Below are 115,343 nucleotides of genomic sequence, written 5' to 3'. Positions count from 1 at the left end.
ATATGTTATCAAAGAATTTAACGGTATCCCTGTTGCATTTATCGGTGTCACACTGGAAGGTACTGCGGCAATCGTAACACCTAAAGGTACTGAAGGTTTAAGCTTCCATAACGAAGCGAAAACAATCAACGCATTAGTGCCTCAGTTAAAAGCACAAGGTGTTCAAGCGATTGGTGTGTTAATTCACGAAGGTGCTGCACAACGTCGTGACGGTGGTCCTGTGAATATCAACGCATGTAATGGTATTACGGGTAAAGTATTAGGTGTTGTTGATCAATTAGATCCTGCGATTGACTTTGTTGTGACTGGTCATACTCACCAAGCTTATAACTGTACTATCAACGGTAAATCAGTGACATCTGCGCAATCAAATGGTGCAATGTTAACGCGTATCGATCTGAAACTAGACAAAACAACAAAAGACGTTGTTGACGTTGAAGCACGTAATATTTGGGTTGATAACCGCAAATATGAAAAAGATCCAGCCGTTACCAAACTGTTAGAAGCTTACGAAAAAATCGCAACCCCATTAGCTAACCGTATCATTGGTAAGTTAGAAGGTAATTTAACGAAGCAAACTAACGACGCGGGTGAATCTGCACTGGGTCAAGTGATCGCTGATGCGCATTTATACACTGCAAAACCAAAAGATGCGGGTGGCGCACAAATCGCATTTATGAACAGCGGTGGTATTCGTGCTGATATGACTGGTGGTGACGTTTCTTATAACGCAATCTACACAGTACAGCCATTCTCTAACGTACTGTTAACTCAAACATTAACAGGTGAGCAAATCAAACGCCTGTTAGAACAACAATGGGATCGTTCACGTCCACAAGTGTTAGCAATTTCAGGTAACTTCCAGTACACATGGGATAGCAAAGCACCTAATGGCAACCGTGTTATCGTTGAATCAATGAAAATTGACGGTAAACCAGTAGATATGAAAGCGAACTACCGTGTTGTGGCTAACGAATACTTAGCAACAGGTGGTAGTAACTTCTCTGTACTGAAAGAAGGTAAAGATCCAGTTTACAGCGTGCCAGATGTTGATGCAGTCGTGAAATACTTTGCTGAGCAGTCTCCAATTGCTCAACCAAAAGCGAATAACATCACACGTAAATAACGTATTTTCATACGCCTTGTGAAAATCGCACCTCTTACGGGAGGTGCGTAAATAAATAAAGAGAGCAAAGTGTTGAACACAAAGGGTCCATCCCTACCTTTGTATTCATTACGCACTTTGCTCTTTTTTATGCTTTTTATTGGAGAATAAGTATTTTTTTAGTGAGCATGAAGGCATAAGCAACAAAGTTGGAATCTTTACAACATATCATCTGTGGTGTATTGTTGCATTTAGCGACAAAAGATTTCATTTTTTGTCGTGAGTTATTAACATAAAAATTTATAGCGTTTTAATTCTATAAAGTTGTAACACCCGATAGGTATTAGGAGTGTAAATCATGGCTATTTCCGTAAGATTAGATGAAGACTTTGTCTCTGATGCTAAAATTCATGCGGAAGCGAAAAGCAGAAGTGTTCCTAAACAAATTGAACACTGGGCTAAAATAGGGCGTATAGCTGAAGATAACCCTGATCTGCCATATAGCTTTATCGAAGAATTGTTACTGGCACAGGCGGAAGTCGAAAACAAAAAGGTTTCTCGATATGTCCGAACTACAAAAAGAGATTGATGTCTATCAGTCTGTACGATTTGAAAAGGCAATGAAAAAGTTGCCTGAATCAGATGTGAAAATTATTGAAGATGAAATTGATCAAATAATTGATAATCCATTGATTGGTGAACAGAAAAAAGGCGATCTTACTCATCTTAGAGTACATAAATTTAGGCTTAATGATTTAACGGTATTGTTAGGTTACTCATGGGTTGCAAACAAGCTTGAACTGTATTTATTGCATATAGGTTCTCATGAGAATTTCTATGATGCTCAGAAGAAACAGCGAAAGACTGATCTAAAACTGATTAAAACATAAAAGAAAGGTGGCCTAATGCCACCTTTCTTTTATGTTGTATATGGGCAAAAAAAAGCCCACAGTGGCTGTGGGCAAGGAATGAAAGTAAAAAAAAGAGGGTATTACTTATTGCTAGGGTCTTTTGTCAGATGTCTGTTCTAACACTTATTTGAAGATTTTAAAGCGTGCATCATCTTCCATATAATTCTTTTCACCAGCCTCTTGTTCAATTGAACCAAAGACCATTTGAGCTCTTAGTTTCCATGTTTTTGGCAGATCCCAAGTTGCATGAACTTCGTCATCAATAATTGGGTTGTAGTGTTGTAATGAAGCACCTACATTCTCTGCTGCTAATGCAGTCCAAACAGAGAGTTGCGCCATACCACTTGCTTGTTCTGACCATACAGGGAAGTTATCCGCATACAGTGGGAATTGTTCTTGAAGACCTTTTACGATATCAGTGTCTTCAAAATAAAGAATTGAACCTGCGCCTGCTGCAAAGCTATTAATTTTCGCTTCAGTTGCACTAAATGCTTCTGCGGGTACTAATTTTTTCAGGGTATTTTTAACGATATCCCACAGTTTTTGATGTTGTTCACCAAACAGAACAACAACACGAGATGTTTGTGAGTTAAATGCAGTTGGGCTCTCTTTAACCGCTTCTTTGATAACTTCAGTGACTCTGTCTTCGCTAATTGGAAGTTGATTACCTAAATGATAAATTGTTCTACGTTTTTTCATTAAATCAGTAAATGCGTTAGACATGATTGTCTCCTTGATAAATTTAAGCGCTTAAAGCGTGTCTTAGCTTGAGCTAATCTATGGACATACTATAGGGCTTAGTAGTGATTTATTGATATATAAAAAATTTAATCAGTTACGTCAAAATATTCGACCTAGTTTTTAACGACTTGATTTAGATTCTATTTATCTACATATCTAAACTCAGGAGCAAGCTGGCTAATACCTAATCCTCCCGCTTTCTTCACTTTAATTTGCACTGGAATGCGCTCTTTCATGGCTTCTACGTGACTAATTACGCCAATAATTTTTCCAGATGCGTTAAGGCTATCAAGAGCGTCTAATGCAATATCTAAGGTATCAGGATCTAATGTGCCAAAGCCTTCATCTAGAAATAGTGATTCGATTTGAGTTTTGTTACTGACCAAATCTGAAAGCGCTAAGGCGAGCGATAAGCTGACTAAAAAACTTTCGCCACCAGAGAGCGTGCGAGTATCCCGTAGCGCATCAGCTTGCCATGTATCGGCAATTTGTAATTCAAGGCTTGCCGGTGTTTTACGTTGCAAGAAATAACGACCATGAAGCTTTTCTAAACGACGATTAGCCAAATAAATTAGATGATCAAGCGTTAAGCCTTGAGCAAAACGGCTGAACTTATCTCCTGATGCAGATCCCACCAATTCGTTTAAGTAACTCCAATCATCAAAGTGAGATTGCTGTTTCGTTATTTTGTCGAGTAAGGCTTGTTGTTCTTTGCGTTTTTCTTCATCAGTACGCAGCTGCTCTTGAATGCGGAATTTGGTTTCTTGTATATGAGCCAGCTGTGTTTCTAGTGCTAATAAATGTGTAGTGATTTGTTCAATATTTTGCTCAGTCGATAACAACGGTTGTTGTAACAAGTGCTGCTGATATGCCTTTTCTTGAGTGTCTAAGCGAGTTTTTTCTTGCAATAATCTATCAAGTCGTTGTTTTTGCTGTTCTTGTAAACAGTTTCTTTCTTCGACTGATAACAGAGAGGCTAAAAATGCATTTTCATCAGCAAACGGACTGTTTTTTAACGCATGTTGATATTGTTCAATAATGTTTTGTGAACGCGTTTGTAACCGTTGTAGTGATTTTTCATTTTCCTGATATTGACCAATAAGCTGATTTAAACGGATTTCTAGTCGGTTTTTTTCTTCGCTATATTGCTCAATTTGTTTTTGTAACAATTGACTCTGTTTATCTAATTCATTACGCGCATCTTCGGTGGTTTGTGTCCCGAATAACGCTTGGCGTTGTGCTTTGAGCTGTTCTTGTTGCTGATGTAGTTGTTGTAAATGGATTAAAACAGCATCAAGTTCTTTTTGAATTTCAGATAAATAGCGTTTTCTTTCTTGCAGTGTTGATAACAATTCGCGGATTGTTTGTTGTAATTCGTGATGTGTTTTTAAGGTTGATTGATATTGTTGGCTCTCTTTTTTACGCGCAATAAGCCATTGAATTTTATCTTCACATTCCTGTAATTCATAACCTTGTTGTTTGACAAGAGATTGAAGTTCCTGAGTTAACTGGGTTTGTTGTTGAAGATATTGCGTTGTTTGTTGTTGTTTATTGATGACTTCTTTTTGTTGTTGCGCAAATTCATTTTGCTGATGAAGGATCGCTTGCTGTTGTTGATTAAATTGCTCTTTGGTATCAGATAGCAGTTTGTATTCTTGCTGAATTTTGGTTTCTAACGCTTTATAGCTGGATTGTTTTTGTGTGAGTAAATTATCTTTTTTCTCAAGCTCTGCATCCAATTTAGCCAAAGCATCTTCTTCGCAATCAACATCAGGTAATGTGTGCGTTTGTGCTAAAGTTCGCCATTGTTGTTTTAATGTCGCTATATCTTGGGTGAGTTGCTCAAGATCTTCATTAAGCTTTTCGTTTTGAGCTTGATAGCCAGCACACTGTGTTTTTTGTTCCACTAACTCTATAGTTAATGCATGTACTTGCTGTGTTAAGGTATCTAACCGTAATTTTGTTTCATCAGTTTGAATTTCTTTATATTTTTCAACATAAGGATGCTCGGTCGAACCACAAACAGGACATGGGGTATCTTTAACTAAACGTTGTCTCTCTTCTTCATATTCTGCTAACTTTCGTATTAGCAGATAATTATCGTTTAAGTCTTTAAGATGTTGTTCTTTCTCTTTTAAAGCAATGTCATTTTTATGGATGCTTTCAGTCAGCATTGCTATTTTTTGCTGATTTTCTGAATAGCTTTTTTGGTATTGATATTCAGTTTTGATATTGCGTTGTAATTGGGTTTGTAATCCCATTAGTTTAGCAAGTGCATTTCGTTGTTGTGAAATTTGTTGCAAACGATAAGGGATATCCGCAATAGCATCAGCTTTATTTTGTTGCTCAAGTTGTGTTTGTAATTCGCTTAATTGTTGTTGCTGTAAGTTAAGATTGTACTGTTGCACTTCTAGCGCTTTGGTCGTTTTTTCTAATTCGAGTTTAAGTAAGCATTCTTTTTCTTGTTCAGCTTTTTCACTTTTCTGGCTAATTAGATATTTCTCTGTAATTTCATCATATTGCTCAAAATAACGTTGCCATAACGGTAAATTTTCAGCCAGTTGAGCATGAGCTATATGCTGATTTAAATATTCGTCTAATTCATTAAATTGTTTTTGTGAGCCAGCTAATTTGGCTTCTGTTAACTGTATTTTTTCCAGATATTCTGATTGCGTTTTTTCTAGCGTATTTTTTTGCTGTGTTTTTACTGAAATATCTTGTTGTAGCAAGATTAACTGATTATCTAATGGTGCTACTTTTTCACGTATAAGCTGCAATATTTGCTGTTTTTTTTCATCGTGCTGTTTAAATGTGTTACGAGCCTCGATTAAATGCTGATTAATAGGTTGGCTCTGTTGTTCAATAAGCTGTTTTTCTGCTGTTAGTGTTGAGAGTTGTGACTCAATATAGGTTTGTTCTTTTAATAGACGATCCTTTTCATCATAAATTGGGCGGATTTTTTCTGCTGGTTCGCTATTTTCAAGACGTTGAATATCGGGTTTGGCAGCAATTAACGCTTCTTGTGCTAAGTTAACTTCGGTTTGTGCTAATACTTTGTTTTTATTAAGTTCAGTTTCTTTTTCTTGCCACTGTTTTGCTGCTTGATATTCCTGCTGTTCTTTTTGTAATCGGCTCTCTTTGGCAAAAAGATCGGTTTGTTCAGTTAATAATGCTTGGCGAGCATTTTCATCTAATAACGCCATCATTTCGGCTTGCTGTTTTAGTGTTTTTAATGCTTGTTCTTCTTCACGCCAATGTTTAAAGATAGATTGGGAGATATGGCGATAAATATCTGTGCCAGTGAGTTCTTCGAGTAATTCAGCACGAGATTTATCATCTGCATTTAAAAAAGCCGCGAATTGTCCTTGAGAAAGCAACATAGATTTAGTGAAACGATCAAAATCAAGGCCTGTAATATTAATGATCATCTCTTTCACTTGGCTTATTTTGCTTGCTAATATTTTGTCTTCGCCTCCTGTTGTATTTATTTTAACAAGTTCAGCCTGTGGCGCTTGAAGATTGCCATCTTCTTTATAATTAGCTCGGCGTTGTTCCCAAAATGCTCGATAAGCCACACCTTTGACTTCAAATTCGACTTCGGTCAAACACTCTGCGGTATGACGTGTCATTAATTCATTTTGTGATTGCGTGACTTTATCTAATCGTGGAGTTCTATGATAAAGCGCCAAACTAATCGCATCTAACAGCGTGGTTTTTCCTGCACCCGTGGGGCCTGTAATGGCAAATAATCCATTGCTGATAAAAGGCTCTTGGTTAAAGTTAATCTTCCACTCGCCTTTTAAGGAGTTAATATTTTTAAATCGCAGACTTAAGATTTTCATTATGCTTCGTTATCCTCTTTCTCTGCCATTTCAACTGCTTGTTTAAATAATGTTGTTAAACGAGTTTTAGTTTCTTCTGAATCAAACTCATGCTGTTCTAAACGTCTTTCAAAAACATCATAAACGGTTAATTCGGTCAGTGTTTCGTTCTCATTTTGAGTGAACGCTTGGCGTTGTTTTCTCGCTCTTCTTAATAAGATCACATCAAAAAGCGGATCGTTAGTTAGCTCTTGAATACGGGTTTGTATATCACTGAGATAATCTTGTGTTGAAACTTCGATATCCAACCAAATAGTGGTATCTATTTCACCGTATTGTTTTTTTAAATCCTCAAGTTGTATCGCTATCTCTTTTAATGAACCACTGATAGTGCGTAGTAACTGAAATTCAGGAATAGGTAATAGTGTGAGGTTAGTTAATTTTTCTTGCTCAAAGTCGATAAGACAGACACTTTTCTGTTGTCCGCATTCATCAAAACTTAACGGAATAGGGGAGCCACTATAACGAATATGACCTGATTTATTCACCACTTGAGGGCGATGAATATGACCAAGAGCAATATAGTCAAATTCAGGAAATAGGGTTGCTGAAAAGGCTTCTAAGGTGCCGATATGAATTTCACGGACGGAATCGGTCACACTCGCTCCAATTGTGGTGAGATGACCCGTTGCAATAATGGGAATATCGACATTTAATTGCTGACGTAATTCGAGAGCTGCTTGATATTGAGCTTGATAATATTCAGCAATCGCTTCTTTTAAGGCTGTTTGTTTTTCAGCACCTGATTGCCCACTTTTACTGCTGATCATGTCTCTAGGACGTAGATAAGGGATTGCACAAAGTAATGCTCCTGGAGTGTTATCTTTTTGAGGAAGAATTAACGGAGCTTGTGGTGTTTCAGCATGAACATTGGCAATAACGGTCGTATTTAAACACGCCAACAGTGATTTTGATTCATTTAGTGTTGCCACCGAATCGTGATTACCACCTAGAATAACGAGCTGACATTGTGTATCTCTAATAGCAACAACAAAACGGTTATAAAGCTCTCGGGCATAGCTTGGAGGGGAGCCAGTATCAAAAATATCACCCGCAACAATCAGAGCATCGACTTGGTAATGTTTAATTTGTGCTAATAACCAATCAAGAAACTGTTGGTGTTCTTTAGCTCGAGTCTTAGTAAAAAAATATTGCCCTAAATGCCAGTCTGATGTGTGAATAATCCGCATTGCTATCCCTCTTTTTTATCTGGTGAAGAGTATAGCGCACCTTGCTTTTTTAGTGAAAACTCAACAATAACTCCCTTTTTTGAGTGATATTTCACCAAAAAATGATTTATTTACCTTAACAACGGGGATCTATTTCAGTAATGTTAAGGCTAGTCATAAATCTGTCATAAAAGTGCATCATAATCATTTTGACCCTCTATATACATTACACAGGATAGAGTATGGCAAGGCGTATTCTTGTTGTTGAAGATGAGACCGCAATTCGAGAGATGATCTGTTTTGTTTTGGAACAAAATGGTTTTCAACCTATTGAAGCAGAAGACTATGATTCTGCATTGAGTTTTCTTATCGACCCTTACCCTGATCTGGTTTTATTAGATTGGATGATCCCTGGTGGATCAGGCTTGCAGGTAATAAAACAGATGAAGCGGGAAAGTAATACCCGTGATATTCCCATTATTATGCTAACGGCAAAAGGGGAAGAAGAAGATAAAGTCCAAGGCCTAGAGACGGGTGCTGATGATTATGTTATCAAACCGTTTTCACCTAAAGAGCTTGTTGCCCGAGTGAAGGCGATTTTACGGCGTTTATCACCGATGTCAGCGGAAGATGTTATTGAATTCAATGGACTCGGTCTTGATCCTGTTTCTCATCGAGTGACAAGTCAAGATAAGCCGATTGATATGGGCCCCACCGAATTTAAACTCCTACACTTTTTTATGACACATCCTGAACGCGTATATAGCAGAGAACAGCTGCTAAACTACGTTTGGGGAACCAATGTTTATGTCGAAGACCGTACTGTTGATGTGCATATTCGTCGTTTACGTAAGGCTATTGAAGAAGATGGCCATGACAGAATGATACAGACAGTACGTGGAACGGGATATCGTTTTTCTGCCCGTTTCTAAGTCAATATGGGAGTAATCGTCAGGTGTTAGAACGACTATCGTGGAAAGCCCTCGTTTGGGGGCTATGTCTATTTTGCTTGCCTGCCTTTATATTATCGCTTTTTATTGGGCATCTTCCTTGGTTGCTGGTGGCATCGCTTCTCAGCGCCCTTGTGTGGCATGCCTATAATTTGCTGAAATTATCTAAATGGTTATGGTTAGATCGCTCTGTATTGCCTCCGGAAGGGAGAGGGGGATGGGAGCCTATTTTTTATGGTATTCGACAGACCCAACAACGTAATCGTAAACGACGCAGAGAATTAGGCGACTTAATTAAACGTTTTAGAAGTGGGGCTGAAAGTTTACCCGATGCTGTTGTGATGATGACAAATGAAGGGAATATTTTTTGGTGTAATAGTCTAGCTCAACATCTATTAGGCTTTCGTTGGCCTGATGATAATGGGCAAAATATTTTTAACTTATTACGTTATCCTGATTTTTTGCACTATTTTACCGCAGGTGATTTTAGTCGCCCCTTAACTATTTCACTAAATAATGGCTCTATTGTTGAGTTTCGTGTGATGCCATATAGCGAAGATCAACGCTTGATGGTGGCGCGCGATGTAACAGAAAAAAATAAACTAGAAAACTCACGACGTGATTTTTTTGCTAATGTCAGTCATGAGCTAAGAACACCACTAACCGTTATTCAAGGTTATCTTGAGATGATGGAAGAAAATAGTGTAGCAAAACCCGCAGAGCATAAGGCTATCGTTACGATGCAAGAGCAGGCTAAACGTATGGATACGCTTGTTCAGCAACTCTTACAGCTTTCTCGTATCGAATCCGCTCCTCATATTGATTTAAACAAAATTGTTGATATTCCTGCCATTTTGGCTTTATTACAACAAGAAGCGAACTCACTAAGCCAAGGTCAACATCAGATTGTTTTTGATGTTGATGAAGAGTGGGCTGTTCGTGGTAATGAAGAGCAATTGCGTAGTGCTGTTTCTAATTTAGTGTATAACGCCATTAATCACACTGAAGAGGGCACAACAATCAAAGTGAGTTGGAAGAAAATACCCCAAGGTATGTTATTTAGTGTTTCAGATAATGGGGCGGGGATCAGCGCTGAACACTTAACACGTTTAACAGAGCGTTTTTATCGCGTAGATAAAGCTCGCTCTCGTCATTCTGGCGGTACTGGTTTAGGTTTGGCGATTGTGAAAAAATCGTTGCTTCATCATCACTCTCAATTGAATATTGAAAGTAAAGTAGGTGTTGGGAGTACGTTCTCTTTTATCCTTCCTCAAACATTGCTTACTGCTAAAAAAACACACTAGCAGAATGTCTTTTTTAAAGCCTTTATCACTTCTATTCAATCAGTGATAAAGGTTTTTTTGTCCTTTTTTAATCTTTTTAATATCAATAAAAACTAATATCGTAGCGTTAAATTTTAATATTATTAATTAATGGTAACTTTAAATGACGCTAATATTCAACATTATTGGTGATAAAATGCACAAATCATATCATGCATATTTGATGATATATGACAGTTATAACTAGCTCTGAAAAATAGTTTAGATGATTCTTCTGGTTTTTAGATTGGCTATTGCCTTTTTTCATTATAAAAGTTTTACTTGTGACCAGTTATCGGCAATTTTTTCTATTTAGCACCTAATTGCTCTACATGAAATGATTATATATGGATATTATCCTGAATAATGATGGTATGAGCCTAAATAGACATTGTTGATTTTATGTTGCGCTATATTGGCGTAATTTAACCATTATTGTAACTATATATTAACAAAACTTATGGCACATAGATTAACTTCCAGAGATATTCTGGCATTAGGGTTTATGACATTCGCCCTCTTTGTTGGCGCTGGCAACATTATTTTTCCTCCAATGGTGGGGTTACAATCAGGCGAATTTGTTTGGACAGCAGCAATTGGCTTTTTGATCACAGGGGTAGGTTTACCTGTTTTAACGGTTGTCGCATTAGCAAAAGTCGGTGGTGGTATCGAGGCATTAAGCACACCTATTGGTAAATCAATGGGATTATTATTAGCTATTGTTGCCTATCTTGCTGTTGGACCTCTTTTCGCAACTCCTCGTACTGCAACGGTTTCTTTTAAAGTGGGTATTGCCCCTTTAGTGGGTGATACAGAAATGTCATTGCTGATTTATAGCATTGCCTATTTCTTAATTGTGATTGGTATTTCACTTTATCCCGGTAAGTTATTAGATAGTGTTGGTCATATTCTTGCGCCTATTAAAATTCTGGCATTAGCAGTATTAGGTGTGGCTGCGGTGTTTTGGCCTGCTGGTGGCGTGATCCCTGCCACAGATGCTTATCGTGAAATGGCTTTCACTCAAGGGTTTATCAATGGTTATCTCACCATGGATACCTTGGGGGCGATGGTTTTTGGTATCGTGATTGTTAATGCTGCCCGCTCTCGTGGAATAGATAACTCTTCATTATTAACACGTTACACTATGTGGGCGGGTATTATTGCGGGCGTATTATTAACAGCTATTTACTTAAGCTTGTTTAAATTAGGCTCTAGCAGTGGGAGCATTATTCCAGGGGCGCAAGATGGTGCTGATATTTTACACGCCTATGTTCAGTACACTTTTGGTGACTTCGGTAGCTTCTTCCTTGCTCTACTGATTTTCTTAGCCTGTATGGTGACGGCAGTTGGTTTAACTTGTGCATGTGCTGAATTTTTTAGCCGTTATTTGCCCATCTCTTACCGTACATTAGTGTTGATTTTAGCGATATTCTCAGCGGTTGTTTCAAACTTAGGATTAAGTAAACTGATTGCGTTTTCGATTCCTGTGCTGATTATGATTTATCCACCTTGTATTGTGATTATTTTGATGAGTTTCACTTTACGTCTGTGGAATAATCCAAGCCGTATTATCGCGCCAGCGATGGCTGTTAGCTTATTTTTCGGTATTTTTGATGCAATAAAAGCCTCTGATTATCTGAAACATTTATTACCAGAGTGGGCAACTAAATTGCCATTAAGTGAGCAGGGATTAGCATGGCTCATTCCTGTATTGGTGACAATTGTTGTGTGTGGTATTTACGATAAGGTTGCAGGCTCACCGAGTAAAAAAGTGATCCAGACTGAAGTGACTAAATAAGCGATAAAGCACATTGATTTAAACATAAAAAGGGAAACGAAAGTTTCCCTTTTTGTTGGAATTAAAGTAAGTGCTGGTTCTCTTTTAAACGGTCAGCCAGTGTTTTTTCTATATCTGTTTGTACTAATTTTGATACATCATATTCTTTGGCAAGTGATGAGAATCGAGCAATAACATCAACGGTATGATGAATATACGCTTGTGCTTGTTGCCAACTTTCAAAACCAGCTATTTCAGCAAGCTGCTTTATTGTATTTAATGGTGGCTTTTTACCATACCCGCCAAATGAAGTGATATGCTCATTTCTTGGATTGGGGTTATAGGTCACATCATAAAAAGGTGCCGACTCCCAGTGCCCATCATCATATTGTAGAAATGACCAGTTTTTACTGTGATCATCTTGATTAGAAGCGAATAGATTAAAAATAGCTCGTCTAAACTGGAGTTGTCCGGCTGAAACTGATTTGCATAGTACGCGGTTTACTTTGATTAAATCTTCGTAATCCAAAGAAGGTAGCCTAAAATCAGCATCTAATAATCCGCATGCACTGTGCATGATTAAACGCCCTGATTTACCTGAGCTATTTGTGACACGATCAAAGCGTTTTAGCGCTAACCAAGATTTTCCATCACTGTTTTTAGGAACATCAATAAGTTGCCATTGTGGGGGATTGAGCTCTAGCTCTTTTGCTAGGATGAGATAGATCGCTTCACATAGCCCTTCATCGTGGCCAAGAGGTAAGTTCTTAGACGTAAATTTGATCAGCCATGATTCATCACCTTCTTCTTCATACGTTTTACATTGATTAAAATCCCCTTGCTTAAAATAAAGCAACGCTTTAGGTCTAGCTCCGCCGGAGCTACCAACAATAGCAAGTTCAGATAAAACAATTTCCGTTTGACCATCAAATACAGCTTGTGCTTCTAAACCTAAATTAATTAAATCAACTTCAAACTGTTCATCTATTTGATAGTCAGAGACTGGTAAATAAGATAATCCTCCCATACCTTTATTACCAACAAAGGCTAACCTATCCATCGTTGTAATTTCATGCGGTTGTATACCATGTTGGCGGAATATTCTATCTTGCAATAAGCGTCCCCATCCATCAGGTAAACTATCTGAGAAAAGCCCTTGCAAATTGCCATGAGGTTTTTTAGGTGCTATTTGTAAATCCGTATTATTCTGTAGATTAAAAGGTGAACTATTACCAAATTGTGTTAGGTAATGCGCATCATATTGAAAAAATACACCACTATGGTTTTGTACCAATGTTCCCATTAAAACAGAGTCACCTGTAGATAACGTCCGTGTCACATTTAGCTTTTGGATTGGCTTAAAACTCATCTTGTAATACCTCTTCAATAGTCCTTGGCATACGTGGTTTATTCACTTTCTTAGGATCAACAACCGCATAAAGATTATTTAAATCATCAAGGCATTGCCAAAGTAACAGTAACTGGCGTAGTGAAATTTTACCTTGTAATTCAAACTTTTTGATAGTTGAAGCAGGAACTGTACTACGCTCGGCAAGTTGTTCGCGTGACCATTTTTCTTTTTCACGCAACTTTCGTAAATGAGAGGCAAAGGCTCGACTAACATCGAGATCAGTAAGTAATGTGAGTTTCATTTGTTAGCCTCAAATAGATACTATAATGTCTAATTATAGCAAAAAATAGCTATTTTGGACATTATAGTATCTATTTGATTTAAGAGTAGAGCAAACAGTTTAGCTTAGATTGCTCATTAATTTTTATCTGTAGAATACTGTTTTTCTGCCACAGGCTGTTGGTTTTCATCTAAATAATAATGAACTCCAGCAACAATATCATCTTCACCTTCATAGAAAATTTTAAAACGAGTACGATTGCCATCATGATAAGCAATAACTGCACTACCGCCTTTTCCTAAGCAGAATTGATGTAGATTACCTGTTGAGATACAAATACTGTCGTCGCCAGATACCGTGACTTTACAATTATCACCAGTATTAATCGCGACAGAGTTTTGTCCGGTTACGTTGATTTGTGCTAAATCACCTGTGTTAGTGACTTTTGCTCGATCTTGCGAGGCAGTAATAAAATTACGCATGCCACTGTTTGCGATATGAACACCATTACCAGAGGCATAAATTTTGACATCATTGCCGCTATTACAAATGCGAGAGCGTCCACCTAAGCTGCCAATACGACATTGATTACCCGTATTACATACTTTTCCTGCAAAACCCGTATTCATCAATTGATTACTATAACCTGTGTTGGCAATGCTGTTTTCATCGCCAGAAAAAGCCACAATATTATTACTCCCACACAAAGCAAGATCGGTACTTAATTGCTGACTTTTTAAGATCAATTGATGCCATTCGGTAGAAAATTGAATATTTTCAGATGTTGGCAAAGTATTGTGATATGGCAGGCGTTGTAATGACACGCCTTGTTGTTCATTGCCGAGCAGGAACAAGATGTTTTCCATGACTTCTTGTTCCTGTTTGGCAAAGGATGCTTCACTAAAATGACGTAAATAAATATATTGAATAAAACTCTCTATCCACTGTGTACGGCGCTGTTTTATTAACTCACTATGGATAGCACTGTAAGTGCCTCCATCAGGAAAATAACGTAAAAACCAACGATAAAGTGAAGTTGAAACATGCAGTTGTCGTAAGTCTTCTTTTGTTAATGTGATATTTTCCTTTGAAGGGACTGACATATAAGCTCCTTAATCCATGTATCAATTAGTGTCTGTGGTAACCGTCAACCATACTGCGAAATGTTTGGAACGGGGTTCTGCCTGTCGTACACAGATACAGGTGACCAAGAATAAAAAAGACACTACATACGGCTAATACTTGGTGTGCGATCAATAGCCATGCTTTAAACATCACTGCATCAGCAGGAATAAATGCTGGATTTTGCAGTAAAACGCCCGTTATCAAAAGGAGTGGGACTAATGCGTACATCACACCTAAATAAGCCATTTGTTGCAGTGGATTAAATTTAACATTCGGTGTTGCTGGGAAGGGGTGATCTTCGCCTTTGATAATGCCGTAGAGGTAAAAACGAACTTGCATTAAGGTGCGTTGTAACCAATTTTTGCCATCAATGCGGTAAAACTTGCCATTACCACCAACAAGGTTAATCAGTACGAAGGATAACCAGCAAACTAATAGTAGATAACCACAGATTTCATGCACGCTAACTAATAATGCCGTATCGTGTGCAGAAAGTAGGGCGAAATGGTTAATGCCACCACTGAGAAGCAACAGAATAAATAAAGAGGCATTACTCCAGTGCCACAAACGCACTGCTTTAGAGTAAAGATAGAGCTTCTCTTCTTTATGAGACTCACCGTGTGGTGTGGCAAAGCGATAACGCAAGAAGCTATGCAGTGCGAGAACAAGCAACATCCCCACTAAGAGCACCCCTGCAACAATTAACCAAAGTGGTAAATAGTCAGGCGTATAGATTAAGACATACTCTTTTAGTGAGGCTTGAAATTGCTCGGCATTTGGCATGATATTAACTGCACTCATACTTTACCCTCCTCTTGAGAATGAGGCCCTACACGACGATAGAGATGTGGTTTTCCTACGCCATCGAGTTGATAGATATAGTAATCATGTGTTTTGAGCCATTCTTGAATTTGAGGGCTGTCTTCTCTACCAAATAACAAGGCATTTTGTGGACAAGCGCTCACACAAATCGGTGGGAAACCTTTTTGTAATCGAGACTCAAGACAAAAATCACATTTATCAGCAACATGTGTCACAGGGTTAAGATAACGGACTTGGTATGGGCATGCTGATATACAATAGCTACAACCAATACATTTCTCTTTATTAACACGAACAATGCCATTGGTTTCATCACGCCAAGAAGCACCCGTAGGACAAACTGGGATACAAGGGGCGTCTTCACATTGCTGGCAAGAGTGTCTAAAGAAATGGTATTTATCGTTATCTTCTTTGAGGCTTAATGGAATATGAGCAATATCCATTCGAGCCATTCCATTGGGTACTTTATTTAATCGACGACATGCAGTGGCACAGATATTACAGCCATTACAGAGCGTCTCATCGTGGATCATGGCATAGCGGATAGGTTTTTTTTCTGCAGTTGCTGCAAGCGCACTTCCTAGTGGCGCACTGAAAAAAATGACCGATCCCATACCTGCTACAAATTTACGGCGAGAAACACGCATTATTTTTGCTCCTCAGTCTGATGATGTTGTAATACCCACATCGAATTTCGTTGATAAGGCAGAACGTTAAGGATTTTCATGTTGTTCTACCTCAATCCATTCAGTTAAGCCTCGTGCTTTGCCGTAACTCATTAACGTATTGCTAAAGAGATAAGGGGCATCGTTGGACGCTAAAACTTGCTGAATATCCTGAAAATCAGGGTGAGTTTTCATCAGTGTCAGTGCATCTTCAATCTCTGAAGCCGTGTACTGAAAAGGTTCAGACATCAACATGCTTTGTTTCAATGGTCGAGGATAGGTTTCACATTCAAAACGAACCACACCTGCAATTGCTGTACAAATATCCGCATAGCGGTTTAGTAATTGCAGTTGTGCGAAGTTATCTGACATAAATTCATCTGAGTAGAAATAATCCTCGCCATTGAGACTTAAATGGGCGATATCAATAAACTCGTCGCTCTTTAACGCGGTTTCTAACTGCGCAATATCTTCTTCTGTTAGAGAATAGGGCGCATCATACAGCGTTGAAATTGCTAATAGTTCACCTTCTTTTGAACATTGACGTATCGCATTCGCTAGATGTTGTTCGGCAGATAATTCTGCTATCTCTGCAACGGGTTCTTCTACGATATCCGTTGAGGTGTTAGCACTACGTCCAACACCAGTTTCTGATAGTGGCAGTAACCAACGGCGACGAGAAATATCAGGTTGCTCTAAAGCAATATCTGCATCATCAGCGATATCTTGTGGTATAGAAGCCGATGCACTTTGTTCTATCATCATGATCTCCTTCTTTTACCTATTAACTTGGTAATAAACCACGAGACGCTAAATCATCTGCAACATCTTGTAATCCAAGGCGAACTAAAGTTTCTTTTGTTGGGCAACCTAATTTAGGGTCCCAGCCCATTTCTTCATAGAACATGGTGAGAGAAAGCTGCATATCTTCTCTGTCCATTTTGTCTGTACCTTCAGTAAAGACAGGAATATCAGGATCTTTATCAAATACCCATGAACAGATTTGGTCATGCTCATTGCGCATATCCATAGTGTTCATTAATTTAACGGTATAAGCACGGTGTAAGGTGAAGATACGCTCTGAGGCTAAATCCAAATCTTTAGATGTGGTTGGTTCACCTGTGATCGCCGTGAAGAATTTGGCTTCCATTTCAAGATCACCACGATAGTTACGGCTCTTATGAGGGGAAACCGTCATCGGCCATACCCAGTTACATAAAGTGACGGCATCGTGTAAGCAACTACGTAAGAGAGTCCATTTGGTATAAGCAATTTTTGCTTTATTAATTGGTGTGTAGTTTTTGGTTTCATCAAAAGCATCACCAGAGCCAAATAGCTCACCTGCAATCTCTTTTTGCAATTTCAGCGGTAAACCACTACCGATATAGTTGATATGGGTATGTGTCATCGCGTCGCGGTTAAACATACAGTTAACGATAGAACCAACTTGTGCAGAGGCTTCATTGGCGTGGTGAATTGGGAAGCCCATTGGTGACCAAAGTTTATTTTTCTTGTTACCCCAATACTCTTCACCTAAATTCCAACGCTGAGCCATCAGGTAAGATCCATCGGCAAGGTGGCTAAATTCACCTTTACGATGCGCTAAACGGTAATAGAAATCTTTGATAAATTCTGGGTTACCTTCTTCCAGTTTATCCCAAGGAATATCGTTATATTCTTCTTCAGAAAGCACACGTTTAAAGACGCCGTGGGTATAACAATAAGTGAAGTCACGATGGAGTTGACCGTAGTTACACCATAATCCCATATCATCAAAAATATTCAGACCAACAAGATTACCAACAACGTTGCCATCCCCTTTTTTCTCAACATCTTTAGGGCCATTAGGGAAAATGGTGGTGTGAACAAAGTTTGCAACGCAGGTATTACCCCCAGTTTGCGGTACACCAAATTTTTTCGCTTGTGGAACATTAAGCTGCGCCATACAACGAATAGGACAAGAGTGGCAACCTCCCATTTTGACCGTGTATTCTTCAGCTTCAGGACCAAGGTCAAAGGTGGATTTCATGGTTCTAAAACCAACGGTATTGATATCACCAGGAGGAATTTCACCCGTTTCGATAGGTCCGCCTTCAGCCGCACCCCAGAAAAGTCCTTTGCGTGCAGTCCAGCGAGAACCTGGATGAGAATATTCAGCCCATGATTGTGGTGTGCTTGGTACAACGTGGTTATTATTAGAACCAATTAATTGCGTCATCATGTAGTCGTTAAGTTCTTTTAACGCTTTACGATCTGCAACGTTAACGCCTCGGCTACCTTCGACAACAATCGCTTTTAATTTTTTTGCGCCTAACACTGCACCAACACCCGCACCACCACTGTGATTACGGCTATTAATAATGCCAGATAACGGGACTAAGTTTTCACCCGCAGGACCAATTGCGGCAACACAGGCTTCAGGGCTAGTTTGCGCGCACAGCTCTTCTGTGGTTTGACGAACGCCTTTACCCCATAAGAAAGAGGCATCTTCAATAGAAACTTGGTCATCATCAATATGGATCCAAACAGGTTTATCTGATTTACCTTCAATAATCAGAGAGTCATAGCCTGCAAACTTCATCCATGCTGCGAAAAACCCACCCATATGAGCGTCAACAACGAGGTTGCCACGAGTAAAGGTGGAAAGAGAGGTGATATTGACGCGAGAGCTACAAGGTGCGCCAGATCCAGTTAAAGGACCTACTGCAAAAACAACTTTGTTTTCTTCATCAAAAGGTTTAACGCCGGGAGCAACCTCTTCGTACATGATTTTGTAGCCAAAGCCCATACCACCAATCAAGAATTTATACTTGCTTGAGCTTTCACGAGTGATGGCACCGGTAGTTAAATTGATTCTTAGAATATTTCCAGTCCAGCCGTTAGTCATAATATTGCTTCCTAATCTAAATGTGGTTCAGTGATGTGATTGTCTGGATTTATTAAACAGTAATTTCTTTCCATTCAATGATTTGCAGAGCACCTGTTGGGCACGCTGATGCACACTCACCACATAAATTGCATTTGCCGGATTTTTTAGTTTGTGGGTTGACGGTTGCCATCATCCACGGACAAGCTGTTGTACAGGCGGCACAACCAATACAACGACGTGTATCAACGACAATACAGCCGAACTCTTCTTGATAACGGATAGCTTTGACTGGGCAGACCTTCATACATTCAGGATCTTTACATTGGCGGCATGTATCCGTTGTAAAGTTTAAATCGCCATAAAGTCCACCACCGGAGCCAATACCTTTATCACCAAAATAAAAGTGACGATGGATTTTGGTACGTGAGAAGAATGATCCAACGCTTCCATCATTCCATGTTGTACATGCTGTTTCGCAGCGGTGGCATCCTGTGCAACGCGCTCTATTTGTGACTAAAACGCCTTTAGGTGTTGTGGTTAATTGAATTATTCCGCTGTCTATTTCTTCTTGCTTACAACCTAAAAGAGAAAGCAATGCGGGTGCTATCGTGATCCCTGCAAGCCCTTTACCGGATATTCGCAGAAACTCTAGTCTTGATAGCCCAATATCTAATATTGGACGATGATGTGTATCAGACATTAATATTTATCTCCGCTTAACTAATTTTATTAAGAAATAAGTTGTGATGATAAATTCTTTATTTACCCGCTTGCCTTATCGTTATATAAAAAATATAATAACGGTATCGTTAGCAGATAGATTATAGATTTCAACTCTTTTTATGATTAAAAAACACGTTGTAAGAAAATGTTAAATATTTGTATTTACAATGTGTTATATCATTTTTTTTACGTATTTTTATTATCCTTTCTGATAGTGTGGTTATTAAAAAATTTATTCTGTGATTACTATCATAGAAATAAAAACAATTCGTGTTATTTAATTTATTTAATTAAATGATTATTATTTTTATCTGTAATTACGAAAGAGAATAACTACTATTTATATATATTCTATTATTGAAACTAAATTAAAGGTGATTTGTTCTTGTATTTTATTTGATGTTATTATTTTAATAACAAATTGATATTCGATATTAATTATCGATTAAATTAAATATGAGTTTTGATTATTATTAATAGCTGTAAATATGAATAAATTGTAAAACCATGACTAGATCATTTTTATAATAGAAAAACCTTATCTAATTAAGAGAAGGTTTCTTTTGTGGTAACAACACAACAAAGAGATATTGATAAAGCTAAAAATCACTAAAGCGTTTGGTTTAAAGCCCCACATTCACGACGAATGTCTAATTGTTTGTACTAGGATTTGTAATAAAAACCCCCAGTAATTGGTTGTCCAACTACTGGGGAGACTTCATTTTTATTTTTTTGAAATTAGTGAATTTAGATATTAGTGAATTTAGATATTAGTAACCCACAGCTTTACCAGCAGGGCGGCGCACATCATTTGATCCATAAATATAACCTTCACGCACTGCTCCAGAAACAGCAGAATCATTGCCTGATGAAGTTGGGATCACGCCTTCTTCTCCGGGGAGTCCAACCATAATCAATTCAGCAGCTCCCCATGGGGTTTGTTCTACCATTTTATATCCCATGGTAGAAAGTTTTTCTAACGTGTCTTTTGATAACCCTCGTTGTTCATAATAAACCTCATCAGGTAGCCATTGATGATGAATGCGAGGGCTATTAACGGCTTCTTGCGGTGGCATACCAAACTCAATGATATTAAGTGCTGTTTGTAAGGTGATTGAGATAATTCGTGAGCCTCCCGGTGATCCTAATATTAAGAAGGGTTTGCCTTCTTTCGTTACAATGGTTGGGCTCATTGATGATAATGGGCGTTTTAATGGGGCAATGCTATTACGTTCACCTTGTACTAAGCCATAGAGATTTTTCTCGCCAACTTTGGTTGTAAAATCATCCATTTCATTATTGAGGAAAAAACCTGTTCCAGGCGCAATAACAACGGCACCGAAACGACCATTTATAGTATAAGTGGTTGAAACTGCGTTACCATTTTTATCTATAACTGAGTAGTGTGTTGTTTCAGGGCTTTCATGAGGTGCAATACCAGGTTGTACATTTACTGATGGAGTAGCTTTATTGGGTTTTATTTGTTGGCGAATTTCAGTGGCATAAGTTTTACTGAGTAACTTTTCTGTTGGATTATTAATAAATTGAGGATCGCCAAGAAAAGTGTTTCTGTCCATATAAGCATGACGCATTGCTTCCGTTAGTGTATGAACATATTCAGCTGAATTAAAGCCCATCGATTTAAGATCATAGCCTTCCAAAATATTCAATGTTTGGCAGATAGTGACTCCGCCTGAGCTGGGTGGTGGTGCAGAAATAAATTCATAACCCCGATAAGTACAGGTGATAGGTTTGGTCTCGGTGATAGTGAAGTTTGCGAAATCATCTTTAGTTAGCATTCCCTTATGCTGTTTTGAGGCTTCTTCTACTTTTTTAGGAATTTCACCTTGATAAAAAGCCTCTGCACCTTGCTCTGCAATAAGCTCAAGCGTATTGGCTAAGTCAGTCTGAATTAAGCGATCACCAGGTTGCCATGGTGTTCTATCTGGTTTTAAGAAAATTTTTGCCGATTCAGGATCTTGTTTAAAGCGCTCTGTTGTTGTTTCTAATACATCGGTATCAGCACGCGTTAAAATATAGCCTTCTCTTGCAAGTTTAATCGCAGGTGCCATCACTTCTTGGCGTGAAAGGGTGCCGTATTTTTCTAATGCAGCATCAAGCCCTTTTACCGTACCAGGTACACCTGAAGCGAGATAGCCATATAAACTGGCACCTTTAATTAAGTTACCCTCTTTATCTAAATACATATTTTTAGATGCTGCGGCAGGCGCGGTTTCCCTGAAATTAATAAAGGTATTTGTGCCATCAGCAAGGTGTATTGTCATAAAACCACCGCCACCAATATTACCGCAGCAGGCATTTACGACAGCTTGTGCATAACCAACTGCAACGGCGGCATCAATCGCATTCCCCCCTTTTTGTAAAATATCATTCCCGACTTGTGATGCTAAATGTTGAGAAGAGACAACCATACCATGTTGTGCTTCAACCGCGGGTTCATAGGCAGCATAAAGTGAATGTGAAAAAAGGGCGGTGAGTAACAGCAGGTGAGTCTTTTTTATAGTAATCATTATTATCTCCATTTATAACAGGGAGTTATATTTAATAAATACAAATATAGAGTTTTACGCTGTTATTAATACGAATTAACAATTGCGTAACAATAAGTATAGAGAGAGGTTATTGGTGATGAGAATTTTTTTTGATGTGATGATCACAAAACTATCTTTAAGCAGGTAAACAATAAGCTTGAGTATAACTAATTGCAGTAATAAATAGAGTTGATAAGAAATAAATAGATAAGTGCTGAATAAATAAAAAAAGCCTGTTTTCACAGGCTTTTAGAAAAATAGTAGCTTACTGGAATATTACAGTTTGCCAGAGTTTGCTTTCAGATATTTAGCAACGCCGTCTGGAGATGCGCCCATACCTTCTTGACCTTTTTCCCACTGTGCAGGGCAAACTTCGCCGTGTTCTTCGTGGAATTGCAGTGCGTCAACCATACGGATCATTTCATCGATATTACGACCAAGTGGTAGATCGTTAACGACTTGGTGACGAACAACACCTTCTTTGTCAATCAGGAATGAACCGCGCAGAGCAACGCCTGCTTCTGGGTGTTCGATGCCGTAAGCTTTGATGATGTCATGTTTGATATCAGCAACCATTGGGTATTTAACTTCACCAATACCGCCATCATCAATTGGGGTTTTACGCCATGCGTTATGAACGAATTCAGAGTCCATAGAAACACCGATGATTTCAACGCCACGTTTTTTGAATTCTTCAAAACGGTGATCAAATGCAATCAGCTCTGAAGGGCAAACAAAAGTGAAATCCATTGGCCAGAAGAAAATAACGGCAGGTTTGCCTTTGATAAATGAATGCAGGTTGAAATCATTAACGATTTCGCCATTACCTAAAACGGCAGCAGCTGTGAAATCAGGGGCTTTGCGAGTAACCAGAACCATAATGTACTCCTGTAGATTGAAAGAGTTTGTACTCGTCATATTTCAAGTTGTAGCGTTGTTGACTGCGTTCATTCGCACTAGTCACATACTATTGTATGCTCCTAGAGACTCATTCACTTGTCGCCTAGCTACACCTCGAACTATTTAGAGTAAATTCAGGATGTGTACCCTGTTTTTATTCGTCATATTTCAAGTTGTAGCGTTGTTGACTGCGTTCATTCGCACTAGTCACATACTATTGTATGCTCTTAGCGGCTCATTCACTTGTCGCCTAGCTACACCTCGAACTATTTAGAGTAAATTCAAGGGGTATACCCTGTTTTTAAATGATGCATACAGCATAAATAATCAATCGCTATTGATAAAGTTAAACAGAACAATCTATTTGATAGATTATAACTATCAACTTAATACAATAAAGTAGGATTATTTATGACTCCTTGTATAACGATTCATTCTAATCAACTTTGGAAATGAATACTATGCTTGTTAACAAATCGTTACGAATAACATGATAAATTGACTTAGCATCTCTTTGATATATCAAATGTAATTCTACAATATGACAAAAAGATGAAACTCAATATGGTAGTTAAATGTATCAGTCATCAAGTTGGTGATGTTGTGCTCTTTCTAGCAATTGTGGATAAAACTGCCAAAAAATTTCACTTAGTTCGTCATAGTGGGTTTCAAGAACAATATAAGAGCCAGCTAGTGCACTTAATCGTGGTCTTCTTCTTGCCATTCCTTTCAATGTTTGAGCAATATATGCCTTGTCAGCATAACGAATTAACCAAGATTGTGACCATAGATACTCATTAAGCTCTTGGAATTTTTCTGGTGTTTGCCATAAATCAGGTTCAATAATATTTCGGGTCTTGGTAACAAATTCAATCAACGGTAAATCTGGTTCAAATTTCAACCAATTTAAAGAAAGAAAATGATCCCAAAAAACATCTAAGGTAATTGGTGAAACTCGGCGATATTCATCAGGAAATAAAAGGCGAGCTTGCTTGACTAATGGGTGAGTGTCTGTAAGCACATCAATGCGTCTATGCATGCGAATGCCCTCAATAACAGCTTGGCTGTAATCAGAGCTAGGTGCGCCTTTAACGTAATCTGCCATCATATTGCCTAATAGAGAGCTTTTTGCCCTAAAGGCCAGATGTAAGTGAGCAAGATAATTCATCACATCATCATAGCGCTTTTTGAATAAAAAAGGGCTTCTTTCTTGCACTGATAAGCTGGCAGCACTAGACTAGTCCGCCTGTTTTTTATGAAAGTAGTCGTTTAATTATGCGTGTATCAGACTTTACATTTGAATTGCCAGAAGCCTTGATTGCTCACTATCCACAACCTCAACGCAGTGGTTGTCGTTTGCTCTCTTTAGAAGGTGAGACTGGTGCTTTATCACACGGTATTTTTACCGATGTGTTAGATAAAATAAATGCCGGTGATCTACTGGTTTTTAATAATACGCGGGTGATCCCTGCGCGTATTTATGGGCGTAAAGCGTCAGGTGGTAAAATCGAAGTACTAGTTGAGCGTATGCTTGATGAACATCGCGTCCTTGCTCATGTTAGAGCCTCCAAATCACCGAAAGAAGGTGCTGCGCTTGTGCTAGGTGAAGATGAAAGTGTACAAGCAACTATGGTTGCGCGTCATGATACACTTTTTGAAATTCGCTTCGATGATGAAAGAGATGTTCTAACTATTCTTAATAGCATTGGGCATATGCCTTTACCTCCTTATATTGATCGTCCTGATGAAGAGTCTGATAAAGAGCTTTATCAAACGGTTTATAATGAGCGTCCAGGCGCTGTTGCAGCACCTACTGCGGGATTACACTTTGATGAACCATTACTTCAAGCCTTAAAAGAAAAAGGTGTTGAGATGGCGTTTGTCACACTGCATGTAGGGGCGGGAACTTTCCAACCAGTGCGTGTTGATAATATCGAAGAACACACAATGCATTCTGAATACGCAGAAGTACCACAAGAAGTGGTTGATGCTGTATTAGCGTGTAAAGCGCGTGGTAATCGAGTGATCGCTGTGGGGACAACCTCTGTTCGTTCGTTAGAAAGTGCGGCTAAGGCAACAAAAGATGCGTTAATAGCACCTTTCTTCGATGATACCCAAATCTTTATTTATCCGGGTTATCAATATCAAATTATTGATGCATTGATTACGAATTTCCATTTGCCTGAATCGACTTTAATCATGCTGGTTTCTGCTTTTGCTGGGTATAAAAATACCATGAATGCCTATAAAGAAGCGGTTGAGCAAGAGTATCGTTTTTTCAGTTATGGTGATGCGATGTTTATTACGGGTAATCCTTTAGCTATCAATGAAAAAGTAGGACAAGAATAAAGATTTATTATTCTTTTTAACGTTTTTCTTCATTTTATGAATTGTTATTTCAATTTTATTGCTTAATCCTTTTGACTAAGCACGGGTTTTTGTTGAAGTAACATATACAGCCGTCTAACAAATGATTAGAATGTGCTGTTTTTTATTGCGCATTGGACTGTTTTTCTGATGCTTGGAGGATTAGTGAAATACGAATTAGACAAAACCGACGGTAATGCTCGCCGCGGTCGCCTTATTTTTGAACGAGGTGTTGTTGAAACACCTGCATTTATGCCAGTGGGTACTTACGGCACAGTAAAAGGAATGACTCCTGAAGAAGTAAAAGCAACAGGTGCACAAATTCTTTTAGGCAACACTTTCCACCTATGGTTACGCCCGGGTCAAGAAATCATGAAGTTACATGGTGATTTACATGATTTTATGCAATGGCAAGGCCCTATTTTAACGGACTCAGGCGGCTTCCAAGTCTTTAGTTTAGGCGCAATGCGTAAAATTAAAGAAGAGGGTGTGCATTTCCGTAACCCTATTAATGGTGAAAAGATTTTCTTAAGCCCAGAAAAATCAATGGAAATCCAATACGATTTGGGTTCTGACATTGTGATGATTTTTGATGAGTGTACGCCATATCCTTCCGATTGGGATTATGCGAAAAACTCAATGGAGATGTCATTACGTTGGGCTAAACGTAGTCGTGCGCGCTTTGATGAACTTAATAACAAAAATTCATTATTCGGTATTATTCAAGGCGGTGTTTACGAAGATTTACGCGATATCTCCGTAAAAGGACTAGTTGAAATTGGTTTTGACGGTTACGCTGTCGGCGGCCTTGCGGTCGGTGAACCTAAAGAAGATATGCATCGTATTTTAGAGCATGTCTGCCCTCAAATTCCTGCGAATAAACCGCGTTATTTAATGGGTGTCGGTAAACCAGAAGATTTAGTTGAAGGTGTTCGTCGTGGTATTGATATGTTTGACTGTGTTATGCCAACACGAAATGCACGAAATGGTCATCTGTTTGTAACTGATGGTGTGATTAAAATTCGTAATGCGAAACATCGCTCTGACACATCAACGCTTGATGAACATTGTGACTGCTATACCTGTAAAAATTATAGCCGTGCTTATTTACATCATCTTGATCGTTGTAACGAAATTTTAGGTGCAAGGCTGAACACTATCCACAACTTGCGTTATTATCAGCGTTTGATGGCTGAAATTCGTCAGTCTATTGAAGACTCGCGTTTTGAAGAGTTTGTACACGAATTCTACGAACGTATTGGAAAACCCGTCCCACCGCTAAATGGCAGTGCGACTAAGTGTGAATAATGTATACGAGAAAGCCCAATTCTGTGTATGATATTGGGCTTATAACTTGAATATCGTCGATATCGACAACAATGAGGAAAAGTGAATGAGTTTTTTCATTTCTGATGCTGTTGCTTCTGCTGGACAAGCAGCACCTGAAGCTAGCTTTATGTCTATTTTACCGATGTTAGTGATCTTTATTCTGATTTTCTATTTTATGATCCTACGTCCACAGCAAAAACGTACTAAAGAACATCGTAAACTGATGGATTCTATTGGTAAAGGTGATGAAGTTTTAACGACTGGTGGTTTAATTGGTCGTGTTGTTAAGGTTTCAGATAACGGCTATATCGTTGTTGCTCTGAATGAAACAACTGAAGTAACTATCAAACGTGACTTTGTTGCCGCTGTATTACCTAAAGGCACAATGAAAGCTATTTAATAACATTTCCCCAAAGGGAAAAGGGAACTGCCGTGCTAAACCGTTATCCTTTGTGGAAGTACCTGATGTTGATAGCCGCTATCCTCATCGGTCTGCTTTACGCACTTCCTAACCTATATGGTGAGGATCCGGCTGTTCAAATCACTGGCGCGCGGGGAACCGCCGCCAATGAGCAAACACTGGATCAAGTTCGATCTTTATTAGATAAAGAAAAAATTGAAGCGAAATCTATTGCACTTGAAAATGGTGCGATTTTGGCTCGTTTCGGTAACCCTGATATTCAGTTACGTGCCCGCGAAGTGTTGTTGCCTGCATTAGGTGACCAGTTCATTGTTGCACTTAACCTTGCACCGGCAACACCAAAATGGTTAGAAGCCATTGGCGGTGAGCCGATGAAACTGGGGTTAGACTTACGTGGTGGTGTTCACTTCTTGATGGAAGTCGATATGGAAACCGCGTTAGGTAAACTTCAGGAACAAAATGTTGAAAGTCTACGTACATTATTACGTGATGAAGGCATTCCGTATTCATCTATCCGTAAAACGGATAACTATGGCGTTGAAATCCGTTTCCGTAATTCGGATGATCGCGCTAAAGCTTCAGATTACTTAACTCGTCGTAATCAAGATCTCATTTTTAGAGATGGCGCAAATAACTCGTTAAGAGCTATTTTTACTGACGAACGTTTACGTGATGCGCGTACTTATGCAGTACAGCAAAACATCACTATCTTACGTAATCGTGTTAACCAGTTAGGTGTTGCAGAGCCATTAGTTCAACGTCAAGGCGCTGACCGAATTGTTGTTGAATTACCAGGTATCCAAGATACCGCTCGCGCTAAAGAAATCTTAGGTGCGACAGCAACATTAGAATTCCGCTTAGTCAATACCACTGTTGATCCTTCTGCTTTAGAAACGGGTCGTATTCCGGGTGACTCAGAAGTGAAATATACCCGTGAAGGTATGCCAACCATTCTCTATAAACGCGTTATTTTAACGGGTGACCACATTACTGACTCAACTTCTCAAGCTGATGAATATGGTCAACCTCAAGTGAATATTTCACTTGATAGCGCGGGTGGTTCTATCATGTCTAACTTTACGAAAGACAACGTCGGTAAACCGATGGCAACATTGTTCGTAGAGTATAAAGACAGCGGTAAACGTGATGAGAATGACCGAGCTGTATTAGTTAAAAGTGAAGAAGTGATCAACGTTGCGAATATTCAAAGTCGTTTAGGAAATAGCTTCCGTATTACGGGTATTTCAAATGCGAATGAAGCACGTCAATTGTCTCTATTATTACGTGCTGGTGCGTTGATTGCACCTATTCAAATCGTTGAAGAAAGAACGATTGGTCCAACTTTGGGGCTACAAAATATTACCCAAGGTTTAGAAGCGTGTTTATGGGGTCTGATTGCGTCTGTTGCCTTTATGATAATTTATTATCGTAAATTTGGTGTGATTGCGAGTACTGCATTAATGGCAAACTTAGTGTTAATCGTTGGGGTAATGTCACTATTACCAGGCGCAACACTGACCATGCCGGGTATTGCAGGTATCGTATTAACACTTGCCGTCGCCGTCGATGCCAACGTACTGATAAACGAACGTATCAAAGAAGAGTTACGTAATGGTCGATCAGTACAACAAGCAATCCATGAAGGTTATAAAGGTGCCTTCTCCAGTATTATTGATGCGAACTTAACCACATTAATTACAGCTGTGATCCTTTATGCAGTCGGCACCGGCTCAATTAAAGGCTTTGCTATCACAACTGCAATCGGGGTTGCAACATCCATGTTTACCGCTATCGTCGGTACTCGTGCGATTGTAAACCTGTTGTATGGTGGTAAACGCGTTAAGAAACTGTCTATTTAAGGAGCACGTTGTGGCACAGGATTATACTGTTGAACAATTAAACCATGGTCGTAGAGTCATTGACTTTATGCGTTGGGACAACGTCGCCTTTAGTATTTCGTTTCTGCTTTTGATAGCGTCAATTGCTATCATTTCCGTGAAAGGATTTAACTGGGGACTGGATTTTACAGGTGGTACAGTAATTGAGATCAATCTCAGTCAACCAGCCGACCTTGATAAAATGCGTGATAGCCTAGATGCAGCAGGCTTTAAAGATCCTCTATTACAAAACTTTGGTAGCAGCCGAGATATTATGGTGCGTATGCCTCCTGTTGAAGGACAGGCTGGTCAAGAATTAGGTAAGCAAGTCATCGATGTCATCAATGCTAAAGTTGATAACGATGCTGTGGTAAAACGTATTGAATTTGTGGGGCCAAGTGTGGGTAGTGAATTGGCTCAAACCGGTGCAATGGCGTTGTTATCTGCACTTATCTGTATTCTTATCTATGTTGGATTCCGTTTTGAGTGGCGTTTGGCGTTAGGTGCAGTTATTGCACTTGCGCATGACGTAGTGATAACACTGGGTGTTCTTTCACTGTTCCACATAGAAGTTGACTTAACCATTGTAGCGTCATTGATGTCTGTTATCGGTTACTCACTAAACGATAGTATCGTTGTATCAGACCGTATTCGTGAGAACTTCCGTAAAATTCGTCGAGGAACATCATATGAAATTATGAACGTTTCTCTTACACAGACATTAAGCCGTACCATCATGACATCAGCAACAACATTATTAGTTGTATTAATGCTGTACATCTTTGGTGGTTCAATGCTTCAAGGCTTCTCTTTAGTTATGTTAATCGGTGTTTCAATCGGTACTATTTCTTCTATTTATGTGGCTTCTGCATTAGCACTGAAAATGGGAATGAAACGTGAACACTTGATTGTACAAAAAGTGGAAAAAGAGGGTGCAGATCAGACAACACTCTTACCATAATAGAGCGTTTTTCTGATAAAACATCGCAAACACCCTGCCAGTGTATACTGACAGGGTGTTTTTTGTTCACTGAACAGGTACACTGTTTATGAGTATTGTCAAAAGTAGGAATAACTATGCATTGCCCATTTTGTGGAGCCGTAGATACCAAGGTAATTGATTCCAGACTTGTTGGTGATGGTTCACAAGTGCGCCGTCGTCGCCAATGTCTTGTTTGTCATGAACGTTTTACTACCTTTGAAGTAGCAGAGTTAGTGATGCCTCGTGTTGTGAAAAGTGATGAAATACGTGAGCCTTTTGATGAAGAGAAACTTCGTCGAGGTATGCTTAAAGCGCTAGAAAAGCGTCCAGTGAGTTCAGACGATGTTGAAGCTGCGATAAGTCATATCAAATCACAATTAAGAGCGACGGGTGAAAGAGAAATCCCTTCAAAAGAAATTGGCAATTTTGTTATGGAACAACTAAAGAAACTCGATAAAGTGGCTTATATTCGCTTTGCTTCTGTTTATCGTAGTTTTGAAGATATCCGTGATTTTGGTGAAGAAATTGCAAAATTACAGGATTAATATATTAATACTGTGCTTTATTTAATGATTTGAAAAATAACGATAAATAATAAAATTACATGTAATTATTATGATAAATAACAACAGCAACAATCCAAGTGAAAATGAAAGCCTGCAGGATGAACACTACATGCGTCGAGCTATTGAGCTTGCAGCATTAGGTCGTTTTACAACATCGCCTAATCCTAATGTGGGGTGTGTGATTGTAAAAGAGGGTGAGATTATTGGTGAAGGTTATCACCATCACGCAGGTGGCCCTCATGCTGAAGTCAATGCATTAAAAATGGCAGGAGATAAAGCAAAAGGGGCAACAGCTTATGTCACTCTTGAGCCTTGTAGCCATTTTGGTAAAACACCGCCTTGTGCTGATGCTTTGATTAATGCAGGTATAAAACGCGTTGTTGCTGCGATGCAAGATCCGAATCCTCAAGTTGCTGGACGAGGCTTACATAAGTTATTAACAGCAGGAGTCGATGTTTCTCATGGTGTTTTAATGCAAGAAGCTGAAAAACTTAACGTTGGCTTTTTTAAACGCATGAGAACGGGTTTTCCTTATATTCAGCTCAAAATGGGCGCATCTTTAGATGGTAAAACGGCATTAGCATCAGGTGAAAGCCAATGGATAACCTCTAAAGCATCTCGTCGGGATGTACAAAATTTCCGAGCTCAAGCTAGCGCTATTTTAACGACAAGTGCAACCGTGCTTGCCGACAACCCTTCTATGAATGTACGTTGGGATGAGCTTTCAGATGAGATAAAAGCCATTTATCCGGAAGAAACATTACGCCAACCTATTCGTATTGTGGCTGATAGCCAAAATAGAGTGACTGAAGATCATAAAATCACTCAAATTGAAGGCGAATGCTGGTTGGCGCGTACAAAATCACACCCAAGTGACTGGCAGGGGAATGTATCAGAAATCCTATTACCAACGAATGGCAAAAACAGCGGTGTGGATTTAGTTTTATTAATGATGCAATTGGGTAAACGCAATATCAATACTGTATGGGTTGAAAGTGGGGCTCACTTTGCTGGCGCATTATTAGAGGCTGGGCTTGTTGATGAGCTTATTATTTATATTGCACCTAAAATTTTAGGCAATGATGCGCGTGGATTATTTACACTTTCTCCACTATCGTCATTATCAGAAGCACCTGAATTTACAGTAGATTCTCTTCAACAAATTGGCTCTGATATCAGAGTTTGTTTAAAACCTCGTTATTAATAGACGCAAATAAGTGTGTCTACGGCGCTATTTGTAGTAAAATGGCGCCGTGTGTGTTATTTCCTGTCGTTACGACATCGTTATCAGCCAACTAAATACCTTGATTTATCAAGGGTTTTTGGCTCCTTTACTGTGTAATAATAAAACAGAGCGCAGTAAGGGAAAGAATATGATAAAATCCGCGCCCCCGCGGATAGGAGAAAAAAGTAACCTATGAACGTAATCAAAGGTGTTGTCGCGGCGCCAAACGCACGCGTAGCAATTGCAATTGCCCGTTTTAATAACTTCATCAATGACAGCCTATTAGAAGGTGCGGTTGATGCATTAGAACGCATTGGACAAGTTTCCTCTGAAAATATTACCGTCGTTTGGGTTCCAGGCGCTTATGAGTTGCCATTAACGGTTAAAGCATTAGCCGAAAGCGACAAATACGATGCAGTTATCGCATTAGGTACTGTTATCCGTGGTGGAACCGCACATTTTGAATACGTTGCTGGCGAATGTAGTTCTGGTTTATCTCAAGTTGCGATGCAAAGTGAGATCCCTGTGACTTTTGGTGTTTTAACCACTGAAAATATTGAACAGGCTATTGAACGCGCTGGAACTAAAGCGGGCAACAAAGGTGCTGAAGCGGCAATGACAGCACTTGAAATGATCAATGTACTTAAAGCCATAAAAGGCTAATCATCTGTTTTAACTTAAGGGGAATTTTGTGAAACCTGCTGCTCGTCGTCGTGCTCGTGAGTGTGCTGTTCAAGCTATCTACTCATGGCAATTATCCGGAAATGACATCGCGGATGTGGAATTGGAGTTTTTATCCGAGCAGGATACCCAAGGTGTAGATATTGCTTATTTTCGTGAGCTTTTAGTGGGTGTTGCCATTAATGCAACACGTTTAGATAAGGCGATGGAACCTTATTTATCCCGTCAACTTGAAGAATTAGGTCAAGTTGAAAAAGCAATTTTACGTTTAGCAATGTTTGAACTTAGCTTCCGTGAAGATGTTCCTTACAAAGTTGCGATTAACGAAGCGATTGAACTGGCTAAGGTATTTGGTGCTGACGATAGCCATAAATTTGTTAATGGCGTGCTTGATAAAGCTGCACCAACTGTACGTAAAAAATAACGTTTTTCACGTTTCCTCTATGGTAAATAATTCAAGGCCGGTATTTCCGGCCTTTTGTTTAATAAAACTCATTTAGTATGCACAGCTAAATAGGAAATAGATAATGCCTTGTGGTGAATTCTCCCTTATTAAGCAATATTTCACTTCACAGCCTGTAAAACGAAAAGATGTGAGTACAGGAATTGGAGATGACTGCGCAATATTAACGGTACCTGAAAAGCAACAAGTTGCTATTAGCACCGATACTTTAGTGAGTGGTATTCACTTCCTTCCTTCTATCTCACCTGAAGATTTAGCGTATAAAGCACTGGCTGTAAATATTAGTGACTTAGCTGCCGTTGGTGCAGATCCTTCTTGGGCTTCATTAGCTTTGACACTTCCTGATACAAATAGTGAATGGCTCGAGGCATTCAGCCGCTCCTTCTTTGCATTAGCTGATTATTATGCAATCCAGCTAATCGGAGGTGATACTACTCGTGGTCCTTTGAGCTTAACAATCACAATACAAGGGCTTGTTCCACAAGGAACCGCATTACTTCGTTCTGGCGCTAAAATTGGCGATTGGATCTATGTTACGGGTTTTTTAGGTGATAGCGCGGCAGGGCTTGCTGTATTACAAAATAGATTACAGCCGACAGAAAAAGAGCATAGTGACTATTTTGTTGCAAGGCATTTGCGTCCTCAACCTCGTTTACTGCAAGGTCAAGCATTGCGCCATTTAGCGACATCTGCGATTGATATTTCTGATGGGCTGATTTCAGACTTGGATCATATTCTTACTGCAAGTGGTTGTGGTGCGCGCTTAAATTTAGATGCATTACCTTATTCGCCTGCAATGAAAGCGGAAGTGAGCGAAGAACAAGCAGAGGTTTGGGCATTAAGTGGCGGTGAAGATTACGAGCTTTGCTTTACAGTACCAGAAATCAACCGTGGCGCTTTAGAGATAGCATTAGCGCATACAGGTGCAGATTTTCATTGTATTGGTCAAATTATGCCGATTAGCGAAGGCATTCGTTATTTACGAAATGGTGAAGATGTTTACCCTAATCTTAAAGGCTTTGATCACTTTAGTGAGAGTAACGAGTAAGGTTTACTTAAACAAAAAGGCGCTTAATAAGCGCCTTTGAGAATGCTGATAATATCTGAATGAATTAATAAAGGTATTATTAATTTATCTTAGTTTTTCTTCACAAATTCAGATTTTAACTTCATTGGTCCAAAGCCATCAATTTTACAATCAATATTATGGTCGCCTTCCACTAAACGAATACCTTTTACTTTAGTACCAATTTTTAGCATGGTTGAGCTACCTTTGACTTTGAGATCTTTAATCACAGTCACTGAATCGCCATCAGCTAATAAGTTACCGTTAGCGTCTTTAACAATCAATTCATCACTTTCAGCAACAGGCTCAGCATCGTTCCACTCATGAGCACATTCAGGGCACACATACATTGCACCATCTTCATAGGTGTATTCTGAATTGCACTTAGGACAAGAAGGTAATGACATAATAATACTCTCAAATTTTATCAAAATGGGAAGTGATTAATCGTCAAAATGAGGATAACACTTGCCCCATAAATTAAAGGACACATTATCATTGAAGCATGAAAATTCTAAAGCAATACCCTAAATGGCGCTGCATCAGATAATGCGAAAGGGCAATAGTATAATAGATTTGATGGAAATTTGCATCCTTCATGGTCTATGGCGTAAATAACGAGGGAAAGTAGCTAAAATATAGAGGGTTCAATAGGAAATAAAGATAAATAGACATATTTTTAAAAATTATTTAACTGGTTGATTTTAAATCTTTAATTTTATAAATATAACTAGAAATAAATGCCCTCATCTTAAAAGAGAGCATCAGTAATAATAGTGCTAACTTTCTTGTTGTTATTTTATGAAATCTATCACCGAGCCACGCTCTATAAGTTTGGGTGTAAGCACCAGAACATTATCATCGGCATCAATGTTTTCCATACGATGCAATAATTGGCTGACAGCGAGTTTTCCCAATTCATCTTTAGGTTGGTGAATAGTCGAAAGCGGTGGGATCATATAAGAGGCTAGGTCGATATCGTCATAACCCATGACGGAAATATCATCAGGTACACGCAAACCTTTTTGGTAAATGGCTTGATAAGCGCCAACAGCCATCGCGTCATTACAGGTAAAAACAGCTTGTGGTAAGACAGAAAGTGAGAGTAATTTTTGCATTGCGCTAAATCCACCTGCAAATTCAAAATCACTGGTTAACACAAACTCGTTTCGAATAGCTAATCCTGCTTTTTGCATCGCATTATAATAACCTTGCAAACGATGTTTTGCTGGAAGCTTATCTTGTGGGCCTGCGATACATGCAATTTCAGTAAAGCCTTTTTCAATCAGATAATTGGTTGCGATTTCTCCCCCGAGCAGAGAGTTATCTTGAATAATATCTCCCCCATATTCAAACGGGGACCAATCCATCATCACCATCGGTAAACGAGGATAACGGTTTAGCACTTCATGAGAGGGCGCTCTGGCTTCCGTTGACATCAATAATAAGCCATCAACACGTTTTTGCAGCAAGGTTTCAAGGCTGCTATCCATGCGCTCGTAATCCCCTTCGGTGTTACACAAAATAAGGCTATAGCCTTTTTCATAACAACTGCGTTCAACACCGCGCACAACTTCTGCATAGAACGGGTTACTACTGGCTGTGACTAACATACCGATAGTGTGAGTACGGTTCATTTTTAAACTACGCGCTAAAGCAGAAGGCGCGTAATTTAAGGTTTCGATAGCGTCGTTAACCTTTTTACGAATACCTTCGCTAACATAACGGTTGTTATTGATAACGTGAGAAACAGTTGATGTCGAAACGCCCGCCAAACGGGCGACATCTTTCATTGTTGCCAAAGTACTATGCTCGCTCTGCTAAAAATGATTCGATTTCATGACGCCAAGGAACTGAAGATTGCGCACCATGACGTGTAACTGCAATTGCAGCTGCTGCGTGAGCAAAACGGATAGCCTCAACGGAAGGTTTCCCTTCTAATATTGCAGTGACAAATGCACCGTTAAATGTATCACCTGCGGCAATGGTATCAACTGCTTCGACACGAAAACCGGGAATTATCATGCCTTTTCCTTGTTCACTAAACCATACGCCACGGCTACCCAAAGTGATAAGCACTTGTTTGATACCTTTACGATGTAAGATTTCAGCAGCTTTTGCTGCACCCGCTTCATCATGCACAGAAACGCCTGTTAATATTTCGGCTTCCGTCTCATTTGGAGTGATAACATCAATAAAACTCAGAAATTCATCAGATAAAGGCACTGCTGGAGCAGGATTTAAAATAACTTTCGTGTGATGTGACTTTGCCAGTTTTGCTGCTTCAAAGACTGTCTCTAATGGTGATTCTAATTGCATCAGTAAGGCATCAGCATGCTCAACAACATGATGATATTGCTGAAAATGTGTTGGCGTTAGTGCGCCATTCGCACCTGCAACGATGCTAATTACGTTTTCACCTTGTTCATTAACAAGGATCATCGCGACACCTGTTGGTATCTGCGGAATAATACTAATTGCATCAATATGAATATTATCTGTTTTCAGTTGAGCTATGATTTCACTACCAATTGCATCATCACCGACACAAGCAATAAAGGTAATATCGGCGCCACTACGACCGCAAGCGACAGCTTGATTTGCACCTTTACCACCAAAGGCTACTTTGTATTGATGACCAATAATGGTTTCACCAGGTTTTGGAAATTGTGAAATATTCATAATGTGGTCAACATTGATGCTACCTAGAACAGCAAGGCGAGGTGTCGTCATAGCCTTTATCCTTGTGAAAACGTGTTTTAATGATTAAAGCCACCACGGAGCAATATCACTCCGTGGTATTTGTTGTTGTTATTTTTTTATAACTAACTCAAGCTCGACAGGGATTGTTGCATCCACTTTCTCGCCTTTGAGAATTTTATCTGCAGTTTGAATGCCGATAATACCAATTTGATCTGGGCGTTGAGCAATGGTTGCACCTAACATGCCACGGTTTACCGCTTTGATCCCATCATCTGTACCATCGAAACCAATCACTAATACATCGGTACGACCAGCAGTTTGTAATGCACGTAATGCACCTAATGCCATTTCATCATTTTGTGCAAAAACAGCTTGAACAGCAGGATACGCAGTTAACAGATTTTGCATCACGTTGAGACCTTTGGTGCGGTCAAAATCAGCGGGTTGGCTTGCAAGTACATTCAGTTTATGGGCATCAACAGCTTGTTTAAAACCTTCACCACGTTCACGAGATGCAGATGTTCCTGTGATCCCTTCTAGTTGAATGACTTTGGCGTCATTAGCGACTTTTTCAGCAATATAATCACCTGCCATTTTACCGCCAAGGCGATTATCTGAAGCAACGTGGCTGACGACTTCACCTTTGTTTGCAACACGATCTAAGGTGATAACTGGGATTTTAGCTTTATTGGCTAAAATAACTGCATTCCCCACAGCATCTGAATCTGTCGGATTAATAAGCATTAAACGTGTGCCTTTTACGGTGAGATCTTGCACGTTAGCAAGCTCTTTCGCTGGGTTGTCCATAGAATCTAGAACAACAAGGTCGTAACCTAATCTATTTGCCTCTTTCTGTGCACTGTCTTTCATTGTGACAAAGAAAGGGTTGTTTAGTGTTGAGATAACAAGCGCGATTGATTCTTTTGCCAATGCGTTAGCGCTGATTGTGGCGCTTAATGCAACAACAGAAAGAAGAGTTGCCATTTTTTTGAGTTTCATAATATAAGTTCCTGTCGGGGTTCGGATTAAGAGAATAGAGAGTTATTTTTTGTTATCTACCAAAACAGCAAGTAAGATGACCACCGCTTTTACTATCATTTGATAGTTTGATGATATTCCTAATAAATTCAGTGCATTATTTAAGAATCCTAGAATAAGTGCACCAATTAATGTACCGATAATACGACCTTTACCGCCTGCAAGACTGGTACCACCGAGAACAACGGCAGCAATCGCATCTAGCTCATAACCATTACCTGCCATTGGTTGTGCTGATGAAAGTCGAGCAACTTCAATGACACTCGCAAGGGCGGCTAATAAACCACATAATGAATAAACGATGATTTTGATTTTATCGACGCTAATACCCGATAAGCGAGTGGCAGATTCATTACCCCCTAGTGCATAGATATAGCGACCTAAACGGGTGTGATGTAATAAATACCATGCACTTAAGAAGACAATCATCATGAGCCAAATTGGCGTTGGAATGCCAAATGGGCGACCAATACCAAACCAACTAAACAGATCGGCATTATCACTAAATCCGGTATTAATAGGGCTACCGTCGGTATAGACGCGAGTAACACCGCGCAGTAATAACATCATGACTAACGTAGCAATAAAGGCTTGAACTTTACCTTTAGCAACAATAATTCCTGTTACACCACCAATAGCGGCACCTAATGCCAATGCGCCAACAACAGCAACAAGCGCATTAACATCCGCACCCACCATAGAAGCGGCAACGGCACCTGTTAATGCAAGCAATGAACCAACAGATAAATCGATACCAGATGTTAAAATAACTAGCGTCATTCCAACCGCCATAATGGCGTTAACCGATGTTTGTTGGAGAATGTTGAAAATATTGTTTAAGGTAAAAAAATTAGGGCTGAGTGTGGAAACCACAACAATCAGAAGTAGCAATGCAATCAGCGATTTTTGCTCTAATAGCCAAGCTTTTGAGAACCAACGTTTTGACGCTGGAATTGAATTCGTGCTCATATCAAACTCCTACTTTAGCGTCATATTGTTTACCAACAGCCGCTGCCATTAGCATTTCTTGTGTGACATTGTGAGCGGAAAACTCACCACTAATACGACCTTCATGCATAACCAGAATACGGTCACTCATTCCCATTACCTCAGGCATTTCAGAAGAAATTAAAATGATGCTTAATCCTTCTTGTTTAAATTTATTAATTAACTGATAAATTTCTTTTTTAGCGCCCACATCAACGCCACGAGTGGGTTCATCAAGAATAAGCACTTTAGGGCGAGTCATTAGGCCTCTTGCGATAGCCACTTTTTGTTGATTTCCCCCAGATAAAAAGCCAATCGTTTGATCCATTGAAGGGGTTTTTATATTGAATAATTTAATAAAATCACCGACAGTGAGTTGCTCTTCTTTATGATTAAGCACACCCATACCGCGGCTAAAATAGCGAAGGGCTGTCAGAGACATATTTTCTTTTACCGACATGCCAAGGACTAAACCATCACGCTTTCTATCTTCAGAAATGTAAACAATGCCTTGTTCCAATCCTTCAACCGGCTTTTTGATTTGGCAGGGTTTACCATCTAATTCAACAGTGCCATTGGTTTTAGGTAATGCGCCGTAGATAATTTTCATTAACTCAGTACGACCCGCGCCCATTAATCCAGAAATGCCCAGAATTTCGCTTTCATGTAATGAGAAACTGACATCATGAACATCTTCGCCACTGAGGTTAATGACGTTAAGTTTGGTTTTTCCTTGAGGGATATTAATACGAGGGTATTGGTCTTCTAACTTACGACCCACCATCATTTCAATCAGAGTGTCTTCTTTTAATGAGGCGACAGGTTTTTCACCAATAAACTGGCCGTCTCGCAGTACAGTCACGTCATCACAAATCTCAAAGATCTCTTTTAGACGATGTGAGATATAAACAATGCCACAACCTTGATCTCTTAGTTCACGAATAACGCTAAATAGAGATTCGGTTTCAGTATCGGTTAACGCATCTGTTGGCTCATCCATGATGATGACTTTTGAGCCAAAGCTAAGAACCTTGGCGATTTCTACCATTTGCTGATCACCAATCGATAATTCAGACACTAAACGATGACTACTGTAAGCAAGGTTTAATCGGGCTAATAACTTATCAGCCTCTGCATACATTTTCTTCCAATCGATAGCGCCAAAAGCACGAGTAAACTCACGACCTAAGAAGATATTTTCTGCGATGGTTAATTCTGGAATAAGGTTAAGCTCTTGGTGAATAATGCCTATTCCTGCTTCTTGGGAAGATTTGGGACCATTGAAAGCACAGCTTTCGCCTTGATAAATGACTTCACCTGCATCTTTTTTATAGATCCCAGTCAGCACTTTCATTAGTGTTGATTTGCCTGCCCCGTTTTCACCTACGAGTGCCATTACTCTACCGGGATAAATTCGAAGTGTGGCACCTGATAGTGCTTTTACACCAGGGAATGACTTATCAATATCTTTAAGTTCAAGTAAAGGTTCCATATTGCCCTCAAAAAGTCACACCAGAAAACAACACAATATTGGCATAAGGCGTACATTCACCGGTTCTAATAACAGCTTTATTTTCAGTAAGTTGCTTTTTGAATGCTTCATGTGAAACATACATTATTTGAATAGGTTTCTTCTGCTCTTGTTCTAATAAATTGAGATAAGAGAGGATTTCATTAAACAGAGAGGGATTGATGGTTTTAATTTCTTCCGCCAGCATCACCGCTTCGATTTGCATTTCATGGGTAACGGTTTGTAAGACTGACATAAAGTCAGGAATATCTTGAGTGAGAGCAAGATCAATTCGTTCAACAGAGGAGGGAATTGGTAATCCAGCATCTGCAATAGTGATTTTGTCAGTGTGTCCTAAACGTGAAATTACACTCGAAATAGGACTATTAAGTAATACACCTTTTTTCATGTTTCCTCCTCAGCGAAACGTTTCGCTGTCTACATAGTAGAAAAGAAAGGTGGGAAAACAAGTTTGATTTATTCATATTGTGAGCGTGATCGAAACGTTTCGTTGGCAAACAAAAAGAAAGAAAAATCTAACTGATTGAATAAATTAACGCTGAATGGATTCAAGAAGGAAAGAGGTTATTTTCAGTGAATTTCATAAAAATGTGATGATGGACAAGGTTGTAATAAGGGCGACAATATGGAGTGTGGAAATGTAAACCAGTATGATAAAAGTAGATAAATCACAGCCTAGAAATACATTAACCTCTCCTGTGGTTAATTAGGAGAGGTTTTTTAATCATTTTAATTCAATTAGTTAGCTTGATAAGCCTTAATTGATTTCTCAATACCTTCTGCATCTAATCCTAAGTCAGATCTGATCTCTTCTTGTCCACCTTGTGGTACAAACAGATCAGGTATACCTAAGTTTAGGACAGGTATTAAGCAACGTTCTTGCATGAGTAACTCGTTTACGCCACTGCCAGCACCACCCATAATGGCATTTTCTTCTAGCGTTACCAACATATCATGCTGTTCAGCCAGAGAAAGGATAAGTGATTTATCAAGAGGCTTGATAAAACGCATATCAGCCACAGTTGCATCAAGTTTTTCAGCAACTTCTAACGCTTCTGGTAGTAATGTACCAAAGTTTAAAATCGCAATACCTTTGCCTTGGCGACGAATAATACCTTTACCCATAGGTAGTGGACTAAGTGGTTGCAATTGTGCACCAACACTAGAGCCTCTTGGATAGCGTACGGCAACAGGACCATCTTGATAGTGATAACCTGTGTGAAGCATTTGGCGACACTCATTTTCATCACTTGGCGCCATAATGACCATATTAGGAATGCAGCGTAAGAATGAGAGGTCAAAAGCACCTTGGTGAGTTTGACCATCTGCTCCCACGATACCACCACGATCAATAGCAAATAAAACAGGCAGTTTTTGAATGGCAATGTCGTGGATCACTTGGTCGTAAGCGCGTTGTAAGAATGTTGAGTAGATAGCAACAATCGGCTTATAACCCCCAATTGCTAAACCTGCTGCAAAGGTAACGGCATGTTGTTCTGCGATCGCAACATCAAAGTATTGTGAAGGGTATTCCTTTGAGAAACGCACCATACCAGAGCCTTCACGCATAGCTGGGGTAATTGCCATGAGTTTTGGATCGGTTGAGGCTTCTTCACATAACCAGTCACCAAAAATTTTGGAAAATGTAGGTCGTGCATTAGGGCTTTTAGGTAATGTCCCAGTTTGAGGATCAAATTTAGGGACTGCGTGCCAGCTAATTGGATCACGCTCAGCAGGCGCATATCCACGACCTTTTTTAGTCATAATATGCAGAAGCTGAGGGCCTTTTAGATCACGCATGTTAGTTAATGTCTGTACTAATGCAATAACATCGTGGCCATCAACAGGACCGATATAGTTGAAGCCCAACTCTTCAAACATGGTGCCTGGGACAACCATGCCTTTGATATGTTCCTCTGTCTTTTTAAGTAATTCTTTAATGGGTGGAATACCTGAAAAGACTTTTTTTCCACCTTCACGCAAGGTGGTATACAGTTTGCCAGATAACAATTGCGCAAGGTGATTATTCAATGCACCAACGTTTTCTGAAATCGACATCTCATTGTCATTAAGTACAACGAGCATATCTGGTTCAATATCTCCTGCGTGATTCATTGCTTCAAAAGCCATACCCGCAGTAATTGCCCCATCACCGATCACACAAACTGTTTTTCTGTTCAGCTTTTCTTGTTCAGCGGCGACAGCCATACCTAAACCTGCACTGATAGAGGTTGAAGAGTGACCGACACAAAGTTTGTCGTATTCACTCTCTTCTCGCCAAGGGAAGGGGTGTAACCCATTCTTTTGACGGATAGTATCAATGCGGTCACGGCGACCCGTTAAGATCTTATGAGGATAGGCCTGATGACCAACATCCCAAATCAGGTTATCAAAAGGGGTTTTATAGACGTAATGAAGAGCAACCGTTAACTCAATAGCACCTAAACCTGAGGCGAAGTGACCACTTGAGCGGCTGACACTGTTAAGAAGAAATAGCCTTAGCTCATCACAGAGTTTAGGTAAACTCTCTTTTGGTAATAGGCGCAAATCTTCTGGTGTTTCAACCAACGCCAATGTGGGATATTTTTCGATATCAATGCTCATGTGATGCCTATTAATTAATCACTTGTAATAGGGAAAGAACAGGTAAGCTGCTCTCTTTATTTTTTATTAGTTTTTCCGTTCGACGATAAAACTCGCTAATTGTTTAAGCGTGGTTGTATCGTACTCGTATTGCTCAAGAAACGCTAAGGCATCCAGTGCTTCGTTATACAATTCCTGTGCTTTCTTTTGAGCTTGCTCTAATCCAAGGAGGGCTGGATACGTGCTTTTTCCTGACTCTTGGTCGCTACCTTGACGTTTCCCAGTTTCTTCCGTACTGCCAATGACATCTAAAATGTCATCTTGTACTTGAAATGCAAGGCCAATAGAGTGGGCATATTTATCTAGTGCGGGTAATACATCATGGCCTTTTGAGCCAGCACTAAATGCGCCTAAGCGAACAGCTGCACGAATTAATGCACCTGTTTTGTGTAAATGGATTTTTTCAAGAGATGCGAGGTCAATCGATTTATCTTCGGCTTCAAGATCAAGTGCCTGACCGCCACACATACCTGCAAGCCCGCTGGCTGTTGCTAATTCAGAAATCATTGCAACACGATCAGCCATTGCAACATCAGGCATTGGATTTTTTGCTAAGATCTCAAAGGCGAGTGTTTGTAATGCATCACCCGCTAAAATTGCGTTGGCTTCGCCAAATTCAATATGACATGTAGGCTTACCACGACGTAAATCATCATCATCCATCGCAGGCAAATCATCATGAATGAGAGAATAAGCGTGAATACATTCCACTGCGGCGGCTGGTGCATCAAGGTTAAGTGCGGGGACTTTAAACATTTCACCCACTGCATAAACAAGGAAAGGACGTAAGCGCTTTCCACCTAAAAGAGCACCATAATGCATGGCTTTACCTAGAGGCATGTCAGTGAATGGTAAAGCGGATAGCGCTTGGTTTAATGCATGATCAACACGCTGGTGGGCGGAATCTAATTTCTGACGGAACGCATCCGTACTTGAAGTTGCGTTACTCAATTATTCTGCCTCTTGGATAAAATCATCAGGAGTTGCATTATCGTCTTCTTTTAGAAGAATACGAACACGCTGTTCAGCGTCTTGTAATGTTTTTTGTCCAACACGGGCTAGACGAACGCCATGTTCAAACTCATTAAGCGCTTCTTCTAAAGGGAGTTCACCGGATTCTAAACGGTTTACGATTTGCTCAAGTTCTTGCATAGATGCTTCGAAACTTGGTGCTTGTGCGATGTCTTCGTTAATTGGTGTCGTTTTCTTAGCCATAATATTTTTGATAATAAAGCATGTTAGCGCTGAATAATAGCGATCATCTTACTACAAGTGAGAAGAAAATTTCTTATTCAGTCGATGATTTTTGCGGGTGAGCCCTAAATATTGGTGATATACTTTGTGACTTTTATAAACTCCAGTCAATTAACATCACTGTAGTTTATGTTTCTACTTAATAACCTATGACCATTGACTATGAAGTTTATTATTAAATTATTCCCCGAAATTACGATCAAAAGCCAATCTGTTCGTATACGTTTTATCAAAATTCTCACTAGCAATATTCGTAATGTACTTAATACATTAGGTGATGAAATCACAGTTGTCCGCAATTGGGATAACATTGTTGTTGTGAGTAAAGATGAAAGCAAAAGTGAAGCGGTATGTGATGCATTAACACGTATTCCTGGTATTCATCACTTTTTACAAGTAGAAGAGCATCCGTATACTGATTTACACAATATTTTTGAGCAAACTTTTGCGGCATTTAAGCATTTAGTTGAAAACAAAACATTTTGTGTTCGTGCCAAACGTCGTGGTAAGCACAGTTTTACTTCAAATGAAGTTGAGCGTTATGTTGGTGGTGGTTTTAACCAACACGTTGAAAGCGCAAAAGTGAAATTAACGCGTCCAGATGTCACCATCAATTTAGAAATTGAAGATGACAAACTTATTTTAGTGAATGCGCGCTATGAAGGTATTGGAGGTTTTCCAATTGGTACACAGGAAGATGTTTTATCACTGATCTCTGGTGGTTATGATTCAGGTGTATCAAGCTATATGTTAATGCGTCGTGGTAGCCGAGTTCACTATTGTTTCTTTAACTTAGGTGGTTCTGCCCACGAAATTGGCGTTAAACAAGTTGCTCATTATTTATGGAACCGTTTTGGCCGTTCACATAAAGTGCATTTCGTTGCTGTTGATTTTGAACCTGTTGTCGCAGAAATCTTAGAAAAAGTCGATGATGGTCAAATGGGTGTTGTATTAAAACGTATGATGGTACGTGCCGCATCCCGTGTTGCAGAACGCTATGGTGTCCAAGCGATTGTAACGGGTGAAGCATTAGGCCAAGTTTCTAGCCAAACTTTAACTAACTTACGTTTAATTGATAATGCGACTGATACGTTAATTTTACGCCCTCTTATCACGCATGATAAAGAGAACATTATCAATATCGCCCGCCAAATTGGTACAGAAGATTTTGCTCGTACAATGCCAGAATTTTGTGGTGTTATTTCAAAAAGCCCAACAGTGAAAGCAGTAAAAGCGAAGATCGAAGCGGAAGAAGAGAAGTTTGATTTTTCTATTCTTGATAACGTTGTTGAAAACGCCAAGAATATGGATATTCGTCGTATTGCAGAAGAAACCGTACAGCAAGTTACTGAAGTTGAAATGGTATCTGAATTTGGTGCTAACGATGTTATTTTGGATATCCGCTCACCTGAAGAGCAAGAAACTTCGCCATTAAAGATAGACGGTGTTGATGTTAAAGAGTTACCTTTCTATAAATTAAGCACCCAGTTTGGTGATTTAGATAAAGCCAAAACTTATTTGCTTTATTGTGATCGCGGAATGATGAGCCGCTTACAAGCGCTGTATTTGCGTGAGCAAGGTTTTGAAAACGTTAAAGTATATCGTAAAAAATAATACGCTAACGATTTGATCTTACGAATAAAAAAGCCACTGAAAAGTGGCTTTTGGGGTTACTGATAATAGCTTATTAGAAATTATTTTGAAATTCTTCTGCTCTTTTCTCTAATACAGCCAGAAATGATGTTTTTGCTATCTCATGAGCATTGGGCGACATAATAGCAATAATTTGATATCTGTTTGGGTAAAGCCAATGTTGACAGTAAACTAAGTAATGATTTGATTTTCTTTGTATTTGAGGTATCTTTTTATTCCATCCTGGTTCAAGTGGCATTCTAATATGTATTTTAGAAATAAGAGATTGACATAACTTGGCATTATTTTCCCAGCGACCATTGGCACCTAAATAATTAGATAATATATTGTCTTCTTTCCAAAGTTTTAATAAGTGAGCATATTCATTGGCGATAGTTTTATATTCAATATCAGGATGTATTGATATTTGAGTCATAAAATATCAATTACTATGAAATTTAGGTATATCAAGCCCTAATTTTATATGCTCAGATTGTATTAATCTCTGCATCTCAGCATTAGTTACATTGGGTTTTTTATTTGTTGTTTTTAATGGCTGATGAGTTTGTTCTATAAATAAAACAATCTCAGTTAATACACTTCTATACATTGCTAAAGAGCGACCAAATAAAAGAATACTTTCTTTTTTTAAGATATCGTTATTTAAACACGATGCAAGGAGATTTTTTATATCAACTAAAGAGGTATCTATATCTTTTATATTTTTATTTATTTGTTCATAAATGTGTTGGCTAATAAATAAATTTTCATGGTTTTCCCATTCTTTTTTTAATCTAGTTAAGTCACTATTGAGTAACTCAGCTAAAGTGCTCATTTTTTCAGTAGCATCATCAATCGGAATAGCAACAAGTTGATTAGATACAGGAGATGCAAAAGAGTATTGAATATTGGGGATCAACGATGATTGTTTATGTCTAAAACTTTCAGCAGGAACAGTGGCTAATCCCATAGAAATTAAAGTAACAAGTTTAGGTAAGTTCTTGCGGTATTGAAGAGTTTTCATTTTGCCACATCCTTTAGAAGTTGGTTCTATTTTAACCTCTCAACACTTATTTTAAAATCTGATACGAAGAAATAACGACTGAAATAGGTCTTAAAAATTAATCCCCAACTAATAAATAATATACCTATTAATAAGATAAATGAATTAGGTGGGGATATTTTGTTATGAGTGTACAGTTTATCTATTTATCCCCAAACCCTGTAAATTCATCTTGATAATTATAAATACCGGGTGGTAATACAAGCTGTTTGGCAACATCTGCTGCAGCTTCTTTGCCTTTTAAGCGTTCGATAATTTTTAGTGCAAAATCGATAGATGTTGCTGGAGCTTGGCTGGTAATTAAGTTAACTCTTTCATCATAATAGACGCGATAATCAACCCATTTTTTCGATGAGATTTTATCTTTTAATGCAGGAAAACCCGTCATATTGCCGATGGGAAAAATATTATGAGATTCAAGGATCATTGCGGGTGCTGCACAAATCGCAGCAACAAGCTTATTCTCACTGTGCATGCGGCGTACTTTCTCAACGACTAAAGGGCTGTCTCTTAATGTTTCAGTACCTTGTAATCCACCGGGTAGAATAATAACGTCATAGTGGTGATCGACAACACGAACTAAGGGGGCATCTGCGACAAGTTTTATGCCTCGTGAACATGTAATTATAAGTTCATCAACATCATCTTCTGCACTTGCAAGCACGACATTAATACCTGCCCTTACCAGCAAATCTGCGGTAGTCACGACTTCAGTTTCTTCACTTCCATTAGCTAGGCAGATGAGCGCTGATATGGTCATAATTGCCTTCCTGTTGTTTAATAAATTGAAAAAGGTGGTTATTTTCTGGCAATACAAGCCCTTGTTCTGAAGCTCGGCGTAATAAATAACCCGTAATATAGTCAATTTCTGTATGGCGTTGATATTTCACATCTTGATACATAGAGGAATAGTTATTTGCCGTTTGTTCTATCGTATCAATAATATAGCCATGAAGATGGGCTTGAGATGTTGGTATAACGCCTTCACGTTCCATAACTTGATAAACTTCGTCACATACTTTTTGAATATGTTCAGGATAACGCAATAAATCCCCATTACGGCATTGATAATAAACAGTAAGAGGGTTGATAACACAATTAACAGCAAGTTTTAGCCAACTAATTGTATGAATATCATTGTGCCAAGCGACATCGGGTAAAGCATGATGCAAGGTTTCTGCTAAATAGCTATATTGTTGAGCTACATGGTTTAATGGACCTATATGTGTTATTCCTGTTGCGGTATGAATAACATCTTGTCCTTGTTGATAAGCACCATGAGTAATAATACCTTGTAAAATAGGTCTGATGACTGAGTGTTGTGTTGCTGTTAATTCATCGGCAGTACCCATACCATTATGAATTAATAAAATAGGACATTGTGCAGAAAGATAAGGCAATAGCGCATTAACCGCATCTGAAACTTGCCAAGATTTTAAGCAAACAATTAATAATTCACTCTGTTTTAACCATTCCAGTTGATTAGCGATAATGCGCTGATAAAAAGGCTCGCCATTAATATTATCAACACTCACGTCTAAAAAAGGCTGAGGTATTCTTAGCCAACCTTGTACTTCATGAGATTGACGTGTTAAAGCTGCAACCCAAAGTTTACCAATCGAACCACACCCTAAAACGGTAATTTTCATTGTGCCTCTTTTTGTAAATCGTAATAGCGTAAGGTGGCTACTGACGGTCATTAGACTATTTAGCTAAAATTATAACATTGATTATACTTCTCTGTTTAAAGTATGTTTGCGCTTTACTGTAAGAGGAAATTAAAGGGATAAATTTGTTATTGAATGTGCAATGCTTTTTTGCAACCCTAAAAGAAGCTATTATTCGGGTTGTATTTATTTATTGAGGAAGAAAGAATGCCATCTTTTGATATCGTATCTGAAGTTGACTTACATGAAGTGCGTAATGCGGTGGAAAACGCACAACGTGAACTGACTACTCGTTGGGATTTTCGTAACGTTGAAGCAAGCTTTGAATTAAACGAAAAATCAGAGTCAGTGAAAACGACCAGTGTATCTGAATTTCAGGTTCAACAATTATTAGATATTCTGCGTGAGAAAATGGCAAAAAGAGGGATTGATGGTGCGGTATTAAATATCCCTGAAGAGATGACTCACAGCGGAAAAATGTACAGCGTAGAAGCCACCTTAAAACAAGGTATTGATTCAGCATTAGCGAAGAAAATTGTTAAGCTGATTAAAGATAGTAAATTGAAAGTACAAGCCCAGATCCAAGGCGAGCAAGTGCGTGTTACAGGTAAATCCCGTGATGACTTACAAGCTGTGATGAAATTAGTAAGAGAAGGTGAATTAGGGCAACCTTTCCAATTTAACAACTTCCGTGACTAATTGTTTATCCATTGAGTCATAAAAAAATGCGCTGAAATAAACAGCGCATTTTTATTTGGATTTATTGATATTTAAACAGAAGACACTAAAGATTCTAATGTTGTTCTTGGTGTTTGTTTAGTATCAACCTTGATATAAGCACTCTGTTCATCCGCCATAATCATAACTTCATTAACACCTGGTTGTTGCTTAAATAATTGTTGTAGTTGCTGTTGTTGGCTTGAAGATAGATTTTCAGGTAATTCAACGCGTAAGCTACTGACATAAGAGGGTTGGCGTAATGTTAGGCTCATGAAAAACCAAATAATGCCAATCATTAAACAGCCTAAAAATACAATTTGTGCACTATAATGCTGGTAAAGCCATCCGCCTAAAATTCCGCCCAATGCCACACCTAAAAATTGGCTGGTGGAATAAATTCCCATAGCTGTACCTTTATAACCTGCTGGCGCTTCTTTACTGATTAATGAAGGAAGGAGGGCTTCCATAATATTAAAGCCAATAAAGAAGACCTGAATACCCGCAATAATTAACCACAAGCTAGAGCCTGAAATAATAAGAATTGCCTGAGCCACAATCAGTAAGAAAATACAGAATAAGAACACTTGTTTCATTTTTCGTTTCTTTTCTGCATAGATAATAAAAGGCAATACTGTAATAAAGGCGATAAGCATAGTGACAAGATAAACAATCCAATGTTTCTCTTTTGCTAAGCCAGCTTCACTCATGACAAGAGGAAGCGCAACAAAGGCTGCCATTAATAAAGTATGTAGAGAAAAAATACCGGTATTAAGCTTAAGAAGTTGTGCATCAAATAAGACTTTTTTGACACTGCCACGGACAAAACCAGATTCTCGATTAAGAATATGATGTTCACTGTTCGGTACAGTAAAAAGCGTAATAATAATGCCACCAAAGGCGAGTAGGGCAATGCCCCAAAAAAGACCTTGTAAGCCGAAAATATGCGTTAAAATAGGTCCTAAAACTAAGGCTAAAGCGAACGTTATCCCAAAGCTAATACCAATAAAGGCCATTGCTTTTGTTCTATTTTGTTCCCGCGTTAAATCAGACAATAAAGCCATTACTGCTGCTGAGATAGCTCCCGCTCCTTGTAATGCCCTACCAATAATAATGCCGTAGATATTGTCACTGAGAGCTGCAATCAAACTACCAATAATAAAAATAATTAAGCCGAAAACAATTATCGGTTTTCGGCCGAATTTATCAGAGAAAATACCAAAAGGAATTTGGAATACCGCTTGTGTTAATCCATAAATACCGATGGCTAATCCGATGAGTGATTCTGTTGCGTGTTGTAGTTGAAGCCCATAGGTGGTTAAAACTGGGAGTACCATAAACATGCCAAGCATGCGAAGAGAAAAAACAGTGCCTAGTCCCCATGTTGCTTTGCGCTCTAATGGGGTCATTTTATTATCATTCATGGATTACCTCGTATTACTGATATCCCCATTGTAATGGCATTTCTTAGTGAGGTTAATCAATAAATGGGATACAAAAAAGACAAAACTGTACTGATATTATGTGAAGTCATAAAAGAGATAAAAAAAATACCAGTCAGAAGGCTGACTGGTATTTGGGTTACTTTAGTAAATACATTATCTTAGATACGCAAGAACCGCTTCTGTTGAGCTTGTTGGATCAACAGACATCATTACGCTTAATGAAGTGATTGCGACAATAGAGAAAATAAATAATTTTCGTGCCCACACAATATCATTGGTTGCTTTGTAACCAGATAAAGCCATGCCTAACCACCAAATACTAACGGCTGAAGCTACAATCAGGTATTTATAACCCGCGTAACCGACTAATGTCAGCATTAAGGTTGCAATCATAAACGCCAGAATATAGAGAATGATATGACGTTTAGCTACTGAGATCCCTTTAATCACAGGTAATACAGGGATATTTGCAGCTTGGTAGTCTTTAAAACGGAAAATAGCAATGGCATAAGAGTGAGGCATTTGCCACAAACTAAAGATAAGTAATAGGATTGCCGCGCCTGCATCAAATTCACCGCTAACGGCACAATAACCGATAACAGGCGGTGCAGAGCCAGATAAGCTTCCAATCAGTGTGCCATAAACAGATTTACGCTTCATATAGAGGCTATAAACCCCAACATAAATAATAAAACCGAATACAGCGATAAACATTGCAAGTGGGTTGGCTGCTACATAGAGCAGCACAACACCTGCAATACCTAAAACTGAGGCATAAATCAGGCTAATTTGAGGGTCAATTAATCCTTTAACTAATGGACGATTCTTCGTTCTTTCCATGATACGGTCAATATCACGGTCAATGTAGTTGTTAAAAACACAACCAGAAGCAACGACCAGAGACACCCCAAGTAGAGTCGCGAAAAATAGGGAGTAATCAATCTCACCCTTAGAAGCGAGAAGAAAACCACCTATTACAGAAATTAAATTTCCGAAAATAATTCCTGGTTTGGTGACTTGTAGGTATTGCTTAATCATAGCGACAACTCTTAATCCATCATCATATTGATGTTCAGGTTGTACATAATCCACAACGAGCCTACGACAACAATGCCGATAATAAGCAGTGTGAACAGGAATGCGACGACGTTCCAGCGCTCTTCTGATGACGTATTCATATGCAAGAAGCAGACTAAGTGAACCACAATTTGCACAACTGCCATACCGACAACAGTCCATAGAATTGTTGCTGGTGTCGCTGTTCTTTCCATCACCATCCAAAATGGAATAATGGTGAGGATAACAGACAGAATAAAGCCGATCAGATAAGACTTCATGCTGCCGTGGCTTGCGCCTGAAGGAGAAGTATTTGGATGACTCATTACATCGCTCCCATCAGATAAACTACGGTGAACACACAGATCCAGACAACGTCAAGGAAGTGCCAGAACAGACTTAAACAGCTTAAACGAGTGCGGTTAACTTCAGTTAAACCACGGCGTGATACTTGGATCATCATAATAACAATCCAAATTAAACCCGCAGTTACGTGAAGACCGTGCGTTGAAACTAATGCAAAGAATGCAGATAAGAATGCACTGCGATCTGGGCCATAACCTTCTGCTATTAGCTCATGGAATTCGTAAACTTCCATGATGACGAAACCTAAGCCGAATAAGAAAGTCACAAATAACCATAGATTAACTTGGCTAACGCTACCTTTATTCATGCTCAGCATAGCGAAACCAAAAGTGATACTACTAAATAGCAGTAAGAAGGTTTCAACTAAAACAAACGGTAAGCTAAAAATCTCTTTACCTGAAGGACCATCCGCAATCCCGTTAACAAGCACCGCATAAGTGGCGAATAAGCTGGCAAACAGGATAAGGTCGCTCATTAGGTAGATCCAGAAGCCGAAAACTTTCGTCGCTCCTGCATCGTGGTGCCCATGATGCTCATGGGCGTTTGTGTTATTTACAGTTTGAGTAGACATTATTTCACACCTGCTTTTTTCAGTTCTTCATAATGCTTATTCTCGATAGCTTCAATTTCAGGTACTTGGACATAGTAATCCACATCTGTATCAAAGCTTTTCACGATCCAAGTGACAATCATGCCAGCGAAACCAACGATAGCTAACCACCAGATATGCCAGATCATGGCAAAACCAAGGACTAAGCTAAATGCTGAAATAATCACACCCGCGCCTGTATTTTTAGGCATATGGATAGGTTCGTATTTAGCAGGGCGCTGATAAGCTGTGCCTTTTTCTTTCTGATCCCACCACTCATCACGAGTTTGAACATTAGGTTCAACGGCAAAGTTATAGAACGGAGCAGGTGAAGAAATTGACCATTCCAGAGTACGTCCACCCCATGGATCACCCGTTAAATCACGGTTTTGATCACGGTCACGGATACTCACGTAGATTTGAACAACTTGGCAAGCGATACCGATAGCAATCAGTGCAGCACCACCAGCAGCAACAAGCAGCATTGGGTTAAATTCTGGATTGATATTTTGGCTTAAACGACGAGTCATACCCATAAAGCCAAGAATGTACAGTGGCATAAAGGCCATAAAGAAGCCGATAAACCAGAACCAGAATGCACGGATACCCCATTTTTCATTCAGAGTGAAACCAAATGCTTTAGGGAACCAGTAAGTCATACCAGCGAAACAACCAAATACTACACCACCAATAATGACGTTATGGAAGTGAGCGATTAAGAATAAGCTGTTATGTAAAACGAAGTTTGCACCCGGAACGGCTAACAGAACCCCAGTCATTCCTCCAACAGAGAAGGTGATAAGGAAACCGATAGTCCACAGCATTGGGCTTTTATATTCGATACGACCTTGATACATCGTAAACAGCCAGTTAAAGATTTTAACCCCTGTTGGTATAGCGATGATCATCGTGGCGATACCGAAGAAGGCATTGACGTTGGCGCCAGAGCCCATGGTAAAGAAGTGGTGTAACCAAACGATAAATGACAACACGGTAATAACGACAGTTGCACCAACTAAAGAGGTATAACCGAATAACCGTTTTTTAGAGAATGTTGCTGTAACTTCAGAGAACACACCAAATACTGGCAGAACGAGGATATAAACTTCTGGATGACCCCAAGCCCATACAAGGTTGATGTACATCATCATGTTACCGCCCATATCATTGGTAAAGAAGTGCGTACCAAGATAGCGGTCTAAAGTTAACAGCGTAATAGTGACTGTTAAAATTGGGAATGCAGCAATAATTAGGACGTTAGTACATAAAGCCGCCCAAGAGAATACGGGCATTTTCATCATGCTCATACCCGGTGCACGCATACGCAGGATAGTCGCGAAGAAGTTAACCCCCGTTAGAAGCGTACCAATACCGGATATCTGTAAACTCCATATCCAATAATCGACCCCGACTCCTGGGTTATACTCCAAGCCAGAAAGTGGTGGATAAGCTAACCAACCTGTTTGTGCGAATTCACCAATACCTAAAGAAAGGTTGATTAGTACCACACCAACTACAAAGAACCAGAAGCTCAGTGAGTTAAGGAAAGGGAAGGCCACATCACGAGCACCAATTTGCAAAGGTACAACAAGGTTCATCAGACCCACAACGAAAGGTGTTGCCATGAAGAAAATCATGATAACGCCGTGTGCGGTAAAAATCTGATCATAGTGATGAGGTGGTAAGAAACCCGCTTCACCTGCGGAGGCAAGCGCTTGTTGGCTTCTCATCATAATCGCATCGGCAAAGCCACGGAACATCATGACCATTGCAACAATGATATACATAATACCAATTTTTTTATGGTCAACGCTGGTTAACCATTCGCTCCATAACCATTTCCATTTGCGGAAATAAGTTAAAGCGCCAACAACAGCAAGTCCACCAAGAACAATACCGAGTAAAGTGACTACGATAATGGGTTCATGTAGCGGGACTGCATCGAGAGTTAATTTTCCGAACATGCCTTTATTCCTCTGCTCCTGCATGCGCCGCATGGCTCATGTTCATATTCATTGTTGCATCAGCATGTGCTGTCTGATTGCCACTGGTGTGAGCGCCATGACCTGTGTGACCAAATTTAGAAATGGTCTCTTGGAATAACATTGGCTTCACGCTTGAATAGTAGGTCACTGGATTTTTCTGGCTTGGTTTAGCAAGTTCATTAAATGCAGCGGTCGTATTTAACGTATCTGACGATTGTTTGACTTTTTCAACCCACGCATCGAAACCGGCACGATCAGGTGTCGCAATCGCTGTAAATTTCATATCAGAGAAACCGTGTCCACTATAACTAGCTGACATACCTTGATATTCACCAGGTTCATTAGCAATTAAGTGTAATTTAGTCTGCATTCCTGCCATCGCATAGATTTGTCCACCTAAGCGAGGGATAAAGAATGAGTTCATGACAGAGTCAGAAGTGATTTTGAAATTAACAGGAACATTAGTAGGGAAAGCCAGTTCATTAACTGTTGCAATACCTTGTTCTGGATAGATAAATAACCATTTCCAATCCATTGAAACAACTTCAATGGTGACAGGTTTTTCTGTGGACTCTAATGGTTTGTAAGGATCAAGCTCATGGGTTGTTTTCCATGTAATCGTTGCCAAAATCACAATAATGATAATTGGCACAGTCCAAACGACAAGTTCAATTTTATTTGAGTGAGCCCAGTTTGGGCGATAGGTGGCTTTAGTATTAGATTCACGGTAGCGAAAAGCGAAAACAATCACCATCAGTATTACCGGTATCACAACAATTAACATTAAACCAAGCGCAATGAGGATTAATGTTTTTTGCTCAGCGCCGATAGCGCCTTTGGGATTCATTAACGCCATATCACAGCCACTTAATAGAAGAGCTGCAACTAATAGCGAAAGTGTCCCAATACTTTTTATGTATTTCATAAGTCTCATCCAACGACCCAAATGACAAAGGTTCTATTGTTGTTTCATCAGTATCAGTAAGGACATTTTACGGTAAGGTTGCGACAGTGTAAACAATTGTAATGGTAAGTAAGTGATTGGTTAGTCTTTTGTGTTAATGTGATCACAAGTAATCAGACTATTAAATAAATGTTAATTTAATTATTGCGTATTAACTATAATTTCATAAAGTACCATATTTTTAAAATAAATACATATTTTTACAAATAAAAATGCAGTAAAAAGTGTAAGAAAACGTATTCTGATTAAAAAATAACAAATTAGAGGTCGGAGGAGAGTTGATAGGTAAAATCCTTTTTATATTGATGTTTAATATCTATATTTGATGCTTGTTTGATTTTTTATATTGATAATTAGTGATTTGATGAATATTTATATCCAATGAGAAAGTTTTTCATTAAGTGATAAAAAAAGGTTACAGCGAATAAAAATGCTTTCGCTGTAATAAAAATTAACAATTAACGATCAAAAATTATATTTCAAGCTATATATAATGCCGTCTTGCAGAAAATCTTCGCCTAGCTTTTTATAAGCATAACGATATTGAATACCCGTAGTAATAGAGGTCGTTGGATGCCACCAAAAAGCTAAAGCGCCATTGAACCCATTTTGCCCACCATTGCCGTAACGCTTATGACGGCTAAATTCCATTTCATGCCAATTGCTAACGCTAAACTTCTGATCTCTAATGGAAAAATCATATCCAGAAACCCAACCAACGACGTAGCCATTATTTCCTGAATAATAAGTTTGATCGACATAATGAAGCGCAACGAATGGTTTAAACCATAAATTATCAATTTGTGTGTTATAGCCTAGACCGTAAAGCGTATTAACTTCATGGAAGTTGCCACCGTTCTCTTTTCCTGGAAGTGACCATGTGCCGTAAACATGCCCGTATAAATTAAAAGGACTTTCACCTAAATAAATACGGCTTGTTGCTTTAACGGTATAACGTTGATTATCACCCGGTTGTGTTTTCCGAGGATTAAATGGGTTTTCTAGATCAAAGAAGCCATAAAATTCGCCCCATGAAAAATTGGCACCACCTTCAAGCTCTAAATAGGCAAAATCATCTTTATGAGAAGATTTCCCTGTTTTGTGTGTTGTATGAGAAGTCCAATCAAGATAATTGATACTGGTATTAGCGAAGCCACCTAAATAGCTAGCTTGAGCTGATAAAGAAAGTGTACTTGCGATGGTTAATAAAAATGTTTTTTTTATCATTATTAATCTCAATTAAATTTAATGAAATAATTTCGCGATGAATTTGTTTTTAATATATTTTGAAACTATAAACTACTAAATTTAAATTTGTAGATCATAATTTTGAAATTAAGATCTATTTCTAGAATATTAAATTGATAATTAAAAGTAGGAATTTTAGTATTGTTTAGTTTATTTTTATTATTTTATCTGTTTTGAATGGATTGAGCGCTTAATAACTGGTTTTTTTGGCAAGGAAAAAAGAAATTAAAAGAAGAAAGAAAAATATGTAGTAAAAGTCGCGTAAAAATACCTCACGACACAGGAATAAAGGGATAGTATCATTAACCAATATTCGTTTTTATCTTACTTGGAATTTTCATTGTGACCTCATTTGCTGAACTTAACGCACTTCCTACTGAACAACTCGCTAACCTTAATGAATTGGGTTATCTCACTATGACTCCAGTTCAAGAAGCCGCTTTGCCCGCTATTCTTGAAGGAAAAGACGTTCGCGCTCAAGCAAAAACAGGCAGCGGTAAAACAGCTGCTTTTGGTTTGGGGCTTTTGCAACACATTGATGCAAAACAGTTTAATACTCAATCACTTATTTTATGTCCAACGCGAGAACTTGCTGATCAAGTTGCAAATGAGTTACGTCGCCTTGCTCGTTACCTTCCAAATATCAAAGTATTAACGCTGTGTGGTGGCGTTCCATTTAGTATCCAACGTGATTCATTAATACATGCTGCACATATTATTGTTGCAACACCAGGTAGATTGCTTGATCACCTAAAAAAAGAGACTGTCACTTTAGATGATGTGAAAACATTGGTATTAGATGAAGCAGACAGAATGTTGGATATGGGATTTTTTGATGATATCAACGATATTATTTCTCGTATGCCAACGGAACGTCAAACGTTACTCTTTTCTGCAACTTGGCCAAATGAGATCGCAGCAATTAGCCGTAAAATTCAGCAAAATCCAGTAACTATTGAAATAAACTCTGTTGATGAACTTCCTGCTGTTGAGCAGCAGTTTTATGAAATATCTCGTCATGGAAAAATAGGATTGCTGCAAAAGCTGTTAAGTCGTGAGCAGCCTGCCTCTTGCGTTGTATTTTGTAACACAAAGCGAGATTGCCAAGATGTGTATGAAACACTGACAGAAAGCAACCAAAGTGTGCTTGCTTTACATGGCGATATGGAACAAAGAGAGCGTGACCAAACGCTGATTCGCTTTGCTAATGGGAGTTGTCGTGTATTAGTAGCAACAGATGTTGCAGCTCGTGGACTTGATATTAAAGCGTTAGAAATGGTGATTAACTACGAATTGTCGTGGGATCCTGAAGTGCATGTTCACCGAATTGGCCGTACAGCCAGAGCGGGTGAAAGTGGATTGGCGATTAGCTTTTGTGCACCAGAAGAAATTCAGCGTGCTAACGCTTTAGAAGAGATGCTTCATATGAAGATAAATTGGTTACCAGTACCTACTGGGCTACAAATTACGCCTCTTGAAGCAACAATGGCAACATTATGTATTGATGGTGGTAAAAAAGCCAAAATGCGCCCAGGTGATATTTTAGGCGCATTAACGGGTGATATGGGTTTCAATGGTGCCGATATTGGTAAAATTATGATCAACCCAACACATGCTTATGTTGCTGTGAAACAATCTATTGCAAAACAAGTCTGGAAACAGCTGCAACAAGGTAAAATCAAAGGTAAATCAGTCAAAGTTAGGTTATTTAGATAGTTCAACATTATTTAAATAGTCACTTACTGTTTTCTCTATTAAGAATACAAAAAGGACAGCTTAAGCTGTCCTTTTTTCTGACGAATATAGTGAAGAAAGCAACAAGATTAGTGTGTTGTTTTCTTAAGTGCTAAATAATCTAGGATTGTGCCAAAGACAAGGCTTACCGCACCAACAATAACACCATATAAAAAGAGTGTTGAAGCCCAAGAACTTAATCTATCAGTATCTATTGATTGAATAAAATCGACAGACTGGAACATTTCTAAAGTTGGTAGTGAATTTGTGATCACAAGAATTAAACTACAAAGAAAGAAAAGAACAGTCAGCATCAAACCATAAATAGCAAAACGGTATTGTTTAATAAACAAAGTTCTTCTAAGGAATTCACCTGTTTTTTGTGTATAAATAAGTGTGTTTTTCGAAATCAACAGCAAGATAAGACCGGGTACAGAAGCAACAATAGAAAAAAGGTAAAATGCTTCCCAACCATGGCTTTCAACATACCAGCCTGCAACTGGGCCAACATAAACACGACCAATCGCAGATAGAGCCGAGAGCAACGCAAATTGTGTTGCTGAAAAGGAGAGATGACAAAGCGTCATTAAGAGGGCAACAAATGCTGCTGTTCCCATACCGCCACAGATATTTTCAAATGCAACTACTGCACCCATGCTATAAATACTTTGCTCAGAAATAGCTAAATACCAATAACCGATATTTGAACCGCCTTGCAAAATACCAAAAATCATCAGTGCTTTAAATAAACTCCAACGGCGCATTAATAAACCACCTAGTAATGCCCCAACAATCGTGGCGGCAAGCCCAAGTGTTTTATTCACTAATCCGACTTCACCAGCATCAAATCCAGCACCGCGGATCAGAAAAGTAGTACTTAAACTAAGGGCAAAGGCATCACCCATTTTATACAGCACAATAAGCAGTAAAATTAGCCAAGCATTATTACGAGAGAAGAACTCATATAAAGGTTCAATAACAGCTTCATAGAGTGTACGTGGCGGCTTTACGGCGGTTTCTGGCTCTTGGGCAAGTAATGTGGCAATAATACCAATACCCATTAAGGCAGCCATTAACCAGTACATGTTTTGCCAGCCAATATATTTATCCGCTAACCAAAGCGCCATTCCTCCAGAAACAAGCATTGCTATGCGATAGCCTAATACAGAAACTGCAGCACCAGTACCACGCTCATCGGCTTTTAAAATATCGGTTTTATAGGCATCAAAAACAATGTCTTGTGAAGCGGAACAAAAGGCAACAATGACAGCTAAAGAGGCAAGCCACCATAAATGGTCGTTAGGATTTAAAAAGCCCATCCCTGCAATACCAAGCACTAACCCTATTTGAGTGAGCAACATCCATCCTCGGCGTCGACCAAGAAAAGATGGGGTATAGCGATCCATAAAGGGTGACCAGAGGAATTTAAAAACATAGGCTTGTCCCACCAATGAGAAAAAACCAATGGTTTTTAAATCGATATCTTCTACTGTCATCCAAGCTTGTAATGTACCCGCTGTGAGTGCCAGAGGTAATCCAGAAGTAAAGCCAAGTAATAGAAGAATAAATGATTTATACCAAGTGGTTTGTTTGAAGGTGGGCTGAACCATGCAAAAATTCCTTTCAACGACCTGTTTGAGATAACAGGTCGTTTATTCTAATAAAATTAACGGGCGTTAGATTTGATAAATTGACTGACTGAAGCGTCTTTTGCCATATCGCTAACGAGTTCACTTAAGACATTGTTAATCGCGGCGGCAATTTTCTCATTAGTTGCACCAAATGGACCTTGAACATTGTAGCTAGTACGGAATGTTTTGGTATTAGAACTGCCATTCGGTAAGGTGACGATAACTGAAATATCCGCTTTTGCACTGATATTATGACGAACACTTCCTTCACCCACATCTGCACTGAGTTTATTGATAACAATAATCACATCAGCAGAAGCAGGAGAACCCATCATAAAACCACGCGCTGCCATTTGCTTTTGTAGAACTTCTTGCATTAAAAATGCAATGTCACGAGATGGAACAAGGATATCTAATTTACCGTTACGGTTGATTTCCGCTAGATTTTTTGATGCACGTTTGTCTTGGCTTGAAATATTCAGTGAAATAGGGCGCATCGTAGGGTCAGCCGCAGGAACTGACATCGTGGGCTCAATAGATAATTTGTTACTAGGAGTTGCACAACCTGAAAGCAGTGTTAATGCAAAAACAGCACAGAGTAAATTTTTAATCATGAGGTAATCTCGGTTAAATATGTCTGTTGTGTTAACAAGTAGAATAGGCTTCAAACTTTAGCCTATCATACCACTGCTGGTAGGTTGCTAATATCCCCTTAACGAACGAAATTATCTGATTTTATCAATTGATTTTATTTCAAATTACTCTCATTTTTGCTCATGTATTTGACAATATTCGGTCAATGGTTTTACTCAAGATGAAAAATAAGCGATTATCATCAGCAAAATTAAAAAGAATAAGCCCATCATTTTGTATTGATAACGACTAAATCGATATAGTCTGGTTGACTTGTTTTTGGTTTGCCGTGGTATAAAGGCTAGAGTATTAGGGGCAGAGATGATCCGTGATGATATTGAGAATAAGCTGATTTCACGCTTTTCACCGCATTTTTTACAAGTAATAAACGAAAGCCATCGCCATAATGTGCCCGAAGGCTCTGAAAGCCACTTTAAAGTCATTATCGTTTGTGATGATTTTAATGAGAAACGTAGTGTTTCGCGCCATCGTGATGTGTACCAAACATTAGCTCATGAAATGGAAAATGGTGTTCATGCATTAGCATTACACACTTTTACTTTGAGCGAATGGAATGAACAGCAGGATAAAGCATTGCGCTCTCCTGGGTGTCGTGGCGGAAGCCAAGAAGATTAACAACCTTATCGTTAATCGTGAGTAAATAGATCCTAAGATGCGTATTTTTTGTTCTTTATAGAGGGAAAAAGGGGTGAGTTGCTCGATTTTATGAAAAAATTGAGGAATAAAACGGCTCTTTCTCGACTCAACCCCTCTAGATCGTTATAATGTCGCGTCTAATTTTCAGTAAGGTTTCGGGATGCTTCTGATATCAGGGATCCTCGTTTTTTTAAATGTGGCGGCCCCGGTTCTGAAAGGAAAATAAACCTAAACATGTCAATATCATGTTAGTTTCCTTTAAAGTAGACCGAGCACTAAAACTTATTTTGAGGTAACAAGATGCAAGTTTCTGTTGAAACGACTCAAGGCCTAGGGCGTCGTGTCACAATCACCGTACCAGCCGCTGATATCCAAACTGCTGTAGACAGTGAACTGAAAAAAGCTGCTAAAACTGTTCGCATTGATGGTTTCCGTAAAGGTCACGTTCCAATGTCAATGGTTAAACAGCGTTACGGTATGTCAGTGCTGAATGATGTTCTGGGTGATCTGATGCAGCGTAATTTCATTAACGCTATCATCGAAAACAAAGTAAACCCAGTTGGCGCGCCTGACTACAAACCAGAGCAATACAAAGAAGGTGAAGACTTTGTTTACTCTGTAGAATTCGAAGTTTTCCCAGAAATCGAACTGAAAGATCTGGAAAGCATTGAAGTTGTAAAACCTGTTGTTACTGTTAAAGACGAAGACGTTGATAACATGTTAGAAACACTGCGTAAGCAACAAGCAGAGTGGAAAGACAAAGACGGCGAAGTTGCAGCAGAAGATCGCGTAACTGTTGATTTCAACGGTTCTATTGACGGTGAAGAATTTGAAGGCGGAAAAGCTGAAGATTTCGTACTGGCAATGGGTCAAGGTCGTATGATCCCAGGTTTCGAAGAAGGCGTTATCGGTCATAAAGCTGGCGAAGAATTCACAATTGATGTGACTTTCCCAGAAGATTACCACGCTGAAAACCTGAAAGGTAAAAAAGCACAATTCGCTATCAACCTGAAAAAAGTTGAAGAGCGTGAACTGCCAGAATTAACTGAAGAGTTCATCAAGCGTTTTGGTATTGCTGATGGTTCTGTTGATGGTTTACGTGCTGAAGTACGTAAAAACATGGAACGTGAACTGAAAAATGCAATCCGTACTCGTGTTAAATCACAAGTTATCGATGGCTTAGTTAAAGCAAACGAAGTTGACGTACCAGCAGCCGCTGTTGACAGTGAAATCGAAGTTCTGCAGCGTCAAGCAGCTCAGCGTTTTGGTGGCGACGAGAAACAAGCTCTGCAATTACCTCGTGAACTGTTCGAAGAACAAGCTAAACGTCGTGTAATCGTTGGATTACTGTTAGGTGAAGTGATCAATAGTAATGAACTGAAAGCAGAAGACGACCGTGTGAATGCACTGATCGACGAAATGGCTTCAGCTTATGAAGATCCATCAGAAGTTGTTGAGTTCTACAACAAGAACGAACAACTGATGAATAACATCCGTAATCTTGCGTTAGAAGAGCAAGCGGTAGAAAAAATCTTAGCAAATGCTAAAGTAACTGAAAAAGAAACTAACTTCACTGAACTGATGAACGAAGTTCAAATGGGTTAATTCTTAACCGCGAATATCGGTTTTAAGCAAAAACCCGTGGTTTTTACCACGGGTTTTTTTCAGTTTGTATATATTTATCAAATTTTGCCTTGAAATTTGAGCGATTATCTCCAGATAATTCTATATTCTCTTTATCACTCCTCGCGAGGCGCCTTGAATGTCTTGTGAGAGATTAGATCATTAGAAATGGTCATGATCAATTATCTCAAGTAAAATTGTTGTCATTGGCACCAATAAGAATGCAATAGGAGACAGACATGTCATTTAACGACACACAGGAACAATTCGCACCTAATATGGCTCTGGTGCCGATGGTTATAGAGCAAACTTCGCGAGGAGAGCGTTCTTACGACATTTACTCACGTTTATTAAAAGAACGTATTATTTTCCTGACTGGCCAAGTTGAAGATCACATGGCTAATCTTATCGTTGCTCAAATGCTATTTTTAGAAGCAGAAAACCCAGAGAAAGACATCAACCTGTATATCAACTCACCAGGTGGCGTGATTACCGCGGGTATGTCTATTTATGACACCATGCAGTATATCAAAGCAGATGTGAGCACCATTTGTATGGGACAAGCGTGTTCAATGGGCGCTTTCTTATTATCTGCTGGTGCGAAAGGTAAACGTATTTGCTTACCTAACTCTCGTGTGATGATCCACCAACCATTAGGTGGTTTCCAAGGTCAAGCAACAGATATTCAAATTCATGCTCAAGAAATTTTGAAAGTAAAATCCCGTATGAATGAGCTAATGGCTCAACATACAGGTAAATCTATTGAAGAAATAGAAAGAGACACTGAGCGTGATCGTTTCTTATCCGCTAACGAAGCGTTAGAATACGGATTAGTGGATAAAGTCTATACTCAACGTAGCTAATCATTACACGTTGTAATAGCAATTGAATTAACACGTTTCCTTTGTTATAGAATCGCGCAAAGGAAACGGCTATTAATATCTCTATGTAAAAAGTCTTTCTTCTTCTTATTAATTGAATAAGAAGAATAACTAAGTGAGGTTGACTGATGACAGATAAGCGCAAAGATAGCTCAGGGAAGCTTCTGTATTGCTCTTTCTGCGGTAAAAGCCAGCATGAAGTAAAAAAATTGATCGCTGGTCCGTCGGTTTATATCTGTGATGAATGTGTCGATCTTTGTGTTGATATCATTCGTGAGGAAATAAAAGAACTGGCGCCTCATCATGAACGCAGTGAATTGCCAACGCCACATGAAATCCGTAAGCACCTTGATGACTATGTTATCGGTCAGGAATTGGCTAAAAAAGTTTTGGCTGTTGCCGTTTATAACCACTATAAACGTCTGCGTAATGGCGATAAAGCCAATGGTGTTGAGCTGGGAAAAAGTAATATTTTGCTGATTGGTCCTACTGGTAGCGGTAAAACGTTATTAGCAGAAACATTAGCACGCTACCTTGATGTTCCTTTTACTATGGCAGATGCCACAACGCTGACAGAAGCGGGTTATGTGGGTGAAGATGTTGAAAACATCATTCAAAAACTGCTACAAAAATGCGATTACGATGTGCAAAAAGCACAACGTGGTATTGTTTATATTGATGAAATTGACAAGATCACCCGTAAATCTGAAAACCCATCAATCACTCGTGATGTGTCTGGTGAAGGTGTACAGCAAGCATTATTGAAATTAGTTGAAGGCACTGTGGCTTCTGTGCCTCCTCAAGGCGGGCGTAAGCACCCACAACAAGAGTTTTTACAAGTTGATACTTCTAAAATCCTCTTTATTTGTGGTGGTGCATTTGCTGGGCTCGATAAAGTTGTCGCACAACGTTTAAATACACATTCAGGTATCGGTTTTGGTGCAGAAGTTAAAAGCCAAAAAGAGAAAGCTAGCGAAGGTGAATTATTAGCTCAAGTTGAGCCAGAGGATCTGATTAAATTTGGTCTTATCCCTGAATTTATTGGTCGTTTACCTGTTGTTGCAACACTCGGCGAATTAAACGAAGAAGCATTAATCCAAATCTTACAAGAACCTAAGAATGCACTGACTAAGCAATATCAGGCATTATTTAAATTAGAAGGTGTAGATTTAGAATTTCGTAAGGAAGCGCTGACTGCGATTGCGAAAAAAGCCATGGTACGTAAAACAGGTGCGCGTGGTTTACGTTCGATTGTTGAAGCAGCATTACTTGATACGATGTATGACCTTCCTTCATTTGAAAATGCAGAAAAAGTGGTCATTGATGAAGGCGTTATTAATGGAAAATCTGAGCCACTGATTATTTATAGTCAGCTAGAAAACCAAGCGTCTGGTGAATAATACATCGTAATTTGGCAATGTCTCTTGTCTGACATTATCTAGTTTTCTCTCAAAATAAGAGGGAAATTTAAGATAAGGCGCGCCAACGCAATAAAAATGAGGGAATTTTCCCTCATTTTGTTTTTTTAATGGGTAAGGCTATTGAATGTCAGAAAAGTGCCCTTATATATTTTGACAATCCGTGGAATTAATTTTATTTGGTGACATGCGAATAAAATTACCTGTAAAAGCGTTAAGCTAAAAACGAAGAGAGAGCTCTATGAATCCTGAGCGTCCAGAACGTATTGAAATACCTGTATTGCCATTACGTGATGTCGTTGTATATCCGCATATGGTGATCCCGTTGTTCGTTGGTCGTGAAAAATCTATTCATTGCTTAGAAGCTGCGATGAACGACAACAAACAAATTATGCTGGTTGCGCAGAAAGATGCATCTACTGACGAACCAGGTGTTAATGATCTTTTTTCTGTTGGTACAGTTGCGTCTGTTTTACAGATGCTAAAACTGCCTGATGGAACAGTGAAAGTGCTTGTTGAAGGTATTCGTCGTGCCAAAATTACGACGTTATCTGACAATGGTGAATACTTTCAGGCGAAAGCAGAATACCTTGAAACGCCAGCCGTTGATGAGCGCGAACAGGAAGTCTTAAATCGTACAACGATTAATCAGTTTGAAGGTTATATCAAGCTGAATAAAAAAATTCCGCCAGAGGTATTGACCTCATTACATGCTATCGAAGAATCAGCGAAATTAGCAGACACAATTGCTTCTCATATGCCGCTGAAATTAAAAGATAAGCAAGCTGTACTTGAAATGTCTGATGTCACAGAACGCCTTGAATATTTAATGGCAATGATGGAATCAGAAATCGATCTGCTACAAGTTGAAAAACGCATTCGTAACCGCGTTAAAAAGCAGATGGAAAAGAGTCAGCGTGAGTATTATCTCAATGAACAAATGAAAGCTATTCAAAAAGAATTAGGTGAGATGGATGATGCACCTGATGAAATGGAATCGCTGAAACGTAAAATCGACGCTGCTAAAATGCCAAAAGAGGCAAAAGAAAAGACAGAAGCGGAACTTCAGAAATTAAAAATGATGTCGCCAATGTCAGCAGAAGCCACGGTTGTGCGTAGCTATATTGATTGGATGGTTCAAGTTCCTTGGAATAGCCGTAGCAAAGTTAAAAAAGACTTAGTGAAAGCACAAGAAGTTCTTGATACTGACCATTACGGTTTAGAACGTGTTAAAGAGCGTATCCTTGAATATCTCGCGGTACAGTCTCGTGTTAGCAAAATTAAAGGGCCAATCCTGTGTTTAGTAGGGCCTCCAGGTGTGGGTAAAACCTCGCTGGGTCAATCTATTGCTAAAGCAACTGGCCGTAAATATGTTCGTATGGCGTTAGGTGGTGTGCGTGATGAAGCTGAAATCCGTGGTCACCGTCGTACTTACATCGGTTCTATGCCAGGCAAATTAATTCAGAAAATGGCGAAAGTTGGCGTTAAAAACCCTCTTTTCCTGTTAGATGAAATTGATAAAATGTCATCAGACATGCGAGGCGATCCGGCTTCTGCACTGTTAGAGGTGTTAGATCCAGAACAAAACATCGCATTTAACGACCATTATCTGGAAGTTGATTACGATCTGTCTGATGTGATGTTCGTGGCGACATCTAACTCCATGAATATACCGGCACCGTTGTTAGATCGTATGGAAGTTATTCGTTTATCAGGTTATACCGAAGACGAAAAACTGAATATTGCTAAGCAACATTTGTTACCAAAACAGATTGAACGTAATGCGTTAAAACCAAGTGAGCTGACAATCCATGACAGCGCAATTATGGGCATTATTCGTTATTACACGCGTGAAGCGGGTGTACGTAGTTTAGAGCGTGAAATTTCTAAATTATGCCGTAAAGCAGTAAAACAACTGCTAATGGATAGCACAATCAAACATATTGAGATTAACGAAGATAATCTCAAAGACTACTTAGGTGTTCGTAAAGTTGATTACGGTCGTGCTGACACAGAAAACCGAGTAGGGATGGTAACAGGACTTGCATGGACAGAAGTTGGTGGTGATTTACTGACTATTGAAACAGCAAGTGTACCAGGTAAGGGCAAGCTGACATTCACCGGCTCTTTAGGTGAAGTAATGCAAGAGTCTATTCAAGCGGCAATGACGGTAGTTCGTGCTCGTGCGGATAAACTTGGTATTAATAGCGATTTCTATGAAAAACGTGATATTCACGTACACGTTCCTGAAGGCGCAACACCAAAAGATGGTCCAAGTGCAGGTATCGCAATGTGCACTGCATTGGTATCAAGCCTAACAGGTAATCCTGTGCGTTCTGATGTTGCAATGACGGGCGAAATTACGTTACGCGGACATGTCTTGCCAATTGGCGGACTGAAAGAAAAGTTACTTGCTGCACATCGTGGTGGAATTAAGACAGTTCTTATCCCTGATGAAAATAAACGTGATTTAGAAGAAATTCCTGAAAATATTGTTGCTGACCTGGATATTCACCCGGTGAAAACAATTGAGGAAGTTTTATCGCTAGCCCTGCAAAACTCGCCGTTTGGCATGGAAGTTGTGACTGATAAATCACACTAAAGAGTGATATTAGTCATAAATAATAGCTAAAAAAAAGGCTGGATAAGTAATAAAAGCTTGCCAGCCTTTTTTTGTGTCGCTAATTTAATGGGGATTTTAATTAAAAATGCTGTTTTATCGGTCTTGCTATATCTAAAAAGGCTTGATATAACGACGTTTGCAAAATTTGCCATTAATGGTGAAAAATAACGCATAAAATTATGGGGATGAAAGCGTGAATAAAACTCAACTGATCGACAAAATTGCTGCAAATGCAGATATCTCAAAAGCGGCAGCAGGTCGTGTTGTAGATGCTCTGGTTGCTTCTATCACTGAATCTTTACAAAAAGGTGATGATGTAGCATTAGTAGGTTTCGGTACTTTCACTGTACGTGATCGTGCAGCTCGTACAGGCCGTAACCCACAAACAGGTAAAGAAATTCAAATTGAAGCTGCAAAAGTTCCTGCATTCCGTGCAGGTAAAGGCTTAAAAGACGCAGTTAATCAATAATAGTTGAACTTATTTTCTGCCAATTTGTTATTAGCTTAACGTTATGGGTAAACAGAAAACGACTCAATTAAAAAATGAAGCGCATCTTTTTGAGATGCGCTTTTCTTTTTTAGGTTATAAATCACGATTAAACCTTGTATTCTCTGGCGATAAGACGTGAAACTGAAGTAGTCATTTGATAGAATGACGCGTTGTTCTATAACTGAAATAGACAACAATGAATGATTCAGTGGTGAGTTAAATGGTTATCGTAATCAATGAATCAAATAATGCTGTTTAGTTTTTTCTTAGTTATAGAAAGTGCGTGTTAAGACTGCGCATTAATACGGGACTGGCTGTTTTTAATGATTGTCGCGTGTCGTGACATTTTGATATTAAGCCAGCATGGGCATATTATCTTTTCGCTGTGCTCAAAATAGTCGTGTAACACCCATAAAAAATAATTTTTATTTCACCAAACGGAGCCTCGTCTCGTTATGATGGACAACATTCGTTCCACTGCTAATAATCCATTTATAAAGATATTATTAGCTGTGATCATCCTCTCCTTCGTCCTAACTGGTGTGGGCGGATATCTCTTTAGTTCAGGCGTTAATGATGCAGCTGAAGTTAACGGATATAAAATTAGCCGTTCTCAATTAGAGCAAACTTATCAGCAACGTCGTGCTCAATTACAACAAGATATGGGTGAAAATTTTGCTGCTCTTGCTTCATCAGAAGAAGGTCAGAAACTTATTCGCCAACAAGCGCTTGATTTACTGATCAACCAAGCATTACTTGATCAATTTGCACAAAATCTGGGTATTTCAGCCGGTGATCAGCAAATTAGAGATGCTATTTTTGCACTTCCTTACTTTCAAACTGACGGCAAATTTGACAATAAAAAATATGTCGATTTATTGAAAGGCAATAATATTGATGCAGATGCTTTTGCAGAAGGTATTCGTCAAAACCTTATTAATCAGCAATTAAAATTTTCTATCCAAGGTACGGATTTTGCCTTAGATAGCGAAGTTAAAGAATTTGCGGGATTAATGCTACAAAGCCGTAATGTACGTTTAGCATCATTAGACATTCAGCCATTCCTTGAAAAAGAAACGGCATCTGATGAAGAAGTGAAAGCGTTTTATGAGCAAAATAACCAAATGTTCATCGCGCCAGAGCAATTTAAAATTAGCTATATCCAATTAAATGCTCAAAAAGATTTTAATAAGATCAACATTACTGATGAAGAAGCAAAGGCTTACTACGATAGTAATATTGATGAGTTCACGGCAGCAGGACAGAAACAGTACAGCATCTTAGTCTTAGCTGATGAAGCCGCAGCTAAAGCGGCAGAAGATGAGCTGAAAAAAGGTGCTGATTTTGTTTCGTTAGTGAAAGAAAAATCTATTGATAGTTTCTCTAAGAAACAAAATGGTTCTTTAGGTTGGATAACTATTGGACAAGAGTTACCAGAGCTTGCTAATGCAAGTTTGACAGAAAAAGGTCAAATCTCTGAACCTGTTAAAATCAGCAATGGCTACGCAATTTTCCGCCTTGATGATGTCAAACAATCTGTTGTAAAACCATTTGATGAAGTGAAAACAGATTTACTGGCAAAAATGCGTGAAAACAAAGCAATTGATGATTTCTTCGCATTACAACAAAAAGTGAGCCAAGCTGCATCTAATGACAACGACACATTAGCTCCTGCTGCAAATGCAGGCAACGTGACCGTGGTTAATACTGATTGGTTTGATGAAAATACGGTTCCTGCACCATTAAATAATGAAAAACTCACCCAGTTAATTTTTGGTGGTTCATTAGTGGATGAAAATGGCCCAACAGGCATGAATTCAGACATGGTGACGTTAGGTAATGACAGTGCATTTATCGTGCGTGTAGAAGGTTACAAGCCTTCAGCAACCCAACCATTAGACAAAGTACGTGATCAAGTTGTTATGCTGGTTAAACAGCAAAAAGCATCGCAAGCAATGAATGCAGAAGCCCAAAAACTTTTAGCTGCATTAAAAGAAGGTAAAGGCGAAGAAGCACTGAAAGCTGCTAACATTTCGTTTGGTAGTGAAGAAAGCATTGTTCACTCATCTGCAACAGATGTAGTACAAACCGCGATTTTCTCTATGCCAAAGCCAGCTGAAGGCAAAAAAGAGTATGGTATGACTAATGTACCAGGTACTAAAGTTGTCCTTATTCAATTAGATAGCGTAACAGACGGCAAACCAACATCTGAACAGTTAGAGTTTATGACTAATCTCTATCGTGCTCAGATGGGCGAAGAAGCGTTACAACTCATATTACGTGACCTAAAAGATAACGCTAAAATTGAAATTTTTGATAAAGATTATCAATAATCGAATTTGAGTTATTGCATTGAAAACCCAGCATAAAGCTGGGTTTTTTTATGGTTACTATTCTTGATCATTGAAGCAAATGCTTCGCTTTTCGAAAAATTCATATTTGAGAGCAAGCCCGACAATTTCTTGTAATGTTTCTTTTATTCATTTTTATTTTTCCTGCCTTCTCGTAGTTCTCTTTTTATACAATTGATGATTTATCAGTATATTGGCATTCTTTTTCTGCATTCAGAAATCTCTGTTTGCTATTGAATTTAAAATTATTGAATAAAAGGAAATTATGATTATGAAAATGGATAAAAAAATGTTGTCAGGTTTTATGGCTTCTATCTGTCTTGCCTTGGGATTAGGGCTTTCTCCTTTCTCTTATGCAGAAGAAACACCTGCTTCAACACCAACAGTTTCTATTGAAACTCACTCATCTGTTGCTCGTGATGCTAAAGAAAACAAAGCCAGTGCAGAAGGTAAAGTTAATTTAAATACAGCAACAGTAGATGAACTAATGGGATTAAAAGGGATCGGAAAAGCGAAAGCGCAAGCCATTATTGATTACCGCGAACAGTTAGGGCGTTTTACCTCTATTGATGAACTTGAAAAAGTTTTTGGAATTGGTATGAAGTTAGTTGATCAAAATCGTGATTTTATCGTTATTAATTAAGGTATTCATTCTTATACGATGTTGAGTATAAGTGATAGCAGAAACGTGAATACTGATTGAAAATCTCCGTGTTTCTCTTTGATTTTTATTTTGATAAGAGAAACACGTTTTCTTAGCGTTTTCTTTGTTAAAAGAAAACAAGATAAACCTATATCAGAAATTACTAAATTTATTTTCTTGGCTATATTTATGGTATCGCAAAAAAACTTTATAAAAAGTTTATTAGAATAATCAAGAGGTAATCAATTGATATGAGTACGTTAATTAAAGTTTATGGCTTTCATTTAGATGTTTTTGAACATGTGAATAATGCGCGTTACCTTGAGTTTTTAGAACAAGCTCGATGGGATTGGATTGAGCAACATTTAGATTTTGATTGGTTTAAGCGCAATGGCTTGGCATTAGTGGTTGCTAATATCAATATCAATTATCGCTTACCTGCAAGTTTAGGTGATGAGCTGCTTATTGATTGTGATGTTGCTGAAGTGGGAATTAAAAGTGGCGTACTTTCTCAAAAGATTGTGAGAAAAAAAGACGGTGCGCTTATCTCTGATGCATTAATTACTTTTGTTCTTGTTGATATCAATACCAAAAAAGCACTGACATTAACAGAACAGTTAAGAGAGAAGCTTGAATATGTACGCCAATCTTCCTAATACACAAAGAGAGTATTAGAGAGCTCTTATTAAATGCTTTCAGGCTAATCTAAGATAATTTAATGCAGTGATAATGTTTGATGAATTATCACTGCATAAGTGAATAGAATGGCAGGCAGCAGTGATAATTAATAAGGTAATTCCAATGATTATTTAAGACCCACTTTCTGTTTCATTGTCTGCATAATTGGTGTTTTATCGGCTAAGTAGGTGTTTAATCCGCGTTGTCTTAAATGACAAGCTGCGCATTCACCACAGCCATCCCCCTGAATACCGTTATAGCAAGTTAAAGTTTCATGACGAACGAAATCTAACTTTTTATAGTAATCAGCGAGAGCCCACGTTTCGGCTTTATCTAGCCACATTAATGGCGTGATAAATTGAATATCACGAGCAATACCTAAGCTGACAGCATGATTCAGAGCTTTTACAAATTCATCACGACAATCAGGGTAACCAGAAAAATCTGTCTCACAAACACCAGTGATGACACTCTCTGCACCAATTTGATAAGCGTAAATTGCAGCCAAAGTGAGGAAAAGGATATTTCTACCTGGTACGAAGGTACTAGGAATATCACTTTCTTCACTTTCTTTGAAATCAGGAACAGGAATATTGTCTCGAGTTAAGCTACTGATGGCGAGTTCGTTGAGTAAACTTACATCTAAAACTTTATGAGCGGTTGCACCTAGTAATTGACTAACTTTTTGTGCTACCTCAATTTCTTCTTTATGGCGTTGCCCATAATTAAATGTAATGCAATGTACTTCATCGTACTCTTCCAACGCTTGAATAAGGCAGGTTGTCGAATCTTGTCCACCACTAAAGACAACGACCGTTTTTTTCATCAGAATACTCCTGAATATTGAATTTCTATAAGGATTAGTACGCATAAAAGTACATATATTATGGCAATTTATTACCGATTTATCATTAGATGATTACTCTTATAGTAAGGGGCAGGTTATCATTATTTTTTGTAGGGGCATATTTTGAAGGAGTATCTATGTTAGATAAGATTGACCGTAAACTATTAGCGCTGTTACAGGAAGATTCAAGCCTCTCACTGAATACTTTGGCTGAGGCTGTTAACCTAACCTCAACACCTTGCTGGAAACGATTGAAAAGACTAGAGGATGAAGGGTATATTCGTAAGCGCGTTGCGCTGCTTGATAGTGAAAAAATCGGGCTAGGTCTAACAGTTATTGTTATGATTAGAACACAGCAACATAATAGCGAATGGTACGAACAGTTTGTTTCATTTGTTAAGCAAATGCCAGAAGTACTGACATTCTATCGAATGGCGGGTGAGTGTGATTATCTAATGCATGTTGAAGTAGTAGACATGAAAAGTTACGACCTATTTTATAAGCGTATGGTTAATGGCGTACCGGGTCTTATTGATGTGACTTCTAACTTCGCAATGGAAAAAATTAAATACACAACGGCAATGCCGATACCTGAATAAGGTTCATCTTTACCAACTGGCACTTTTATTTTTTGTATAACCTTAGGATTTAAGGCGTGGCTCTATTTTCACAGCTCAGTTGGTATTTTCTCAGTGAATGGCGTCGTTATGTAGGTGCCATTTTCTTATTGATGGTTATCGCAGTATTACAGGTGATCCCTCCAAAGATTGTTGGGATCATTGTGGATGGTGTCGATAACCATAGTCTGACGTTTAGCCAAGTGATCAACTGGATTGGCGTGATGGTATTAATTGCCCTCGCGGTTTATCTTTTACGTTATTTTTGGCGTCTTTGGTTATTTGGTGCATCTTATCAATTAGCAATAAAACTTCGGATGCAAATTTATCAACAACTTAATCAACAATCTTCTTCATTTTATCATCGTTATCGCACAGGCGATTTAATTGCACGTACCACCAATGATGTTGATAAAGTGGTTTTTGCTGCGGGTGAAGGTGTACTGACCTTAGTGGACTCTATGGTTATGGGGCTTGCTGTGCTTGTCATGATGAGTATTCAGTTAAGTTGGGAACTGACGCTGATTTCATTATTACCTATGCCAATCATGGCAATTTTGATTAAGCGATATGGCGATAAATTACATAGTCGCTTTAAAACCGCACAGGCACTTTTCTCTTCACTTAATAATCAAGCACAAGAAAGCTTGAGTAGTATTCGTATGATCAAATCATTCGGACTAGAGCAACAGCATGCCTCCCGTTTTGATGATGTGGCAAAAGAAACTGGACGACAAAATATGCGCGTTGCAAGAATTGATGCGCTATTTGATCCTACTATTTTTATGGCTATTGGTTTTGCTAATTTACTCGCTGTTGCTGGTGGCAGCTATTTTGTTATTAATGGCAGAATGACATTGGGTGAATTAACCAGCTTTGTGATGTATTTGGGGCAAATGATCTGGCCAATGCTGGCTTTAGCATGGATGTTCAATATTGTTGAGCGTGGCAGCGCTGCTTATAGTCGAATTAATAGTTTATTGGATGAAAAACTCGATATGGTTGATGGTGAATTATCACCAAAGCAAGGTCGAGGAGTCTTATCTGTTAATATCAAACGTTTCCAATATCCCGAACAAACGACACAAACACTGAAAAACATTCATTTCACATTATCACCGGGTGAAATGCTAGGTATTTGTGGTGTGACAGGAAGTGGTAAAAGTACATTACTTAGTGCCATTCAACGACTTTACGATGTCACTGAAGGTGAAATTTGTTTTCAATCAGTTCCTATTTATCAATTGAAACTAGATGAATGGCGAGCACGATTGGCTGTTGTTAATCAAACCCCCTTCTTATTTTCAGACACCATCGCGGGAAATATTGCCTTAGGTCGTCCTGATGCGACAAAAGAAGAAATAGAGTCTGTTGCGAAATTGGCAAATATTCACGAGGATATTTTACGCTTACCTGAAGGGTATCAAACACAGGTAGGTGAAAAAGGTGTGATGTTATCTGGTGGACAAAAACAGCGTATTTCTATTGCCCGAGCACTATTATTGGATGCCGAAATTTTATTATTAGATGACGCATTATCTGCTGTTGATGGACAAACTGAATATCAAATCCTACAAAATTTGTCACAATGGCGAAAAGATAGAACATTAATTATCAGCGCTCATCGCTTATCTGCATTAGTTGGTGCTACGAATATCTTAGTCTTAAAACAAGGTGAGATTATAGAGCAAGGTACACATCAGCAATTAATTTCAATACCAGGTTGGTATCAAGATATGTACCATTATCAGCAATTAGAGGCCGCGCTGGATGACGATGAATAAAAATAAATCCGTTAAAGCGCTATTGCCTACATTAAAGCGTCTTTTGACTTATGGTAAAACCTACCGAAAATCAATGGCATGGGGTGTCATTATGTTGTGGATAGCCGCCGTTGCAGAAGTGGGGGGGCCATTAATTGTTGGCTATTTTATTGATGCAAAAGTTGCCACGAATAATGTGGAATTAATGTCATCATTAGGTCTAGCATTGGCTTTTATTCTTTTGCAGGTGATCGCCGCTACACTTCACTATTATCAGGCCATTGTGTTTAATCATGCCGCTGTTGGGGTTGTACAACAATTACGTACTGATGTAATGAGTGCGGCTCTAAAACAGCCATTAAGTGCTTTTGATAATCAGCCTGTGGGGCAGTTAATTTCTCGTGTAACAAATGATACAGAGACGATTAAAGATTTGTTCGTGAACGTTTTGCCGACATTATTCCGAGCAATTGCTTTAGTGGTTGTAATGCTGATAGCTATGTTTTTATTAGAATGGCAAATGGCGCTTGTTGCAATGATGATATTTCCTGCGGTGATAGGTGTGATGATGCTTTATCAGCGACTAAGCACGCCAATAGTTCGCAATGTGCGCCACTTTTTAGCCAATATAAATGATGGTTTCCACGAAGTTATCAATGGCATGTCAGTTATTCAGCAATTTAGGCAGCAAGCTCGATTTGGTGAAAGAATGTCAGATGACAGTTGGCAACATTACCAAGCACGTATGAAAGCGTTAAAACTGGATGGTCTGTTATTACGTCCTTTATTAAGTATGCTCTCTGCGTTGGTTCTGTGTGGCTTATTAATGTTGTTTGGGTATCAGGGCAGTGCAGTTATTGGTGTTGGGGTTATTTATGCGTTTATTAGTTATTTAGGTCGATTAAATGAACCCTTGATCACATTGACATCTCAGCAATCGATTTTGCAACAGGCGGTAGTCTCTGGTGAGCGTGTTTTTGAACTGATGGATGCGCCTTTACAGCACTACGGTTCATCATCACATTCCATCACTCAAGGTAATATCGATGTTAACTCTCTTTGGTTTGCGTATCGTGATGAGCAATGGGTATTAAAAGATATCAATTTAACTATTCCTGCTCGTCATTTTGTCGCATTCGTTGGGCATACAGGGAGTGGCAAAAGCACTCTAGCAAGTTTATTAATGGGAAATTACCCTTGGCAAAAAGGAAATATCCATTTAGATGGGCAACCTTTAGAGGACTATTCTCATACTGCATTACGCAGTGGTATTGCAATGGTGCAGCAAGATCCCGTTTTATTATCAGGTTCACTGCATGACAACATTACGTTAGGGCGTGAATGTGATGAGTCACATTTATGGCAGGTATTAGAAACAGTTCAACTTGATCAATGGGCTAAAGCCTTACCTGAAGGACTACAAACAGAACTCGGTGAGCAAGGTAGCCGCTTATCCGCTGGACAAAAACAATTACTTGCATTGGCGCGTGTATTATTAATACCTCCTCGTATTCTTATTTTGGACGAGGCAACAGCAAATATTGATTCAGGAACAGAACAAGCCATACAGAAGGCGTTAAAAGTAGTTAGGGAAAAAACAACACTGATTGTTATTGCTCATCGACTTTCCACTATTATTGAAGCCAATGAGATTGTGGTGCTTCATCGTGGTGCAATTGTTGAACAGGGTGATCATGCTAAGTTACTTTCACAAAAAGGTCGATATTATAATATGTATCAATTACAGCAAGTCAGAGAGTCTTTACAAGAACAAGAACCTGTTGAAGTAGAATAATAACCTTAAATAAAAAATATAATTTTAGAGGGCACATCATCTTTATGTATGTGTCTTTTTTTATTTCCTCATTATCTCGCTTTTATCAAAATAGCAGCCGTATTTTTGCACCAACTCGGTGAGTTTTTTCATTTTAACTATTTCAATAATTAAATTTCTATTTAAATATCAATTGATTAAATAATGGCATGCCTTTTGCTTTTCTATATTTGCTTGGTTCTTTCAAATATCGACGAGGTTTATATGAAATATATCATCGCCATTATTAAGCCATTTAAATTAGAAGAGGTAAGAGAGTCGCTTTCTGAGTTAGGTATAAAGGGAATGACAATCAGTGAAGTAAAAGGTTATGGACGACAAAAAGGGCATGCAGAGCTTTATAGAGGCGCAGAATACGAAGTTAATTTTCTCCCCAAAGTAAAAATAGAACTCGCTATTTGCGATGAGCAACTTGAGTCAGTTATGCAAGTGATTATGCAAGCGACTGATACAGGGAAGGTAGGAGATGGAAAAATTTTTGTTTTGGAATTATTGCAGGCAGTCCGTATTCGTACTGGCGAGTCTGGTGATGAAGCACTTTAAAGGAGATATTCGATGAAACGCTTACTTTCTTTGTTATTAATGTTAGTGCTTACACACTTTTCTTCATCTGTATTTGCGACTGAAACAGTGATTGTTGATAAAGCTGATAATGGTTTTATGTTGATATGTACTGCTTTGGTCTTTTTTATGACTATACCTGGTATTGCTCTGTTCTATGGCGGCTTATTAAGAGGGAAAAACGTACTTTCTTTGATCACGCAAGTGATGATGATCTTCAGTGTTGTAGTTATTCTTTGGGTTATATTTGGCTACAGTCTGGCATTTACCGCAGGTAATAAAATTTGGGGTGGGTGGTCACTTACTTTTTTGAATAACGTATCACTAGATTCACTCTCTGGTTCAATTAATCAGTATGTACATATTGCTTTTCAAGGATCTTTTGCTGTTATCACTGTTGCATTGATTGTTGGTGCATTAGGTGAGCGAGTCCGTTTTTCCGCACTGCTTATTTTCACGGTTATTTGGTTTACGTTTTCTTATATCCCTATTGCGCATATGGTATGGGGAGAAGGTGGTTGGTTAATCGATGATGGTGCATTAGATTTTGCAGGGGGAACTGTCGTGCATATTAATGCGGCTATTGCGGCTCTTGTTGGTGCTTACTTACTTGGTAAGCGACGTGATAGTCAGCATACAGCGCTTAAACCTCATAATTTACCAATGGTCTTCACAGGCACCGCGGTACTCTATATTGGTTGGTTTGGTTTTAATGCAGGCTCTGCTGGTAGTGCAAATGCGATTGCGGCTTTAGCATTTCTAAATACAGTAATTGCAACCGCAGGCGCTGTACTTTCTTGGACGGCATCAGAATGGATCACCAGAGGAAAACCTTCCATGCTAGGGAGTTGTTCTGGTTGTATTGCTGGATTAGTGGCGATTACACCTGCTGCTGGCACGGTCGGAGTGATGGGGGCTTTATTTATCGGTGTAATGGGGGGCATTATCGGGCTTTGGGGCGTTGTTGTTTTAAAGCGCTGGCTAAAAGCGGATGATGTTTGTGATGTTTTCGGTATCCACGGTACTTGTGGTATTGCAGGTTGCTTATTAACCGGGGTGTTTACGGCTTCATTCTTAGGTGGAGTGGGATATAGCGATGGTATGACACTCAGTAAACAAGTTTTAATTCAATTAATGAGTGTTGTGATCACCGTGATTTGGTCTGGTGTTGTCGCTTATATAAGTTTTAAAATCGCTGATAAGCTGGTGGGTTTACGTGTTTCAGAAGAGGAAGAGCATGATGGATTAGATTTAACAACTCATGGTGAAAGAGCTTATCAACAATAATTGTCTATTCCCCCTCGTTTGAGGGGGGAATATGCCAAGATATTATTTTGAATGTTTAGTACGTTTTTGGCGAATAACCCCTTCTTGAACAGAAGACGCTACTAGTTGACCATTTGTATTAAAGAATTTACCTCTCACAAATCCTCTACCGCCTGATGCTGAAGGGCTTTCAATTACATAAAGTAACCAATCATCTACACGGAATGGGCGATGAAACCACATAGAATGGTCAATCGTAGCGACCTGCAGACTTGTATCCATAAAACCTAAGCCATAAGGTTGGAGAGCGGTTGGTAAAAAATCAAAATCAGAAACATAACCAAGCAAGTATTGATGCAAGAAAGGATCTGATGGCATTTCACCACGACTACGATACCAAACATAGCGTTCAGCAGGCGCTTTAGAGTAGCCAAAAGGGCTAAAATATTGCACTGGACGCGCTTCAAAAGGTGTTTCTCGTAGTGCTAAAGATTTAATCGGCTCGGGTAATTTGGGTGCTAATTTCTTTAAAATCTCATGTTGTGAGATAAGTTCATTTGGAAAAGGAACATCAGGCATTATATCTTGATGTTCAAAACCTTCTTCAAATTCTTGAAAAGAAACGGTCATATAAAAAATAGGTTTGCCATGCTGAATAGCGCTGACTCTACGAGTACTAAATGAACCGCCATCACGGATAAATTCCACATCATAAACAATAGGCTTATGGCTATCACCAGGACGTAAAAAGTAGCTATGAAATGAGTTGATATAGCGGTTATCTGCAATAGTCTGTTTTGCAGCGTATAGTGCTTGTCCTACAACTTGCCCACCAAAAACTTGAGGTAATCCTAGATCTTCGCTTTGACCTCTAAATAGACCTTCTTCTATTTTTTCAAGTGCCATCAAATTGATGAGATCTTTCAATGCTTGACTCATAGTGTACCTGTATCATTAGATCTGGTTATTTTTTATAAAGTTGATTATATACAATCCTAAGAAGATAAAAAATAATCTCCCTTTTTATCTTAGATAGCAATTTAATGATAAATAAACAGAGTTGATGAGATTATGGTTTACCCACTTATTGAATACTCTCTGATGAATTTATGGGAGGCAAAAAGAGCGTTAAAGGCAATTGAATAATCAGCGAGTGTAGATTTGGGTAATTAATCATCACTTAGGCTCACTTTCCTTGCTATTTGGATCAGTTTAAAACATAATGCGTGACGTCTTAGCAATAAGACAATCTATGGGGTCTTGTTGGTTCTCCCGCAACGCTAACTTGTTAACTCGGTCAGGTCCGGAAGGAAGCAGCCATGGCAGGTGTCGTGTGTGCCGGGATGTCGCTGGCAAGGCCCCACCCAATTTTTAGCCTTTCATAATATCTAATCTTTCATAATTATTATCTTCTAAGATTGTTATTTCCCCTTATATTTTTACTCTCCATACGTGTTTTTTGAGCGCTGTTTTCTTTGGGTTTAAGAGTCAATATTATTGAATAGAAAATAGTATGCTTAATGTATCAATTTATTATTGGAAAATTTACGGTCGTATTTATAAATGAAAGGAATATTTGAGTAAAGCAGTGCAGTCATGCCGTAATAAGTCAACGGCATGATGGTGTGTAATCATTCTACTGATAAGAAAACGTGAATAAAACGATATCTAAATTAAGAACTAATAACCCTACTACTATAAAAAATAAAAATAGCAAAAATAAAACTAAGGCAATTAAATAGAATTAGATTATCTTACAAATTTCCAAACAGACGCTGGAATTTTATCATATAGCTTATTCATTGTGAGTTCTGCTAAACGGTGGTCTGCTGCTGAATAAAACAGCTCCAGTTCATCATCAGAGAGTTCATATTTGTTTTTTTCAATCACACGTTCTAATGTTTCGATTGAAGTACATTTTCTTAAACGCATTAGATAGTCTGTCTTAGTCATGTTGTCTTTTCTCTATTATTAAAATAAAACTATAGATAATTAAAATTACTTAATATAACTTTTTGGGTTTTTGGCAATGAGAGCTAAAAGTGACTGGTTTAACTCTTTCCAATTATTGATATCTGAGTAAGAAATTGATGTATTACCAAATAAACGATAAGTCTCTTCAAGGTACTCTTCTATAAGCGTATTAATTACATGTTTATCTGGGTGTTTAATCTTAAATTTCCAACTAAAGTCCATAATGTGTTCAATTAGAACATTAAGGTCAACGCTTTTTGTGCTACTCAGATCGTTGTGCCAAATTGTGCTTCCTTTATCTAATGAGCCTAAAGCTTGCTGTAATAGCTCTTCGCACAAAAACGACAATTCGGCTAAATCTACTTTTTCTGGTGAATATTCGTCCATAACATATCGTAATTGAATTAATAGAAAATATTCATTAATAATGATAAATACTTAAAGTTGAACTTATTAACGGGATACATCACATAATTCATTAATGGATTAATAAAAAACATAAACTTGAAAATGAGTGTTTATATTTACTCGTATGCTAAAAGAGTTTAATAATTATATTTATTATTTCTAACAAAGTAATAGCATATCGAAAGACAACACTAAACACTCAATTGCACACGAATGAGTTTAAAACTTATACAATAAGTATTTCTTTGCTTAATATAGCACTATTATTGCATAAGTCACTATCTGAACAACAGAATTTTGTCTATTTTCGTAAAAATCAAGAAACCCCGATTAAAGAGCATTTCTCTTAACTTGGTGATTTTATTTGTTTTTATTATATTTTAAATGTTTAAGCGTGTAAATGAGGCATAATTATCGTTGTTATTTATAAATAACAGAACTGCTTAATTTTGACAAAAAGTCATATATAAGAAAAAAAATAAAATGAATTTATTGATTAAAGAGATATTTTCTAAAAATAATATAATGAGATAAGTTTTCATTTAAAACAGTGTATCAATAGATATTGCATCAATAGATAAAGAAAAAGGTCGCTTTCGCGACCTTTTTGGCATTACTACTCAAATTCATTCAAATTAGTGTGAATGATTTGGATGCTCTAAATCTTCATTTTTCTTCGCAAATCGTCTACGGATCACGACGAAGAAAATAGGAACAAAGTAGATAGCAAGAGAGGTTGCGGCAATCATACCACCGAATACACCTGTACCTACTGAGTTCTGAGCACCAGAACCTGCACCGTTACTTAATACTAGAGGAATAACCCCTAACATAAAGGCAAGTGAAGTCATTAGAATTGGACGTAGACGCATTCTAACAGAGTCTAACGTTGCTTCTATGAGTCCTTTACCTTCTTTCTCCATCAAGTCTTTGGCGAATTCAACAATCAAGATTGCGTTTTTCGCCGATAACCCAATGGTTGTTAAGAGCCCAACCTTAAAGTAAACGTCGTTTTCAAGGCCTCTTATTGATGTTAATGCAAGAGCACCAATAACACCCAGTGGAACGACTAACATAACGGAGAATGGTACTGACCAGCTCTCATAAAGAGCAGCAAGACAAAGGAATACAACTATCAAGGAAATGGTATACAGCGCAGGCGCTTGGTTACCAGATAAACGTTCTTGATATGACATTCCTGTCCATTCATAACCGATACCGCTTGGTAGTTTACTTGCGAGATCTTCCATCATAAGCATTGCATCACCACTACTTTGGCCTGGTGTTGCACTACCTTGAATTTGAACTGCTGGTAAACCGTTATAACGCTCTAAACGAGGAGAGCCGTATAACCAAGGATCTTTACTTGTGTCAATGAACGATGAGAATGGAACCATCTGACCGACATTGTTACGAACATAAAGATTACCGATATCTTGTGGCAACATACGGTATTGTGATTCAGCTTGAACGTAAACTTTCTTAACACGACCACGGTCGATAAAGTCGTTTACATAGCTACCACCAAACATCGTACCTAATGTTGAATAGATATCACTGATTGCAACACCTTGAGCTTGTGCTTTTTCTAGGTCGATATACAGACGATACTGTGAAGTATCTTCCTGACCATTAGGACGCACACCCGTTAACATTTGAGGCTGTTGCGCTGCCATTCCTAGTAATTGATTTCGAGCTTCCATGAGTTTTTCGTGACCGAGGTTAGCTTTATCCACTAACTCGAATTCGAAACCACCCGCAGAGCCTAACTCAACAATCGCTGGAATGTTAAATGAGTAAACAAAGGCTTCCTTAATTTGGGATAATGCCTTATTGGCACGTCCTACAATTGCGGGAACTTTGTCTTCATCTGCTTTTCGTTCATCCCAATCATTCAATACAACGAAGACCAGACCCATATTTTGGCCTTGACCACCGAAGCCGAAGCCACTTACGGTAAAGACCGATTTAACGAGTTCTTTCTCATCAGTATTGAAGTAGTCGTTTACTCTTTCTAGTACGTCTTGTGTTTGTTCTTGTGTTGAACCCGCAGGCAACTGAACCATTGTCAGTAATACACCTTGGTCTTCTTCAGGTAAGAACGATGCTGGTAAGCGAATAAACATTAACGCCATACCTGCGACTAATAAAACGTAAATTAGTAAGTAACGACCTGTACCACGAAGAGTGCGGGATACACTGTCAGTATAGTGGTGGCTACTCTTTTCAAAGGTACGGTTAAACCAACCAAAGAAACCTGTTTGCACACCGTGACTGCCTTTCGGTACAGGTTTTAACATCGTTGCACAAAGTGCTGGTGTTAAAATCAACGCAACGAAAACAGACAGAACCATTGCTGATACGATGGTGATAGAGAACTGGCGATAGATTGCACCTGTTGAACCACCAAAGAATGCCATTGGAATAAATACCGCAGAAAGTACTAGGGCGATACCGACCAGCGCACTTTGGATTTGTCCCATGGATTTACGTGTTGCTTCTTTAGGCGATAAGCCTTCTTCTTGCATAACACGTTCGACGTTTTCTACCACAACGATGGCATCATCCACCAGAAGCCCGATGGCAAGTACCATCGCGAACATCGTTAAGGTATTTATCGAATAACCAAACGCCGAAAGTATGGCGAAGGTTCCTAACAATACAACGGGTACTGCAATTGTTGGGATTAACGTAGCACGGAAGTTCTGTAAGAACAGATACATTACTACGAATACCAGCATAATTGCTTCAATCAGCGTTTTTACCACTTCGAAAATAGAGATCTTAACGAATGGCGTTGTATCGTAAGGATAAACAACTTCTAATCCCGCAGGGAAGAATGGCTCCATTTCAGCCAATGCTGCACGTACCGCGGTTGCTGTATCTAATGCGTTAGCACCTGTTGCTAATTTAATACCAATACCAGAAGCGGGTAGGCCATTAAAGCGAGCAATAGTGCTGTAGCTTTCAGCACCCATTTCAACTATACCAAGATCTTTTAGCTTAACCTGTGAACCGTCGGTGTTAACCTTCATCAGGATATCGCCAAATTGCTCTGCGGTATTGAGTCGAGTTTGAGCAATAATAGATACGTTTAAACGCTGGCCAGGAACGGGAGGTGTACCCCCTAATTGACCTGCGGCCACTTGGTTATTCTGTGCTCTAATCGCACCGATAACATCAAGTGTGGTCATGTTGTATTTCACCAGTTTATCTGGGTCTAACCAAATACGCATCGCGTATTGAGTACCAAATAACTGGGTTTCACCCACGCCGGTTACACGGCTTAATGGGTCTTTAATCGTTGCACCCACATAGTCTGCGATATCATCTTGTGACATTGAGCCGTCATTTGAGATGAAACCCGCAACCATCAAGAATGAACTTGAGGATTTATCAACACTAATCCCTTGTTGTTGCACTTCCTGAGGTAATAACGGCATGGCAAGTTGCAGTTTATTCTGCACCTGTACTTGCGCGATATCAGGATCAGTACCTGCTTCAAAGGTCAGAGTGATATTCATCATACCAGCTGAGTCACTGGTCGCAGACATATACACCATGTTATCGATACCATTCATATTCTGTTCGATAACTTGGGTAACAGTATTCTGCACAGTGGTGGCGTCAGCACCAGGATAAACCGCAGAGATAGAAATCGCTGGCGGTGCAATCGTTGGATACTGGGCAACAGGCAGTTTGATGAGTGCCAGAAGACCTGCGAGCATGGTAATTATCGCAATTACCCACGCAAATATCGGTCTATCTATAAAAAACTTAGGCATGGATCACCGACTCCTTATTGAGGATTCTTAGCTGGCTCAGTTTGTTCAGGTGATGGCTTCGCATCTAAATTCTCTTCTTGAGCCGTTACTGTCATTTTTGGTTTTGCTTTTTGCAATCCAGAAACGATAACGCGCTCACCAGCCTGAACACCACTATTAACGAGCCATTTATTACCAACAGCTTGTGACACTTCAATGGTACGAACTTCAACAACATTGTCTTTATTTACAACCATTGTTGTCGCTTCACCACGCGCTGTACGAATAACGGCTTGTTGTGGGATCAAAACTGCATTTTGACGAATACCATTCTCTAACTTAGTACGAACAAACATACCTGGTAGTAATTCCCCATTCGGGTTAGGTACGATAGCGCGCATTGTAATTGAGCCTGTTGTTTCATCAACAGTCACATCAGAAAATTCTAAATGCCCTTTCTGTGCGTAAGCTTGCCCATTCGTCAGTGTTAAATGAACAACAGGTTTACCTTGTTCTTGACGAATAATGCCGCTTTCAATTTCATTTTTTAATTTCAGATAATCTTCGCTCGATTGTGTCACATCGACATAAATCGGATCGATTTGCTGAATTGTTGTCAGTGCAACTTGTTGACCTTGGGCGACTAAAGCGCCTTCAGTTACGGTTGATTTGCCTGAACGACCTGAAATTGGTGATGTTACTTTGGTGTATTCAAGATTGATTTTTGCGCTTGTCACTGCTGCTTCTGCTGCTTTAACTGCGGCAGCCGCTTGTGCATATTGTGATGTTGCGGCATCAAAATCTTGTTTACTGACGTAATTTGTACCTAGTAGCGGTTTATAACGCTCTACAGTGAGGCGAGCAATTTCAGCATTTGCTTTCGCTTTTGATAATTCAGCTTGCGCACTATTTAACGTTGCTTCAAAAAGAGCTGGGTCGATTTGATACAGTGATGTACCTGCTTCTACATAGCTACCTTCTGTATAGTTACGCTTTAAAATAATGCCGCTAACTTGAGGGCGAACCTCAGCAATACGGAAGGCTGATGTACGACCTGGTAAATCAGTAGTGATTGTCAGAGCTTGCGCTCCTAACGTCACAACACCTACAGCGGGTGCAGGAGGTGGACCTCCAGCAGACTGTTTAGCTTTGTCGTCACATCCAGCAAGAACCAAGCTGCCTGATAGCACTAACAGAGCCAGAGGCAAAACCCCTCTGTTTTTTCGCATAAGAAAACCTCTATTCAAACGTTGTTTCCCGGGATAAAAATAATTAAGTTGATGATTGATTGCGATGTATAGTACAAACATACATGAATGTATGTAAATTAACTTCAGTCAAAATCGAGGATTAATGGCACGAAAAACTAAACGGCAGGCACAAGAAACAAAACAGCAGATTATTGATGCTGCACTTAGGCTGTTTACTGTGCAAGGCGTTTCTGCCACATCACTTTCAGATATTGCAGCCGCGGCAGGTGTTACCCGTGGCGCAATATATTGGCACTTTAAAAATAAAGTGGATTTATTTACTGAAGCGTGCGAACTCACCGACTTAAAAATAGAATCTTTAGAAATAGAGTATCAATCAAAATACCCAGATGATCCACTATTTGTATTAAGAGAATTGCTTATTTACATATTGACATCAATTGTCGAAGATCCCAAACATAATGCACTTTTAGAAATATATTTCCATAAATGCGAATTTGTCGGTGAAATGACACCAATTGTTGAAATTCGCAGAGAATTGTGTGCAGCGGATCACTCTAGAATAGAACAGTCTTTATCTCGTTGTATTGAAAAAAAACAGCTTCCTACGGACCTTAATTTAAGAAGAGCCGCCATTATGTTAAGAGCCATGATGACAGGTCTTGCCGAAAATTGGTTATTTTCACCAGAAAGTTTTTCTATCAAAGATGAAAGTCAATATTTGGTTGATAGCTTTATTGATATGATAAAGCACAGTGCAAATATGAGAATATCTGCGACCTCTTAATTTATTTTTAAACAAAAGGAAGACATTCATGAGTAAGGTGTTAGTTATTGCTAATGGTGCAGCTTATGGCAATGAATCATTATTTAACGCACTGCGTTTATCGATTACATTAAAAGAACAGCATCCAGAAACTCAATTAAATATTTTTTTAATGTCTGATGCTGTGACTGGGGCTTTAGCTCGTCAACAACCTAAAGAAGGCTACAACTTACAGCAAATGCTGGAAATTTTAACAGCGCAAAATGTGCCTGTTAAGTTATGTAAAACCTGTACAGACACCCGTGGTATCAGTGATTTACCACTTGTTGATGGTGCAGAATTAGGAACTTTAGTTGATTTAGCGCAGTGGACACTAGATGCCGATAAAATCCTGACTTTCTGATCACTATTTCGTTTTCTCAGGCGAGAAACATCCCAAGCAACTTGTTCTGTTTACACTGCCAATTTAAAGCAATTGGATTATACTAAGAGACAGTTTTTCAATATTAATTGAACAAGTTGCTTAACCATGTGTACAAAAACTCTTTTTTCTCAATTTAATAGTCAAATAAAGACGGTTATTACAGCCTCGATTATTGTCTTTATTCTTTGGAGCCTTTCCATTACCGCTGTTTTAGCCGCGGTATCGAGTAATTTACCGACTCAAGAAAGCATTCAAAACCAGCTTAATTTATTAAATAAGCGCAGTGAGTTAAGTGCAGAAGATAAATTAACTATTGCTGATCTCGAGCAATCGCTTTTATTACTTGATGATATTCAACAATTAGAAAAAAAATCGACAAGCTACAATAAAACAGTCGATCAATTACCAGAAAAATTGCGTAGTACTCAATATCAACTCGATCAATTAAAACAAAAAGTCGCTAATAAAGAAGCTGACGATTATAAAAAATCATTAGAGGCTTTACCGCTTGCAACATTAGAATCTCAACTTGAAACGGTATTACAGTCATTACAAAAATCTCAAGATGATTTAGCCAACTACAGTAATGAGCTTATTGTATTACAAACACAACCTGAAAGGGCGCAATCTGTTTTATTTAGCAATTCAGAAAGACTGCAACAAATAAGAACCTTGTTGAATAAAAGCAGTGCTGATAAAGCACAAATGCGTACTTCGGCAGTGCAACTGTTGCAATTAGAACAATATTATCTTCAACAACAAAATAATTTTCAAAAGCGAACTCTCCAATCAAATGTGCAACTGCAAAGCTTATTGCAACTACAGCGAGATTATAGTTCTGCTTATATCGACCTTTCACAAGAGCATGCTCAATTACTTCAGGATGCTATCAATGATAAACGCTTAGATAGCTCAGAGGAAACTGCCAAAGAAGCTCAAAGTACAGGGCTTGAGAATCAGATCATTAATAATGATCCATTTTATTTGGCACAAACAGAAATCAATAAACAGCTTAGCGATAAGTTGATTGTTACCACGCAAAATAATAATGATTTAAATCGCCATAGCTTACTAGTCAAGAATCGCTTAGATAGAGCTATTCAATCTGAACGTAATTTAAAAGAACAAATTGATGTGCTTAAAGGCAGTTTATTACTGTCACGTATTCTGTTTGAAGAGCAAGTTGATTTACCCGATGGTATATTTATTAATAATCTGCCTGATAAAATTGCCGATCTGCGATTAGAACAATTTGAAATAAACAAGCAACGTGATCAAATCATTCAACCTAATATTTATATTGATCAGTTGATGAAAGAGTATCAATCAACACATCCTGAAACCGCTGATGCTAATGCGCAAAAAGAGTTACGCAATGCTTTGGAACTATTAGTTGATGCTCGTAGAGAACTGCTCGATAAACTGAATAACCAATTAGGTAATCAAATTTCGGGTTCGATTAATCTCCAAATGGATCAGCAACAATTACGCAGTGTGGTAAGTTCACTCGAAAACACATTGGCTCAGCAAATTTTCTGGGTAAGCAGTAATAAGCCGATTAACCTTAATTGGTTTGCAGTATTTCCGACTCAAGCGGTTGCCGAATTTCAAGGTTTTAAACTTAACTGGTCAAATGAAAATCTGTTGATCGGGGCTAAGAAATCACTTCCTGTACTTATTGCACTTATTTCGTTCAGTTTGTTGATTATTTGGCAACGTAAAAAGCTAGATATGCAATTTGAAAAACTGAATGCGGATATTAATAAGCTTAATAAAGACTCACAACTGCATACGCCATTAGCATTAGGGATTGTATTTATAAAAACATTACCCCTTTCTTGTATTGTATTAGCAATAGGGTATTGGCTAATTAATAGCTTTAATGTTCAGCAAGAATTTATTTGGTCTTTTGCATGGCAATTTGCGGTATTTTGGCTGATGTTTGAATGGTCTTATCGCTTAATGTCTGACAATGGTGTTGCAGTAAAACATTTTAAAATTCCTCTCGAACGCGTTCAGCAAAATCGTAAACGTTTATTACGATTATCACTGCCAATGTTGCCAATTATTCTGCTTTCAGCTTATGGCATTAATAATCCATTGCTGTTGGTGGGGGATGTTATTGGGCAATTGGTTGCGATTATTTCATTATTTGGTATTAGTTTATGTGCGTTGCCATTTTGCCGTGAAATGTGGCAAGAAAAGGGCAATCATGTTGTTAGAACGGTCGTCATTACCTTATTAACGTTTTCCCCCCTTATTTTAATGGGATTGGTTATTTTTGGTTATTACTACACCGCATTGCGTTTAGCAAATCGTTGGATTGATAGCTTATATCTACTCATGCTGTGGTTTATTGCTTATCACGCCAGTTTGCGCGGCTTAACTGTTGCGGCTCGACGCCTTGCCTATCGTCGTGCACTTGAGCGTCGACAAGCAATGCTTAAAGAGAAAAAAGAAGGCGAAGATAACACTCTTGAACCTATTCAAGAACCACCAATGGATATGGATCAAATCAATCAACAATCATTAAGACTGACAACGATGATCTTATTTATCATCTTTGCGTCTAGTTTCTATGGTATTTGGTCTGATTTTATTACGGTCTTTACCTATTTAGATGGAATAACGCTCTGGAGTTACACTTTGCCGACAGAGCTTGGTAATGTCGTTAAAGCGGTTACTGTTGCCGACCTATTATTGTCTGTTTCTATTATGGCAATTTCTTGGTTTATGACCCGAAATTTACCAGGTTTATTAGAGGTATTAATTTTATCTCGTATAAAATTGCAACAAGGTGCTTCTTACGCGATCACAACCATTTTGACCTACATTATTATTGCTATCGGAACCATCGTATCACTGGGAATATTAGGTGTAGCATGGGAAAAACTGCAATGGTTAGCCGCAGCTTTAACGGTTGGTTTAGGGTTCGGTTTACAAGAAATATTTGCAAACTTTGTGTCTGGCTTAATTATTTTGTTCGAAAGACCCGTCAGAATTGGTGATACGGTTACTATTGGTACTTATTCTGGTACGGTTAGCCGAATTCGTATTAGAGCAACGACAGTGACTGACTTTGATCGCAAAGAAGTGATTATTCCAAATAAAGCGTTTGTAACTGAACGGCTTATTAACTGGACATTATCTGATACGGTGACACGTATTATTATTCAAGTGGGTGTTGCTTATGGATCTGACCTCGATAAGGTCAAAGAGATCTTAATGAAGGCCGCTAAAGAGAATGCTAGAGTGATGACTGAACCAGAACCTGTGGTGCTATTTACTGAATTTGGGGCAAGCACCCTGAATCATGATTTGCGTTTTTATGTCAGAACATTAGGTGACAGAAATATTGCAATAGATGAAGTTAACCGCGCTATTGATAAGCTGTGTAATGAAAATAATATCAATATTGCGTTTAACCAACTTGATGTCTATTTGCATAATAAACAAGGTGATGAAGTACAAGAGATAAAGCGTCCTCTTGATGGCTCAACACCCGAAGCCAATACGCCTTTTGCTTAATTAAAGGGATGAATGAGTAGATTGTGCCGCTAATTTTTTTTCATAATCTTGGCGCACAATCTCGAGGGCTTCTAGTGCTGTTTTAGGATCAATATGGTGGCTTTCAAGTAAATAGATAAGATCGACTGCCAATTGAACAGACTCTGGTGCGTCTTTTAAACTCATTATCACTCCCTTTAAAATTTATCTTCTTGTTTCTCAATGCTCTTTTCAATAGAGAACAAGGCATTTTTGCAGCGCGCAAGGCGATTTTCAAGAGCGGCAATCTCTTTTTGTAACTCTTGTTGCTTCATAAAACTCTGAGCTTGCGTTAATGAAAGCTCTCTATCTTGGATCATGGCTTGTAAGCGGCGCTCATAATCCTGATGTTGGGCAAGCTTTTGGTATAAATCGACACTTTTTTTTCGTTGAGTAAGCTGGTTCTCTTGCTTTCTTAGTGTTTGTGTCGATAATTCACGAGTTAATGCTTCAATTTGTTGTAGGATTTGTGTGGCCAGAAATTTAACTTGCTGGCTTCGTTGTGCCTCAACACAAGCGATTAACTGGGTAAAATTATCGCGGATCTGTTGCATGTAGCCACCAAGGGAATCACTTCGGCGGTGGAATAGTGTCGTGTCGAAGCAAGGTGCTGCAATTTTTTTGTTTGCAATAGGCGCCACTGTTTCGGCTAGATTGTCTATCTGTTTTTTAAATAAGCTTAAAGGATCAGGTTTATTCATCTGGTTCTTGCCCCTGTTTTGATAAAAACATGAATTGACTTAAAGCAACAAAAAAGAGTTGTTAATTGGCTTTCTGTTGCATTTTAACGGCATATTGCATAGATTCTATCGTTTCGTTTTTTATTATGGCACTGATTATGACTGCTAACGCGCAACAACTGCAATTTATTAAAGACAGTATTGAAACCATTCCTGATTATCCAAAAGAAGGGATATTATTCCGTGATATCACTACATTATTGGATAATCCTGCTGCATATCAGGCAACCATTGATTTATTGGTAGAACACTATCAAGGTCAGGGTATCACTAAAGTTGTGGGTACCGAAGCGCGTGGCTTCCTATTTGGTGCTCCAGTCGCTTTACGCCTAGGTGTTGGTTTTGTTCCTGTTCGTAAAAAAGGTAAATTGCCTCGCGAAACGCTCAGTGAAACTTATGATCTGGAATACGGCACAGATACTTTAGAGATCCACAAAGATAGCATTACGGATCAAGACAAAGTATTAATGGTTGATGATTTACTAGCAACAGGTGGCACCATTGAAGCAACTGCTCGTCTGATCCGCCGTTTAGGTGGCACTGTGACAGAAGCTGCATTCATTATCTGCTTACCTGATTTAGGCGGTATCGAACGCTTAGAAAAACAAGGTGTTCATAGCTTTACACTGGTTGATTTTCCAGGACATTAATATCTTCACTGTTTAGAGAAGAACTAATTAAGTTCTTATCGTAAACACAAGTAAGAGTGCGGGTGTTTATATATCATTTATAATTTTTCTATTTTTATAAATGTATATTGCCCGCACAATTGTTACCTCTTATCTTTACCTTAAATTTCTGCTGGTTCTTTCTCCAATATCTCATTTGTTTCTTACAGATCTCGCTCAATAGGTCGTCCCTGTGTTAGCATAGAGATAAATCTTGTTCAAATTTAGCGGAATCAATGAGCTATCAGGTACTTGCCCGTAAGTGGCGCCCACAAACTTTTAACGATGTTGTTGGTCAACGTCATGTGTTGACTGCTTTAGCTAATGGTCTTGATCATCAGCGACTTCATCACGCCTATCTTTTTTCTGGCACACGAGGTGTCGGAAAAACCACTATTGCCCGATTATTTGCTAAAGGGCTCAATTGTGAAACAGGTATTACGAGTAAACCTTGTGGTCAATGTGCAAATTGCCTTGAAATAGAACAAGGGCGTTTTGTCGATTTAATTGAAATCGATGCTGCATCTCGTACTAAGGTAGAAGATACCCGTGAACTGCTGGACAATGTGCAGTACGCGCCAGCGCGAGGACGCTTTAAAGTCTACTTGATTGATGAAGTTCACATGCTTTCTCGTCACAGTTTTAATGCGCTACTAAAAACATTAGAAGAACCGCCAGAGCACGTTAAATTCTTATTAGCGACGACTGATCCACAAAAATTACCTGTCACGATTTTATCACGTTGCTTGCAATTTCATCTGCGAGCATTAGATATTGACCAAATTGCGACACAACTCGAAAAAGTGCTATCAGCAGAGCATATTGAAAATGATGTAAGAGCGCGTCAACTTATTGCTCGCGCTGCTGATGGCAGTATGCGAGATGCATTAAGCTTAACAGATCAAGCTATCGCAAGTGGTGAAGGTGTTGTCAGTGCAGAAGTGGTTAGCCAAATGCTTGGCACGATTGATGACGCTCAACCATTAGCATTGATTGAAGCGTTAGTAAAAGCGGATGGTCAACAGGTCATGTCGCTGGTTAATGAAGTCGCTTCAAGAGGTACTGACTGGGAAAATTTCTTGGTTGAAACACTCTCATTACTGCATCAAATTGCGATGTTGCAGTTATTGCCTAGTGAAGAAAATCCTCAAGAACAATTTACTCAAGAACGCCTACGTTTATTGGCAAAATCTGTTTCTCCACAAGATTTACAACTCTATTATCAAACCTTATTAGTAGGGCGAAAAGAACTGGCTTATGCGCCAGATAGACGCATGGGGGTTGAAATGACTCTGTTACGTGCACTTGCTTTTCATCCTAAAACAGTGATTGATGAAATACCTTCTGCGCCATTAGCACAAACTTTACCTTCAGCATCATTGCCTACAAATAGAATGTCTGAACATTATGCTCCGCAAACTGTGCAGACTCATTCGCCTCAAGTGGATCACCCATCTTCTTCACCAATAGAAAATAGTGCTTCATTAGGCAATAGCCCCGCAGCACAACTTCTAAGGGCAAGGCAGGCAATAAAGGGGACGGAACAACAAACCCCGCCAAAAAAGTCTGAACCGGCGACGCCTAATCGGGCCAAGCCGGCTGCTAGTGCATTAGAGCGGCTAGCAGCCGTGAGTGAAAAACGCCAGCAAGCAGCGAAGCGTCAGACTAATGCGCCTGAAAAAAAGAAAAAAGAAGAGTATCAGTGGCGTCCGCAAAACCCTGAGTTAATGTCAACGCAAGAGGTTGTTTCTTCACCAAAAGAGATCAAAGAAGTTCTCGAATATGAAAAAACACCTGAATTAGCAGCAAAAATTGCTAAAGAGTCGCAAGAAAGAGATGCTTGGGCGGCTGAAATTGACAAAATGTCACTCCCTAAATTGGTGCAACAACTGGCATTAAATGCGTATAAAGAGACAGTAAACGAAGAAAACGTTATTTTGCATTTACGAACTAAACAGAAACATTTAAATTCTGCAAATGCGTTACGCACGCTTACTAATGCGTTAAGTGAATTGCATGGAAAAGCAATTTCACTCACAATTATAGAAGATGATGATCCAACGGTAAAAACACCGTTGGAGTGGCGACAAGCCATTTATGATGAAAAATTGGCGTTATCGCGTCAATCGATTATTACGGATAAAACGATTCAAACATTACAGCAATATTTTGATGCTGAATTGGATGAAGAGAGTATCCGACCTGTTTAATCGCAACATGTTGTATGACTTCATACTGTGTGGCTTTTACAAAGAGAGACAATTATGTTCGGAAAAGGTGGTTTGGGTAATCTGATGAAGCAAGCCCAACAAATGCAAGAAAAAATGCAACAAATGCAAGAAGAGATCGCAAACTTAGAAGTGACAGGTGAATCTGGCGCTGGCTTAGTTAAGATCACTATCAATGGTGCTCATAATTGCCGTCGTGTTGAAATCGATCCTAGCCTGCTAGAAGATGACAAAGAGATGCTGGAAGATCTGATTGCTGCTGCCTTTAATGATGCTGCGCGTCGTATTGATGAAACACAAAAAGAAAGAATGGCCTCTGTTTCTAACGGTATGCAATTGCCACCAGGCTTTAAGATGCCATTCTAATGCAAACCAGCCCACTTCTTGAATCATTAATGGAAGCGTTGCGTTGTTTACCCGGTGTCGGGCCTAAGTCAGCGCAACGAATGGCTTTCCAACTACTTCAACGCGATAGAAGCGGTGGTATGCGACTTGCACAAGCACTCACGCGTGCAATGTCTGAAATCGGTCATTGCTGTGATTGCCGAACTTTTACTGAAGAAGAGCGTTGCACCATCTGTGCGAATGTTCGTCGTCAGCAAAATGGGCAAATTTGTGTTGTCGAAAGTCCTGCGGATATTCATGCTATCGAGCAGACAGGGCAGTTTGCAGGGCGATACTTTGTCTTAATGGGGCATTTATCCCCTTTAGATGGTATCGGTCCTATGGACATTGGTTTAGATAGACTTGAAGAGCGCTTAAGCCAAGAGACGATTTCTGAAGTGATCTTGGCAACCAATCCGACTGTTGAAGGTGAAGCTACAGCCAATTATATTGCTGAAATCTGTGCTCAGTATGATATTACGGCAAGCCGGATAGCTCACGGCGTTCCAGTGGGCGGCGAACTTGAAATGGTTGACGGTACAACGCTTTCACACTCTATTGCTGGACGCCAAAAGATCCACTATTAACATCATAAATATTTTATTTAAAAAGCACCTTTTACTTAATGTAATGAGGTGCTTTTTTTCATCTAAAATCGCGTAAATGTTCTTAAATTTAATTTAAAACACTCTATTTAAAACCTCAAAACCTGTTTTTTTTCAGAAATATCTTTATCTTCCTTTTATCGCTTTTTTCTTTCTGATGAATTTTGCGTCTTTATGTTACATTAATCATTATCATGAAAAATAATAACTGAATGATGGAGCATCCCATGATCCCTGACGTAGCTTTGGTTGATAACAGTGAACAACGTACCCCTCTGATCTTAGTGCTAGATAGCTCTGGCAGTATGTATGGTCAACCTATTCAACAATTAAATGAAGGGCTTAAATTACTCGAACAAGAACTCAAAAATGATGTGATTGCGGCTAAACGTGTACGTATTTTAGTGATTGAATACGGCGGATATGACCAATGTACGGTTCATGGTGATTGGAAAGATGCTATGGATTTCACAGCCCCTGTTTTAGAAGCTAATGGCACAACCCCAATGGGACAAGCCATTACTTTAGCGCTTGAAGAAATTGAAGCAGAAAAACAGCGCTTTAAACAAGCGGGTGTTGCTTATACACGTCCTTGGCTATTTTTAATGTCTGATGGTGTTCCTACAGACCAATGGGAACAGGCTGCACAGCTTTGTCGCCAAGCAGAAGAAAGCCAAAAAACAGCGGTGTTTCCGATTATGGTTGATGGCGCATCAGCAGAAGTTATGGGAAGTTTTAGTCGTAATGGCGTTAACGGCGTGAAAATGCTTAAAGGGTTGCAATTTAAAGAACTGTTCTTGTGGCTAAGCGCCAGTATGCAGGTTGTTTCACAATCTACACCAGGCGGTACGGCACAATTACCTTCAACTGATTCTTGGGCGAGTGTACCTGTTTGATGAATGATTGGTTAGCTTATGGGGCATCTGTGACAGGCATTGCCCATCAAGAACGTCAAATTCCCTGTCAGGATGCTTATTTTATTCGTCGTAAAGGTGAATATCTTATCGCTGCTGTTTGTGATGGTGCTGGTTCTTCTCATTATAGTGAACAAGGTGCTCAGCTTGTTGCTCGGTTATTTACGCTACGTATTACAGAGTGGCCAAACATTGATTTGTTAACCGAAAAACAGATAACACAAGGAGCTAAACAACTTATTGAAGATATTCGCCTCCAACTGGCTGAATATGCAGAAATAAAGCAGTGTGCGCTTAATGAATATGCATCAACATTGGTTGCATGTTGGGTCGGTGATGATAGTGGCTATTTATTCCATTTGGGTGACGGTATTGCTGTGGTGGAATACTGTGATGGTACAAGTTATGTATCACAACCTGAAAATGGAGAATATGCGAATCAAACTTGGTTTGTAACGTCAGAAAATTGGGAAGCGCATTTACGTGTTATTCCCCTAAATAAACCAGTAAAACAAGTTATTTTGATGTCTGATGGTGTACAGCCTTTTGCCATGAATAAAGCGGGTGATGCCCTTTATGAACCGTTTATCACCCCTGTGATCCGTTATTTAAAAACTGTATCAGAAGATAGTGGAAGTGAGGCATTAGCAGGGACTTTAGCTGATCCTCGAACACACTCAATCACAGGCGATGATAAAACCTTAGTTATTTGCATCAGGGATGAAGAGTTGTGGTAAAAGCGAGAAAGAAAGGGATAGTTCAACCAGTATCTAGGCAATTACAAGATGAAAACGGTAAGATTTATCAAATAGGTGATTTGATAAAAAGTGGTGGTGCGGGTAGCGTTAGCCATATTAATAATGCACCTTTCCAAGTCTCAAAAGTTTATCATGACAAAATTGATAAAGCCTATTATCTGAAAAAGATCACGGCAATGCAGAAGTTAGAACCTGCATTAAAGCCCGTTTCTGTTAACGATACGCCCATTATCCAACTCGCATGGCCTCAAGCACGTTTATACAATAGCCAAAAGCAATTTGTTGGCTTTGTGATGCCTGAACTTGATGTCAAAAATACGATTGAGTTGGAATACATTCTTCAAGAACGCCAAGCCAAAGCGCATGGCTTACCCACGGGAATGGGGGCGAAAGTGAGTCTCGCATATAACCTTTGCTCATTGATTGATGCTTTACATCAGCAAGGGCACCGTATTATTGATATGAAACCGCTGAATTTGCGGTTTTATAAATCAAGTCTGTATATGTCTCTTCTCGATTGTGATGGATTTAGTATCCAAGGTGAGAATACGCGTTTTCCTGCTGGGCAATTTACTGTTGAATATCTTGCCCCTGAATTTCAAGCAAAACAAACCGTTCCAGAATCTCAAGAAGAGTGGCAAGACCGATTTGCCTTAGCCGTTATTATTTTTCAGTTGCTTAATTTTGGTATCCACCCTTTTAGTGGCCGACCTAAAAATGACACTGTACCTACGGATATACCAAGACGTATTGCGGGGCATTTTTATGGTTATGGCATAAAGGCGCATAATTTGATCACCCCAAATGTCGCCAGTGGACATAAACAATTACCTGATAAGCTAAGAACGCTCTTTGATAAAGCATTTTCAGGCACACCTTCGCAAAGACCAAGTGCAAAAACATGGACGACAGCACTTTATGAATATGCACAACCCGAAAAGCAACAGTTAGTCATTTGTCAAAAAGATAAAAACCACCAGCATTTTGCAGGTAAAGCTTGCGCAGCTTGTGCAAGAGAGGCGAAGTTACAGCAAGTTGCAATTACTCAGAAACAAAACCAAACGCAACGTGAGCCAGTTCGTCAAAAAAGAGTACAAAATGCGAATATCCGACAAGCGCCAACTCAAACTACGTCAGCGAAACCTATTCAACCGCCAGCGATATTTATTGCGGTTAAAAATGCAATAAACCAAGTACCCAAAGTCATATTACATACCGCTATTGCCATGATAGTCCCTGTATTTTTGGGGTTATTACTGATGAATTTTATTCCACAAGGAGCCAGCGGTGGTTTAGGTTCTAGCTGGATCGCAGATTTAATCAAAGCGGATTATATTGAGCAAATACTAATAACGATGTTGAGTGTGATGTTTTTAATGGTTTTAGCCATTATCTTGTTAGTTCTTTTTGTTTTCCCTTCAATGCATATTTTGAAAAGAAAGCCATAATTTAGGGAAAATAACATGAAAAAAAGAATAAGGCTGATCCTGATTATTATTGGCGTTATAACGTTACTGTTCCCTTTCTGGTTGCCAGCCTTCTTAGTTTCAACCTTTAGCTTGATTGATAGTTTTAATAGTAAAATTCTCCCCTCATCTGTTCGCTTTGATGAGCGTAATTTCTTACTGGGATTATGGTTAGGCTCTCTTATTATGACGATTGTTATGTTATTGCAATCGTGGCGAGCTAAAAACATTTACTATTTATGTGGTGGTGGATTAGTCCTTTTAATGGCGCTGGGGGTGTCATTCTCGGTGATACCAAAGAGTGAATTAGAAGATCGTCGTCGCTTTGTTTTACAAAATATAGAACAATCTGAATGGCAAAATTATCATTATTTTGTTGTTAATAGTGAAAATGAGATCCGTAACATTATTCGGTCTAATCAACCGAAAGCGCTGGCATCTATTAGTGCTATTGAGAAAGCGCGAATTGCTTTACCAGGATTGGATTATTTTAGTGATGATGTGATTGTGGCGACAAAAGCGAAAGAAGCTTATTTAGTTCATACCAAGGGAACATCAGAACGTGCGGAAGCTGTAAAAACACTCAATTTTTATGGCGACTGGCTATTAAATCAACCTGAGATTATGGTCGCTCAGGCATTAGCTTCCCTTTCAAATAGTAATGATGCTCAATTAACGCAATCAGGTATTAATGTTATTGCTGTTGCGCCATTATCACCTGAGGCATGGCAAGTTTTATCACTTACTTATATCGCCCATCGTTCTTTGGATGCACAAATTGAAAAAGCGATGTTAGCTTTAATGGTGGCAGATACGCTCAAACAGGCTAAGCAAGGTCATAATGATATTTCAGCGCAACAATTGTTGAAAAAAGCAATTTCAGAGCTTACTGAAAATCAGCGTCAGGTTTATCAGATATTACAAGCGCGTGTTATTGAAGATCGTTTTTATCGACAAAACAGTACACCACCAGAAGAAGTCACTAAGCTTGCTAATCAGCGATTACCAGTGAGTAATGCAATCAATAATGATTTAACCACTTATCTTGAAATGCAATCAATGATGGGAAAAGAGTATCCCGGAGAAGTGATCGTTGAATCACCTAATGAAGTGAAAAACTTAACTGAAATCCGTTATCCAACAATCAGAAAATATATCCCTCGTGCAGATGTTATTTTATCCGTTGATGTCGATCCTCAAGGGCGTATTTCAGGGCTTTGGGTGCAAAACAGTAGTGGTGTTGATGCTTTCGATGATCAAGCAGTGAAAGCGGCTCGTCATTGGCGTTTTATGCCAAACAAAGACGGATATCGCCAACGTGTGACAGTTCGTTTTGAAAGTACCCGTCTTGGTTGGAAAGAGTATGCGGTTAAGCAACAATCAACATTGATAAAACTGGTTAAAGCTTATGCGAGACAAGATGCAAAAGGGATAACACTGACTGAAAATGCTTATACAGAACTGAAAAAGCAAGCGCCAGAATTAGATGATGGAAGAGAAGCAACTCGCTCCAGCTATGATCCTTATTCATCTTATTACCCTAGATTATCTCAACAACAGCAAGAAAAACGTGCTGCGTTACAAGCCATCTTAAAAGAGTTGCAGACATTGCCTAATGGTAAAAATAACCATGAAAGTTGGGATAACAGTATTCGCTTTTTAAATGAAAAACTCGCTCTTCATCAGGATAATGCCGATATCGTGAGAACAGTGGCACGTTTTGAATTGCAATATTACAACGTAGGAACCAACAATTTAGCCAGTTCTCCTAAAATTTATCCTCAAGAGAGAAAATATTGGCAAACTTTATTACTCAATGCGCGTACTCATTTTGAACAGGCCATCGCATTAGAACCCGATCGTGAAGATGTCTGGTTAGGATGGGGTATAACATGGCTCGATGAAGATCCTGAAATTGCAGCAGGGGCATTTGCTAAAGCGTCACAGCAAAAATCAAAAGAAAGTGTTGGTTCGCTGATGCAAATGTTAGAAATGAGAATGGTGATACATACACTTGAGGGTGCTCGCTTAGATCGCTATCAAACCTTACGAGCGCGAATGGATATGCGTTATTTACCTGAAGGTATTGAAGTTAAACCTTCAGATGATTATCTCAGTGATGACTTAACTCAGATTCAATTAGCTCAACGTGTAATACCAGCATCAGATCCTAATAGTAAAGTGATACGTAAGCCACTAAACAACAAGGTTGTTGAGCAATCAAATCGGACATTTAGTATTGATTTCTCATCAGCGAATATCAAAGGCAGTGATCAGGCATTACCGAAAGTGAATGCACCTGATACAGCACCTAAAACAGGGGATATGATCTTACAACTTGATGTTGACCCTCAAGGTGTTCCTACTGTGGTGCTATTGAAATCTGGCAGTGGTGATATGAGCATAGATAATGCCGTTATTGATGCTGCATATCAATGGCGTTTTAATGGTTCACCTGCTCGAAAAGGTAACGTGCTTTTGATATCCGTTCAATTTAGCCAATAATTACTACTTGATTAAATAATGTTATAAAAAACCTCCTTTTTTGTTAGTGAAAAGGAGGTTTTTTTCTATTTAATGATTTTCTAACTTATTGAAAGAAATAAAATTGTTATCTAGATCACAAAAAAATAGCCATTTCAAAAAGACAGAACCACTCAACTCAAAAAACAGACCGCTTAATTCGTTATACAACCGCTAAGCGATTTTGTCGCACTGTTTATATCTCATTCTTCTTATTATGTAGTAGCGGGCAGTTGTCTCTCATATTCGCTCAAATCATTCTCAGCTGTCCCGCATTACTCTTTGGCTGTTCGGTCTTGCCTGAAAAAAAGGTGTCTCATGAACAAAAATGCATTTTTAAAGCACGTACCTTGGGTGATCCTAGGGATTATCGGTGCTTTTTGTCTTTCAGTGGTTGCGCTTCGCCGTGGTGAACACGTCAGTGCACTATGGATAGTTGTTGCTTCTGTTGCCGTTTATTTAGTTGCTTATCGTTATTACAGTCTTTATATCGCTCAAAAAGTGATGAAGCTTGATCCAACTAGAGCAACACCTTCTGTTGTTAATAATGACGGTTTGAACTACGTTCCAACTAACCGTTATGTTTTATTTGGTCACCACTTTGCGGCTATCGCGGGTGCTGGTCCTTTAGTAGGGCCTGTTCTTGCTGCTCAAATGGGGTATTTACCGGGTACGCTTTGGTTATTAGCTGGGGTTGTGCTTGCTGGTGCAGTACAAGACTTTATGGTGTTGTTTATTTCAACACGCCGTAATGGTAACTCACTTGGTGAGATGATAAAGAAAGAGATGGGTCCTATTCCGGGTACTATCGCTTTATTCGGCTGTTTCCTTATCATGATCATCATTCTTGCAGTGCTTGCGCTTATCGTTGTTAAAGCATTAGCAGAAAGCCCATGGGGGGTGTTCACTGTTTGTTCAACAGTACCAATTGCCCTGTTTATGGGTATCTACATGCGCTATATCCGCCCGGGTCGTGTCGGTGAAGTCTCTGTTATCGGTATTGTATTACTGATTGCTGCGATTTGGTTTGGTGGCGTTATTGCTCATGATCCATACTGGGGACCTGCACTCACCTTTAAAGATACAACAATCACCTTTGGTCTTATTGGTTATGCTTTTGTTTCTGCATTACTGCCAGTTTGGTTGATCCTTGCACCTCGTGATTACTTAGCGACGTTCCTGAAAATTGGGGTTATCGTTGGTTTAGCCGTTGGTATTGTTATCCTAAACCCTGAACTGAAAATGCCAGCGGTTACTCAATATGTCGATGGTACAGGACCATTATGGAAAGGGGCTTTATTCCCATTCTTATTTATCACTATCGCTTGTGGTGCCGTTTCTGGTTTCCACGCACTAATTGCTTCAGGTACAACACCTAAACTTATTGCCAATGAAATGGATGCGCGTTTTATCGGTTATGGTGCAATGTTAATGGAATCATTCGTTGCGATCATGGCATTAGTCGCTGCATCTATCATTGAACCTGGTCTGTATTTTGCAATGAATACACCACCAGCAGGTTTAGGTATTACTATGCCGAACCTTCATGAATTAGGTGGTGAAAATACAGCAGTTATTATGGAGCAGTTAAGAGAAGTTACTGTGCATACTGCTGCAACGGTGAGTTCATGGGGCTTTGTTATTTCGCCAGAAGAAATTCTACAAACGGCGAAAGATATTGGTGAGCCTTCTGTATTAAACCGTGCTGGTGGTGCGCCTACCTTAGCTGTTGGTATTGCGATGGTATTCCATAAAATCATTCCTGCTGCGGATATGGGCTTCTGGTATCACTTTGGGATCTTGTTCGAAGCGCTCTTTATTTTAACGGCGTTAGATGCGGGTACACGTTCTGGTCGCTTTATGTTCCAAGACTTGTTAGGTAACTTTATCCCTTACCTGAAGAAAACAAATTCGTTCATTCCGGGTGTGATTGGTACTGCGGGTTGCGTAGGATTATGGGGATATCTGTTATACCAAGGTGTTGTTGACCCATTAGGTGGTGTTAAGAGCTTGTGGCCACTGTTTGGTATTTCAAACCAAATGTTAGCGGCAGTTGCTCTGGTATTAGGTACTGTTATCTTAGTTAAGATGAAACGTACTAAATATATCTGGGTGACAGTTGTTCCAGCAGTATGGTTATTAATTTGTACAACATGGGCATTAGGTCTGAAACTTCTCAGCGATGATCCACAAATGGAAGGTTTCTTCTACTTAGCAAATGAATACAAAGCGAAGATCTTAGCAGGTGGTGCTGACTTAACTGCGGCTGAAATTACCAATATGAATCATATTGTAATTAACAACTATACCAATGCTGGCTTAAGTATTCTGTTCTTAGTGGTTGTTTATAGCATCATTTTCTACGGTTTCCGTACCGCAATGAAAGCGCGTAAAAACCCAGAAGATACATCACAAGAAACACCGTATGTTCCTATGCCAAAAGATGTAAAAGTGTCCTCAGGTCACTAATTTAGGTAGATAGGTTAAACCCCCGTGCTGGCTTGCCAGTACGGGGCTTAGGAGAAACTTATGTTTGGTAATTTAGGACAAGCTGGAAAATATCTAGGACAAGCAGCACGTATGCTAATAGGTATTCCTGATTACGATAATTATGTGCAACACATGAAAGATAACCATCCAGATAAGCCTGTTATGACCTATAACGAGTTTTTCCGTGAGCGTCAGGAAGCCCGTTATGGCGGTGGTGATGGTAAAGGCGGTTTTCGCTGTTGCTAATGATCCGTAAAGGAGATAAATGATGGAACCTATTGCAGTGACAATACTGACCGGTTTTTTAGGATCGGGAAAAACAACACTTTTACGTCATATGCTTAATGAAGAGCATGGCTATAAAATTGCCGTTATTGAAAATGAATTTGGTGAAGTCCCTATTGATGATGAAATCATTGGTGATAGAGCCACTCAAATTAAAACACTGACCAATGGTTGTATTTGTTGCAGTAAATCGAATGAATTAGAAGATACGCTATTAGACTTATGTGACAGCCTAGATCGTGGTGAAATCGAATTTGATAGATTAGTTATTGAATGCACAGGAATGGCTGATCCAGGTCCTATTAGCCAAACATTCTTTTCTCATGAGATCATCTGCCAGCGCTACTTATTAGATGGCATTATCACGCTTGTTGATAATGTTCACGCTCAGCAACAACTGGATCAATTTACGATTGCACAATCACAAATTGGTTATGCCGACCGCATTCTGTTGACGAAAACAGACGTCACTCCAGCCTCTCCTGAATTAATGGCACGACTAAGACGTATTAATGCTAGAGCGCCTGTGCATACCGTTATTCATGGACAAATTGATTTAGGATTACTGTTTAACGTAAAAGGTTTTATGTTGAACGATAACCTCGATGTAAAACAGCCTCTGTTTCGTTATCAGGCTGATAAGCAAGATGACATTAATTCGATTGTACTAAAGTTTGATTACCCTGTTGAGTTACAAGAAGTTTCAGACGTAATGGAAAAATTATTATTAAGCTTTGCTGATAATCTTTTGCGTTATAAAGGGATATTAAATATTAAAGACCAACCTAATCGCTTGTTATTCCAAGGTGTACAACGCCTTTATAGTGCTGATTGGGATAGACCGTGGAATGAAGATGAAACTCGTCAAAGTACATTGGTCTTTATTGGTATTCAATTACCAGAAGAAGAGATAAGAGCCAATTTTGATGCATTGATGCCTAGCACAGAAGAGAAGGCTTATTAACCTAATACCCTGTAGTGAGTGTTAAAAAGCAGTAAGAAGTAGAGCAGTAAAGTAACCGTAGTCGTTGAACCGTAGTATCCGTAAATAGCAGTAACGAATATTGATAAGCTCCTGACTTGAGGAGGATCCTGTTCCTAGGATCTTATGTTTCACCCCATAATAACCAATATTATGGGGTGCTTTTTTTTAAACGCTCAAATTAGCCATTAGCAACGGCTTTATATTCCATGATCTCAATAATTTGAACATCGGTATGTTGCATTGCACGGCTTGCTAGTGCACATAGATTTTCAATTGTAGAATCAACATCATGAGCGACAATACCGTCATTACCTGTCACATAAGTGTTATCTAGAGCCATTAACACAGCTTTATAAGCTGCACTCGCGCCAGTTGAGACTTTCATCGCACAGCTATTTGAAGCACCATCACAAATCACACCGCTGATATCACCAATCATGCTACTAATTGCCATAGCCATAGATTCGTAACGTTCATCCATTAGCCATGCAATTGCACCAGCTGCGCCCATTGATGCGGTTGTTGCTGCACATAACGCAGATAGTGCAGGGAATTTATGGTGAATATAAATAGCCAGTAAATGGGAAAGCATTAATGCTCTTGCCATTTTCTCTTCGCCAACTTGTAAATATTCAGCAACCACGACAACAGGCATCGTTGCGGCAATACCTTGGTTGCCTGAGCCAGAATTACTCATTGCGGGTAAAACGGCCCCCCCCATACGTGCATCAGACGCCGCAGAAGTACGGATCATGATTTCTGATAATAAATCTTTTGCTAATAAGCCACGCTGTTGTTGGCGCTGTAAAGTTTGCCCAATATGTAAACCATAAGTATTGTTCAAACCTTCTTTTGATAGCGCATCATTTAAGTGTGCTGATTCAAGGATAAAAGAAATTTCTTCTACTGGCGTTTGGGTAACAAACTGGTAAATTTCTTGAGTATTGGTTTGGGTTAACGTTTCTTTTATTTCGCAAGGTGATGCAGATTGTTCTGCGCCAGCACAAGTGTTATCAAGAACAACATGACCGTTATGAATAATTTTAACAATATTAGTGTGGTTACCTGCAATAATGACAGTTGCGCTGTTTTCACTATCTTCAACAGTCACTTCGCTATATAGAACTTCTTGGCACTCTTTTTTAATTGAAACATTCACGATGCCCGCGGCTAATAGTGCTTTGCTTTGTTCAACATGCTCTGGTGTTGCATTCTTTAATACTTCAAGACCTGCTTTACAATCACCACCAACGGCACCTAAGCTTGCGGCAATGGATAATCCCACCATGCCCGTACCAGGTACGGTTACGCCCATACCGTTTTTCATTAAATTAGGAGAGACTTCAGCACTAATGCGGGTAATCGCGAGTTGTAAGTAACTTGCTGCTGTTGCAGCCGCTAATGCAAGCGAAATAGGCTCTGTACAACCTAAAGCGGGTTTTACTTGTTGCTTAACTGCCGCTATCAATATTTTCCAACGAGAAGATAATTGTTCTTTCATTGCATGCATCCAATAAACAGTATGAAAATTCAATGGGTTATTCTATTTTTGATACAAACATCATACTGAATTTATGGGAGAAAGTTTTTTCTGAATTTACTAAGGTTGTACAAATTTTGAGAAAATATCACCCTTATTAACTTTAAAACTGGTAATTTTTTCTATATCAAAGATAAAGCAACCGTTTTGGCTCTCTTGCAGTATTTATTGATAAAAAGAGAGGCATTTTGTGTTTTTTTCTTAAAAAGAAGTGATGAGAAATAAAAAAGAATGAGATGGTTTTAATATCTAATAATAAGATTAAATAAAAATGCAATAGAACGAATACACCATTCTATTGCTAGTATAATTATCATACTTAATGTGGGCTAACTCAGAATAGTTAAAATAAATGGCAATGAGTGAGTGCGTTTAATATCATGTCATCATTTTAACAAAATAAATAATAGGCGTTTTATTTTCTGCTGTATAAGAATAATATCTTATTGTTTTGTTAAAATTTTCATTAATTTAGTGATTTTATCTTTGTTTTAAAATGATTGAGTAAATATATTTTAAATAAAATATAACTAATTTTTTATTTATGAAAATAACAATAAATTATCTTCACTTATTTTTAAGAAGTTTATTATTTGAAAATAACCTGAAGCAACAATTATTGCTTCAGGCATATTTATTAATAATAGAAGATAGCAATAATAGCACTATGGAATACAAAACCGACCATAAGCGGTACTGCTGTTCTCTTTACAACATCAAACGGCTGTAATTTTGCGCCACTCGATACGGCAATGATCACACCCGCCACTGGAGACATACCTCGTCCCATATGTGACGCTTGTTGCATTGGTAAAATCATCGCAATTGGGTTTACGCCCATGCTATGGGCAATTTGTGGAATAAGTTCAACGAAGGCAAGGAAAGGTGCATTACCTGACCCCATAATAATCGCGGCAGCTAATGTTACGACAGCGAAGACCAATGCCATTGCAAATGGTGGTAGGCCAACAGATTCCGCCATAACGATCAGACTGTCTATTGCACCACTGACTTTAATACCATGAGCAAAAACACCCGCTGCGACTAATAATCCCACAACATTACTAAATGCAGAACCCATACCCTTTAAGAAATGCTGGAAGCCCGCACACACTGATTTAAAATCACGTAAGCGTAATGTTTCAATCAGCATGCAAATTGCCATTGAAATCAATACAATAGTGACTACATCAAGGTGAATACCTTCAACAAATAGGCTTGATGAACTTACTGCCATAATGATAGGTAACATTGGCAGTAAGGCATAAAAGCCGGGTACATTTTTATCACTCTTTGCTTCTTCAGACATTTTGCCTAATTGAGGCACAAACCCAGCTTTGCGATCACAATGGCGTTGCCAGAAGATATGTGTAATACCAACGGCTAATACGGTAGCAATCGCCGCAGGTCCTTGGTAATAAAGCACATATTCAACAACGCCTAAATCAACCGCTTTTGCACCACGAATGGCATCAATTGCTGTTGGGGTATAAGCAACGCCCAATGATGTTGCAATTACGCCTGCCGCGGAAGCGGGGGATAAGCCAAGCCCTATCATAATCGGGAACATCGTACCCATTAATAGAACGGCCAATCCTGTTGCTGAAGGAATAGCAAGTTGCAAAATACTTGCGAGTAAAAAAGAGAAAAATAGCAACACATAAGGTGAGCGCATATTTTTCAATGGGCGAGTTGCAACACGGACAACGGCCTCATTGGCACCAATATGATCCATATAATGTGCAAATCCCATCAGCGCCATGATCATTAAACCAAGATCAGCCGCACGGCTACTAAAGAGATCACGCATTACTTCAAAAGGATCTAGCCAGCCAATACCTGTTGTTTTGACATTTTTAGGAAGAATATCTCCCCAACCAAACATCATCGTTAGCGCCATTAAGGCTAAACCCGCCACTAACAAAACAGGTTCTGCTTTATATCCTTTCAAGATCATTCTAGCGACAATAACAACGACAACTAAGACCGCAAGAATTTGGATCATGCTTTAGCTCCAGGTGCAAAACGTTCAGCGGTGATCTTAACGACAGATTTTAATACATCACTTGCCGCATAAAGCGATTTAACTGGCAGATATTCATAAATAGAGTGGAAGTTATGAGCACCAGTAAAAATATTAGGACAAGGCAGGCCATTTTGAGAGAGTGCTGCACCATCATAACCACCGCGCATTGGGATTGGGCGAGGTGTAATACCATTCGCTTCATAAGCAGCCACTGCAATATCGATAGGATAGCGCTTATCGCCTTGCAGGCTATTAAACACGTTGGCATAACGATCTGCGAGTTTACAAGTGACAGAGCCTTCACCCCATAAACCTTCACAATAATCTGAGAGTTGTTTTAAAAATGCCATGCGGTGCGCATAACCTTTTTCGGTGAAATCACGCACATCCATTTTTAATACAGTACGCGCGCTATTACCTGCTAATTGTTTTACCCAATAATAACCTTCACGGCCTTCTGTATATTCAGGTGCTTCACCGCCCGGTAACATAGCAACAAATTTATGTGCCATTAACAGTGAGTTTTTTAATTTACCTTTGGCGGACATTGGGTGCGCTGATGCGCCTGTAAAGGTGATTTCAACATCGCCTGCATTCCAGTTTTCGTACACTAATTCACCAATACCACAGCAATCTAAGGTGTAGGCAAAATCAGCACCGAATTCTTTAGTATCAAAAACTTTTGCACCACGTAAACCTTGTTCTTCATCTGGCACAAAACCAATTTTAACTGTACCGTGTTTAACTTCAGGATGCTGTTTAAAGTACTGCAACATATCCATAATAGAGGCGATAGCGGCTTTATCGTCAGCACCTAATAGGCTTGTGCCATCGGTCACGATAATATCGTCACCAATATAGTTTTCTAATTCAGGAAATTCGCTTTGACGTAGATAAATATCGAGCTCTTTATTTAAGCAAAGGTCACCACCTTTATAAGGTAAAATTTGTGCTTTGGTATCGTTCGTTTGTTCAGCGCTGGTGTCTAGATGGCCAAAGAAAGCAACCGTTGGCACTTCATAATCAAGGTTAGAAGGGAGTGTTGCGGTAACAATTGCAGTATCACGAATTTTGATATCCTCAACACCTAACGCTTTTAACTCTTCAACTAATTGCAGTGCAAGCACTCGCTGACCTTCTGATGAAGGCATAATGCCAGCAGCGCCATTTTCCCTATTAGTGGTGGTGTTAACTTTTGTATAAGAAATAAAACGTTCAACGAGATTCATGACAAGACTCCATTGTGTTTGATTTTTTGTATTCTCTCTATTAAAGCTTAGTTGTCTCATTTATTGGAAAGAGCAACACCTACTTGTTGTATCATAAAAAAACCAGCAGGGAATTAGAGGAAAATAATTTTTTTTACAGTAATTTTTTAATGTTAATCAATGTTTAATTTTTGGTTTTTTCTTTATTAAAAAAAATCGTGTTTTGTATAGGTGAGGTTATTTTTATTTACTTTATGACTTCTATTTTTGTGAAGTTAATCATTAAACTTCATTTAATTCATTATTATTTCTTTATCAATATTAATATATTTTTTTGAAAGTTATTAAGTTTTTTTCTTAAAATAAATGCTATTTATTTAAAAAAATAGAAAAGAGAAGTGATAGATGAGAGAAATACTGAGAGTAAAATATTATTTATATATAAATAACATGAGTATTATGATAATGAATGGTATCAATGAAATTGGTAGAAAGTCACCCTCTATTGCGAATAAAATAATCTCCATAGGCGGGAGAATAAAACTCTCTATTTCTAATCTATCCATCAAGGTGGTGAATACAATAAATGAATTTATTCACCCTAATCGTTATGAAAATAAAATTATATATAATACAAAGAGTACATTTTTAAAACCTAAAATTTTAATTATCAGTAATGAAGAACAAAACAATATAGATAATGAGATGATAGAGTCTACTCACATAGATAATGAAAAAAATACTTTAAAAGAAAGACTGAATATTCTGAAAGATATTGAGCTTCCGAATGGAGAATTGATTCCAATTGATGAAGCTATTAACGCTCTTCATTCATGTAAACAAGATAGTTTGTTTAAGAGTAAGATATTATTAATTGATTATATTACAGATATGAAATTTAAACCTCTAATGAATAATAATGTTGAATTACTAGAGAAATTCAATTCTAATTATTTAAAAGAAAGTGAATTTGATGATGCAAGATATGAATCTGTAAATTTTCATTCTCATGAAATAAGTGAACATGATGAAAAAGAATCATCAACGCTATCTAATTTAAATAACGATGATACACTGATATTATCTAATGATAATAAAGTTGAATTTCATTCTAATGAAAACAAATTAGATATTGAAAAGGATAAATTTAAATCCTCCTTGATTGAAACAACAAAAGACATATCATTATTAGATAGATTATCAGATGGCGATAATAGTTATGGCTATACTTTTCTTGCTAAAGTCTCTAATTTTTTAGAAGATTATAATGGGATTGAAAATAAAGAAAAATCAAACGGTTTTAATAAGGAAAATTATTTAAATAAATTGGTTGAATTAGATTCTTTTTTCAAATTAAATAAAAAAGTTAATGATATTATTTACTTACAATATTTAAAAAATGAGCAAAGCAAGCATGAAAATGGTGTTGTAGGCGAAATTATTATTAAGCAGCTTAGTGAAGAGGAGAAATTAAAAGAAACAGAGAAACAAAAAAAAATTCTAGCAGGAAAGGATAAGGTAAATGAAAGAAATCTAGCATTGATAGAGAAAGTACATAAAGCTAGATTTAATTTAATAAATAACAATAAATTAATTGGTGGTTTTTTAGATGAAATAGACGAACAGCTTAAAATATCGAATGAAAATAAGCATCTTACATTAAAAGAATTATTGGAAAAAGTTAAAAAAAGCTAAAATTATGATGGTGGTGCCCATGGTTTTTATTGTGGCTGTATTTTAAATTTCAATGATGAAATTGATAATGTTTAAAAATAAAAACACACAAAATGGTTTTGTTACCATGCTAAATGACGTAATAGATATCAAGTTACTTGTTTAAATAAAGATAACCACCTTTATAAGAAATAACTTGCGCTTTTTTCTTATTAACTTGTTCTGCACTGGTACCTAAATAGCCAAAGAAGGCAATGGTAGGAATATCGTAATTAAGATCTGAAGGTAGTATTGCTGTTACAATTATAGTGTCGTGGATTTTAATATTCTTAACATCCAACGCCTTTAATTCTTTAACTCATTATAATACAAGCACACGCGGGTCTTTTGATAACGGCATAATTCCCGCAGAGTCATTTTCCCTATTTGTGGTGGTATTAACTTTCGGATAAGAAATAAACCATCAACGAGATTTATTATAAGATTACATTGTATTTTATTTTTGTATTCTCTCTTTATTTAATCTAAGTCATCTTCTTGATAAGAAAAAACCAACACTTACTTGTACCATAAAAAACGATTAGAATTATAGAAAAATAATTATTTTTTATAATAAATATTTAATATTGATTAATGGTTATTTTTTATTGTTAATATTTTTAAATTTATGTTAAGCCATATTTCTTGTGAAAAACCATCAAAAAGTTTTTTAAAATAAAATATTTTTTAGGTTATTAATTGATAGTTAGATAAGTTATAAAGGATATTATAATAATGACAAATAGATTAATAAGGATATAATTATGCCTTCTAATATTACTTCATCTAATATAGTTCTAAATCATTTTTTTAATAATAGTTTCGAAAAAAAATCAGATAATATCATGGCTGAAAAATTTTCATCATTAGATAATGGATGTATTGTTTTTACTCCTAACATATATTTAGAATCCAATTTTGTAAGTGATAATAAAGAAAAACCTATAAATTATGTTAGTGAGGAAATTTTATCAGTCGAAAATAAAAACATGGCTAATAAATCAAGCGTAAAATTAACCTCTCATGATTTAAAAGAAAATAAAGAATGCTATTCAAACTATGTAGAAGAGGGTATTTATGTAAAATATATGCCGTTAGATGATAGCAATGTTTCAACGGATATTGTTAGCAATAGCGATCAGTCCTCAGAAGCTACTGAGAGTATCTATATGGATATGACTGGAGCATTACATCATGTTGTTCTTGAAAAGAATGATAGTACAGATAAACAGAATGCTGAAGCAGAGCGTGGTAATAACGATTTTAATGAGCGTGAACTACAAGAAATTAGAAATTCAAGACCAAAACTCCCCCAAAGAAATTTGACCTCTGAAGAAAAAGAAATTCTTACATCAAAGATAAAATCAGAACTAGCAGGATATATAGAAAATGCTTTTACTAATAAAAAAATTAAAATATCTAAACATAAATTAATTGAAGGATTTAATAACGAAGTTTCTTTGAAAATATTTTCACTAAAAAATATAGATGATGTAAATATTGAAGATCTGATATATTACTATATTGATAGTGGTTTACCCTTGGATTATAAGATAGTTAAAAATGATGAAAAATTAATTAATGAAATTAAAAACTATTTATTTGTGTATTCTTATATCTTTAATAAAAATGTGAAACAAGATGTTACTGGTTTTTTTACAGAAGACTTTTCTAAGATTAATAAATTACATGAACTCCAAAAGATAAATTTATATGCAGATATTGTAGAGAAAATAGTAGACTGTATTATTGATAAAAAAACGTTAATTGAATCGTTAGTAATTATTTTGAATAATAAAGAAAACGGGATAAAAGGAAAATTAGATTACTTAAGTAAATTAATTAAACATAAGGGTAAGTTTATTGTAAATAAGGAAAATGCTTTTAATCAGTTAAAGAAAATAATTGAATCCAGTGTGGAAAAATTAAATAAAACTGGTTTATTAAATAAAATAAAACTATCAGAAGAAAGTAAAGAAATGCTGATAATAAAAATGATAAAAAAAAGTGTAAATGGATCATTTTTATCAATGGATAATTTATCAAATTTAATTATTGATAAAAGTGAAGTAAAAAAGAAAATAACGAGTGATTTTTTAAAAAAAATAGAGTATATACCAGAGGAATTGCTTTTAAGTAAAGAAAATAGAAAATTTACCAATGGTGTAATTAATTCTTTTATTGAAGAACTCAAAGATTATAATATAAATAAAATACCTAATGATATCCAGTTTTATTATATGATTGATATAGAGTTAACACTTCTTTATTTTAAGAATAAATAGATATTACATTAAGTTGCTCCCTCAAAAAATATTGAAATATGAGGGAGCTTTTTTATCAGAAAATTAATTATTAATATTAATTTAAATATCCAAGCGCTTAGTTTGCCATTTACGAGAGCGCCAACGCCATGCGTTAGTTAAGCCACGTAGCCATTCATCACAAAGAAAACCAATCCAGATACCAATTAGGCCCATTTCCATTTTTATACCAAGGAAATAGCCCACCGGAATAGCAACACCCCACATAAAGCAGATAGCTGTCATCAGCGGAAATTTAGCATCACCAGCAGCACGCAAGGCATTCACCATCACGATATTAAAAGTACGACCTGGTTCTAAAAAGACGGACAAAATAAACAGCGGGATCAATTGGTCTATGATGCGTTGGTCTTCTGTGATCGAATACAAAATAGGATCACGCATAAACCAATAAACAATAACCACCCCGATGGTAAATATCACACCCGTTTTTAAACTTTTCCACCCACGATTAAAAGCATCATCAAAGCGTTTTGCACCCACTAAGTGACCCACTAATATTTCATTACCAATACTAATCGCTATGCCAAAAAGCATTAAAAATAGTGACAGTTGGAAATAGAGCGTTTGTGCTGCAAGAGGAACTTCGCCCATTAATCCAATAAAAGCCGATGCAGTCATGTAATGTAAAATCCAAACCAAGTTTTCACCCGCAGCAGGTAAACCGATATGTAGGATTTTCCCTAACATATTTTTAGACCATACGACGAGTTGTTTGGCTTCGAATTTAATACGCAAACCGTAGAACAGTAATCCACATAATAAAATAACTGCAATAATACGACCAACAACCGTTGACCACGCAACACCCACTAATCCGTATTGTGGTAAACCAAAAAAGCCATAAAGCACAATCATATTACCAATGACAGTAACAATATTGGCGATCAGTGTGACATACATTGCTGCTTTAGATTTACCATAAACTCTCAGACAAGCTGCAAGAATAATCGAAATGGCCTCAGGAATAAGGCAAATACCAATAATATGCAGGTAGTTGTAGCCATCTTGCACCAAGTGCTCAGGCGTATTCATTATGTTAAGAATATTGTAGCCAAAGAAAAGAATGATCAAGGCACTACTAATACCTAACAAAGAGTTAAACGCGATAGAAATATGAATTGCTTGGCTGGCT

At 38.4% G+C, this 115,343-nt stretch carries 98 protein-coding genes and 1 other RNA gene (1 of these 99 running past the window's edge); 50 read left to right on the top strand and 49 right to left on the bottom strand.

Features of this window, described 5'->3' with window-relative positions:
- The 3 genes from JEP36_RS04935 to JEP36_RS04925 form a co-directional block, all read left to right on the top strand.
- On the top strand, positions 1-1,126 hold the 3' portion of the coding sequence (locus JEP36_RS04935) for a bifunctional metallophosphatase/5'-nucleotidase (RefSeq protein WP_198619330.1). It extends 497 nt beyond the left edge of the window; 1,126 of the gene's 1,623 nt are visible here — the last part of the coding sequence; the start codon falls outside the window, past its left edge; the stop codon is at positions 1,124-1,126.
- A gap of 337 nt (positions 1,127-1,463) precedes the next feature.
- The gene (locus JEP36_RS04930; protein ID WP_004245167.1) at positions 1,464-1,694 is read left to right on the top strand and encodes a ParD-like family protein; all 231 of its coding nucleotides are present in this window, start codon (positions 1,464-1,466) and stop codon (positions 1,692-1,694) included.
- Entirely contained in the window at positions 1,669-1,995 is a 327-nt protein-coding gene (locus JEP36_RS04925) for a type II toxin-antitoxin system RelE/ParE family toxin (RefSeq protein ID WP_198625983.1), read from the top strand. The genes JEP36_RS04930 and JEP36_RS04925 overlap by 26 nt, the downstream gene beginning before the upstream one ends.
- A gap of 144 nt (positions 1,996-2,139) precedes the next feature.
- Here the strand turns inward: JEP36_RS04925 and JEP36_RS04920 are convergent, their stop codons facing one another.
- The 3 genes from JEP36_RS04920 to sbcD form a co-directional block, all read right to left on the bottom strand.
- Positions 2,140-2,739: a nitroreductase family protein gene (locus tag JEP36_RS04920; RefSeq protein ID WP_109371780.1), complete on the bottom strand. Its 600-nt coding sequence runs from the start codon at positions 2,737-2,739 to the stop codon at positions 2,140-2,142.
- A gap of 158 nt (positions 2,740-2,897) precedes the next feature.
- Positions 2,898-6,599 (bottom strand): SbcC/MukB-like Walker B domain-containing protein, encoded by a 3,702-nt coding sequence (locus tag JEP36_RS04915; RefSeq protein WP_198629926.1) that lies wholly within the window; start codon positions 6,597-6,599, stop codon positions 2,898-2,900.
- Positions 6,599-7,828, bottom strand: coding sequence for an exonuclease subunit SbcD (gene sbcD / locus JEP36_RS04910; RefSeq protein ID WP_198629925.1), 1,230 nt, complete (start codon positions 7,826-7,828; stop codon positions 6,599-6,601). The genes JEP36_RS04915 and sbcD overlap by 1 nt, the downstream gene beginning before the upstream one ends.
- Before the next feature lie 221 nt (positions 7,829-8,049).
- Here sbcD and phoB point away from each other — a divergent pair, with 221 nt between their 5' ends.
- From phoB to brnQ, 3 genes are all read left to right on the top strand, one after another.
- Positions 8,050-8,739, top strand: coding sequence for a phosphate regulon transcriptional regulator PhoB (gene phoB, locus JEP36_RS04905; RefSeq protein WP_075673984.1), 690 nt, complete (start codon positions 8,050-8,052; stop codon positions 8,737-8,739).
- Between the two features lie 23 nt (positions 8,740-8,762).
- Positions 8,763-10,061, top strand: a complete 1,299-nt coding sequence (phoR, locus tag JEP36_RS04900; protein WP_109371774.1) for a phosphate regulon sensor histidine kinase PhoR — start codon at positions 8,763-8,765, stop codon at positions 10,059-10,061.
- A gap of 478 nt (positions 10,062-10,539) precedes the next feature.
- The gene (gene brnQ, locus JEP36_RS04895; protein WP_198619333.1) at positions 10,540-11,877 is read left to right on the top strand and encodes a branched-chain amino acid transport system II carrier protein; all 1,338 of its coding nucleotides are present in this window, start codon (positions 10,540-10,542) and stop codon (positions 11,875-11,877) included.
- A gap of 61 nt (positions 11,878-11,938) precedes the next feature.
- Here brnQ and JEP36_RS04890 read toward each other — a convergent pair whose 3' ends face one another.
- From JEP36_RS04890 to JEP36_RS04840, 11 genes are all read right to left on the bottom strand, one after another.
- The gene (locus JEP36_RS04890; RefSeq protein WP_198629924.1) at positions 11,939-13,225 is read right to left on the bottom strand and encodes a type II toxin-antitoxin system HipA family toxin; all 1,287 of its coding nucleotides are present in this window, start codon (positions 13,223-13,225) and stop codon (positions 11,939-11,941) included.
- Positions 13,215-13,508: a helix-turn-helix domain-containing protein gene (locus JEP36_RS04885; RefSeq protein WP_198619335.1), complete on the bottom strand. Its 294-nt coding sequence runs from the start codon at positions 13,506-13,508 to the stop codon at positions 13,215-13,217. Before JEP36_RS04885 ends, JEP36_RS04890 begins: the two co-directional genes overlap by 11 nt.
- Before the next feature lie 116 nt (positions 13,509-13,624).
- Positions 13,625-14,590: a protein YdhT gene (gene ydhT / locus JEP36_RS04880; protein ID WP_198625988.1), complete on the bottom strand. Its 966-nt coding sequence runs from the start codon at positions 14,588-14,590 to the stop codon at positions 13,625-13,627.
- Between the two features lie 25 nt (positions 14,591-14,615).
- Positions 14,616-15,413: a thiosulfate reductase cytochrome B subunit gene (gene phsC / locus JEP36_RS04875; protein WP_198629923.1), complete on the bottom strand. Its 798-nt coding sequence runs from the start codon at positions 15,411-15,413 to the stop codon at positions 14,616-14,618.
- Positions 15,410-16,081 (bottom strand): 4Fe-4S dicluster domain-containing protein, encoded by a 672-nt coding sequence (locus JEP36_RS04870; protein ID WP_109371766.1) that lies wholly within the window; start codon positions 16,079-16,081, stop codon positions 15,410-15,412. The genes phsC and JEP36_RS04870 overlap by 4 nt, the downstream gene beginning before the upstream one ends.
- A 66-nt stretch (positions 16,082-16,147) precedes the next feature.
- Positions 16,148-16,861: a YdhW family putative oxidoreductase system protein gene (locus JEP36_RS04865; protein ID WP_232799373.1), complete on the bottom strand. Its 714-nt coding sequence runs from the start codon at positions 16,859-16,861 to the stop codon at positions 16,148-16,150.
- 22 nt (positions 16,862-16,883) lie between these two features.
- Complete coding sequence (locus tag JEP36_RS04860) at positions 16,884-18,986, bottom strand: aldehyde ferredoxin oxidoreductase (RefSeq protein ID WP_109371762.1); 2,103 nt, start codon at positions 18,984-18,986, stop codon at positions 16,884-16,886.
- 52 nt (positions 18,987-19,038) lie between these two features.
- Positions 19,039-19,668 (bottom strand): ferredoxin-like protein, encoded by a 630-nt coding sequence (locus JEP36_RS04855; protein WP_006535141.1) that lies wholly within the window; start codon positions 19,666-19,668, stop codon positions 19,039-19,041.
- Positions 19,669-20,461: 793 nt separating this feature from the next.
- Entirely contained in the window at positions 20,462-22,222 is a 1,761-nt protein-coding gene (ggt, locus tag JEP36_RS04850; RefSeq protein WP_198629922.1) for a gamma-glutamyltransferase, read from the bottom strand.
- A gap of 297 nt (positions 22,223-22,519) precedes the next feature.
- Positions 22,520-23,122 (bottom strand): peroxiredoxin C, encoded by a 603-nt coding sequence (locus JEP36_RS04845; RefSeq protein ID WP_072069413.1) that lies wholly within the window; start codon positions 23,120-23,122, stop codon positions 22,520-22,522.
- Between the two features lie 601 nt (positions 23,123-23,723).
- Positions 23,724-24,311, bottom strand: a complete 588-nt coding sequence (locus JEP36_RS04840; RefSeq protein ID WP_109372071.1) for an acyl carrier protein phosphodiesterase — start codon at positions 24,309-24,311, stop codon at positions 23,724-23,726.
- A gap of 107 nt (positions 24,312-24,418) precedes the next feature.
- On the opposite strand from JEP36_RS04840, the gene queA reads away from it, so the two are divergent.
- The 10 genes from queA to thiL all read left to right on the top strand — a co-directional run bounded on the left by queA (position 24,419) and on the right by thiL (position 34,102).
- A complete protein-coding gene (gene queA, locus JEP36_RS04835; protein WP_198629921.1) occupies positions 24,419-25,492 on the top strand; it encodes a tRNA preQ1(34) S-adenosylmethionine ribosyltransferase-isomerase QueA in 1,074 nt (357 codons plus the stop codon).
- A 183-nt stretch (positions 25,493-25,675) separates the two neighbouring features.
- Positions 25,676-26,818 (top strand): tRNA guanosine(34) transglycosylase Tgt, encoded by a 1,143-nt coding sequence (tgt, locus tag JEP36_RS04830; protein ID WP_036911729.1) that lies wholly within the window; start codon positions 25,676-25,678, stop codon positions 26,816-26,818.
- Between the two features lie 85 nt (positions 26,819-26,903).
- Entirely contained in the window at positions 26,904-27,239 is a 336-nt protein-coding gene (gene yajC, locus JEP36_RS04825; protein WP_006535133.1) for a preprotein translocase subunit YajC, read from the top strand.
- 32 nt (positions 27,240-27,271) lie between these two features.
- Complete coding sequence (secD, locus tag JEP36_RS04820) at positions 27,272-29,119, top strand: protein translocase subunit SecD (RefSeq protein ID WP_109371754.1); 1,848 nt, start codon at positions 27,272-27,274, stop codon at positions 29,117-29,119.
- A gap of 10 nt (positions 29,120-29,129) precedes the next feature.
- On the top strand, positions 29,130-30,098 hold the full coding sequence (gene secF / locus JEP36_RS04815) for a protein translocase subunit SecF (RefSeq protein ID WP_198619343.1): 969 nt from the start codon (positions 29,130-29,132) through the stop codon (positions 30,096-30,098).
- Positions 30,099-30,214: 116 nt separating this feature from the next.
- Complete coding sequence (nrdR, locus tag JEP36_RS04810; protein ID WP_006535128.1) at positions 30,215-30,664, top strand: transcriptional regulator NrdR; 450 nt, start codon at positions 30,215-30,217, stop codon at positions 30,662-30,664.
- 70 nt (positions 30,665-30,734) lie between these two features.
- Positions 30,735-31,889 (top strand): bifunctional diaminohydroxyphosphoribosylaminopyrimidine deaminase/5-amino-6-(5-phosphoribosylamino)uracil reductase RibD, encoded by a 1,155-nt coding sequence (gene ribD, locus JEP36_RS04805; protein WP_198619344.1) that lies wholly within the window; start codon positions 30,735-30,737, stop codon positions 31,887-31,889.
- 213 nt (positions 31,890-32,102) lie between these two features.
- Positions 32,103-32,573: a 6,7-dimethyl-8-ribityllumazine synthase gene (ribH, locus tag JEP36_RS04800; protein WP_036932916.1), complete on the top strand. Its 471-nt coding sequence runs from the start codon at positions 32,103-32,105 to the stop codon at positions 32,571-32,573.
- A 28-nt stretch (positions 32,574-32,601) separates the two neighbouring features.
- Positions 32,602-33,015 carry a transcription antitermination factor NusB gene (gene nusB, locus JEP36_RS04795; RefSeq protein ID WP_006535124.1) on the top strand — a complete coding sequence of 138 codons (414 nt, stop codon included), beginning with the start codon at positions 32,602-32,604 and terminating at the stop codon, positions 33,013-33,015.
- 103 nt (positions 33,016-33,118) lie between these two features.
- Positions 33,119-34,102, top strand: coding sequence for a thiamine-phosphate kinase (gene thiL, locus JEP36_RS04790; RefSeq protein ID WP_198629920.1), 984 nt, complete (start codon positions 33,119-33,121; stop codon positions 34,100-34,102).
- An 89-nt stretch (positions 34,103-34,191) separates the two neighbouring features.
- On the opposite strand, the gene JEP36_RS04785 is transcribed toward thiL, so the two are convergent.
- The 10 genes from JEP36_RS04785 to xseB all read right to left on the bottom strand — a co-directional run bounded on the left by JEP36_RS04785 (position 34,192) and on the right by xseB (position 44,237).
- On the bottom strand, positions 34,192-34,527 hold the full coding sequence (locus tag JEP36_RS04785) for a zinc ribbon domain-containing protein YjdM (RefSeq protein WP_109371746.1): 336 nt from the start codon (positions 34,525-34,527) through the stop codon (positions 34,192-34,194).
- Positions 34,528-34,914: 387 nt separating this feature from the next.
- Positions 34,915-35,922, bottom strand: a complete 1,008-nt coding sequence (rbsR, locus tag JEP36_RS04780) for a ribose operon transcriptional repressor RbsR (RefSeq protein WP_198629919.1) — start codon at positions 35,920-35,922, stop codon at positions 34,915-34,917.
- A 4-nt stretch (positions 35,923-35,926) separates the two neighbouring features.
- Entirely contained in the window at positions 35,927-36,853 is a 927-nt protein-coding gene (gene rbsK, locus JEP36_RS04775) for a ribokinase (RefSeq protein WP_198629918.1), read from the bottom strand.
- A gap of 78 nt (positions 36,854-36,931) precedes the next feature.
- Positions 36,932-37,822 carry a ribose ABC transporter substrate-binding protein RbsB gene (rbsB, locus tag JEP36_RS04770; RefSeq protein ID WP_109371738.1) on the bottom strand — a complete coding sequence of 297 codons (891 nt, stop codon included), beginning with the start codon at positions 37,820-37,822 and terminating at the stop codon, positions 36,932-36,934.
- Between the two features lie 42 nt (positions 37,823-37,864).
- Positions 37,865-38,830 (bottom strand): ribose ABC transporter permease, encoded by a 966-nt coding sequence (gene rbsC, locus JEP36_RS04765; protein ID WP_069368591.1) that lies wholly within the window; start codon positions 38,828-38,830, stop codon positions 37,865-37,867.
- A 1-nt stretch (position 38,831) separates the two neighbouring features.
- Positions 38,832-40,340 carry a ribose ABC transporter ATP-binding protein RbsA gene (gene rbsA, locus JEP36_RS04760; protein ID WP_196532311.1) on the bottom strand — a complete coding sequence of 503 codons (1,509 nt, stop codon included), beginning with the start codon at positions 40,338-40,340 and terminating at the stop codon, positions 38,832-38,834.
- 7 nt (positions 40,341-40,347) lie between these two features.
- Entirely contained in the window at positions 40,348-40,767 is a 420-nt protein-coding gene (rbsD, locus tag JEP36_RS04755; RefSeq protein WP_198619348.1) for a D-ribose pyranase, read from the bottom strand.
- Positions 40,768-41,117: 350 nt separating this feature from the next.
- Positions 41,118-42,983, bottom strand: a complete 1,866-nt coding sequence (gene dxs / locus JEP36_RS04750; RefSeq protein WP_198619349.1) for a 1-deoxy-D-xylulose-5-phosphate synthase — start codon at positions 42,981-42,983, stop codon at positions 41,118-41,120.
- A 66-nt stretch (positions 42,984-43,049) separates the two neighbouring features.
- Positions 43,050-43,973: a (2E,6E)-farnesyl diphosphate synthase gene (gene ispA / locus JEP36_RS04745; RefSeq protein ID WP_198619350.1), complete on the bottom strand. Its 924-nt coding sequence runs from the start codon at positions 43,971-43,973 to the stop codon at positions 43,050-43,052.
- Positions 43,974-44,237, bottom strand: a complete 264-nt coding sequence (gene xseB, locus JEP36_RS04740; RefSeq protein ID WP_023580876.1) for an exodeoxyribonuclease VII small subunit — start codon at positions 44,235-44,237, stop codon at positions 43,974-43,976.
- Positions 44,238-44,438: 201 nt separating this feature from the next.
- Here xseB and thiI point away from each other — a divergent pair, with 201 nt between their 5' ends.
- On the top strand, positions 44,439-45,890 hold the full coding sequence (thiI, locus tag JEP36_RS04735) for a tRNA uracil 4-sulfurtransferase ThiI (protein WP_109371728.1): 1,452 nt from the start codon (positions 44,439-44,441) through the stop codon (positions 45,888-45,890).
- A gap of 73 nt (positions 45,891-45,963) precedes the next feature.
- Here thiI and JEP36_RS04730 read toward each other — a convergent pair whose 3' ends face one another.
- The 4 genes from JEP36_RS04730 to panE form a co-directional block, all read right to left on the bottom strand.
- Positions 45,964-46,344 carry a type II toxin-antitoxin system YafO family toxin gene (locus JEP36_RS04730; RefSeq protein WP_196573478.1) on the bottom strand — a complete coding sequence of 127 codons (381 nt, stop codon included), beginning with the start codon at positions 46,342-46,344 and terminating at the stop codon, positions 45,964-45,966.
- A 6-nt stretch (positions 46,345-46,350) separates the two neighbouring features.
- Positions 46,351-46,932 carry a hypothetical protein gene (locus JEP36_RS04725; protein ID WP_198629917.1) on the bottom strand — a complete coding sequence of 194 codons (582 nt, stop codon included), beginning with the start codon at positions 46,930-46,932 and terminating at the stop codon, positions 46,351-46,353.
- Positions 46,933-47,113: 181 nt separating this feature from the next.
- Positions 47,114-47,731 carry a protein deglycase YajL gene (gene yajL / locus JEP36_RS04720; protein ID WP_160229993.1) on the bottom strand — a complete coding sequence of 206 codons (618 nt, stop codon included), beginning with the start codon at positions 47,729-47,731 and terminating at the stop codon, positions 47,114-47,116.
- Complete coding sequence (gene panE / locus JEP36_RS04715; protein ID WP_198619351.1) at positions 47,700-48,620, bottom strand: 2-dehydropantoate 2-reductase; 921 nt, start codon at positions 48,618-48,620, stop codon at positions 47,700-47,702. Before panE ends, yajL begins: the two co-directional genes overlap by 32 nt.
- 225 nt (positions 48,621-48,845) lie before the next feature.
- Between panE and JEP36_RS04710 the strand changes: the two genes are divergently transcribed.
- On the top strand, positions 48,846-49,337 hold the full coding sequence (locus JEP36_RS04710) for a YajQ family cyclic di-GMP-binding protein (RefSeq protein ID WP_109371718.1): 492 nt from the start codon (positions 48,846-48,848) through the stop codon (positions 49,335-49,337).
- A 71-nt stretch (positions 49,338-49,408) separates the two neighbouring features.
- Here the strand turns inward: JEP36_RS04710 and JEP36_RS04705 are convergent, their stop codons facing one another.
- From JEP36_RS04705 to JEP36_RS04675, 7 genes are all read right to left on the bottom strand, one after another.
- Positions 49,409-50,779 (bottom strand): MFS transporter, encoded by a 1,371-nt coding sequence (locus JEP36_RS04705; RefSeq protein WP_198626007.1) that lies wholly within the window; start codon positions 50,777-50,779, stop codon positions 49,409-49,411.
- Positions 50,780-50,953: 174 nt separating this feature from the next.
- A complete protein-coding gene (gene cyoE / locus JEP36_RS04700; protein WP_100159245.1) occupies positions 50,954-51,838 on the bottom strand; it encodes a heme o synthase in 885 nt (294 codons plus the stop codon).
- 11 nt (positions 51,839-51,849) lie between these two features.
- Positions 51,850-52,182 (bottom strand): cytochrome o ubiquinol oxidase subunit IV, encoded by a 333-nt coding sequence (locus tag JEP36_RS04695; protein ID WP_198629916.1) that lies wholly within the window; start codon positions 52,180-52,182, stop codon positions 51,850-51,852.
- Complete coding sequence (locus JEP36_RS04690) at positions 52,182-52,793, bottom strand: cytochrome o ubiquinol oxidase subunit III (RefSeq protein ID WP_036932890.1); 612 nt, start codon at positions 52,791-52,793, stop codon at positions 52,182-52,184. Before JEP36_RS04690 ends, JEP36_RS04695 begins: the two co-directional genes overlap by 1 nt.
- Positions 52,793-54,775: a cytochrome o ubiquinol oxidase subunit I gene (gene cyoB / locus JEP36_RS04685; RefSeq protein ID WP_198619353.1), complete on the bottom strand. Its 1,983-nt coding sequence runs from the start codon at positions 54,773-54,775 to the stop codon at positions 52,793-52,795. Before cyoB ends, JEP36_RS04690 begins: the two co-directional genes overlap by 1 nt.
- 4 nt (positions 54,776-54,779) lie before the next feature.
- Positions 54,780-55,730, bottom strand: a complete 951-nt coding sequence (gene cyoA / locus JEP36_RS04680) for a cytochrome o ubiquinol oxidase subunit II (protein ID WP_109371710.1) — start codon at positions 55,728-55,730, stop codon at positions 54,780-54,782.
- Between the two features lie 495 nt (positions 55,731-56,225).
- Entirely contained in the window at positions 56,226-56,999 is a 774-nt protein-coding gene (locus tag JEP36_RS04675) for a nucleoside-specific channel-forming Tsx family protein (protein WP_409339491.1), read from the bottom strand.
- A 351-nt stretch (positions 57,000-57,350) separates the two neighbouring features.
- Here JEP36_RS04675 and dbpA point away from each other — a divergent pair, with 351 nt between their 5' ends.
- Positions 57,351-58,724 carry an ATP-dependent RNA helicase DbpA gene (gene dbpA, locus JEP36_RS04670; RefSeq protein WP_198619355.1) on the top strand — a complete coding sequence of 458 codons (1,374 nt, stop codon included), beginning with the start codon at positions 57,351-57,353 and terminating at the stop codon, positions 58,722-58,724.
- A gap of 107 nt (positions 58,725-58,831) precedes the next feature.
- Here dbpA and ampG read toward each other — a convergent pair whose 3' ends face one another.
- Positions 58,832-60,352: a muropeptide MFS transporter AmpG gene (gene ampG / locus JEP36_RS04665; RefSeq protein ID WP_198626013.1), complete on the bottom strand. Its 1,521-nt coding sequence runs from the start codon at positions 60,350-60,352 to the stop codon at positions 58,832-58,834.
- A 56-nt stretch (positions 60,353-60,408) separates the two neighbouring features.
- Positions 60,409-60,987 carry a YajG family lipoprotein gene (locus JEP36_RS04660; protein ID WP_198619357.1) on the bottom strand — a complete coding sequence of 193 codons (579 nt, stop codon included), beginning with the start codon at positions 60,985-60,987 and terminating at the stop codon, positions 60,409-60,411.
- Positions 60,988-61,327: 340 nt separating this feature from the next.
- Between JEP36_RS04660 and bolA the strand changes: the two genes are divergently transcribed.
- The 9 genes from bolA to JEP36_RS04615 all read left to right on the top strand — a co-directional run bounded on the left by bolA (position 61,328) and on the right by JEP36_RS04615 (position 72,348).
- On the top strand, positions 61,328-61,642 hold the full coding sequence (bolA, locus tag JEP36_RS04655; RefSeq protein ID WP_109371700.1) for a transcriptional regulator BolA: 315 nt from the start codon (positions 61,328-61,330) through the stop codon (positions 61,640-61,642).
- Positions 61,643-61,963: 321 nt separating this feature from the next.
- Positions 61,964-63,268: a trigger factor gene (gene tig, locus JEP36_RS04650; RefSeq protein WP_023580863.1), complete on the top strand. Its 1,305-nt coding sequence runs from the start codon at positions 61,964-61,966 to the stop codon at positions 63,266-63,268.
- Positions 63,269-63,525: 257 nt separating this feature from the next.
- On the top strand, positions 63,526-64,149 hold the full coding sequence (clpP, locus tag JEP36_RS04645) for an ATP-dependent Clp endopeptidase proteolytic subunit ClpP (protein ID WP_100159251.1): 624 nt from the start codon (positions 63,526-63,528) through the stop codon (positions 64,147-64,149).
- Between the two features lie 146 nt (positions 64,150-64,295).
- The gene (clpX, locus tag JEP36_RS04640) at positions 64,296-65,567 is read left to right on the top strand and encodes an ATP-dependent protease ATP-binding subunit ClpX (protein WP_023580862.1); all 1,272 of its coding nucleotides are present in this window, start codon (positions 64,296-64,298) and stop codon (positions 65,565-65,567) included.
- Positions 65,568-65,826: 259 nt separating this feature from the next.
- On the top strand, positions 65,827-68,187 hold the full coding sequence (lon, locus tag JEP36_RS04635) for an endopeptidase La (RefSeq protein WP_198619358.1): 2,361 nt from the start codon (positions 65,827-65,829) through the stop codon (positions 68,185-68,187).
- 214 nt (positions 68,188-68,401) lie between these two features.
- A complete protein-coding gene (gene hupB / locus JEP36_RS04630) occupies positions 68,402-68,677 on the top strand; it encodes a nucleoid-associated protein HU-beta (protein ID WP_036911695.1) in 276 nt (91 codons plus the stop codon).
- A gap of 476 nt (positions 68,678-69,153) precedes the next feature.
- On the top strand, positions 69,154-71,031 hold the full coding sequence (gene ppiD, locus JEP36_RS04625; protein WP_198619359.1) for a peptidylprolyl isomerase: 1,878 nt from the start codon (positions 69,154-69,156) through the stop codon (positions 71,029-71,031).
- 289 nt (positions 71,032-71,320) lie between these two features.
- The gene (locus JEP36_RS04620) at positions 71,321-71,692 is read left to right on the top strand and encodes a ComEA family DNA-binding protein (RefSeq protein ID WP_232805415.1); all 372 of its coding nucleotides are present in this window, start codon (positions 71,321-71,323) and stop codon (positions 71,690-71,692) included.
- A gap of 251 nt (positions 71,693-71,943) precedes the next feature.
- Positions 71,944-72,348 (top strand): acyl-CoA thioesterase, encoded by a 405-nt coding sequence (locus JEP36_RS04615; RefSeq protein ID WP_099074223.1) that lies wholly within the window; start codon positions 71,944-71,946, stop codon positions 72,346-72,348.
- Between the two features lie 149 nt (positions 72,349-72,497).
- Here the strand turns inward: JEP36_RS04615 and queC are convergent, their stop codons facing one another.
- A complete protein-coding gene (gene queC, locus JEP36_RS04610; RefSeq protein WP_198619360.1) occupies positions 72,498-73,196 on the bottom strand; it encodes a 7-cyano-7-deazaguanine synthase QueC in 699 nt (232 codons plus the stop codon).
- 158 nt (positions 73,197-73,354) lie between these two features.
- On the opposite strand from queC, the gene JEP36_RS04605 reads away from it, so the two are divergent.
- The 5 genes from JEP36_RS04605 (at position 73,355) to amtB (ending at position 79,279) form a co-directional block, all read left to right on the top strand.
- Positions 73,355-73,816, top strand: coding sequence for an Lrp/AsnC family transcriptional regulator (locus tag JEP36_RS04605; RefSeq protein WP_036911686.1), 462 nt, complete (start codon positions 73,355-73,357; stop codon positions 73,814-73,816).
- A 56-nt stretch (positions 73,817-73,872) separates the two neighbouring features.
- The gene (locus JEP36_RS04600) at positions 73,873-75,618 is read left to right on the top strand and encodes a SmdA family multidrug ABC transporter permease/ATP-binding protein (RefSeq protein WP_198629914.1); all 1,746 of its coding nucleotides are present in this window, start codon (positions 73,873-73,875) and stop codon (positions 75,616-75,618) included.
- Positions 75,605-77,392, top strand: a complete 1,788-nt coding sequence (locus JEP36_RS04595; RefSeq protein ID WP_269812699.1) for a SmdB family multidrug efflux ABC transporter permease/ATP-binding protein — start codon at positions 75,605-75,607, stop codon at positions 77,390-77,392. Before JEP36_RS04600 ends, JEP36_RS04595 begins: the two co-directional genes overlap by 14 nt.
- 243 nt (positions 77,393-77,635) lie before the next feature.
- The gene (gene glnK / locus JEP36_RS04590) at positions 77,636-77,974 is read left to right on the top strand and encodes a P-II family nitrogen regulator (protein ID WP_198626021.1); all 339 of its coding nucleotides are present in this window, start codon (positions 77,636-77,638) and stop codon (positions 77,972-77,974) included.
- A 12-nt stretch (positions 77,975-77,986) separates the two neighbouring features.
- Positions 77,987-79,279, top strand: a complete 1,293-nt coding sequence (gene amtB, locus JEP36_RS04585; protein ID WP_198619364.1) for an ammonium transporter AmtB — start codon at positions 77,987-77,989, stop codon at positions 79,277-79,279.
- 42 nt (positions 79,280-79,321) lie between these two features.
- Here amtB and tesB read toward each other — a convergent pair whose 3' ends face one another.
- Positions 79,322-80,197, bottom strand: a complete 876-nt coding sequence (gene tesB, locus JEP36_RS04580) for an acyl-CoA thioesterase II (protein ID WP_100159258.1) — start codon at positions 80,195-80,197, stop codon at positions 79,322-79,324.
- A 322-nt stretch (positions 80,198-80,519) separates the two neighbouring features.
- Between tesB and ffs the strand changes: the two genes are divergently transcribed.
- An RNA gene (gene ffs, locus JEP36_RS04575) (signal recognition particle sRNA small type) lies at positions 80,520-80,616 on the top strand.
- A 391-nt stretch (positions 80,617-81,007) separates the two neighbouring features.
- Here the strand turns inward: ffs and JEP36_RS04570 are convergent.
- The 4 genes from JEP36_RS04570 to JEP36_RS04555 form a co-directional block, all read right to left on the bottom strand.
- On the bottom strand, positions 81,008-81,211 hold the full coding sequence (locus JEP36_RS04570) for an HHA domain-containing protein (protein WP_006535062.1): 204 nt from the start codon (positions 81,209-81,211) through the stop codon (positions 81,008-81,010).
- 45 nt (positions 81,212-81,256) lie between these two features.
- Positions 81,257-81,619, bottom strand: a complete 363-nt coding sequence (gene tomB, locus JEP36_RS04565; RefSeq protein WP_198619365.1) for an Hha toxicity modulator TomB — start codon at positions 81,617-81,619, stop codon at positions 81,257-81,259.
- Positions 81,620-82,275: 656 nt separating this feature from the next.
- Entirely contained in the window at positions 82,276-85,425 is a 3,150-nt protein-coding gene (locus tag JEP36_RS04560) for an efflux RND transporter permease subunit (RefSeq protein WP_198619366.1), read from the bottom strand.
- Between the two features lie 14 nt (positions 85,426-85,439).
- Positions 85,440-86,633, bottom strand: a complete 1,194-nt coding sequence (locus JEP36_RS04555; protein WP_109371677.1) for an efflux RND transporter periplasmic adaptor subunit — start codon at positions 86,631-86,633, stop codon at positions 85,440-85,442.
- 124 nt (positions 86,634-86,757) lie between these two features.
- Between JEP36_RS04555 and acrR the strand changes: the two genes are divergently transcribed.
- The 3 genes from acrR (at position 86,758) to mscK (ending at position 91,333) form a co-directional block, all read left to right on the top strand.
- Complete coding sequence (gene acrR, locus JEP36_RS04550) at positions 86,758-87,402, top strand: multidrug efflux transporter transcriptional repressor AcrR (RefSeq protein WP_109371675.1); 645 nt, start codon at positions 86,758-86,760, stop codon at positions 87,400-87,402.
- A 28-nt stretch (positions 87,403-87,430) separates the two neighbouring features.
- Positions 87,431-87,784 carry a DsrE/DsrF/TusD sulfur relay family protein gene (locus JEP36_RS04545; RefSeq protein WP_072069368.1) on the top strand — a complete coding sequence of 118 codons (354 nt, stop codon included), beginning with the start codon at positions 87,431-87,433 and terminating at the stop codon, positions 87,782-87,784.
- A 126-nt stretch (positions 87,785-87,910) separates the two neighbouring features.
- Positions 87,911-91,333, top strand: coding sequence for a mechanosensitive channel MscK (mscK, locus tag JEP36_RS04540; protein ID WP_198629913.1), 3,423 nt, complete (start codon positions 87,911-87,913; stop codon positions 91,331-91,333).
- Here the strand turns inward: mscK and rsmS are convergent, their stop codons facing one another.
- Both rsmS and priC read right to left on the bottom strand, forming a co-directional pair.
- Positions 91,334-91,498 (bottom strand): pleiotropic regulatory protein RsmS, encoded by a 165-nt coding sequence (rsmS, locus tag JEP36_RS04535; RefSeq protein ID WP_198619369.1) that lies wholly within the window; start codon positions 91,496-91,498, stop codon positions 91,334-91,336.
- 11 nt (positions 91,499-91,509) lie between these two features.
- Complete coding sequence (priC, locus tag JEP36_RS04530; protein ID WP_109371671.1) at positions 91,510-92,052, bottom strand: primosomal replication protein PriC; 543 nt, start codon at positions 92,050-92,052, stop codon at positions 91,510-91,512.
- Positions 92,053-92,189: 137 nt separating this feature from the next.
- Here priC and apt point away from each other — a divergent pair, with 137 nt between their 5' ends.
- From apt to yjiA, 11 genes are all read left to right on the top strand, one after another.
- Complete coding sequence (gene apt, locus JEP36_RS04525) at positions 92,190-92,741, top strand: adenine phosphoribosyltransferase (protein WP_036911661.1); 552 nt, start codon at positions 92,190-92,192, stop codon at positions 92,739-92,741.
- Positions 92,742-92,995: 254 nt separating this feature from the next.
- On the top strand, positions 92,996-94,969 hold the full coding sequence (dnaX, locus tag JEP36_RS04520) for a DNA polymerase III subunit gamma/tau (protein ID WP_198629912.1): 1,974 nt from the start codon (positions 92,996-92,998) through the stop codon (positions 94,967-94,969).
- A 54-nt stretch (positions 94,970-95,023) separates the two neighbouring features.
- On the top strand, positions 95,024-95,353 hold the full coding sequence (locus JEP36_RS04515; protein WP_023580840.1) for a YbaB/EbfC family nucleoid-associated protein: 330 nt from the start codon (positions 95,024-95,026) through the stop codon (positions 95,351-95,353).
- A complete protein-coding gene (recR, locus tag JEP36_RS04510) occupies positions 95,353-95,958 on the top strand; it encodes a recombination mediator RecR (RefSeq protein ID WP_088493661.1) in 606 nt (201 codons plus the stop codon). The genes JEP36_RS04515 and recR overlap by 1 nt, the downstream gene beginning before the upstream one ends.
- Before the next feature lie 245 nt (positions 95,959-96,203).
- Complete coding sequence (locus tag JEP36_RS04505; protein ID WP_227336451.1) at positions 96,204-96,872, top strand: vWA domain-containing protein; 669 nt, start codon at positions 96,204-96,206, stop codon at positions 96,870-96,872.
- Positions 96,872-97,627 (top strand): PP2C family serine/threonine-protein phosphatase, encoded by a 756-nt coding sequence (locus JEP36_RS04500; protein WP_198629911.1) that lies wholly within the window; start codon positions 96,872-96,874, stop codon positions 97,625-97,627. The genes JEP36_RS04505 and JEP36_RS04500 overlap by 1 nt, the downstream gene beginning before the upstream one ends.
- Positions 97,621-99,096 carry a DNA-binding protein gene (locus tag JEP36_RS04495; RefSeq protein WP_198629910.1) on the top strand — a complete coding sequence of 492 codons (1,476 nt, stop codon included), beginning with the start codon at positions 97,621-97,623 and terminating at the stop codon, positions 99,094-99,096. The genes JEP36_RS04500 and JEP36_RS04495 overlap by 7 nt, the downstream gene beginning before the upstream one ends.
- 15 nt (positions 99,097-99,111) lie before the next feature.
- Positions 99,112-101,619 (top strand): energy transducer TonB family protein, encoded by a 2,508-nt coding sequence (locus JEP36_RS04490; protein ID WP_198629909.1) that lies wholly within the window; start codon positions 99,112-99,114, stop codon positions 101,617-101,619.
- Between the two features lie 336 nt (positions 101,620-101,955).
- Positions 101,956-104,106: a carbon starvation CstA family protein gene (locus tag JEP36_RS04485; RefSeq protein WP_109371657.1), complete on the top strand. Its 2,151-nt coding sequence runs from the start codon at positions 101,956-101,958 to the stop codon at positions 104,104-104,106.
- A gap of 60 nt (positions 104,107-104,166) precedes the next feature.
- Complete coding sequence (locus tag JEP36_RS04480; protein WP_004245057.1) at positions 104,167-104,373, top strand: YbdD/YjiX family protein; 207 nt, start codon at positions 104,167-104,169, stop codon at positions 104,371-104,373.
- 22 nt (positions 104,374-104,395) lie between these two features.
- Complete coding sequence (gene yjiA, locus JEP36_RS04475) at positions 104,396-105,376, top strand: GTPase (RefSeq protein ID WP_109371655.1); 981 nt, start codon at positions 104,396-104,398, stop codon at positions 105,374-105,376.
- Positions 105,377-105,575: 199 nt separating this feature from the next.
- Here yjiA and JEP36_RS04470 read toward each other — a convergent pair whose 3' ends face one another.
- The 3 genes from JEP36_RS04470 to pepT all read right to left on the bottom strand — a co-directional run bounded on the left by JEP36_RS04470 (position 105,576) and on the right by pepT (position 110,192).
- A complete protein-coding gene (locus tag JEP36_RS04470) occupies positions 105,576-106,898 on the bottom strand; it encodes an L-cysteine desulfidase family protein (RefSeq protein WP_198629908.1) in 1,323 nt (440 codons plus the stop codon).
- A 676-nt stretch (positions 106,899-107,574) separates the two neighbouring features.
- Complete coding sequence (gene dcuC / locus JEP36_RS04465) at positions 107,575-108,942, bottom strand: C4-dicarboxylate transporter DcuC (RefSeq protein ID WP_198619374.1); 1,368 nt, start codon at positions 108,940-108,942, stop codon at positions 107,575-107,577.
- Positions 108,939-110,192 carry a peptidase T gene (pepT, locus tag JEP36_RS04460; protein ID WP_198619375.1) on the bottom strand — a complete coding sequence of 418 codons (1,254 nt, stop codon included), beginning with the start codon at positions 110,190-110,192 and terminating at the stop codon, positions 108,939-108,941. Before pepT ends, dcuC begins: the two co-directional genes overlap by 4 nt.
- A 444-nt stretch (positions 110,193-110,636) precedes the next feature.
- Here pepT and JEP36_RS04455 point away from each other — a divergent pair, with 444 nt between their 5' ends.
- Entirely contained in the window at positions 110,637-111,866 is a 1,230-nt protein-coding gene (locus tag JEP36_RS04455) for a hypothetical protein (RefSeq protein WP_198629907.1), read from the top strand.
- A gap of 782 nt (positions 111,867-112,648) precedes the next feature.
- The gene (locus JEP36_RS04450; protein WP_198629906.1) at positions 112,649-114,169 is read left to right on the top strand and encodes a hypothetical protein; all 1,521 of its coding nucleotides are present in this window, start codon (positions 112,649-112,651) and stop codon (positions 114,167-114,169) included.
- A gap of 81 nt (positions 114,170-114,250) precedes the next feature.
- Here the strand turns inward: JEP36_RS04450 and JEP36_RS04445 are convergent.
- Positions 114,251-115,343: MATE family efflux transporter (locus JEP36_RS04445; protein ID WP_198629905.1), on the bottom strand; the 1,093-nt coding region annotated here is incomplete at its 5' end.

Origin of the sequence: Proteus sp. PR00208 (assembly GCF_016238545.1) — a bacterium.
Taxonomy (GTDB): domain Bacteria; phylum Pseudomonadota; class Gammaproteobacteria; order Enterobacterales; family Enterobacteriaceae; genus Proteus.
The sequence above is the reverse complement of the archived record's forward strand: the minus strand, read 5'-3'. Positions and strand labels throughout refer to the sequence as shown.

Bases quoted from the DNA above. Each gene is read 5' to 3' on its own strand.
- JEP36_RS04930 (WP_004245167.1), top strand. From the start codon at position 1,464: ATGGCTATTTCCGTAAGATTAGATGAAGACTTTGTCTCTGATGCTAAA.
- JEP36_RS04925 (WP_198625983.1), top strand. From the start codon at position 1,669: ATGTCCGAACTACAAAAAGAGATTGATGTCTATCAGTCTGTACGATTT.
- JEP36_RS04920 (WP_109371780.1), bottom strand. From the start codon at position 2,739: ATGTCTAACGCATTTACTGATTTAATGAAAAAACGTAGAACAATTTAT.
- JEP36_RS04915 (WP_198629926.1), bottom strand. From the start codon at position 6,599: ATGAAAATCTTAAGTCTGCGATTTAAAAATATTAACTCCTTAAAAGGC.
- sbcD (WP_198629925.1), bottom strand. From the start codon at position 7,828: ATGCGGATTATTCACACATCAGACTGGCATTTAGGGCAATATTTTTTT.
- phoB (WP_075673984.1), top strand. From the start codon at position 8,050: ATGGCAAGGCGTATTCTTGTTGTTGAAGATGAGACCGCAATTCGAGAG.
- brnQ (WP_198619333.1), top strand. From the start codon at position 10,540: ATGGCACATAGATTAACTTCCAGAGATATTCTGGCATTAGGGTTTATG.
- JEP36_RS04890 (WP_198629924.1), bottom strand. From the start codon at position 13,225: ATGAGTTTTAAGCCAATCCAAAAGCTAAATGTGACACGGACGTTATCT.
- JEP36_RS04885 (WP_198619335.1), bottom strand. From the start codon at position 13,508: ATGAAACTCACATTACTTACTGATCTCGATGTTAGTCGAGCCTTTGCC.
- ydhT (WP_198625988.1), bottom strand. From the start codon at position 14,590: ATGTCAGTCCCTTCAAAGGAAAATATCACATTAACAAAAGAAGACTTA.
- phsC (WP_198629923.1), bottom strand. From the start codon at position 15,413: ATGAGTGCAGTTAATATCATGCCAAATGCCGAGCAATTTCAAGCCTCA.
- JEP36_RS04870 (WP_109371766.1), bottom strand. From the start codon at position 16,081: ATGCGTGTTTCTCGCCGTAAATTTGTAGCAGGTATGGGATCGGTCATT.
- JEP36_RS04865 (WP_232799373.1), bottom strand. From the start codon at position 16,861: ATGATAGAACAAAGTGCATCGGCTTCTATACCACAAGATATCGCTGAT.
- JEP36_RS04860 (WP_109371762.1), bottom strand. From the start codon at position 18,986: ATGACTAACGGCTGGACTGGAAATATTCTAAGAATCAATTTAACTACC.
- JEP36_RS04855 (WP_006535141.1), bottom strand. From the start codon at position 19,668: ATGTCTGATACACATCATCGTCCAATATTAGATATTGGGCTATCAAGA.
- ggt (WP_198629922.1), bottom strand. From the start codon at position 22,222: ATGATTACTATAAAAAAGACTCACCTGCTGTTACTCACCGCCCTTTTT.
- JEP36_RS04845 (WP_072069413.1), bottom strand. From the start codon at position 23,122: ATGGTTCTGGTTACTCGCAAAGCCCCTGATTTCACAGCTGCTGCCGTT.
- JEP36_RS04840 (WP_109372071.1), bottom strand. From the start codon at position 24,311: ATGAATTATCTTGCTCACTTACATCTGGCCTTTAGGGCAAAAAGCTCT.
- queA (WP_198629921.1), top strand. From the start codon at position 24,419: ATGCGTGTATCAGACTTTACATTTGAATTGCCAGAAGCCTTGATTGCT.
- yajC (WP_006535133.1), top strand. From the start codon at position 26,904: ATGAGTTTTTTCATTTCTGATGCTGTTGCTTCTGCTGGACAAGCAGCA.
- nrdR (WP_006535128.1), top strand. From the start codon at position 30,215: ATGCATTGCCCATTTTGTGGAGCCGTAGATACCAAGGTAATTGATTCC.
- ribD (WP_198619344.1), top strand. From the start codon at position 30,735: ATGATAAATAACAACAGCAACAATCCAAGTGAAAATGAAAGCCTGCAG.
- ribH (WP_036932916.1), top strand. From the start codon at position 32,103: ATGAACGTAATCAAAGGTGTTGTCGCGGCGCCAAACGCACGCGTAGCA.
- thiL (WP_198629920.1), top strand. From the start codon at position 33,119: ATGCCTTGTGGTGAATTCTCCCTTATTAAGCAATATTTCACTTCACAG.
- JEP36_RS04785 (WP_109371746.1), bottom strand. From the start codon at position 34,527: ATGTCATTACCTTCTTGTCCTAAGTGCAATTCAGAATACACCTATGAA.
- rbsK (WP_198629918.1), bottom strand. From the start codon at position 36,853: ATGACGACACCTCGCCTTGCTGTTCTAGGTAGCATCAATGTTGACCAC.
- rbsB (WP_109371738.1), bottom strand. From the start codon at position 37,822: ATGAAACTCAAAAAAATGGCAACTCTTCTTTCTGTTGTTGCATTAAGC.
- rbsC (WP_069368591.1), bottom strand. From the start codon at position 38,830: ATGAGCACGAATTCAATTCCAGCGTCAAAACGTTGGTTCTCAAAAGCT.
- rbsA (WP_196532311.1), bottom strand. From the start codon at position 40,340: ATGGAACCTTTACTTGAACTTAAAGATATTGATAAGTCATTCCCTGGT.
- rbsD (WP_198619348.1), bottom strand. From the start codon at position 40,767: ATGAAAAAAGGTGTATTACTTAATAGTCCTATTTCGAGTGTAATTTCA.
- dxs (WP_198619349.1), bottom strand. From the start codon at position 42,983: ATGAGCATTGATATCGAAAAATATCCCACATTGGCGTTGGTTGAAACA.
- xseB (WP_023580876.1), bottom strand. From the start codon at position 44,237: ATGGCTAAGAAAACGACACCAATTAACGAAGACATCGCACAAGCACCA.
- thiI (WP_109371728.1), top strand. From the start codon at position 44,439: ATGAAGTTTATTATTAAATTATTCCCCGAAATTACGATCAAAAGCCAA.
- JEP36_RS04730 (WP_196573478.1), bottom strand. From the start codon at position 46,344: ATGACTCAAATATCAATACATCCTGATATTGAATATAAAACTATCGCC.
- JEP36_RS04725 (WP_198629917.1), bottom strand. From the start codon at position 46,932: ATGAAAACTCTTCAATACCGCAAGAACTTACCTAAACTTGTTACTTTA.
- yajL (WP_160229993.1), bottom strand. From the start codon at position 47,731: ATGACCATATCAGCGCTCATCTGCCTAGCTAATGGAAGTGAAGAAACT.
- panE (WP_198619351.1), bottom strand. From the start codon at position 48,620: ATGAAAATTACCGTTTTAGGGTGTGGTTCGATTGGTAAACTTTGGGTT.
- JEP36_RS04710 (WP_109371718.1), top strand. From the start codon at position 48,846: ATGCCATCTTTTGATATCGTATCTGAAGTTGACTTACATGAAGTGCGT.
- JEP36_RS04705 (WP_198626007.1), bottom strand. From the start codon at position 50,779: ATGAATGATAATAAAATGACCCCATTAGAGCGCAAAGCAACATGGGGA.
- cyoE (WP_100159245.1), bottom strand. From the start codon at position 51,838: ATGATTAAGCAATACCTACAAGTCACCAAACCAGGAATTATTTTCGGA.
- JEP36_RS04695 (WP_198629916.1), bottom strand. From the start codon at position 52,182: ATGAGTCATCCAAATACTTCTCCTTCAGGCGCAAGCCACGGCAGCATG.
- JEP36_RS04690 (WP_036932890.1), bottom strand. From the start codon at position 52,793: ATGTCTACTCAAACTGTAAATAACACAAACGCCCATGAGCATCATGGG.
- cyoB (WP_198619353.1), bottom strand. From the start codon at position 54,775: ATGTTCGGAAAATTAACTCTCGATGCAGTCCCGCTACATGAACCCATT.
- cyoA (WP_109371710.1), bottom strand. From the start codon at position 55,730: ATGAGACTTATGAAATACATAAAAAGTATTGGGACACTTTCGCTATTA.
- ampG (WP_198626013.1), bottom strand. From the start codon at position 60,352: ATGGTTCAGCCCACCTTCAAACAAACCACTTGGTATAAATCATTTATT.
- JEP36_RS04660 (WP_198619357.1), bottom strand. From the start codon at position 60,987: ATGATTAAAAATTTACTCTGTGCTGTTTTTGCATTAACACTGCTTTCA.
- bolA (WP_109371700.1), top strand. From the start codon at position 61,328: ATGATCCGTGATGATATTGAGAATAAGCTGATTTCACGCTTTTCACCG.
- tig (WP_023580863.1), top strand. From the start codon at position 61,964: ATGCAAGTTTCTGTTGAAACGACTCAAGGCCTAGGGCGTCGTGTCACA.
- clpP (WP_100159251.1), top strand. From the start codon at position 63,526: ATGTCATTTAACGACACACAGGAACAATTCGCACCTAATATGGCTCTG.
- clpX (WP_023580862.1), top strand. From the start codon at position 64,296: ATGACAGATAAGCGCAAAGATAGCTCAGGGAAGCTTCTGTATTGCTCT.
- lon (WP_198619358.1), top strand. From the start codon at position 65,827: ATGAATCCTGAGCGTCCAGAACGTATTGAAATACCTGTATTGCCATTA.
- ppiD (WP_198619359.1), top strand. From the start codon at position 69,154: ATGATGGACAACATTCGTTCCACTGCTAATAATCCATTTATAAAGATA.
- JEP36_RS04620 (WP_232805415.1), top strand. From the start codon at position 71,321: ATGAAAATGGATAAAAAAATGTTGTCAGGTTTTATGGCTTCTATCTGT.
- JEP36_RS04615 (WP_099074223.1), top strand. From the start codon at position 71,944: ATGAGTACGTTAATTAAAGTTTATGGCTTTCATTTAGATGTTTTTGAA.
- queC (WP_198619360.1), bottom strand. From the start codon at position 73,196: ATGAAAAAAACGGTCGTTGTCTTTAGTGGTGGACAAGATTCGACAACC.
- JEP36_RS04605 (WP_036911686.1), top strand. From the start codon at position 73,355: ATGTTAGATAAGATTGACCGTAAACTATTAGCGCTGTTACAGGAAGAT.
- JEP36_RS04595 (WP_269812699.1), top strand. From the start codon at position 75,605: ATGACGATGAATAAAAATAAATCCGTTAAAGCGCTATTGCCTACATTA.
- glnK (WP_198626021.1), top strand. From the start codon at position 77,636: ATGAAATATATCATCGCCATTATTAAGCCATTTAAATTAGAAGAGGTA.
- amtB (WP_198619364.1), top strand. From the start codon at position 77,987: ATGAAACGCTTACTTTCTTTGTTATTAATGTTAGTGCTTACACACTTT.
- tesB (WP_100159258.1), bottom strand. From the start codon at position 80,197: ATGAGTCAAGCATTGAAAGATCTCATCAATTTGATGGCACTTGAAAAA.
- JEP36_RS04570 (WP_006535062.1), bottom strand. From the start codon at position 81,211: ATGACTAAGACAGACTATCTAATGCGTTTAAGAAAATGTACTTCAATC.
- tomB (WP_198619365.1), bottom strand. From the start codon at position 81,619: ATGGACGAATATTCACCAGAAAAAGTAGATTTAGCCGAATTGTCGTTT.
- JEP36_RS04560 (WP_198619366.1), bottom strand. From the start codon at position 85,425: ATGCCTAAGTTTTTTATAGATAGACCGATATTTGCGTGGGTAATTGCG.
- JEP36_RS04555 (WP_109371677.1), bottom strand. From the start codon at position 86,633: ATGCGAAAAAACAGAGGGGTTTTGCCTCTGGCTCTGTTAGTGCTATCA.
- acrR (WP_109371675.1), top strand. From the start codon at position 86,758: ATGGCACGAAAAACTAAACGGCAGGCACAAGAAACAAAACAGCAGATT.
- JEP36_RS04545 (WP_072069368.1), top strand. From the start codon at position 87,431: ATGAGTAAGGTGTTAGTTATTGCTAATGGTGCAGCTTATGGCAATGAA.
- mscK (WP_198629913.1), top strand. From the start codon at position 87,911: ATGTGTACAAAAACTCTTTTTTCTCAATTTAATAGTCAAATAAAGACG.
- rsmS (WP_198619369.1), bottom strand. From the start codon at position 91,498: ATGAGTTTAAAAGACGCACCAGAGTCTGTTCAATTGGCAGTCGATCTT.
- priC (WP_109371671.1), bottom strand. From the start codon at position 92,052: ATGAATAAACCTGATCCTTTAAGCTTATTTAAAAAACAGATAGACAAT.
- apt (WP_036911661.1), top strand. From the start codon at position 92,190: ATGACTGCTAACGCGCAACAACTGCAATTTATTAAAGACAGTATTGAA.
- dnaX (WP_198629912.1), top strand. From the start codon at position 92,996: ATGAGCTATCAGGTACTTGCCCGTAAGTGGCGCCCACAAACTTTTAAC.
- JEP36_RS04515 (WP_023580840.1), top strand. From the start codon at position 95,024: ATGTTCGGAAAAGGTGGTTTGGGTAATCTGATGAAGCAAGCCCAACAA.
- recR (WP_088493661.1), top strand. From the start codon at position 95,353: ATGCAAACCAGCCCACTTCTTGAATCATTAATGGAAGCGTTGCGTTGT.
- JEP36_RS04505 (WP_227336451.1), top strand. From the start codon at position 96,204: ATGATCCCTGACGTAGCTTTGGTTGATAACAGTGAACAACGTACCCCT.
- JEP36_RS04500 (WP_198629911.1), top strand. From the start codon at position 96,872: ATGAATGATTGGTTAGCTTATGGGGCATCTGTGACAGGCATTGCCCAT.
- JEP36_RS04490 (WP_198629909.1), top strand. From the start codon at position 99,112: ATGAAAAAAAGAATAAGGCTGATCCTGATTATTATTGGCGTTATAACG.
- JEP36_RS04485 (WP_109371657.1), top strand. From the start codon at position 101,956: ATGAACAAAAATGCATTTTTAAAGCACGTACCTTGGGTGATCCTAGGG.
- JEP36_RS04480 (WP_004245057.1), top strand. From the start codon at position 104,167: ATGTTTGGTAATTTAGGACAAGCTGGAAAATATCTAGGACAAGCAGCA.
- yjiA (WP_109371655.1), top strand. From the start codon at position 104,396: ATGGAACCTATTGCAGTGACAATACTGACCGGTTTTTTAGGATCGGGA.
- JEP36_RS04470 (WP_198629908.1), bottom strand. From the start codon at position 106,898: ATGAAAGAACAATTATCTTCTCGTTGGAAAATATTGATAGCGGCAGTT.
- dcuC (WP_198619374.1), bottom strand. From the start codon at position 108,942: ATGATCCAAATTCTTGCGGTCTTAGTTGTCGTTGTTATTGTCGCTAGA.
- pepT (WP_198619375.1), bottom strand. From the start codon at position 110,192: ATGAATCTCGTTGAACGTTTTATTTCTTATACAAAAGTTAACACCACC.
- JEP36_RS04455 (WP_198629907.1), top strand. From the start codon at position 110,637: ATGAATGGTATCAATGAAATTGGTAGAAAGTCACCCTCTATTGCGAAT.
- JEP36_RS04450 (WP_198629906.1), top strand. From the start codon at position 112,649: ATGCCTTCTAATATTACTTCATCTAATATAGTTCTAAATCATTTTTTT.